Below are 100364 nucleotides of genomic sequence, written 5' to 3'. Positions count from 1 at the left end.
CCACCGCTGCGGTGACACCCCTCTAGGCCCGACCTCCAATACCGTCAAACCCTTTCTTGCATTTTTCCTACACTTTTTCCGAAAATCCCAGAATTCCGCGGGTTTTGGGGTCACGCATACGTCATCTCATGGGGGAACGAATACTGCGCGTCCCGAATCAACCGCTCGGCACTGCCGCGAGCGCTATGGCCAGTCGCTCCGCCCACTCTTGGCAGCCATCCGTCGTCCCGATCAGATCCTGTCGCACCTCGATCTCGGCATAAGGGCGTCGCTCGGCATAGCAGTGCCGCGGCACGGTATAATCGATCGTGTCCATGCTATACGGCTCGTTATCGCCGACGGTGAGGTCCCCTGCCCGCTCGAACGCAACAATCAGCGCCTTGGCAAAGCTCGTATCGCCGCGATCGTGCAGCACGCCGACCTGCCAAGGACGCACGGCCCCCTGCATCGCCGGCGTGAAACTGTGCAGCGACACCAGGATCGTCGCCATGCCCGCGGCATCGCGCCGCGCCAGCTCGGCGGCGATGGCATCCTGATACGGCACCTGGATCGCCGCCACGCGTGCCGCGCGCTGCACCGCCGTCAGCCCCGTATTCCCCGGTACGATCGTCAGGTCGCTCACTTCGGGCATCGCATCGGCGCGCGCCGGATCGCGATTGCAGTCGATCACCAGCCGCGAATAGGTCTGGCGGATGAATACCGCGTCCAGCGTCTCGGCCAGTAATGGCCCCAGCGCGCCGATGCCGATATCCCAGCCGATATGGCGCTCCAGCTCTGCGGCGGGCAAACCCAATGAATCCAGGCACTCAGGCACGAGATTTCCGGCATGATCGCCGATCAGCAGGAACGATGACGCGCCACCGGGGTTGATTATGCGAACCGGCGGTGGATCATAGGCCGAAAGCAACGTCTCGTCCGGGACGCTGTCGCTGCGAGTATCCGATGCCATTTCTCAACCTTTCGCACATTACGCGTTATACCTACCGCCAGCCGGTATCCTTTGGCGAGCATCGCATCATGGTGCGCCCGCGCGAAAGCTACGACCAGCATCTGATCGATGCCGAGCTGCGCATCGATCCCGCGCCCGCCGACATCCGTTGGCTGCAGGACGTGTTCGGCAATTCGGTGGCCATCGCCACGTTCAACAAGCCGGCACGCGAACTGATCATCGATAGCCAGGTCCGCGTCCAGCATACACCGGCGGAGCTGCAGCACGTCGATATCGAGGATTATGCACAACGCTATCCCTTCACCTATTCGAGCGAGGACATGCCCGATCTGCTGCGCTCGATCGAGCGCCAGCATCATGATCCGCGCCGCGAGATCGATCGCTGGGCCGATCGCTTCGTCAACAAGGACGGCCCGACCGACACGCTGAAGATGCTTTCCGACATGACGCGCGCGATCAAACGCGAGTTCACGTATGTCGGACGCCCCGAAAAGGGCACGCAGACACCGATCGAAACGCTCGCACGGCGCAAGGGCACGTGCCGCGATTATGCCATGCTGATGATCGAGGCTGTCCGCGCGCTGGGCTTCGCGGCGCGCTTCGTCTCCGGCTATGTCTATAACCCTACGTCGCGCGAGGCGCATATGGGCGGCGGCAATACGCATGCCTGGGTGCGCGTCTATCTGCCGGGGTCGGGCTGGGTCGAGTTCGATCCGACCAACGGCATCATCGGCAGCCGCGGGCTGATCCGCGTCGCCATCGCGCGCGACATCTATCAGGCGGTGCCGATCTCGGGCACGTGGGGCGGCTTCCCTGGCAGTTTTCTCGACATGACCGTGTCCGTCGACATCACCGTCGATCGCAACGTTTCCGATAAGCCGCGTTCCGCCGACCTCAAGCCAAGGGAAACACTCATATGCTGATCCGCACCGGCTTTGATATCCGTTATGAAACCGAGGTCGCCACGCCGCTGATGGCGATGCTGAGCCTGCATCCGTCGCGCAACGGCGATCTGCGCACGCCGCACCGCATCACCACCATGCCCGACGTGCCGATGCATGATTATGTCGATGCCTTTGGCAATGTCTGCACGCGGCTGACCGTGCCCGAAGGCGGGCTGACGCTCCGCTGCGATTTTATCGTCGATGATCCGTTCCAGAAGGACCCGCATAGCCCCGAGGCGATCCAGCACCGCGTCGAGGATTTACCTGACGAGGTGCTCGTCTATCTGCTCGGCAGCCGGTATTGCGAGACCGACCGGCTATCCGACGTGGCCTGGAGCCTGTTCGGCCATATCCCGCCCGGTTGGGTGCGCGTCCAGGCGATCGTCGGCTTCGTCCACAACCATATCGAATTCGGCTATCACCATGCCCGCCCGACCAAGACCGCCTGGGATGCCTATCAGGAGCAGCAGGGCGTGTGCCGCGATTACGCGCATCTCGCCATCGCCTTGTGCCGCTGCATGAACATCCCGGCGCGCTATTGCACCGGCTATCTTGGCGACATCGATATCCCGCCGATCCCCGGGCCGATGGATTTCTCCGCCTGGTTCGACGTGTATCTGGGCGATCGCTGGCACACGTTTGACGCGCGGCATAACAAAGCGCGCGCCGGACGCCTGCTGATGGCGCGCGGACGCGATGCCACCGATACGGCGCTGACCACCACGTTCGGTCCGGCGCGGCTCGTCGGGTTCCATGTGCACACCGATGCGGTGGAGACGTTCGATTTGGGCACAGCCCCCGTCGCGCGGTCGTGAAGCCCGTGGTAATCCCCGCCCCATGCGTCACCCCGGCAAAAGCTGGGGTCTCACGCGGCTCACGTTCCGCCCCTGCCGCTTGAGATCCCAGCTTCGGCTGGGATGACTCAATAATATAGCGGTCAAACCTCGGGATGGCATCTCGAGCACACGCAGCGCCAGCGCGCTGACCCAGGATAACCGAACATGACCCAGACCCTGCTCGCCCCCTCGCCGCTGCCGTTCGGCGCGCCGCGGTTCGATCGTATCGACACTGCGGACTATCTTCCGGCGATCCGCCAGGGCATCGCCGAGGCCAAGGCCGAGATCGCCGCGATCGTCGCCAATCCCGCCGCCCCCACGTTCGACAATACGATTGTCGCGATGGAGCGCGCCGGCGCGCGTCTGGCGCGTGCCCGCCGCATCTTCTGGACCATTTCCTCGGCACACGCTGATGCGACGATCCACGCCATCGAGCCCGAGATCGGTGCCTTGCTGACCGCGCACGCCACCGCGATCGGGCACGACCCGAAGCTGTTCGCGCGCGTAAATGCGGTGTGGGCGGCACGCGAGAGCGCTGGCCTGGACGAAGCGCAAACGCGCCTGCTCGACGCCAGCTATCGTGGCTTCGTCGATGGCGGCGCCTTGCTGGATGCCCCCAACAAGGCCCGCTTTGCCGCGATCGCCGCCGAGCTGTCGGCGCTCGGCACGCAGTTCGGCCAGAACGTGATGGCCGCCGCCGCCGACTGGGCCATGGTGCTCAACCCCGCCGATCTCGACGGACTGCCGCCAGCGCTGCGCAGTTCGAGCGCGCGTCGCGCGGAAGCGCAGGGCAAATTCGGCAAGCATTTGATCTCGCTCGATCGTGGCGATGCGGAAAATTTCCTGACCTTTTCGACGCGGCGCGATCTGCGCGAGACAGTGTGGCGCGCATTCACCACGCGCTGCGATGGTGGCCCGCATGACAATCGCGGCATCGTTGATCGCATGCTCGCGCTGCGCCACGAGCGCGCGATACTGCTCGGCTATAAGAGCCACGCCGATTATGCATTGGTCGACAGCATGGCCAAGACGCCCGACGCCGCCGAGGCACTGCTGATGCGGGTGTGGACACCGGCGCTGGCGCAGGTCGCCGCGGAACAGGCCGAGCTGCAGGCGGTCGCCGCAGCGGACGGCGAAACGTTCGACATCGCCCCGTGGGACTGGCGCTTTTATGCCGAGCGCGTGCGGCGCGATCGTTATGCGCTCGATGGCGCCGAGGTGAAGCATCATCTGACGCTCGATCGCGTTCGCGCAGCAGCCTTCGATTGTGCCGGGCGACTCTATGGACTGAGCTTCGATCGCCGCCCCGATCTTCCGGGCTGGCATCCGGACGTAGAAACCTGGGCCGTCTCCCGCGACGGTGTGGCGGTCGGGCTGCTCTACACCGATTATCTCGCGCGCACCGAAAAGCGCGGCGGGGCCTGGATGGGCAGCCTGCGCGTGCAGGAAAAGCTCGACATGCCGGTGCTGCCCATTGCCTATCTCGTCGCCAATTTCGCCAAGGCACCCCCCGGGGCCGACACCGCGCTGTCGATCAACGAAGCGCGCACGCTGTTCCACGAATTCGGCCACGCGCTGCACGCCTTGCTGTCGGAGGTCACCTATCCCAGCCAGGCCGGCACCGCCGTGGCGCGCGATTTCGTCGAATTCCCCTCCAAATTCATGGAGCACTGGATCGTCGCACCGCAAACGCTGCGCACGCTCGGGATGCCCGACGCGCTGATCGCTGCGATCGGGCACGCCGAGGAATTTGGCCAGGGGTTCGCCACGATCGAGCTGGTCGCGTCATCGCTGCTTGATCTCGCCGTCCACCGCAGCACGGATCCGACCCCCGATTCCGCCGCCATCGCGCGCGCGGCGCTGGAGCGCATCAGGATGCCGTGCGCCATCGCGCCACGCCACGGGCTGACGCATTTCACGCATATCTTCGATGGCGGTTATGCCGGCGCTTATTACAGCTATCTCTGGTCGGAGGTGCTCGACGCCGACGCCTTCGCCGCGTTCGACGACATTTTCGACGCCCCGTTGGCCGATCGCTTTCGCCGCGAAATCCTCGCCCCCGGCAATACGCGCGATCCGCTCGCCTCCTTCATTGCTTTTCGCGGTCGGGCGCCGGAGGAAGCTTGGCTCTTGAAAGACCGTCGTCTTGCTTGACATGTTTGAACTTTGGGTATGCAATCGTCGCATGGTTAGCCGTTGCGGCCGCGCGCTTGGCGCCGGATCGCCCGGCATCAAGGAGAGTGACGATGGGCTGTATTTCCGCGATCGATCATCCCACCCGCGTCGAGGTGCAGGAGCTGCTCGCGCGCTATTGCCAGTATCTCGATCATGATCGGGGCGAATGCTGGTCGCAATTGTTTACGGCCGACGGTGTGTACCAGGATAGCGACGGGCTGACGCTGCGCGGCCGCGATGAACTGCGTACCTTGCCCAGCATCGTGCGCCGCGATGGTGCCGGGCTGCTGCGTCACATTATGACCTCGATCATCGTGGATCGTTGCGACACGTCGCGCGATCTGGTCATTTCGGCCTATGGCCCCGTGGCCGATCTGCGCGCCTCGGGCGGCTTCTCGACCTTTTTCGATTATGAAATCCGCATCAATCGCACGCCCGGCTGGCACATCGCCAAGATTGTGGCGACGCGCGTCGGCGGGCTTCGCGCGGCGCTGCCGGGCCGCAGCTATGCCAACCTGCCGCTACACAGCTGATCTGACCATGTCTTGCCGAACGTGTCTCGGGAAGGAAGAGGCGCCCTCTTCCCTCACTCTCGCTGCGCGTTTACCAAGCGGCGTTCATGAACACCGTCCTCAACATCACGAAATCCATCCTCGGCCAGCCCTGGCGCTGGCGCGCGCTGGCCACTGACACGCGCGATCCGGGCTTCGCGCCCGACGATCTCGTCACCCAGCTGCTGCTTGCTCGCGGCTGCCCGCGTGAGGAGCTGGAGGCGCACAAGGCGCCGAGCATCCGCGCCTTCATGCCCGATCCTGCGATCTTCCGTGATATGGATCGCGCCGCCGAACGGCTTGCCGATGCGATCGCGGCGCAGCAATCGGTCACCATCTTCGGCGATTACGATGTCGATGGAGCGACCTCCGCCGCCTTGATGATCCTGCTGCTGCGCGATCTCGGATTGGACGCCAAAGCCTATATTCCCGATCGCCTGATGGAGGGCTATGGCCCCTCCGGCACCGCTCTGGTCAAGCTGAAGAACGAGGGCGCAGATCTGATCGTGACGGTCGATTGCGGCGCGCAGGCATTCGAGGCGCTGGAGGCCGCGCGCGATGCCGGGGTCGATGTCATCGTCGTCGATCACCACAAATGCGCGCTCGCGCTCCCCCATGCGCATGCCGTGGTCAATCCCAACCGGCTCGACGAGACGGACGGCGCCGCGCATGGCCATCTCGCGGCGGTCGGCGTCGCCTTCCTGCTCGGCGCCGCGCTCATCCGCGTGCTGCGCGCGCGCGGCGCGTTTCAGGACAGGCCCGAGCCGCGGCTGCTCGATCTGCTCGATATCGTCGCGCTGGGCACCGTGGCCGATGTCGCGCAGCTGCGCGGCCTCAATCGCGCCTTCGTCGCGCAGGGCCTCAAGGTCATGGCGCAGCGCCGCAATATCGGCCTCAACGCGCTGATCTCCGCTTCGCGGTTGACCCGCGCGCCGACCTGCACTGATCTGGGGTTTGCGCTGGGGCCGCGCATCAACGCCGGCGGCCGTGTCGGCAAGTCCGATCTGGGCGTCCGCCTGCTCACCACGCGCGACCCGCAGGAAGCCGCCGACATCGCTGCCGAGCTTGATCGGCTCAACGAAGAGCGCCGCGCGATCGAGGGCATCGTGCAGGAAGCCGCCGAGACGCTCGCGCAGGTGGCCAAGGAACGTGCCGTGCTGGTCGTCGCCGGGCATGGCTGGCATCCGGGCGTGATCGGCATCGTCGCCGGCCGCCTCAAGGAGAAATATGGCCGCCCGGCGATCGTCATCGCCGTTGATGAACACGGCATCGGCAAAGGTTCGGGTCGCTCGATCTCGGGCGTCGATCTCGGCGCCGCCGTGCTCTCGGCCAAGGATAGTGGATTGCTTGTCGCCGGTGGCGGCCACGCCATGGCCGCCGGGCTGACGATCGCCGAGGATCAGCTCGCCGCGTTCGGCGATTTCCTCGAATCGCGGCTGGCCGAGCCCGTGGCGCGCTCGATCGGCGATCGCGCCTTGTTGCTGGATGCGCTGCTCTCCCCCGGCGGCATCACTCCCGCTCTGGTCGAATCGATGGAGCTGGGCGGCCCCTACGGCATGGGCTGGCCGCAGCCCAGAATCGTTACGGGTCCGTTACGGATTATCAAAGCGGACATTGTCGGCAACGGTCACCTTCGTCTCATTGTGTCCGGCGACGACGGCCGCAGCTTCAAGGCCGTGGCTTTCCGGCAGGCGGAAAGCGCGCTCGGCGCCGCCTTGCTCGGCGCGCCACCGCACCGCAAACTATGGCTCGCCGGCCGCGCCAAGATCGACGATTGGGGCGCAAGGCCCGCCGCCGAACTGCATATCGACGATGCCGCATGGGCTGATTGAGCGTTTATCTGACGGAAACCGTGGATAACTTGATTGAGCGGGTTGACCGCGGCGCGTGCTTTGCCTAGTCGGCGCTTCCACCAACCGGCGCTTGCCGGCATGGCCCCTTCGTCTAGCGGTTAGGACGCGGCCCTTTCACGGCTGAAGCACGGGTTCGATTCCCGTAGGGGTCACCAGGCTCGCCTCATACGGCGAACGCGGCGGCAATCATATAATCGCAAAGCCTCGTTAGATCCCTCGCGCACAATCGGGAGATGGCGATCAGCCTTTTGCGACCGGAAAGGGTAATGTTCCGGTGCATCGATCACGACTATGCACGTACTCGGGTCCCTTCCGACTGAGCATGTCGATGTTCGGCGAGGCGCCCTGCAAAGCCTTTAAACGCAGCCCGCAAGCGCTGCATCCTCCCCCGCAAACGCCTGGACAAGGACAGGGACGACATCTCCCGGCATCGCACAATCGGGCAGCAGGATTGACGGCGTTCCCCCCGGGTCGTTGACCCGCAGCAGGAAATACGCCGTACCCGCCAGCCCGAGCATCAACGTAGGCGACATCGCCCCGCTCGAATCGACACCCGCCGGCCAGGATCGCGGCGCTTGCCCGAAGCGGCGGATGCCCGACGCAGCGATCTCTTCCGCTAAGCCGGCGGTGTCGAACAAAGTGCCCCCCTGGAGCAAGGCCTCGGCATTGCCGGCCAGCCCGTGGCACAGCGAATAATTGCCCGAATGGTTGGCGAGGTTCGCGCGCAGGCAATCGGCGGTCGTCGCCAGCGCGACCATTGCCTGCGCGCGCATCGCTTCGCTGCCGGTCAATGCCCATAGCCGTAAGCGTGTGAGCGCGATGCCGGGGGCGCCGTGACACCATGACATACTGCAGCTGCGCCGACCTCCGGCGTCGCGGCTTTCCGGTGAAAGGTCAGGCCAGTTGCGTGCCACCGCATCGAACCAGTGCTGCTCGTATGCAACTGCGCCAGCGGCCGCTTCGGCAAAACGCTTCGCCCCCGTCGCGGCGGCGAGTTCAGCCAATGCCCAGGCGATACCTGCAGCGCCGTGGGACAGCCCGCACAAGCCCACCGGTTCGTCGCGCGCGGGCCAATGCCAGCCCGTTGCCGAAACCTGCGCGGCCCCCACCAGGGCATCTCCCAAGTCCGACGCCCAGCCGATTAGTTGATCGTCCTCGAGCCGCCGTGCAAGTACGAGCGCACCGGCGATCCCCCCCGCCCAGCCCGCCATCAGATCGCTTCCGGAAAAGCCCCCGACGCCCTCCGACGCAAGCTGCCGCGCCAGCACACGCGCCGCATCCAAAGCCGCCGGGCGATCGAGCCACGCCCCGGCCATTGCGGCGGCGACCGCGATCCCGATACGGCCAACGAACAGCGCGCTGCACCGCGCCATTTCCGCCGCCTCTGCCTCAGCGAGCGCGTGGGCGATCGCGCCCGCCGCGGTGCGGGCGATCACACGTTCGCCGGTAACTGCCGAGAGCCGCGCCAGGAACAGTGCGATCCCCGCAGTGCCCGCATACAGGTCGCCGCCGCATGTTTGGTGCACGGTACGCCAGCCTTCGGGCGTCGACGCGATGTCGTCGGTGGTGAAGGTACAGCGCCCGTCCCACCACAAGGCGTCAGCGCACAAGGCATGGCCGATGCGCAGCGCCGCATCGATCGGGTCGGCGTCACGCGGCATCGGCAAAGCGCAGACAGCGCAGGCCAAAGGGATCGCTGTCGCTTGCCGACAAATGCGGTGCATTGCGATCGATACTGTGCTGCGCGAAGCTGTGGAGGATCGCAGCGCCGCGCGCGGCATCGTCGGCAGCGCCGCGGGCGTGCGCCGCGATGAGGCCGTAGGCGACCGCGCGCATCCGATGCCCGCCAAAGCTGTCACGCCCCGCCGGTTCCTCGGCAAAGGCGAGCCCGGGCGCCAGCAGCTCAGTGAAAATCGGCACAGGGGGGCGGAGATGCGGCGCGAGCCGGGGCAGCATCGCGCGGAGCACTCCGTGAACCAGCTGCGCGTGGCGCGCGCCGACATAGAGGACGCACGGGTCACGTCGCGCAAAGCCGCCCGCAGTATCGGCGCATTTGCACGCGAAGGGGATTGCGCGCGCACCGAACTCCTGTGTTATCAGCGCGACCACCGCCGGCGCGGCTGCGGCATCGATGTTGAAATAATAACGTACCGAGCGAAGTCGGTCGAAACCATCCTCCAGATCGCCGCCAAAGGCGTAACAGAATCCAGGCTGGAGCCCGGGCGCCGCATGCCGGAGACGGATCGCGAGCGCCGCCCCGCGCGTGACCCGGGCCGGCGCGGCGTCGGACAGGAACTCGCCGGGATTACAGCGCCGCGTGCGGCCCCATTTTTCCGCGACCACCGCGCCGCTCGCCAGCGTCTCGACCACCGACCAGCCTTCGTCGAGGCGGCTGCGGCCGCGATTGGCCGCCGAAAGGCGTTCGACGAAGGCCGCCCGCGCGCGCTTCCCGACATCGCCACCGCCCCCCGCGCACGCGTGGAAGACGCCGTACAGCCGACGATGGAGCGTGCGCATCAGCGGATCGGGATCGAAGAAGTCGTCATCAGGCGATGGCGGCGGCTGTCGCGCCGCATCGACCAGCGTGCCTTCGAAAGTGAAGCCGGTGGACGAGACGATCCGCACGGCGTCTAGGATCGGCTGCACTATGCCGAACCACGACGGGAGCGCCTCCGCGATCACGGCTCTATCCCCAGAACCTGCGCCGCCGCCTCTGCGGGATCCGCGAGCATGTTGGCGGCGAGTTGCAGCGCCAGCACCATGTGCCCGCTGATCAGCGCCTCGCCGCTGGTCGCCTCGAAAGCGGTCTGGACAATACGCGCCGCGGCATAACCAACCGACCGCGCCAGCAGCGCCGCCGTCGCACGCGGATCGAGATCGATCCGGTTCAAATAGGCGAAAAAGAAGGCGCGGGCTGCCGCCTGCACGCCATCCAGCGAGACCGTGGCGCTCGCGACGAGCGCGCCAACCCCATCCCCCGCTTGTCCCCGCGTCGATCGGACCCAGGCGAGAATGCACGACTGGAAAATGCCGCCGACATCCCAGGCGACGTCGCCACTGCCCGCCATCTCCCAGTCGATCAGCCGCACGGCGTGATCATCGGGGCCTGCCCCACCGGCCCCGATGAGGCAGTTCGCCCATTTCATGTCGCCATGGATTACGCCGTTGACGCGCCAGGCCGATGCCAGCGCGCGCAGCCGGTCAACGAGGTCCGGGTGCCGCTGCACGATCGCCACGACCTGCGCCTGGGCCGCGCTCTGGCTTACGGTGACATATGGATCGAGCAGGTCCGGCCGCAGGATCCACGCGCGGTGGCGCGGGAGCGCGGGAGCGGTGGCATCGGCGGTGCCGAAGCGCAGCACCTTGCCGAATTCGACATGGCACGTTGCGAGCGCACTACCCAGGGCAGCCGCTGCGGACACTGAGATATGCCCGGTGCGGCGTTGGTGTGCGCGCAGCGTTTCGGCTGGCTCAACCAGATCGAGCACCAAGATCTGATGGCTGGCGTCGAAGCTGCGCAGACGCGGGATCACCGCTTCGAGCCGATCGTTACCGGCCGCCATCCGATAGACCTGCGCCTCCGATTCAACCGTCGACCCTCTGTTCCAATGCCCCTCCTCAGGGCGGAACTGTTTGACGAACAACCCCGGCCCGCGCGCGTCGGACACCGCGAAGGCACGGTTGCGCGAGGTCCGCGATCCGACCTGGACGCGCCCCGCGACGATGCGGTCCAGGCCGAACAACTCGGCCTGGACCAGATAAGGCAGAACATTGTGCCGGGTGAGGATCATGCGCGTGCTCGCCTGTCAGCCGCGCAGCCCCGATCCCCGCACCTGTCCGGCTCAGATGACGAGCAGATCAAGCGCATGGCGCGTTTCGGCGGCGGGTTCGTCCTCATCCTCGCGGCAGCACGGGTTTCGTGTCGGCTTGCACGTCTTCGCCTTGGTCCCTTCAGGTTCTTCATGGCAGCACGGGTTGCGCGTTGGCTTGCACGTCTTCTCCTTGGTCGCCTCGGGCGCATCCTCGGCCCCGGTGGCGGTGCCGGCTGCGCCGAAGCCCGCGGCGTCGAACTCGGCGGCGAAGATCGTGCCTTGCAACAGCGCGCCGACCCGATCGATCCGGCGGGCCTCATCACCCGCGAGCATATGTTCGGTTTTCATTTTCCATCTCCTTCTTGGTGGGTCGGATGCATCCTTGCGGGCGGGGGCGCATCCGGGCGTGCGGCATCACATGGCCCGCGCCGCTGGTTCGCCCCAGCGCGTCATGCCGCCAGGCGACGATGACGCGTCGGGACAGACTTCCGACGTCATATTGATCTTGCGCCCGAGCGGGCACCCGCACAGGCCGCAGGTGCCAAGCTCCGGTGCGGTGCCGCCGACACGGTGCGGGCACGCCACGCAGGCCGCCTGCCGTCGCGCGCGGCGGTCCGGATCGACCGTCGCAAATCCCGTCGCCGCCCAGCGCCTAAGCGCGATGGTGGCCTTTAGCGCTAGTGCCGCACCCGACAGCCGGGGCGCGACGCCAGCGCGCGGCGGCGCGGCGACCAGCCGCTGGAGCAGCGCGGGGTGACGCCTGCTGGCCAGCAAATTGTCGGCGTAAGTGGCATCGGCCAGCGCAGCCTTCAGCGTCGCATCTGGCACCGGTCCGTCCAGCCCCAAAATCACGCCCAGATCACGGCGCAACCGGTCCCAGTGCTCGGTATCGCGCGGCCTGCACGCGCCATGATTATCGCGACCAGGCCACTCGTTGATCGTTTCGGCTTCCATCCGCCCGCCTCCTCCTACAAAGCCCCTGCACTGCCGACTAAGCGACCGTGAAAGTCGCGCTCGATCTGGCGGGATCCAGCGTCGATCCCTCCATCGACAGGACGTCGCTGACGCTCAGCGTGTAGGTCCCGGCCGGCGGATCGGGCAGGACGACGTTCAGTATTACCTGCTCGGGGCGATCCAGCCGCGCCCCAGCGACCAGCACCCCGGCGACAGGACGGATCTGGAAATTGACCACATTATTGGTCGAGCCGGGGTAGACCGCCTCGCTGAACGTCGCGACCACGGTGGGCACGCCCTCAAACGCGATGTACTCGGCTGTTTCGAGCGCCAGCGTGCCGATCGATGGCGCACCCGCACAATAGGGTAGCTCCTGCCCGGCGAGGGCTGCGTTAAGCGCATCGAGCCGGCACGCGATCGACGGGTTCATGCACCGGTCGGTGCCCGCCGCGTTCTCGGCGGAGATAAAGCCGAACAGCGTGCCGATCTCCTTCAACGCGGCGAGCCCCGCCTCGCTTGAGCGGCCGTACAGCACATCGATGAAGACATAGCCGATCCCGAAATAATCTGCCTGGCCCGTGCATGCCACGCCCCGCGCGCCGCCCGGGGGGGCGCCGATCAGCCGTCCGACGCCGTGCGCCATGAGGAACGCCAGACCATCGCGGCCGACGCACGTCGCGCGCAGCAGCGCACCCGAGACATAGACCAACTTCATCCCATTTTCGGTATAGGCGAACAGATTGGGGGTCTGGTCCTCCCAGTTCAGCCTGAAATAGATATCGGGGTAGAAGGCCGAGAATACCTTTCGCAGATACTCGAACTCAGCCTTGTTGGTGGCCTGGCCCAGGGGTCGGAAACTACCGTTCTTGCGGATGTCGGTGGCCTGCGCGGGCGTCACGAAGGCCGCGGCCCCCTTCGGCACCGGCGCGTTGGCGACCTCGGCCATCGCGACGAACCCGTCGCGAAAGGCGGTCTGAACGTCGCGTGCAACGCTGGCGAACTGGGTCGTCCCCTCGCCTCCCTGCGTCGCATATTCGACGCTGCCGATCACCGGCAACTCGTCATGCCCGGACGCGAAATAGGCGGCATATTCGTCGCTGGATTGCAGTACGCGCACGGTGTGATCGCCCGCCACGATGCCGTTGACGCTCAGCAGATGCCCGTCGAGCGTGTCGCCACCGGTATCGGCGGCGATATTGTGCAGCCCGATGTCCAGTTTGCCGAGCCACACCGAGTTGATCGTCACCGCTGTGCCGGAATCGTCGACCAGTTGATCCTCGACGGTCAGCCGATCGGCGCGCTTGAGCGTACCGTCGGGCATCAGGAACGGCTGGTCGGTCGTAACCACGATCTCACCGCCATCGCCATACTGCACGACGATTGCAATCTGGTCGGCCGCAGGCGACGTGCCGTCGCTGAACACGACTCGGCGCGGGGTCCATTCAAGCGTCCCGCTGGCGAGCGACCCGGTCAGGATGGTCTCTCCGATCCCGACCTCTTGGATTTCGCGCGTCTGCCCGGGACCGACGGCGAGCCGGGTTCCCCAAGCAAAGCACGAACAGCAGCAAAAGCAGGTGCGATTGCCCCAGTTCTTGTCGCGATCGCGCAGTTCGTCGCACGCCGTGGGTGTGATGTTGCGACGCTCGCCCGTCGCCTTGTTGTAGCATTCGGTGGTGGAGACCGGGAACGAATCCCCCTTCACCTCGCAATTGGGAATCTTGTTGCCTTTCCAGTCGAGGCAGTAGCAGACCCGCTTCATCGAAGACGTGTTCTGATAATTGTTGCAGTGCGTCTGGCTGCACAGCACCTCGTCGGGACCGATCGTCGTCTCACAATTGGTATAGGCCATGATTTCGCCTTTCTGGGTTGTTGCGTGATTAGGATTTGAAGACGGTTGCGCGGTAGTTGAGCACCAGCCCCACATCGAGGAACCGGGCGGGGTCCAGAAAGCCGGCGCTTAGCAACGCGGCGAGCTCGGGGACCTGCTTCATCGCTTCCAGGTCAACCGTGATCGCCCAGCTTCCGGCAAATTGCGCGAGCGGCGCCGCATTCGCGTCATACAGCCCCACCGCGCCCTTGAACGGGACGCTCGCGGCTGCCAGCTTTGCGGGCGCCAGTGTCAGGAAGGTCGAGGCCCCGGGAAGCGGATCGTCTGGATCTACCGTGATCCAGAGATCGACGCTGTCGAGCAGATAGTCGCTCAGATTGGGCACAAGCCGGGTGCGATCGATCTCGACCGTCAGCACTTGCGCGACGGGATCGCCATGATCCTCCATAAATGCCGCCCAGTCCGCTTCGAAGGCGGTCGCCAGGCTCAGGAAGGCAGTGCCGGCGAACACCGGGCCCGCCAACGCCGTTTCAACCTGCTTGCGGAAGATGGGGCCGCCGTCGAGCGCGCTATAGCGCAGCGTCACCGCGACATCCTCGATCGTCGAGAAATCGAAGCGGTTGGTCGCAAGCGGCATCGCCATATCGAAACTACAAACAGCGCCCGTCCCCTCGAACGGATAGAGCCGGTCGTCGATGCCCAGGATCAGTTCCCACAGCCCCGACCCCAGCGACGACGCGGACGCCGCGATCACCTGGTTTGCTTGCCAGTTACTCCGCACTGACAGCGGCTGATCGCCGCCCCCGCCCAGCATATAATCGAGGCCGGCCTTGTCCGCGCGGACCAGAATTTGGTTGCGCGTCTGGAGGATGGTCGCATGGATCTCGAAGCCCGATTCCGCCTCGATCGTCGAGACAAGCGAGAATTCGGCGGTCTTGATCCGCCGGCAATACTGGCCGGGAAAGTCGAAATCGTACAGCGCCTCGCTCAGATCGATCGTGCAGCGCCCCTCGCTGCGCAGCCGCAGCAATTCGGTCGGTGCGATCTGCGCGAGCGAGACTGTCTTGGTAATCTCCAGCCGCCGCGTGTTGGACCGCACATAGGCTTGATCCATCTGATCGAGCGCCATGTTCAGCGTCTCGCCGGAGAGGAGCCCGCTATGGCGCTCGTCCCACGACGCGAAGTTTACGAAGACGTCGTCACTGTTGAGTTCGTACTGATAGGCCGCCTGTGCGGCGAGTGTCGCCTCCAGCGCGGCGCGGTAGGTCTGGTAGAACAGGCTCGACAGCCGCCCCGCCATCCACGCAAACAGCTCGTAATTATCGAATTTGCGCAGTAGGAAATCGCTGTAATCCTGTGCTTGCGCGATCGTGCGCTGATGGATTTCCAGGTCGCGCGTCGCACCCGCAATCTGCGTCTGTGCCGCCAAGATCTGCGCCTCGGTCTGCGCCAGATCGAACACGGACTGGTCGATCTCGCGCTGCCAATCCTGCGCGCGCCGCTGATAGCCCGCGACTGTCAGTGACGTTTGCGCGCCGAATTCGAGCACCTTGGTGGCCGATTCCAGCGCGGCCGCCCATTTGGACGCGCTGTTGCCGAGCTGTATGCCGCCATAGGTCATTGCCGTCGGGGCGCCGACCTGCGGCACAGCATAGGCGATCGCCGCGACCGTCTGCGCGATGCCCGCGCCGATGCTTGTCAGCAACGCAGTGCCCGACAGCGCGATGTTGGCTATCTCGCCCGGCGACATGAACTCGCGGATCAGCCCGGCGTAGAAGTTCTGCCGGCTCTGGATCGCCGCCCTGGACTGCTCCAGCGCAGCGAGCCCGGCGCGCGCCTCGTCCACCTGGAGCGTCTTCATCCGCGTCGTCAGGTTAAGGATCGCCAGCTCCTGCGACGCACGCAGGCGGAACAACGTCTCGTTGTCGCGCTCGGCCAGTGCGTTTGACAGAGCGCTGCCGAGAATCGCCGCGCTCGACACGATGGTGCGCGCCTGCATCATCAGAAAGCTGTAGCGATACGATGGCACCGCGGCCTGCCCCTGCGGGTTCGCGGTTAGCCCGCTTGTCCCGGCGGCAGCGGCACGGACAAGCGCCAGGGCATCGATCGGCGGCGCGAACAACGGCAGATCGAGTGAATTTCCTTCGAGATCCAGGCAGTTGCGCAGCTTGAACAAGCGGTCCGCCAGCCTGTCCCAATAGGCCAGCATCTTCTCGTTCTCGGGTACGCAGAACAACGCCTCGACATCGTTGAACGGCTGCCCGAGCAGTTCGGGCGAGGCCGCCGCCTGGTCGCCCGAAACCACGTTTTCAAGCTCGATCAGGAACGGCGGGATGCCGCCGGGCACGTCGGCATAGCGCGCCGCGATTTGGGCATAGCTTGCCGGCTGTTCGATCTTGCACGGCCCTTCGTCGACCGGGCGGGCACCGAGCAGTTCGTCGGCATAGAGATAAAGCATCGTCGCTGCGGTCAGCGCTTCGCGCGTCTTCTGCGCGTACAGCGCGTCACCCCAGTCGATCAGCACATCGAGATAGCGCATCACCGTCGCTTTCTCGAACGCGCCGATCCGCATCCGCGCGATCGCATAGGGGTCGAACGGATCATTCTCGTAGAGCGCGATCGTCACCGGGTCGGTCAAGGTCTCGACCAGGCCGGCAAGCGTCTGGTTGCGGAACGGCATGAACCGCCAGAAGCGCGAGGTCGGCGCGGCCATCAGCGCGTTTGTGAGAACGTTGCGCACCTCCCGGATCATCTGCTGGCGCGTCAACGGATCGGCAACCGCGGGAAAAAGGAACGACAGGTCCGTCTGCGTACCGAACCCGGCCGCGACCATCCCGTCGGGCAGAATGATCCCCTGCGCGCACAGCGCGGCATAGCCGCTCTCGGCATCGGCCTCGTCGATATCGGCGGTAATAAAGTCGGCCGGGATCAGCGGATCGGGGCGCACGGTCGGGTTGAAGATATATTGCAGCCAGGCGATCGCCGCGTCGTGGCGGCCGCTGCGCATCAGCGTCGCGGCGACCAGCTCTGGGGTGAAATAGAACAGCTCCCAATAATACAGGCCATATGGCCCGTCGAAATCGACCTGTGCGCCATCGAACAGCTTGGGTTCGATCACCTTACGCGTCGGCAAATACGCGGAGAACGGCACCAGCGGGACAACCGGCGCCTGCTGCGACGTGAGCGCCAGCAGCGCTTCAACGCCCCCGGAGGCAAGCGAGGCGTTGAGCCGCGGGACCGCCGCGGTCGTCAGCCGTTCGAAGGCGAAGCGCACGTCCTGGATGGCGCGTTGCCAGGTCGTAGCGAAGAACCGACGCAGGATCGCGCGCGTGCCCGCGATCAGCAAGGCACGCCGGTCGCCGGTATCGGCGTAGAGATAGGACAGATCGGTATCTGGCCCGTAGCTGCGGCTGACGCCCCCAATTGCGCTGACGACCGCATGGACGACAAGCGCGGCGAGCGCAGCATCGGCCGCGGCTTGGCCAATGCCGAGCGGCAGCAACGCGGCGGCCGTGAACACGGTGTTCTCGTCCTCGTGAAAATAAGACAAGGCAGTGATGGTTGGCAGGTTGAGCAGAACCGCGCGCACTTCGGCGGACATGATCATGCGTTCGCGCAGCGGCGCATTGGCGAACAGGAAGCTCAGGTCGGTCGACGGGCCGAAGCCGATCTCAAGTTGTCCGTTTGCATCGACCACGCCGTGGCCGACGAGATCTTCATATGCCTGCATCGACAGGGCAGAATCGATATCGGTCATGATGAAGCTGTCGGCCGATATGATGTGCGCCGACGGCACCTCCTTCACGCGCATATTGGCCGACAGCATCGGCAGTTGCATATCGGTGACCACGACCTTGAAGGCTTCATTGCCAGCATTGATCAAGAACCAATCGGGCTGGTTTTTTGTCACGATCGTCGCCGCATTGCGCCGGCTGATCGACCCCAGCAGCAGCGGGTCTGCCATGAGCCGGAAAAGCACGCGCTGCACCTCGTAGATCAGGCGCGCCTGTTCCTCGGGGGGAGCGCCTCCAAAGAGAAACGAAAGATCGGTTCGCGAACTGAAAGCCGGATCGACTCGGTCGGCCCCGTCGAGCACGCCGTTGCCCCGAAGGTCGATGAGCACCTGGGCGGCGAGCGGCGCGTCGATCGCGGTTAGCAGGAACGAATCGCCCTGTACGGGCAGCCCGCGTGCCTTGAGGTTGAGCAGGATGTTCTGGATTTCGGCGACCAGGATCGCGCGATTGTGGAACTGCTCGCCGCCGAACAGGAAATCCAGATTGGTGTCGGTCGTGAAGATCGGCTCGATTACGCCCAAGTGATCGATGACGCCGTGGCCCAGCAGATCGTCATACACCCCCTGCGAGCGGGCAGCGTCGAGCCCGTCGACGACAAAGGCGTCCGCGGTCGCGCGGATCGCCTGCGTCGCGCTCTGGATCGGCGAGGTCCAGTCGCCATAGTAATTCGATCGCAGCACGTTGAACGTGTCGCCGACGTAAAGTGCGCTGGTCGCGACGTCGATGACCGGCTTGATCGCCGGTGGCACGCCGGGCGAGCGACTTTCGAGCAGCAGACGGAACTCGGAGCCACGCATGAGGAAATCGAGATGCAGATCGCGGTTCAGCACGCGCGCAGATTGCAGCGCAATATCGCCACGCGCCGTGCTGGCGATCGCCTGGTTGATCATGCCCGAGCGTGTGTAGACGTTAAGATCGAAGACGTAGCGCGCAGGATCCTGTGCCCGCATCGCCGGGTCCGGTCGGGGGCCGACTTTCAGCGCCGATGGCGGGTCCTGATCGTTTTCGAGGAACGGGCCGTAGAAGATCACGATCTTCTCGTCGCGCCCGGTGGCCAGCGGCGGCGCCAGCAGCCGCTCTCCCGGAACCGTCAGCGCGCTGCATTTGCGCCAGAACAACGCGTCCATGTCGAACAGGCCGTAACCCGATTCGCTGTTGAACGGCGGCTCGGCAGTAGTGACATAGACCACCTCATTGTCGATCAGCGACTGCGCGGGCGACCAGCCCCCCGTCGAAGTCTGAAACGTGAAGTGGATCGACGCCGTATAGGTCGAGCTGTTCTCGGACATGCTGCCAACCAAGGGATCAGCGCGGATCTTTATCTCGCGGACGACTTTCAGCTCGACCCAGAAGACGAACAGCCGGCCAAAGGCATAAGCGGGGGTGATAAACGGCGCGGGAATCGACGCGTCGATCCTGCGCCACTCCGACCAGACGGCCCCCAACTCCTGCCGCGCGACGTAGAATTCGTACGGCTCGGCCAGCGTGCGCGCGAAGACGAACAACGTCTCGACAGGTGCCCGCTTGCGATCGTCGACAATGCAGCGCAGCGAATCGACGTAGATCAGCGTGGCGAGCGCATCGAGCCGCTCGAAATAAGTGCCATAGGCCTTGGTCACCGTCTCATCGGTCACGTTGGTCTGGAGCAACGACTCCTCGAGCTCCTTGAACACTTCGGTGCGCGAACTGCGCAGCGTCGGCTCCATGTAATTTTCCGGGTACAGGAAGATCCTGCGGTTCGCCTCCCACACTCGGTAATTGTTCATCCACTGCCACTGCGCCTCGGGCACACGGAGCTGGTCGACACCCGGCTCGAGATTCAGGCGGCAGCGCTGCAGATAGAGTTGCACCGCGCCGATCGCCTCGGCGACTCGCGACGTCATCGCGCAGCCGCTCATATCGACGTCGATCAACAGGAAGCCGTAGAGCTGACGGCGATCGACGATCCACGGGTGGACACGACCGAGCTGCCAGACGACGATGGGCTCCAGCGCATCGCGCCGCGCCACGTTCATTTGCGAGACGATGGTCGCGTAGCTCTGGTCCCATGCCGCGCCCAGCTTGCCGGCTATCGTGCCGTGTGTTGCCGCTGCGGTGTCGCGATAGGTCTCCCAGTTGGCGTGGCTCGCGTCCGGACCGTCGGCAGGCAACGTGCGCAGCGCGAGCAGCCGGGCGGCGAAACCGGGGTCGAAGCCGCCCGCCGCGAACAATGCGAAGATCGGCGATAGCCGTGTGATGCCAGCGACGGTATCGATCAACGCAATCGTCGCGCCGATCTGATCCAGTATCGCGAGGATCTGCGCCTCCGGCCAGTACGTTAGCGCCGCGAGGCAGGTAAGCTTAGCCTGCTGCTCCGCGTTGGTCGCTGCCGGCATCCCGAAATAGGCGAGCCAGGCGTCACCTGAATTATCGGACGCGGCGACGAGCGCATTGTACGCCGAGATACACCGCAGATCGTCGAGCGTCGGTCGTGCCAAATTGGCAATTCCGAACACTGCGGGCATCTGTGGGAGCGCGGCCAGCGTTGGCGCGTCGATCTGCAGCGTCGCCGCCGCGACGAGCAACCGCGTATAGCGCGCGAACACGTTCTCGATAGCCTGCCACCCCGGGTCGTCGCCCGTGGGCGCAGGCAGCGGCACCAGCAGCGTCGTCAGCAAAGCCGTCGGCGTACCGATCGCCGTCGCGATATAAAGCGATGCTGCATCGACCATCTCGACGCCCGCGCCCAGCATCGCTGCCAGCTGGTTCGCCAGCATCTCTCCCTGCGCGACGAAAGCTGCATTGACCGCATCAACGACCACGTCGATCTGCCGCGCGCTAAAGCCGAGATCGGTTGCGAGGAACGCCAGGTCGTTGGTGGTGACCTCCGCCAGCACCATCGCAATGTCGTCCTGCCCCGGGCCGAAGACGCGCGCATAGTCGGCACCGAGCGAGCGGACGCGCGCCGGCGCAGTCTGCGCCACCAACACCGCATAGGCCGCGGCGGACTGATCGGGGGTAATTGTGTCAGCGATGAACGATCGCGGCGTAACGTAGCCCGGCCGTGCGAGCAGCCACAGCGCGCGCATCTGCGCATATCGCGAGTCTGGCGCGGTCGGCAGCGGCGGCACCACGTCGGCGAGCACGAAGGAAAGCGTCTCGGACGATAGCCGCGCCGCGCTCATCCACCGCGCCGCGGCCACAAGGCGGCTCAGCTCCAGCGGGAGGATTGGCGCGGTCGGGGACAGGCCGAGCCGCAGCAATAGCGCCTCGTAGCCGGCGACGTCGAGTTGAGTCAGCCGGAGCAGGACGGTGGTGCGGTACAGCAGGGTCAGGTTGCCGACGTCGAGCGGCACAGCTGCCTCGCCGAACAACAGCTGGCCGATCGCGGTTAGCTCCGCGTCTGAAACGCGCAAGCCGGCAACCAGCCGGCTGCGGCCGAACCCCCCGCCCCCATCCCCGGTCGTCACCCCAGTCGCGACGTCCCAAGTGACGACAGCGTCGACGAACAGCGGATTGGCCGGATAGAGCGGGCGGTAAACGCCGCCATCGGCCAGCAGTGAAATGGGGTTCCAGACGCGGTCGAACAGGTCGGCGGGCTGCTCGCCGTCGCCGCGCCCGATGGTCTTCATGTCCGCCCACAAGGCGGTGAGTGTATCCAGCGGCAGCCCGGTCAGCGCCTTGGCCTGCAGCGCATCGGCGATCTCGATCAGCGTGCCCTCACTGATCTGCGTCTCACCCGCGGCGGCGATCAGCCAGTCAAGATCGGCGAAGGACAGACCGGTCCACCGCGCCAATCGGACGAAGCGGCCGATCCGATCGAGGGTCGGCGCGTCGAGCGGCGCAAGCGTCTCTACACCGAGATCGCCAGTGACGAGAGCGACATAGCCGCCAGAACCAAGTGCGCCGTTGATGAACAGGCCGTGCGCCAACCCAGCCGCGATCTCACTATCGTCGAAGTCCTCAAACAGCAGCGTACGCAGCGTGACCGGATCGAAATCGGTGTGGCGCAGGAACATCGGAACCTGCGCCAGCGCCGCCAGACCCGTCCCGCCCGGCAGCCCGTAGAGCGCCTCGAGCGCCGCGGGATCGACCACCGGCGTCGCCACCAACGCGGCCTGCTCGAGAGAAAGCCCCAGCGCCTCGCGCGCCACCGGCCACGCTTGCCACGCGACAACGCACAGTGAGTCTGCCGTCGCCGCCACGGCCCACGCCGCGCCGACCGTGGCGATGCGCGTCTGCACATCGTACGCTGTGATTTGGCGCGCCTGCCCCGTCCCCGGTCCGGCGACGATCCTGAGGACCGCGCCGACCATCGTGGCGTCACCTGGCGGCGCTTCGGCGAGCGTGATCGACGCGGGCGTCGCCGCGCTAACGTGGGTGGTGAATGCGGCGGGCTCGAACGCGGTGTAGACCTGCGGCAGCGACAGTCCTGCAGACGCCAACAACAGTCGCGTTTCCACCAACGGCAGATTCCGCGGCAGATTCAAAGGGTAGTTGGCGGTCGCCAGAAACCGCTCCGGCGCATCGGTGTGCAGCAGCTTCTCGACCCAATCGGCCAGCACGCCGTTGGCGATCACCAGATGCGGCACCAGATCGTTGGTGGCTGCGCAGCTGAGTGCGTCGGTGAACAGCTGCGGTCGCCGTTGTTCGAGCGTCAGGTCCGGCGGGATCGTCGCGCGGTTGGGATCGGTGACGTAGCGCTGGGTCAGCCGCATCAGGTCAACGAAGTAGGCGGCCGGGCCGAAGATTGACTGGCAGTGCGGGCAAGCGCAATAATCCTGGTTGCCGAACAGCGCTTGGTAGCTCGGCAATCCCGAAAAAACCTCGCCGGGCGCCGTGCCGACCGAACTGACTGGGGAGTGGCGTAGCAGCGGCGACTTGGCCAGCACCGCTGCGTTCGCCCATAGATGGATTGCCTGCCCCTTGATGGCGCGGGCGCGGGAATGGATCACCCCGGCAAGACCGGTATCCCCGCCCAGTGCGTCAGCGCTGATTGCGACAAAATGGCCTTCCTCCAGCGCCGCCACCTCCGCCGCCGAACCAAAGCCCAGCTGCCTCAGCGCCCCCAGCACCGCGCCGCTCGGCGCGATCCGCGCCAGCCGCTGGCATTCCATGAGCACGTCACGCAGCGGGTCGCTTGCCTTTAGTGGAGCGTCCGAGTCACCCGGTCCGACATCGGCGAGGAAATCGTGCCGCAGGATGTCGAAGTCAGGCCGATCGCGCGCGAAGGCGGCGAGTTCAGGAACCACAGCTGCCAGTTCATCGACGTCCATGACCCATTTTTTCCAATGTCCAGGTGCGGTCAATGCGGTCTAGGTGGCGGGTCCGCGCGCCGATACGGCATCGCTCGGAAACGGACATATCGGTGCCGGCACGTCCCTGAGCCTATGTCCGGAATGGTTCAAATGGCTCGGGGCTGCAGATCGCGGGCGGACACCGGTCGCCTACGCGCCGGATTCGGCGATGCGCTTGACGCACCCCCGGCAAAGTCCTGATGACAATGCGCCGTTCATCGCCACGCCGATCGGCGCGATCGCGAGTATCTCAGGCGGGGCCCCTGATCGCAACTTCGGCAATGCGCGCTGAGGTCGCGTCGGCAGATCGCTCAGCGCACCAATTGCGGGCTTTGCATACTGCACCACAATAAGCTGCCCAGGCTGGTAAACCCGCCGGCCCCGTTACCGATGCTAGGCGACACTCGCCCAGGCGCTGGCCGCCGCGGCGCGATTATCGCTCGGATAGGGAATTTGCGCGCGGAACGCGTCGTTGAATATGCCATCGACACGGATGCTGAACGACAATTCGCCGCTGGCATCGGCACCGTGGAACTGGTTGACCGTATCAAACCATGCCGCGTGCCCCGCGACGTAATCGCGCGCGCCAGTGGCGGGATCGAGCATGTAGAAGGGCTTGCCGAGATTAGTGCGAAACCAGATGAATTCGTGGCACAGATCGATGCTGTCGTGATCCTTGTGCGCGGGGACGGCGCGACCATCCGGATCGTACATGATCAGCATCCGCCCCGTGGCCGCGAACGGCAGCGTGGCGATAAACGCCATTAGCGGCGCGAATTCCGCTGCCTCGGGGCTCGGTTCCCATATCTCGGTGCGATCGAGATCATAATAATTTTCCGGCTCGCGCGATTGAGCCAGCTCGATCATCCGCGATCCCGGTCGATCGGGCGCATCCTCCTCAAGCAAAAACGGCCCGGTATAGAATGGCCGGTCTGCCGCCAACCGATCCCGCAGACGCTGGGTGATGAACCCGTCCAAAGCACGGAGTCGCGTGACATCGATAAAGGCGTCGACGTCTTTATAACTCGGATATTGCGCGCTGGTCATAATAATAAATATCTTAAATATTGCCGCCCGTACCCAACATCGTTTTCTATTTATTTTGTGCAACCTAAATCGCTTTGGCCGCGTTATTATAATTAGCTTAACCAAGCAGGCGAGTTCTCCCCCTCTGCAGCAAAAGTAGTTCGCTTGCATCTGTGCTGGCGGTAGCGTCTGCTATTATTCTGGAATCTGAATGAAAATCTATGTGAGCGGGCTGTACGCCGGCGGAAATCCGCAGCCGGGGGTCGGCATCGTCCGCTCGCTACGTCAGGGGTACCCCGACGCTACCATCGTTGGCGTCGAATATTCGAACCGCGTCTCGGGCATCCATTTCGATGAACTCGATGAACTGTGGATCCAGCGCCCGTGGGGCGAGCTCGATCTCGACGCCTATGGCGTTCAGGTGCGTGGCGCGCTCGACGCCGGTGGGCTGTGGATTTCGGGCAGCGATCTTGAGGCGATGTGGCTGGCCAGCGTGTTTCCCGATGGTCACCCCAATCTGCTCGCGCCGCCGATGGCGGGGATCAAGCGCATCACCAAGCCGGTGGTGGAAGCGGCCTCCGGGCTACCGATCAATATCCCGACCTATCTGTCGACCGAGCATAGCGACTGGGAACTGCATGCTTTCTGCCGCCTGCATAATTGGCGCGTGTGGCTCAAAGGCCCGTATTACGATGCTTCGCGCACGCCGACCTGGGATAGCTTCACCGCAGTGCGCAACGCGCTGAGCAAGGTCTGGTCGACCGAGAAACTGTTCCTGCAGGCGCATGTCAGCGGTTATGAGGAATCGGTCATGCTTACCGCCTACAAGGGCGAGTTGCTTGGCGCGGTCAGCATGCGCAAGCGCGATGTCACTGCCGAGGGCAAGACCTGGGCCGGTGACGTTTCCGAAGTGCCCCCCGCCTTCCTCGAACCGCTGCGGCAGATGGTGCGCGACACCAACTGGACCGGCGGCGGCGAGCTCGAAATGGTGCGCGATGCCGCCGATACGTTGTGGCTGATCGAAATGAACCCGCGCTTTCCCGCCTGGGTCCACGGCGCGACGATCGCCGGGCACAATCTGCCCGCCTTACTGGTGCAGGCGGCCACCGGCGTCGCCGCGCAGGCGGTGCCGGCGCAGGCCGCCGAGTTCACGCGCATCGTGCTCGAAGTGCCGGTGCGCGCGGATTACCCGCTGCCGCCCCTGCCGGAGCCGTTCGCCGGCGCGGTTGGTCATTCGATGAAGCATCCCTCGGGGCTGACCGCGCTCGCCGCGCGGCTGCACAAAATCGATCCCGACATGCTGGATGTCGCGCTGGCACCGGAAGGCTCCGCGCCCCCCAGCGCGGTCGCGGCATTGCCCGAAACCTTCGTCGCGGACATCGCGGCGCAGGATTTCGATACGATGCAGACGCCGCAATACATTTACATGGAGAGCACGGCGGAAACGCTGTTCAAACAGGCCGCCGATCGCGCGCATCGGCTCAGCACCAACGATGTCGAGGTGATCAGCGGCTATTCGATCAAGACCAATCCGGACAAAAGGCTGATCAAGCTTGCGCTCGATAACGGCTTCTATGCCGAGGCGATCAGCCTGGGCGAAGTGCAATCGGCGCTCGCCGTCGGCTTCCGCGCCGATCAGGTGATCCTCAACGGCCCCGGCAAATGGTGGCCCGAGGGGCTGATGCCGCGCGAGCGCATGCACGCGGTATTCTGCGACAGCATCGCCGATCTCGATCGTGTCGTCGCGGCGGTCGCCGCCGGCGAAATGTCTGCTAAGCATATCGGCATTCGCATCCGCACGCCGAACATCACCTCGCGCTTCGGCATCCCGCTCGACAGCCCGACGACGTTCGGCAAGCTGATCGACGCGGTCAAGCGCCTGCCCACCGGCAGCGCGTTCGGCGTGCATTTCCATATGGCCAGCAGCCATGTCGGCGTCGCGCAATGGTGGCACTTGTTCGAATCCATGCTGCGCTGGTGTCGCTCGATCGAACGGTTGAGCGGACGCACGATCGAGATGCTCGATATGGGCGGGGGCTGGTATCCCGACGATTGGCATGCCGACGAGACATCCAAGATCGCGCAGGCGGCCGAGCTGGTCCGCACCATGTTGCCCGGGGTGCGCCAGATCGCATCGGAGCCCGGCAAGGCGATGGCGCAGCCATCGATGGCGCTCGCGATGCGCATCCTGGAGATTCAGGAGCATGAAGACGACATGATCGAGGCGGTGGTGGATGCCTCGATCGCCGAGATCCCGATGCACTTCTGGCAACCCCACCGCATGGTCCGACAATGCGGCGAGACGGGCGAACTGCAGCCGATCGGCCGAGGCAAAACCTATCTGATGGGGCGATTGTGCATGGAGCACGACATCATCGCTTCCAACGTTCAACTCCCCGAAGGGACCCGCGCCGGCGACCTTCTGATTTTTTGTGATGCCGGCGGTTATGACAGGAGCATGTCCTATGTATTTGGCCGCGGATAACAAGAAAATTGTCGCCTCGAAGACCGAGCGCGCGGCCACCGGATCGTTCATGCTGGCCGGCGGCACGCCCGTGGCCTCGCCCGGCGGCAAATGGGAATTCTTCCCCAACAGCCATATCTCGCATCACGGCACGGCGTGTTGCGACATCGCGCATGAATGGCTGATCGCCTTCGATTACGCGCAGCTGAACGGCGGCGACAAGCTATCCGGCCCGCGCTGGATGCGCGAGCATTCGGCCTGGGGCCCGACGCCGTGGCCAATCCATTGGTGCGAGGCAGTCGATGCCAAGAAGGTCGATTGCGGCGTCCACGCAGCGATTGCGCACGAGGCATTCGTCGCGCGCGGCGTGCCGGCATACCGCGCGCAATTCATTCAACGCTACAGCGCCGATGCGGCGCGATCCTGGCGCGATAGCTGGGGCAAGGAAAGCGTGTCGGATCATTGGATCGACGGCGATGCCATCTATCATGAGGGCAATGCCGTACAGGTCGGCACGAATGAGGTGAAGCTGTGGGACGGATCGGCCGGCTGGTGGATCAACCCGCGCGGCGACGGCGGCTATGGCAGCCTTGCCGCGGCCCGGATCGAGGCTGCAGTGGATGATTTTCCCGATGGCTTGCACTGGGGCGATCGCCGCATCAAGCTCAACCAATGGACCAAGATCTGATCGCTCCCCCGCGGCTCGTTATTCCCGATACGCCGCGGGACGAGGATCGTGCCGCGATCCTGGCCGGCTTGGCCGCGTTCAATCGCGATCATGCCGCGCCCGGATCCACCGGCGCGCTGGCCGTGTTGCTCGCCGATGATGCGGGCCGGACGATCGGCGGATTATGGGGCCGGACGCTGTTCAGCTGGTTGCAGATCGAATTGCTGTTCGTGCCCGAGCAACAACGGGGCCAGGCGGTGGGATCCGCCGTGTTGCGCCGGGCCGAGGCGCTGGCGCTGGCGCGCGGCTGTATAGGCGCATCGCTCGATACCTACAGCTTCCAGGCCCGCGGCTTTTACGAAAAGCTCGGCTATAGCCTTGTCGGCACGATTACCGATTGCCCGCCCGGCGGCGCGCGGCACTTTCTCCACAAGCGCTTCGCACCCGCTTGAGCTAATTGTGCTTCTTGTGCGCCTGCGCCCGACGCAGCCGCCGCCGCACGCGCGCATCGCGCAGCAACGACACTGGCACGGCGGTTGCATCGCGCAGCCCGGCCACACTCGAGATATTGCGGATGCTGCGCAACGTCTCGGCCAGCACCTGCCCCATCATCTCGCGCCGCTCGATCTCGCCGCGCTCCTCCACCAGCGTCAGGCGGTGGATGGCATAGAGCCCAAGCAGGCCGGCAATGAGGAAATAGAAATCCCAGCTTGTGAGCCCGATCGGCAGCGTCGAGACGCCATTGGGGTTGGACCAGCGCACCAGCAGTTCGAGCTTCCGTCGGGCAAAGAAATCGGCCAGCAGCCCGCCCATGATCGGCGCCAGCCCCGCCGCCACCGCGGTGACCGTTGCGCTCGCCGCAACATAGGCGGTGGCGCTGCCGCGCGGCGACAGCTTCAGCGCAATGTTGGTCGAGGTCAGCGTGACCCCCGCCACCGAGGCGCCCATCAGGAGATGAAGCATCACCAGCCACGCCTTCATCATCTCGCGATCGGCGAATTGCGAAGCGCCGATCATGCCGACGATCGCCAGGATATAGACGGGGGCGCACACCGCGAGCACCGATTTGTTGGCGAAGCGATCACTCAGTGCGCCCCAGGACCGCAGGGCAAAGATGTTGGCGATCTGGCTGACCACGCTCAGCACCATCACGAAGCTGATAGGCAGCCCCAATTGGCGCACGATGAACACGGTGAAAAATGGTGTCGCGAGATTGACGGCGAATTGCCAGCTGCCGACGAACACCAGCAGCCGCACGAAATTCAGATCGCGCAGCGGCTGGCGCAGTAACTCGCCCAGCCGCACGCTGCCTATAGGCGGCGGCATCAGCGGCTCGGGCATGCCACTGACGACGCGTGCGCTGATCAACCCGGTAACGCAGCCGGCAGCGAACATCGCCGCGAAAACTGTGTTGCGCGAGGACGAACCCTCCCCGGTAAGATCGAGCGCGAGCGCGGCGACCAGCCCGAGCAGTAAGTTGATTGCAGTCAGCCACACGGTGCGCCTCGCGAAGACCTGCCCCAGCCGATCTTCCGGCGCGAGATCACGCAGCCAAGAATTCCACGCGCAGGTGCCGATCGCACCAAGGCCGCACAGTGTGAATTGTGCGGCCAGGAACACCCACAACGCCGCCGATCCCGTATAATAGGCCGCCACCGCCATCACTGCGAGCATCAGCCGCCCGGCGATGCTGGTGAACACCGCGATGCGCTTGCGCTGGCGCACCCGCTCGACCAGCAGGATGGCCGGCAATTGCAGCAGTTGCGCGAGAAACGGGGCGCTGGCCAGGATGCCCACCATCACGTTCGACGCGCCGAGATGCAGCGCGAAGGCGGTGAGGATCACGCCGGTCGTAAGCGCGGTCGCCCCGCCCGAGAACGCTGCCTCGATCACCAGCAGCCGAAGCCCGCGCTCGCACTCCGCCGCGCTGAGATGTGGTTGGGGGCTGAGCGTATAGATGGACGGCGCCCCCGGCATCCGCCGTCAGCGCGCCATCACGAAAGGGAAGGCGGCACCCGGCACGCTGAGTGGCGTGCCAGGGGGTGACAATGTGCCGTCTTCCCGCAGCGCGAGAATTGTAACCGTCCCGTCCTGCTCGTTGGCCAGCAGCATCTGGCGCTCGCTCTCGAGCAATACGAATGCGCGCGGCGAGGCGCCGCCGCTCGGCACATGTTGGAGCGGCGTGAGAATGCCGGCCTCGTTCCAGCCGAAGACCGCCACGCTATCGTGTCCCCGATTGGTGACATAGGCGCGGTCGCCCGCAGCATTGAGCGACAGATGGCCGCAGATATTGCGCGTCTCATGACTCGCGGGGAGCGTGGAGACCGTCTGCCGCGCGATCAGCCGGCCCTCCGCCACCTGCAGCACGGTCAGCGTGCTGGCGAGTTCGCTGGCGAGCAGCGCGAGCGGGAGCACCGGATGGAAGACGAGGTGCCGTGGCCCGCTGCCCGGTGGTGCGGCGAAAGCGATGCATGGCGCGCCGATCGATCGCGTGGCGGGATCGATCGGATAGGCCAGGATTTGATCCGTGCCGAGATCGACATGAAACAACCAGCGATCATCGGGGCTGAAGCAGACGCAATGCGCGTGTGGCCCCTCCTGCCGCTCGGCAACCGGCCCGCGGCCCGCATTCCGGCGCATCTCAGGCGGATCGACCGGCAGCCCCGTTGTCGCGTCGAGCCTGAACAGCGCGATATCGCCGCTGCCATAATTGGCCACCGCCAGCAGGTCTTCGCGGCGATCCAGCGAGATGTAGCAAGGATCGACGCCGTGCGTTGCCACGCGCGCCAGCCGCTCCAGCCCGCCCGCCCCGTCACGGTAGCAGCCGATAGCCCCTGCCGGCTGCTCATCGACAAAGTAATAAAGCCCGTGCCGCGGCGAATACGTACCGAACGAGGCATTGGGGACGCCCGCATCCGCCGGTCCGACGCTCCAGCCGCCATCGGCAAGGTCGAGGACGCTCAGCCCTGCCCCGCCCGCATTTGCATAAGTTCCGATGCGAAAACGCGATGTCACGAGATCGTGATCGCGACGAACACCGCCCCGGTATGCTCCTTGGCGGCGGCGGTTTCGAACGCGTCGTTGATATGATCAAGATCGAAGCGGTGCGTGATCAATTTACTGGCGTTCAATTTCCCGCTGGCCAGCAGGTCCAACACAGTGCCCTGTTCGGGATAGATATCGTGATAGGCAAAGCTCGCGCTCATGAGGATGCGGATTTCGGACATCTGGATGCGCTGCCATTCGAGCGGGATGGCAATTTCGCCCTTGTCGAACCCGCCGACCACGACCACCGCGCCGCCCCGCCGCACACACCGCGTCGCCAGTGGCAAGGTTTCCGGCATGTGCTCGCCGCCGACGCATTCGAACACCACGTCGGCGCCGCGCCCGCCAGTAAACGCCATCACCCGCGCGACGAGATCGTCGCTGCCATTGTCGACGGTCTCAGCAGCACCAAGCTCGCGCGCCAGATCAAGCGAGCTTTGGACAGGATCGGCGATCAGCACATCGGCCCCGGCCAGCCTGGCAAGCTGCAACTGGCCAAGTCCAATCGGCCCCGCCCCGATCACCACGATCTTCTGGTTGAGCTCGACGCCCGCGTGATGATGCGCGTGGAGGCACACCGAAAAGGTGTCGATCAACGCGGCTTCCTCGAAGCTGACATGATCGGGCAAATGATAGAATTTGGACTCCGGGCCGCAGACGAACTCCCCATAGGCGCGCGAGACATATTTGGTCCGCACGTCATAAAGATGCTCGCAGATATTGTAGCGTTGAATCTTGCAATATTCGCAGACGTCGTCGCCCATCACCGTTTCGATCACGACGCGGTCGCCCGGCTTGAAGCGCGATACGGCCTCCCCCACCTCGACCACTTCGCCGGCCAGTTCATGCCCCACGATATGGCATTCAAGCTCGGGCTCGGCCTTTTGCCAATGCCGCAGATCGGTCCCGCAAATTCCCGCCACGCGCACCCGCGCCAGCACGAAATCCCGCGACGGGATGATCGGACGCTCGACCTCGGTCACCTCGAACCTGCCGCCCGCGGTCTTGAGTGCTGCTTTCATCGGGACATGCCTTGTATCGAGAGGAGTGCTCAGCTGGTCTTCTGGCGCACGGGTTCGATCCTGAGATTGACGATGTCGGCGCGTTCCGATCGCGTGGCGGCAAACAAGATTGCTTCTGCGACCTCATCGGCAAAGAGCATTTCGTGATCGGCGATCGCCTGCGCTTTTTCGTCGTCGCTGCATTGCTGCATCGGCGTCGATACCGAACCCGGCTGGATCACGCTGACCTTGATGTTTTTGTCGGCAACTTCCTTGTGCAGCGTCTCGGCAAAAGCCTGGATGCCCGCCTTGGTCGCGGCATAGACGCTTTCGCCGGGCTTCTTGATATCGACGCTGATCGAACCGACCAGGATCAGATGCCCGCCGCCCTGCGCCGCCATGCGCGGGATGGCGCGGCGCGCGGCGGCGAGCGTGCCGATCAGATTGGTTTCGATCACCTGCCGCCAATCATCCTCGGCCATTTCGTGCAACGGCTCCGCGCCGATCGCGGCGCAGGTCACCAGCAGATCGATTCCGCCGAGCTGCGCATCCACCGCGGCGAACACGCGGTCCATATCGTCCTTGCTCGCGACATCGGCGATCAGCCCGGCGGCGCTGCCGCTTCCGCCCGCCGCATCGGCAAGCGACTCATCGAGGGTCGCCTGGTGACGCCCGAAGGTCAGCACCTGCGCGCCACCCTTGGCGAGCATCGCGACGGTCGCACGCCCGATCCCGGCGGTGCCACCGGTGACGAGGACCCGCTTGCCGGCTAAGGTATCACGTTCGATCATGATTATTCCCAGGTCAGAATGAGGCGGCCACTGGCGGGCACGTGATAATCGAAGCGATCGTCGGACGAGGAATGCGGGCGCAGCGCATCGCCGCCCGCGGTGATCAGCCGCAGCTTGGTCAGCTTGCGGCGCTTCAGCCGCACGATGCTGAGCCCCGCGGTGCAGGTGTCCCCGCCATCCAGCGTCAGCGTCAGCGCGCGATCCCCGGTGCGCTCCATGCTGCGCACGAAATGATCGCAATACAGCTGAAAGGGTGCACCCTCGACCGGATGGAAGGCGCGCGTGGCGAAAATAAAAGCGGCACCGGCACCATACACCTCTTGCCCGACCTGCCCGGCCTGCTGGCCGTCTACGTAAAGATCCTCGAGCGGGAAGCATAGTTTGCGATCGATATGGCCGTTGCTCTCCCGCTGCTCGGGCGACACCGCCTCGGGCGGGAGCGCATCGGGATAGAAAAACCACGCGCGGTGCAGCGCGTATCGGCAATATTCCGAGATCAGCATCCGCGCGGCAGGCTCGAGCGCGGGACCGCTATCGTCGAGATAGCATTGGAACGCGACGAACGAATCGAAACATTCGTAGATCGCCATGTACGGCGCATCCTGCAGGCAGGTGACGCCGAGGAAATTGCTATACTGCGCGGCATGCTCGATCTCGCTCTCCCACATCGCGCAATTGTGGAAGAAGCTAGCGAGATAGACGTAGCTTTGCTCAAGATAGACGCAGCGATTGGTGATGCGCCACAGCCGCATGCATGCAGCGGCGCCCCAGGCAGTGAGATTGGCCTGATAATTGACGTCGAAGCGCAGGCCCATCGCGGCGTCGATCGCGGCGCGCGCCTCGTCCAGATACATCTTGTCGTCGGTCAGTTCGAACGCCTGCAGCATCGACCAGGCATAGATGCCGCCGACATCGGTCTGCCCCCGGTCGTCGGCGCCGGCGACTTCGGTGATGACCGAAAAGTCGGTGATTTTATACTGGACCGGCCACTCATAGTTGAAGTGATGGGCCGCCTTGATGCCAAAGCAGATCGATTTGAGCAGCAGCGCGCGCGCATCCGCGTCGCCATCGAGCGCGAGACGGCCGAGATTGATCATCGGGTGATAGAGATACCAGCTGTCGACCGCATCGGCATCCTTGTCGGCGCCGACATTGGGCAGATAGCGCCGCAATGACTTGAGCTTGGGATCGTAGAATTTCTCCAGCCCGGCCTTGAACGCCGCCTCCAGCGGATGCGGCACGCCCGACCATTTGCCCCAATCATGGATCGTGGCGATGAGCGACATCTGCACCATGATGTCGGGATATTCCGCCGCGGTGTAGGGGTGCACGTACCGATGGCCGTAATGCGCGATCGTAGCCTCGGGCGCTTGATCGAGATCGCGCAAGGTGCGTTCGGCGCGGTCGATCCAGTCGCGATACCCGACATGCGGCAGTTCGAGCATGCGATAGGCGACGCCCAACATCTGCAGGAATTGCCGTGCGGATTCGCGCTCGTGCGGGGGCGCATCGTGGCGGAAAACGAGAATCGCGTCGGACAGCGTCACCATCTCGCCGGCAGGCAGTGGATGATCGGGCGACGTGGCCGGCGGCGGGAGATAGCCTAGCTCGGGCCATTCGCCGCCGACGACGCTTTCGGGCGTGGTCCTGGTGGCGACGAAATAATCGTTCAGCGCGGTCAGGTTCTGCAGGTACAGCACGTTGCCAAAGGCGGGCTGGTCGAGCCGGAAATAGACGAAGGCGGTGTTCAGCCGGCGCTGCGTCGCCTCGATCGTGCCGTGCGCACCGAGCGGATCATCCTGCACGTCGAGCGGATACAGATCGCGCGGCACGAATGGCAGCAGCAGTGGTGCGGCGGGGGTGAGAGTTACCGTGACGCGCAGATGTTCGAGCGTATCATTGCTGGTGCGCAGGATCACCACATGCGCGCCAAGCGCACTCGACAGCGTGACCCGGGCGAGTTCGCCGGGTGCCGCACGTGCCTTCTTCCACGTGAAAGGGCCGGCGAGATAGGCGGCGCGCAATGCCACGCCGCCCTTGCCCGGGCGCCGGACGAACACCCACAGCGAGTCGTCACCGGCGCACAGCTCGACATCGAGCTCGCCCACGACGACGTGGGCCACACGCTGCGTCCGACCCGCCCGCGCCGCCCGCTGGACGCCAAGGAGGTGCGGGCTCAACGCCACATCATCGCGCGCCACTGTCGCCATCAAGACACCCTTATTCTACGCTGTTATCACCACGGTTAACCGCGGACCACGCCGCGGGTTCCGTGGCGGGCTGCGGGCGCGCGTTGCACTGCAGCGCACCCTGCCAGGATCAATAATCCGGGCGGGGGGCGAGTACGGGCTGCTCGGCGCGCGCCTTGCGCACGCTGCCGATCACCGCGAGCGTCGCCGCAAACAGGCCGAACACGACCGCCTTGTTGGCGAGACCGATCTTGTTGTGCTGCCACGCCGATCGCATGCCCATTTCGGCAGGTATATTGGGCACCTTGCCGCGCCCGAAATCCTCGATCACCCCTTCGACGACGTTGATGCGATCCGCGCCCATCAGCATTAGCCAGTGCAGCCAATCGGATTCACTGCGCGCAAAGGCGAAGCGCCGGATCACGCCGCTGACCCCGCTGGGGGGCGCGGAAGTGCCGACCACCGCCGGGCGATGATTATATTCGATCGATTCGAGAATTTCGACATCCGCCTGCTGCCGCGCCGGCCGCTTCCAGGTGTCGCCGCGGGTTTGATCCTCGATGCGCCGCATTGGATACGTCGGATCATTTTCCGGATCGACATCGATTCCCCAGCCGGGGACGGTCGATGGATCCACACGCATGGTGTTCATGGGTTTTCCTTACAGACCATTGGGGAGCAAGACGGGCTTGATGCAGCCATCGAGCTTGTTCCAGAAGATGTGATAGGCATCGGCCACGTCCTCCAGCGGCACACGGTGCGTGATCATTTCGCTCGGCTTCAACACGCCGGTGCGGACATGCTCGATCAGCTTGGGCAGCAGGCGTTTGACCGAGGCCTGATTGGCGCGGATCGTGATGCCCTTGTTGACGACATTGCCCATCGGCACGATGTTTCCGGTCGGGCCGTAGACGCCGACGATCGAGACGATGCCGCCCTTCTTGACCGAATTGATCGCCCAATGCAGCGGAATGGCGTTGCCCGCGACCAGCTTGAGCCGCTTGCCCAGCACCCATTGCGCACCGTTGCCATTGGCATCACCGCCGACCGCATCGATACACACATCGGCGCCCAAACCATCGGTCTGCTTCTTCATGAAGACGGCCATGTCGTCGATCTCACGGAAGTTATACACTTCGGCAGGGCAGAATTTTCGCGCGAATTCGAGGCGGTAGTCGACTTCGTCGAACACGATCACACGGCCCGCGCCGAACAACCAGGCGGCTTTGGCCGCCATCAAGCCAACCGGCCCCGCGCCGAACACCGCAACCGTATCGCCCGGCGTGATGCCGCCCATTTCTGCCGCCTGATACCCCGTCGGCACCACATCGGTGAGCAGCACCGCATCGTCCGGATCCATCCAGTCGGGGATTACCGTTGGCCCGACATCGGCATAGGGCACACGGACATACTGCGCCTGACCACCATCATAGCCGCCCGCCGTGTGCGAATAGCCGAAGATGCCGCCCACCGCGGTCGCCTGCGCGTTGGATTCGTGGCAATTGCCAAACAGCCCCTGCTGGCAGAAATGGCACCGCCCGCAGGCGATGTTGAACGGCACCAGCACATGATCGCCGACCTTCAGGTGTTCGATCGCCGGGCCGACCTGCTCGACGATGCCGCAGAATTCGTGTCCGAAGGTCATGCCCACCCGCGTATCGGGCACCATGCCGTGGTACAGGTGCAAATCCGATCCGCAGATGCAGGAACGCGTCACGCGCACGATTGCATCTTCGGGGTGCAGGATCGTGGGCATCGGCTTTTCGTCGGCGCGGACCCGATAGGGGCCGCGATAGTTCATCGCTAGCATGCAAAATTCCTGAAATGCTCTTCTGGGTAAGCCCTCGCTGTCCTCCGGTGCGGGCAGCGAGAGATCAACGCGCGGATCGGCAATCCGTTACATGCGCGGCATCGAGCCCGTTTTACCGCCTTGTTGCAGCTTCATCGCCATTGACAGATGCTGCTTGACGATCGGCGAGGCGGCGCGCGCCGAGCCGCGCAACGCCGGCGCATCGCCACCCGACGCATAGCGCTGATGAAGATCAAGTGCCGCTTGATGCGCAGGGATTTGCTGGCCGATATACAGCCGATCAAAATCGGCGGTGCTGGCGGTCTGAAGCTCGTTGACTGAGGTCATCGCCTCCGGGTCGAGCATCGGCGCGGCCGGACTGAGGCCAGCGCGCCGCGCCGCTTTCATGGTCGCCGCCGTGGTCTTTTGATGATGCTTTATCAACATCGATGCGAACTTGCGGATGTGCGGATTTTGCGACTTTTGCAGCGCCACCTGACTCGAATTGATCTCGTAAAGATCGCTCATGCCAGCCGCCATCACATACGGGGCGGCAGACGATTTGGCTTCGGCAGGCGGCGGCGGGGGCGGGGTTTGCGCGCTTGCCATGCCTGAACCGATCAGCGCCGCTGCGAACATCATGGATTGTACTGTCATGGTTTCTTCCTCTGGACCGATATCAGGGCGAACCAGCCGACATTACCGATGTTCCGAATTTAATTTCGGTCGCAAACATAGATCAGGGAGAAATATCGACGCGCAGCGGTTCTATTATTGTGCCTGAGCTTCCCAGCGTATCGTAAACTTCATGGGAAGCGCGTTGACGGACCTTTATCCTTCCCCAGTATTCGGTTCCGCGGTGCGCGGGATTGGTTACTTGCGTTTTGTTATCGGAATTTCTGCATGGCATTTCAGACCGTTGCTCGGCTCGCGCCACGATCGTGCGCGCCGTGATCGAACGGCATCTCACCAAGTTGCGTGCCCGCGACTTTGTATCGCCCGATCATGAGAACGCGATCCGGGAGTCGATTCGCGACTATCGTGACATTCCCGCAGATCGCACGGTGATCCGCGCCAATGTCAGACTCGATCACTGCACGCTGCTGGTGGATGGCGTGCTCTGCCGCTACAAGGACGTGAGAAGCGGTGAGCGACAGATAACAGAGCTGCACCTTCCCGGCGATTTCGTCGATCTGCATAGCTTTACGCTCAAGCGGCTCGATCAGCCGGTCATGTCGCTGACCCCGTGCCGCGTCGCTTCCATCCCGCACGATAAATTGCGACTGCTGACGGAACGACATCCGCATCTGGCGCGCCTTTATTGGTTCGCCACCAATCTCGATGCCGCGATCCATCGCGAGTGGGAAGTCTCGCTTGGGCGACGCACAGCGCGGGCTAAGCTCTCGGCGCTGTTTTGCGAACTGCTGATGCGGCTGCAGGTCGTCGGGCTGGCCGATGAATCTGGCTATGATCTGCCGCTCACGCAGGCCGATCTGGGCGATTGTACCGGGCTGACCGCCGTACACGTCAATCGCACGCTCAAGGAATTGCGCGGCGACCAGTTGATCACGTTTCAGAACAACCGCGTGACAATCCACGATCTTGCCGGCTTGCGCCGCGCGGGAGAGTTCGATGCCACCTATCTGTATCTTGAACGGCAGCACTGCTGATCCGCAGCGCATGCGCGCGACTTGCCTATCGCGAGACCAATTGTGGGAAAGCGGGGCGCGCGTGCGCTTTGATGTAATCGGCATAGCGATCGGCGAGTTGATGATGGATGGCCGCGATATGCGGCGCGGCCGCGCGCGCTGCCAAGCCACGCTGGCGCTCTTCGCGACGCGCATAATAAGCGATGTTGTTCTGTTCCGACACGCCTGTCCTCCTGCTTATCCGCGCTACTGTGACGGATTGATCGCCGATCACCGATAACCTGCGTTATCGGCGAGATCACAATGGCTGGCCCGCCTGGCAGCGTTCCAATTCCACCGGATCGTGCGCGCAGGTTACCGTCAGCTCGTCGCGTCGCTCACACGACAATTGCCGAAGGCGATCCTGATTGCGCATCCGGCTATCCGCATCGACCTCCATCAGGCGCTGATAAGCGCGCAATCCGGGCGTGCAGCGGCGCCGCGCGCTGCGCATTTCGCCGCGGTAGAAATAGGCATCGCCGGCGTGCAGCAGCCAGCGCCCGTCATCGCCCCGGATGGCCACCCCGGCATGGCCCCAGGTGTGACCGGGCAGCGGCACGAGCAGGATCTCCGGCGGCAGCCCTTGCAGATCACGCACCGCATCGAAGCCGAACCACGGCTCCCCGCGCGCGCCGTATAGCCGCCAGTCCTGCACGTCGCGCAATTGCGGCTGGCGCCAGCGATTGCGCGCGACGATGCCGGCATGCGGCCCGGTCGCATCATCATATTCGCGCTGCAGAACATGCACGGCCGCGTTGGGAAAATCCTCCAGCCCGCCGGCATGATCGAAATCGAGATGCGTGAGCACGATATGCCGTACTTCTGCGGCGTGGAACCCCAGCGCCTCGATTTGGCGAATGGCGGTTTCCGCTTCGCGCAGCTGGATGTTGAGCATCATCCGCCACGGCAGCGTAATCCGCGGCGCGGGATAACGATGGGGATGCGCAACATCGCGCAGGCCATAGCCTGTATCGACCAGTACCAGCCCGTGCGCGTCGGTCTCGATCAGCAGGCAGTGGCAGACGAGATGGCCAAGCAACCCCGAACTGCGCCCGTCAAACAATGCGCCGCCCACCGGACAATCACTGCCGCAATTCAGATGATGGATGCGCAAAGGCCCTGCTCCCGTGGATGAATACCTGCTTCGCGGGACATCCCCGCTGCTGGCACTACAACGGACGCACGGCCGCGAAGTCGTTGCCGATGCGACACAACCAGGGCTTTTGTTAGTAACCTGGGTTAGTCGACAGGGGCGACGCGGGCTCAGGCCAACGTAAAGTCGCCGGACACCCCCTCGGCCTGCGCGGACGGCGCGATCCACACGCGGAAGCGGCCCGGCTCTACGGTTGGCTTCAGCGCGACCCCGACGAACAGCAAGTCGGAGCGCCGGATGGTGAACGTCACGACGGTACTTTGACCGGGCGTTAGGGCGATTTTGCGAAACGCCTTCAGTTCGCGCACCGGGCGAGTAATGCTGGCGGCGACATCGCGCACATAGAGCTGGACAACCTCTTCCGCCGCGTGCGTGCCGCTATTGGTGACGGTCGCCGACACGGTCAGCGTGCCATCCGCCGCCAGGACGCCGCCGCCGAGATCGAGCGCGGAATAGGTGATCTTGCCGTAGGTCAGGCCATGACCGAAGGGGAACAACGCGTCATTGGGGAATTCCCGATAATGCGCCTTATATTCGGCGAGCGGCCCTGGCCCATTGGGCCGGCCGGTATTCTTATGCCCATAATGATACGGCTGCTGCCCGGTGGCGTGCGGGAAACTGACCGGTAGCCGTGCGGACGGCGCCACGACGCCGAACAGGACATCGGCAATCGCGCGACCTGCCTCGGAGCCGAGGAACCAGGTGACCAGGATCGCCGGTGCACCCAGCACCGCCCCGGACAGCGCCAAGCCCCGTCCCGTGCTCAACAATACCACCACCGGTTTGCCCGTTGCCACCACCGCGGCGACCAGCGCCTGCTGCGCCGCGGGAATGACGATATCGCTGCGGCTCTGCGCTTCGCCCGACATACGCTGGCTTTCGCCGATCGCCAGCACGACGATATCGGCCGCGCGCGCCGCCGCCACAGCGGCGTCGATTCCGCCGGGCAAGGGCGCGTCGATGCCCGCCCCCTCCACCACGGTAACGAGGGCGGCGTCCTTCACCGCCTCGCGCACGCCAGAGAGCAGATCGACCGCTTCGGCATCCGTGCCATAGACGTTCCACGGGCCGATCAGATCGTGCTGCCCCTGCGCAAACGGCCCGATCAGCGCGATGCGCTGCCCCGCGCGCGGCAGCGGCAGCAGATCACCATCATTCTTGAGCATCACGATCGACTTGGTGGCGGCTTCGCGCGCCAGCGCGAGCGTGGTTTTGGTGCGGACCTGGGTCTTTTCGCGCCGCGCATCGATGCGCCGGAACGGATCATCGAACAGGCCAAGCGCGACCTTGAGCGCGAGCACGCGGCGCACCGCCTGATCGAGCCGCGCCATCGGCACCTCGCCCGCCGCCACCAGATCGGGCAGGTGCTTGATATAGAAGCCCGATTGCATGCTCATATCGACGCCGGCGAGGAAGGCGAGCCGGGTCGCCTCGCGCGCGTCGGCGGCGAAGCCGTGCGCGATCAGCTCCTCGTCGCCGGTATAATCGGACACCACCAGCCCGCCGAACTGCCATTCATCGTGCAGCACTTCGCGCAGCAGCCACGGATTGGCGGTGGCGGGAACGCCGGCAATCTCGTTGAACGAGGCCATCACGGTGGGCACGCCGGCGGCCAGTGCCGCCTGAAACGGCGGGAAATAGATCTCGCGCAGCGTGCGTTCGGAAATGTCCACGGTATTGTAATCGAGCCCGCCCTCGCCCGCGCCATAAGCGGCGAAATGCTTGGCGCAGGCGGCCACGGCATCGCGCGCCGCCAGGCCGCGCGTGCCCTGGAAACCCTGCACCCGTGCGGTGGCCATCAGCCGGCTGAGCAGCACATCCTCCCCCGCGCCCTCGACGCCGCGGCCCCAGCGCTGATCGCGCGCAATGTCGACCATCGGCGCAAACGTCCAGTCGATCCCCGAGGCCGCCGCCTCGGCGCCCGCGGCACGCGCGGTGCGCCGGGCGAGATCAGGATCGAAGCTGCCCGCCTCGGCAAGCGGCACGGGGAAGACGGTGCGGAAGCCGTGGATGATGTCCGCAGCGAACAGCAACGGGATGTTGCGCGGCGCCTCGGTCATGGCAACGGTCTGCATGCGCTTGGCCATGGCCACGCCATTGCCGTTGAACACGCCGGTCAGCCGACCGCGCCGCACCTCGTCCAACTGGCCGTCGAAATTGGCCGCGGCCCCCGCCGGGTTGAGCGCGGTCGCCGCGCCGCCTGCCCAGGCGGCGGCCATCAGGGTGAGCTGCCCGGCCTTTTCCGCCGGGGTCAGCTGCGCGAGCAGTGCCTCCACGTTGCGGGGCAGCGGCGCCGGTGCGATCTGCGCCAGCAACGCGCGTGCCGGCGAGGCCGCCCAGGCCACCGCCGCGCCAGCGCCAAGCAGCATGGCACGTCTTGATACGTGTCGCTGATCGTCACCCAAAGTGCTCATCTAACGGTCCTAATATCTATCAATAATCCATTTGAATGGCGTTGTAGGTTCCGGTAACGGTTCGTATCAAGCGAAATGACCCGGCAGCCAACCGGGCGGCGCGATCGCAACGACATAGGGACGAGGAGGATGCCGCACGCCACGGTTCAACACGCCGTCCGCGACGCCGCAGTGTCGGCGGCACGCCCGCTGAAGCAATCCGACGGGGTTTGTTCGGCACTCGGCCCGACCCGATCCGCGCGCTTCCTACGCCACACCGGCCATCATCCAAGCCTCAACAAGGGGCAGACCACAGGGGACTACCAATGACCAGGACCATGAAGCTCGCGCTCGCGAGCGCGACGATGCTCGCCAGCGGCGCCATCGCCATCGCGCCGGCTGCTGCGCAGACCACTACCGCATCCGCGCGCGGCCAGGTGCGCGATGCCAGCGGCGCGGGCATCGGCGGTGCCGTTGTCACCGCCGTGAATGCCGGGACCAACCAGACGGTGCGCGCGCAAGCGGACGCGGCGGGCAACTTCACGCTTAATGGCCTGCGCCCGGCACAATATACGGTGACGGCCACTGCGGCCGACGGCCGCACGGTCAGCCAGAAAGTGGCCATATCGATCGGCCAGGCCTTGACCTTGAACCTCGTGCTCGGCGCGACCGATACCGCGGCGGCGGCCGGCGATGCGGCGGCGGAGCCAGATGCCGGGGGGGGCGACGACATCGTCGTCACCGCCAACCGGCTGATCGAAACGCGCACCAGCGAAATCGCCACCAACGTGTCGCAGCAGCAATTGCGCACGCTGCCGCAGACCGATCGCAACTTCCTGAGCTTCGCCGCGCTGGCACCGGGCGTGCGTTACAATGATAGCGAAACTGACAAGGGCATCCAGTCGGGCGGCTCGACCGCCAGCCAGGTCAACGTCTTCATCGATGGCGTCAGCCTGAAGAACAAGCTGCGCGAGGGCGGCATCGCCGGGCAGCAGAACAGCCGTGGCAATCCGTTCGGCCAGCTCGCCGTCCAGGAATTCCGCGTGCTGACGCAGAACTACAAGGCGGAATATGAGCAGGCGGGCTCGGCGATCATCACCGCGGTGACCAAAACGGGCACCAACGAATTCCACGGCGAGGTGTTCGGCCAATATACCGATCGCAGCCTGACCGAACGCAGCTTCCTCGACAAGCGCAACAACCGCGCGAAGCCGGCATTCGAGCGCAAGCAATATGGCATCGCGCTGGGCGGGCCGATCATCAAGGACAAATTGTTCTTCTTCGCCACCTATGAAGGCAATGATCAGGATCGTGCATTCATCGTCGATTCGAGTGGCTCGGCCACCAATGTCGCAGCCTTCGAGGCCGCTTCAGGGCGTCGGCTGAGCGAATTCGAAGGAAATTTCGTCAGCCCATTCCGCGGCGATTTCTACTTCGGCAAACTGACCTTCACGCCTGACGAGCGGCAGACCTTCGATCTGTCGTACAGCCGCCGCGAAGAGACGGACGTTCAGGGATTCGGCGGCAACACGTCGTACGAGTTCGCAGAGAACAAGGTCAACGTCGTGGATACCTATCTCGCCAAATGGACGTATCGTGGAGATAATTTCATCAACGAGGTGAATATCAATTACCTCAATTACCTATTTAACCCGACGTCGCTCAATCCCAACAGCCCGAGCTTCAATTACGATACGGTCATTCTGATCGGCGGTCGTGATTCAACGCGCAAGGAACTGCAGCAGAGCTACACATTACGCGACGATTTCACCTATACCGGGCTTGAGCGACACGCGATCAAGTTTGGTGGGCGCGTCGAAATCACCGATATCGAATTCTCCAACCTGTCGTTTATCCAGCCGGGCTACACATTCCGCATCGACACGGTGGAAAACCCCAACACCAATCTCGGTAACGACACCGATTTCAGCTTTCCCGCCGAAGCACGGCTGGGCCTGGGCAACGGCACGGTGCGTGGATCGAACACGCAGCTGGGCTTCTACATCCAGGACGATTGGGATGTGACCGACAAGCTACAGCTCAATCTCGGGCTGCGCTGGGATTACGAGACCAACGGCAACAATAACGAGTTCAGGACCGACGCCAACGCCGCAGCGGCGCTGCGCGCGCTGCCGCGCACGGCCTATTTCGATCCCGAGGATTACATCAGCACAGGCAAGAACCGCAAACCCTTCGCCGGAGCGTTCGCGCCGCGCGTCGGCTTCTCGTTCGACGTCAATGACGACGAGCAGACCGTGATCTTCGGCGGGTTCGGGCGCTATTACGATCGCAACAATTTCAACAATACGATCGACGAGCAATCGCGCACGATCAACCCGATCGGCGTGTTTCGTTTTTCGCGCGATGGGCAGCCGCGCAACGGTCTGGCCACCACGATGTGGGATCCGCGCTATCTGACTCGGGACGGGTTGCTCGCGCTGCGCGCTACCTCGACCAGCGGCCAGCCGGAATTGTTCGCGGTGAAGAACGATACCAAGCCGCCGGTGAACGATCAGGTCAGCCTGGGCGTGCGCCAGCAGCTTGGCCCGGTGCAGCTGTCGGTCACCGGTTCGTATCAGCGCGGGCGCAACGGCTATACCAACCTGTTCGCCACGCGGCGCAATGGCGGCCAGGGGCCATGCTGCGACACCGCGCCGCTCACGCCCTTCGGCTACGCCAACGCGCTCATCGGGTTCGACGGGCTCGATACGCGGTACAAGGCGTTGTTCGTTACGGCCGACAAGCCCTACAACAAGAGCAGCGGCTGGGGCGTCAACGTCGCCTATACGCTGTCCAAGGGCGAGCAGAATGGCGGCGATCTGTTCAGCCTCGATGCGCCGACGCCGGATCAATATGGCTGGCGCCCGCGCAATGGCGATGAACGGCATCGCCTGGTGCTGTCAGGCATCGTTGATCTGCCGCTTGGCTTCCAGTTCTCGACGCTGAGCACGCTCGGCAGCGGGCAGGCGTTCCGCGTCACCGATGGCACTACCGGCGCGACCTCGGGGCAGAACACCTTCGGCGCATCCTATCCGGAAAAGAACTGCATCGGGGGCGTCTTCGCATTCTGCGAGGTCAACCTCACTCTCAAAAACACGGTGCGCATTCTGGGCGGCGAGGCCGAAGTGGCCGTCGACCTGCTCAACGCGTTCAACAACAAGAACTTCTCCGGGTTCGATGACTTCTTCAACAACCAGATCAATCCGGCCACGGGGCAGATCGTGGATCCGCTCGACCGCGCGGATATCGGTCGCGATCTGTTGACGCTGCCGCGGCGCGTCCAGTTCCGCATCGGTTATCGCTTCTAATCCTTCCTCCCCCCCGGAGCGGCGGCGTGCCGCCGCTCCGGCATTGTTGCATGAGCTTATGTTGATCGATCGACGTCAATTCCTCGGCACCGCGACGCTCGCGGCCGCCGGCATCGCCGCCCCCGCCTCCGCCGTGCCCAAAGCCGCCCGCCGCACCGCCGCCGAGCGCTTGATCGATGATGTGCAGCAGCGCAGCTTTCGGTTCTTCTGGGAAACGACCGATCCCATCACTGGCCTGGTGCCGGATCGCTGGCCAACGCCGTCCTTCGCCTCGATCGCGGCAGTGGGCTTCGCGCTGACCAGCTATCCGATCGGGGTGGCGCATGGCTGGATCACTCGCGCCGCGGCGCGCGCCCGCACGCTGGCGACATTGCGCTTCTTCGCCGCGGCACCGCAGGGCGCGGCAGCCAGCGGCACGAGCGGGCACAAGGGCTTCTTCTACCATTTCCTCGATCCGCGTACGGGCACGCGCTTCGGACGGACGGAGCTGTCGACCGTCGACACCGCCTTGCTGATGGCGGGCATATTGTTCGCGCAGAGCTGGTATGACCGCGATGATCCGGAGGAGCGCGAGATCCGCGGCCTGGCCGAGCAACTATATCGCGCGGTCGATTGGCGCTGGGCGGTGCGCAACGCGCCGTTGCTGTCGATGGGCTGGCACCCGGAGAGCGGCTTCATCAGCTCCGACTGGGATATCTATAACGAGGGCATGCTGCTCTATATCCTGGGGCTAGGCTCGCCCACGCATGCGCTGTCCGATGGCACCTGGGAGGCGTGGTCGGCACGGTTCGAACCGAGCTGGGAAGCGCAAGGCGCGCGCTCCTATCTGCGTTTCCCGCCGTTGTTCGGGCATCAATACAGCCAGATGTGGATCGATTTCCGTGGCATCCGCGATTCCTATATCGCCGCCAAGGGCATCGACTATTTCGAGAATAGCCGCCGCGCGACCTATGCACAGCAGGCCTATGCCATCGCCAACAAGGGCGGTTGGAAAGGCTATGCCGCGGATTGCTGGGGGCTGACCGCATGCGACGGTCCGGGCGATTTCGCCATGGCGGTCGGCGGCCGCACGCGGCAATTCTACTCCTATTCGGCGCGCGGGCCCGGTGACCGCGACGATGGCACGATCGCGCCGACCGCCGCCTTGGGCTCGATCGCCTTTGCGCCCGAAATCGTCGTGCCGACGGCCGCGGCGATGCATCGCCGTTATGGACGCGGCATATACGGCCAATACGGCTTTCTGGATTCGTTCAACCCGACGCTGACCGATCCCGCCGCGCCGCTGCGCCATGGCAAGATCGTGCCCGGGATCGGCTGGGTCGCCGGCGATTATCTTGGCATCGATCAGGGGCCGATCGTCGGCGGGATCGAGAATCATCGTACCGGGCTGATCTGGCGGACGATGCGCGGCAACGCGCATCTGCGTCGCGGGCTGCAGCGCGCAGGCTTTAGCGGCGGCTGGCTGGCGTGATGCTGGCGCTCGCCCTGGCGCTGGCCGCGCAGTGGGCCGGATCGGCCTCGGACGGGGTGACGGCGCAGGTCGTCGTGCGGGATGACAGCATCCGGCTCGGTTATGATTTCGCCGCGGTGTCGGGCTATGCCGTCGCGCGGCGGACACTTGCGCGTGATTGGCCGGCGAACTTCGTGCTGCGCTTGCAGGTGCGGGGCAGCGGCGGCGTCAACGATCTGCAGATCAAGTTCAGCGATGCGACAGGCAAGAATGTGTGGTGGGCGCAACGGCGCAACTTCCGCCCCTCGGCCGAATGGCAGACGATCGAGATCCGTCCGCGTGATATCAGCTTCGCCTGGGGGCCGACGACCGACAAGACGCTGCGCCGGACGGCAACGATGGAGATCGTGCTGGTACGCGGGCGCGATGGCGGCGCCGGCCAGATCGAATTTGCCGAGCCGGTATTTACCGCCCTGCCCCCGCCCATGCCGCTGCCGGCGCCGCGCGCCAGCGACGGTCGGGCGCTGGAGGCGCGCCGCACGCTCACCCGCCCGCTGACGATCGACTTCGGCGGCGCGCGCGATCTTGGCGGGCTGATGCTGCGCTGGGGGCAACGCTTTGCTTCGCGCTACACGATCGACGCCTCGGATGATGGCCGGCGCTGGCGCACGCTGCGCACCGTAGCCGCGGGCGACGGCGGGACGGATCCGATCGCGCTGCCCGATCTGGCCACGCGCTATGTGCGCCTGACCGCAGCCGGACGACCGGAGCTTGGCGGGATCGAACTGATGCCGAGCGCCTGGGGCGCCACGCCCAATGCGATGATCACCGCGCTTGCCAAGGCCGCACCGCGCGGCAGCTATCCGCGCGGGTTCAGCGAGCAATCCTATTGGACCTTGGTGGCCAGCGACGGGGGCGCTGCCTCCGGGTTGATCGGGGAGGATGGCGCAATCGAGGTGGCCAAGGGCGGTTTTTCGATCGAGCCGTTTGTCAGCGTCGATGGCAGCAGCTTTTCCTGGGCCGACGTCACACCGACGCAATCATTACGCGATGGGTATCTGCCGATGCCGGGTGTCGAATGGCGCGGCGACGGCTGGACCTTGCGCACCACGCTTGCCGCTGGCCCGGCCTCGCCCCGGCTGCTGGCGCGGTGGCGGCTGACCAATACCAGCGCCCGGCCCCGCATGGTGCGGCTCGCGCTCGGCGTGCGGCCGTTTCAGGTCAATCCCGTGGCGCAATTTCTCAGCCAGCAAGGCGGCGTCAGCCCGATTTCACGCATCGCTTGGGATGACACACGCCTGGCGGTAACCACGCCGCCCGAGATTGCCGGCGATCCCGCCATCACGCGGGCGCTGTTTCCTGTCATCACGCCCATGCATGTCGCCGCCCGACCGTTCGACCAGGGCGCGCTCGTTCCCGCCAGCAGCGGCGCCCGTTCGGTCGACGATCCTACGCTGCTCGCCTCCGCCACGCTCGATTGGAGCGCAAGGCTGGCGCCCGGCGAGACGCTCGACGTGCCGATGGTGATCGGAGGTACCGCGCCGCTGGCGCGCGCCGCGTTCGACGCTGCGGAGCAGCAAGCGGCGGCCTATTGGCGGCGCACGCTGGGCACCGTGACGATCACCGCGCCCCCGCCCAAACAAGCGGTGGCCGACACGCTCAAGACTGCGCTGGCGCATATCCTGATGAGCCGCGACGGGCCGGCGCTGAAACCTGGCACACGATCTTATGATCGAAGTTGGATCCGCGACGGCGCGATGATGGGCGATACGTTGCTCAGGCTGGGGCAGCCAGCGCCAGTGCGCGCCTTTGCCGATTGGTATGGCACCAAGCTGTTCGCCAACGGCAAGGTGCCGTGCTGCGTCGACGCCCGCGGGCCCGATCCGGTGCCGGAAAATGACAGCCAGGGCGAGTATATCCATCTCGTCACGCAGCTGTACCGCTTCACGGGCGACCGCGCCGCGCTGGCGCGCGACTGGCCCAGGCTCGATGCCGCACGTCGTTATATGGAAGCGCAGCGCCAATCCGAGCGCAGCGCCGCCAATCTGACGCCCGAACGGCGCCACCTTTACGGGCTGCTACCCGCATCGATCAGCCACGAAGCCTATTCCGCCGAGGCGCAATACAGCCTGTGGGACGATTTCTGGGGCCTGACCGGCTATAAAGACGCGGTCTTTGCCGCGGGCGTGCTGAGCCGCCCCGAACGCGCCCAAATCACCGGCCAACGCGACCAGTTTGCCGCCAATATCCATGCCGCGATCATGGCCTCGACCAAGCGCTTCGGGATCGATTTCATCCCCGGCGCGGCCAGCCTGGGCGATTTCGACGCCACCTCGACAACGATAGCACTGGACCCGGCGGGCGAAGGCGCAAGGCTCGACCGGACATTGCTGAGCAATACATTCGCCAAGCAATATGCGCGCGTGATGGCGCGCGCCGCGCCGGGCGCGACATGGCCCGATTATACGCCATACGAACTGCGCAACGTCTCCGCGCTGGTCCGGCTGGGCCAGCGCGACCGCGCCAATGATCTGCTCACCGCCTATATGGCCGATCGGCGCCCGACGGCATGGAATGGCTGGGCCGAAGTGATCGGTCGCGATCCGCGCGAGATTCGCTTCATCGGCGATATGCCGCACGCCTGGGTCGCCTCCGACTTCATTCGCGCCGCGCTCGATCTGTTCGCCTATGTCCGCGGTGACGATGCGGCGATCGTGCTCGGCGGCGGGCTCGACGCGGGCTGGCTGGCGGGGAGTGGCGCGGCGATCCGCGGGCTGCGCACGCCCTACGGCACGATCGATCTTGCCGCGCGGAACGACGCCGGCACGTTGCGCGTCGATCTGACCGGCAGCGCCCGGCCACCCGGGGGCTTTCTCATTGCCTGGCCGTTCGCCGGCGCGCCCGGCACCGCCACGATCGACGGCACGCGCCAGCGCGTCACGGGGCGCCAACTACAGGTACCGGTCGGCGCGCGCCGCATCGTCTGGCAGCCGGCGCGGTAAGGCGGCGGGGAACGACGCGCACCCCTTCCCCCCGCCCCACCCCCTTGCTAAGGCACCCCGACTCTAGCCATTTCGCCCCGGCCAGACGCGCGCCATGCGGCCCCCCGCTTCCCCGCCGCGCCTCCGTCCCGGGCACCATCAGGGAAGGACCCTCAGCCCATGACCGCCATCGGCCAGGATACACTCGGCACCCGCGCCACGCTCGACGTGAACGGCAAGCAATACGATTATTACTCCCTGGCCGCCGCGGCGGAAAAGTTCGGCGATATCAGCCGCCTGCCTTTCTCGATGAAGGTGCTGCTGGAGAATCTGCTGCGTTTCGAGGACGGCAAGACCGTTACCACTGAGGACGTGCAGGCGATCGTCGACTGGCAGCAGGAGCAGCGCTCAAACCGCGAAATCCAGTATCGCCCCGCGCGCGTGCTGATGCAGGATTTCACCGGCGTGCCCTGCGTGGTCGATCTCGCGGCGATGCGCGATGCGATCACCAAATTGGGCGGCGATGCGGCCAAGATCAACCCGCTCGTCCCCGTCCATCTGGTCATCGATCACTCGGTGATGGTCGATGAATTCGGCACCCCCAAGGCGTTCGAGGATAACGTCGATCTCGAATATGAGCGCAATTTCGAGCGCTACGAGTTCCTCAAATGGGGCAGCAAGGCGCTGGACAATTTCCAGGTCGTGCCGCCGGGCACCGGCATCTGCCATCAGGTCAATCTGGAATATATCGGCCAGGGCATCTGGTCGGCCGAAAGCAGCGGCGACAATGCCGATGGCCGCATGGTCGCCTATCCCGACACGCTGGTCGGCACCGATAGCCACACGACGATGGTCAACGGCATGGGCGTGCTCGGCTGGGGCGTCGGCGGGATCGAGGCCGAGGCCGCGATGCTCGGCCAGCCCGTGTCGATGCTGATCCCCGAAGTGGTCGGCTTCAAGCTCACCGGCCAGATGGCCGAGGGCATCACCGCCACCGATCTGGTGCTTACCGTCACGCAGATGCTGCGCGCCAAGGGCGTGGTCGGCCGCTTCGTCGAATTCTACGGCCCCGGCCTCGACACGATGACGCTCGCCGATCGCGCGACCATTGCCAACATGGCGCCGGAATATGGCGCAACCTGCGGCTTCTTCCCGATCGACGCCAAGACGATCGAGTATCTGCGCCTCACCGCGCGTTCGGAAGAAACCGTCGCTTTGGTCGAGGCATATTGCAAGGCGCAGGGCCTGTGGCACGACGAGAACAGCGTCGATCCGGTGTTCACCGACACGCTCGAGCTCGACATGGGCACCGTCGTCCCGTCGCTCGCCGGCCCCAAGCGCCCGCAGGACAAGGTCGCGCTGTCGAAGGTCGACGAAGTGTTCAACGGCGATCTGTTCAAACTGTATAACAAGGATCGCCCGACGCGCGTCGCAGTCGAAGGCCGCGAGCATGATCTGGGCGACGGCGACGTCGTGATCGCTGCGATCACCAGCTGCACCAACACGTCGAACCCGTCGGTGCTGGTCGCCGCTGGCCTGGTCGCGCGGAAAGCCAATGCGCTCGGCCTGAAGAGCAAGCCGTGGGTCAAGACCTCGCTGGCGCCGGGTTCGCAGGTCGTTACCGATTACCTCGACAAGGCCGGGCTCACCACCGATCTCAACGCGATGGGCTTCAACCTGGTCGGCTATGGCTGCACCACCTGCATCGGCAACTCGGGGCCGCTCGCCACCGAGCTTTCCGCGGCCATCAACGAGAATGATCTGGTCGCCGCCTCGGTCTTGTCGGGCAACCGTAACTTCGAGGGCCGCGTCTCGCCCGACGTGCGCGCCAACTTCCTCGCCTCGCCGCCGCTCGTCGTTGCCTATGCGATCAAGGGCAGCGTCACGACCGACATGGTCGAGACCCCGCTTGGACAGGGCTCGGATGGGCAGGACGTGTATCTGCGCGACATCTGGCCGTCGAACGCCGAAATCGCCTCGGTGATGACCGCCAACATCGACGACAGCATGTTCCGTAACCGCTACGGCAACGTCTACGCGGGCGACAGCAAATGGCAGGCGATCCAGGTCGAAGGCTCGGACACCTATACGTGGCGCGCGGGCAGCACCTATGTCGCCAACCCACCATACTTCGACGGCATGACGATGACGCCTGCCCCGGTGCAGGACATTATCGACGCGCGGCCGCTGGCGATCCTCGGCGATTCGATCACCACCGATCACATCAGCCCAGCCGGCAGCATCAAGGCCGATTCGCCGGCGGGCAAGTTCCTGCAGGAGCATCAGGTTAGCCGCGCCGACTTCAACAGCTATGGCGCGCGCCGCGGCAACCATGACGTGATGATGCGCGGCACCTTCGCCAATATCCGCATCAAGAACGAGATGGTCCCCGGCGTCGAAGGCGGCATGTCGTCGTACAAGGGCGAGACGATGGCGATCTATGATGCCGCGATGCGCTTCAAGGCCGATGGCACACCGCTCGTCGTCATCGCGGGCAAGGAATATGGCACCGGATCGAGCCGTGACTGGGCGGCCAAGGGCACCAACCTGCTCGGCGTCCGCGCGGTCATCACCGAAAGCTTCGAGCGTATCCACCGCTCGAACCTGGTCGGCATGGGCGTGTTGCCACTGCAGTTCGCCGATGGCATCACGCGCCAGACGCTGGGGCTGGACGGGTCGGAAAGCTTCACCATCACCGGTGTCGCCGAGATCCGCCCGCGCCAGGACGTGACCGTCACGATGACCCGCGCCGATGGCTCGACCGAAACGTTTGAAACGCGGTGCCGCATCGATACCGTCAACGAGCTGGAATATTTCCTCAACGGCGGCATCCTGCACTACGTGCTGCGCAAGCTCGCCGCCTGACTAAACGGGGCCGCGCGCGACGCGGCCCCGTTACCTGCAGAGGAGACATGCCTCGCTCCTGCTGTTCAACAAGCCGTATGGCGTGCTTTGCCAGTTCACCGATCGCGGCACGGCCGGATCGCAGCGCCCAACCTTGTCCGCATTTATCGACGTGCCCGGCGTCTACCCGGCGGGCCGGCTCGATCTCGATAGCGAGGGGCTGCTGCTGCTGACCGATGACGGCCGGCTGCAGGCGCGCATCGCCGATCCCAAATATAAATTGCCCAAGACGTATCTCGTGCAGGTCGAGGGCGATGTGCCGGATGTTGCGCTGGACCAGCTGTGCAAGGGTGTGCTGCTCAAGGATGGCATGACGCGACCCGCCGAGGTCGAGCGCATCGCTGCCCCCGATCTGTGGCCCCGCTATCCGCCAGTGCGTTTTCGCAAGAACGTACCCGATGGCTGGATCAAGCTCACGCTCCGCGAAGGCCGCAACCGCCAAGTCCGCCGCATGACGGCCGCCGTCGGCCATCCCACGCTGCGACTGGTGCGCTGGGGCATCGGCGAATGGTCACTGGACGATCTCGCCCCCGGCGCGTGGCGCGAAGGGCAGGCATGACCAAACGCAGGCAACGCTCCCGCGGCGCGACCGAGTATTGATTTGGATCAATATTTGTCTACCGCCTGGGTATATCGTGGATCATTGTCGGTAAACGAACCCAGGCGCCGGCGGCTGAGAGACGATGATTGTCCTCGCCTGCTTAAGATTGGTCCTCAATGAACGATGCATCACTCCAAGGCGGGCTGCTTGCCGCCGTGCCGACATTGCTCGAACCCGACGCGTACGGCCAAGCGGCATTGTTGCTGGCCGAAAGCATTCTGCATGCCTTGGTGGAGATCAAGACGCTGACGCCTGACGAGGCGCTCTCTGTGATCGACACCGCCTGTGACGTTAAGATCGAACTAGCAGCCGACTCGGGAGAGTCGTCGCGCCGCATGAGGGAGTCGCTGGGCCTGCTGCAGGCGATTGCCGCCACCTTTAGCCACGATGTGGATGGTGGCCAGCCGCGGGTCTAAACGTGAGCCGATACCACCCAGATTCCACCTCGCCGGTGGTGTCGTGAAACTGCGGCACTGATGCTGCCCCGCGAAACAACACCACATGCCTAGCCCTACGCGTAGCAAATATTCTGATTGTGGATTGGCTGGGGCGGCAGGGTTCCCAGCCAAATAACCAGTCAGCTAAGTGATTGAAATCACTGGCGTGCAGGAAATGCCCTGCGCGACTGTTGCTACAATGCGTTGGCACACTCGGCAACGCTTAAATCGTGACTGATTGAAGCCCGGTTTGCAGCGCCGTAGGTTTGCTATTGGCGCTATGTCAAAGCGTTCGGCGGCAGAGAGGGCGCGAAATGCGTGATCATGCCGCCAGCGGGATCTCAGTCACCTCAAACTGCCCGGCGACGCAGACACCGCGTGCAACGAGCTTGCGCACCTGAGCCTCGGCACGAGCGATGCCAGCCTCGACATCGTCTGGCTTGCGTTCGACGTGAATGATCTCGCCAGGGGCAAGGCGGAAGTGCCCCCGAACGTTTGCTTGAGGCAGCAGAACCGCGCGCGAGCCGAATTTGCTGAGATACAAGCGGCAGCTGGGTTGACCAAAGCATAAGCCGTTGCGCACCATAACGATGAAGATGCTGGACAGGCAAAACCCGTCCGCCGTGTCGGCAAATTGCAAGTGAACGAGATCAGCGTCCGCCTCGCGTGCAACCTGCGCAATCTGAAGCCGTCCGGCGATGTCGAGCTGGTCGCCTGCGGTGATTGCGGTGCCCGGCTTAAGGAGGCGGCTGCCGAGCAACATGCTGGTCACGGCTGCGGTATGCTTGCGAACGATGGTGATCTGGTCGGTGGTTAGGGTCACGGTCTTCTTCTCCATTTCATCCCCGCATCGGGGACCACCTTTCCACCCAAACTTTATTGGCCACGGCCACCTCCACTTCCTCTCGGCTTCATCCTCCGGCTCTCCCGTCGAGATTCAGCGCGGCGCCAAGACACGCGACATCCAGGCAGCTCCCTGATCGAGACCTTCGCGATATTCATGCAGGCCGGCCCACGGCGCTGCAGCGGAACGCATGGTGGCATCATGCAGCTCGAAACATTCGTGGCGCACCGCAACATGGTAAGGATCCGGCACCAGCCAAAGTGGCCGGCGCGAGCGATGCCAGAGCGTCATGGGCATATACCACTGGTTCTCGGTGAGCTTCCACTGCCCCAGCGCCAGTTCGATCTTGTCGGGGTGACCATTGACCGCCCGGATGATGAGCGCGTCGCTGCGCGCTTGTCGCATGGCACGATCGGCGACAGCCATCGCCCGCGGCAGCGCCGATGACGTCGGGATCAGCAATAACTGGGCCCGATCGACATAAAGGTAGTTTGCGACAGGCAGGTCGAGCACTGGACCGACGCGGCCGATCGACCAGCGTGCCTGACCAGCAATAGCAAGGGTAGCGGTCAGGGCGCGGATCTCCGCCGCCCGCCGCACGTCAGGGTTATAATTCATTTCAATATCCTAGAAAAAGAGCATGGCTGACCGCGTGTCGCGAGCCAAATTGAGGTGCCGGCTAAGTGTCGTTCACCCCGTCCAGCTTGCCTCGAACTCGCGGAATGCCGCCACGATTACGTCACGCCCCTTATCGCCGCAGAGTATCGGCACGTATTCCTTCAACCCCAAGCTGCCGACGACACGGCCGATCAGCAGGTGAACATGCGGCAAATTGCTGCTCGCCGCGCGATGGGGCGCGTGCTGAACCATCAGGACGCCGACGCCGTAAGCGCGCACCAGCGCCGACATCGCAAAGGCGCGGACAAGCTCATATTGCTGATGCAACCGTGCTGTCGGGAAGGTGATGGTCACGTAGGTCAGGATCACCGGCTTGCCAGGGGGCTGTTCCTGATCATGTGTTTCCATCAGCGCCTGGGGTGAAAGCAGGCGATCATCTGAATCGCCCGGCAGCAGAACCTCGCAACGAGTAGCGGTCATGGCCCAGGGGTCGCCGCCTTTATCAGGCACCGGCTGGACCTTTGCCTTGGCAAAGGCTGCCGCAGTGTTCCCCCACCCCCTGAAGGTCGGTCGTAATACCCCGTAGAGAATTCGGGTGCCCTCCCGATCGGGCGAGTCGCCGACCAAGACGAGCCAGGAGTGGGGGTTACGCGCGTCGGGTTCGCGGTCGGCGTTGATGATGACGCCCTGCGGGCTAACAATCTTCTTCGCCATCACCGCGCCTCCGTCATCGGCAGGAGGCTCGCGACATCTGCCGCGGCACGCAGAATGCCGGCGGAACGCTCGGCCAGTGTGTTATACGGCGGCAGCAGTTCCAGGCTGAAGCCATCCGATGTCAGCGAGATGGCCGGGCAAAATCCTTCTGGAACAAACCACGTGTCGCCTGTGCGCCCAGTCCACAATTCGAGGTCGTGCATCGCCCACGGCTCACACGGCAACAGACCTAGCGTGAGGTCGATGGAAAGGCGGATGAAGTCGCGATCTTGTCCGGTGATACGCACCAGCGCGACATCGTAGCGCAGGTCTTGCGCAAAGGCATTGATGACGTCCCGCAATTTCGGTGCCGGGGCGGCGGTGACGCAAATTACGGCGCCGCGATCCTCCACGAGGATGGCAGCGTCCGGGAATTCGTTTCCCCGGACATAAGCATAGCGCCCCTTGGCAGACAACGCGTGTAACATGTAGCCCAGTGAGACGCCGGCAACGTCGGTGGATCGGGTATAGTTGGTAATCATTCAGGTCAGGCCTTGTGCTTCGTTGTCGCGGACCTTGTGGTCCGGACAAGCCCTTCCGAATTTCATTCCTCCTTCCGGGCTCAAAAGCCCCATTTCACTGCATCAACTTTGTCAGCAGCCGTCTAGGCGGCTCCGTTCCACCTCTCCCGGAGCTTGTGCACAGTCGTGCAGTTGCTATATCTGCTCAATGGCCCGCCCTAACTCCACTGATCCAGATGGTACACGTAAGCGCGTGCTGAAGGCCGTGCGCGATATCGCGACACGCGATGGCATGGGCCACCTGTCCGCGCGGCATGTCGCGGAGGAGGCTGACGTTGGTGCATCGACGGTGTCTGCGAAGTTTAGCGGAATGTTCAAACTACGCGCGAAATTGATCGAGGCAGCGTTCGGGCCCCTAATCCATGCTTTCGAACTGGCCGACAATAACGCTGGGCTATCGGCGTTCGAGATCGCGACGGCGCCCTTGCGCGCTGAAGCGTCCCTCCCGGTGCTGGTGACACAAGTTGCAGCCTATATAGGCCTGCGTGATGGCGAACAGCGAGCTTTCGCGCTATTGCTCGATCGGTCTTGGCGAATTGCACGTGATCACATTGCCTCCTTCGAGATCCCAAATAGCCAGTTGCGCCACTTCGACGATGCGGGCGCCGTCGCAGATCGCATCATGTCGTGGTATTTCGCTGCCGCGCTCCAGCTCGCGCGTAATCCCAATGTTACGCCTGACCAACTGCAAAAGATCGTCCGCGGCCCCTGAAGTCTGCCACCGTGTCAGCGGCCGCGCTTCGGTGGTAGCGGTGAGAGATCTGGCTCCGGCGCGAAAGGGCGCTTGCTTTCGACAATGGGTCTCTGCCCCACTTCGGCTGCTTGCTCAAACAATCTTCCCCGCCTCGCGTTACCGCGCTCTTTTACCGCCTCCTTGCCGACCGACGAATTTGCCGCCGGCCTGATGGGATCGCTTTGAGACGCCGGCTCGGCGGGATCCGGCGTGAACACACTGTCGGGCTTGTGAACAACCGTGCGCAAGCTGGCCCCGGCGTTGCGAAGGTCTCCAGATTTAAGCGGCCCCCGCACGGGCAGCACAATAGGGCTGTTGGGCGGCGGTGGAGCGATCCGGCCGGCGGAATGCTCATCCGCCGACATGCGCAAGTCGGTTTTGTGCCGTGCAATGAAGTCGGCATCGGTGAACACATGGCTGAGACCATTAGCCTGCCCGATTGCGTAGATGCGGTCACGCGCCACGGCGTCGCCCCGAACCGCTATCTTGCCATCGAACTTCAATATTGCGACCCGCAAGGCAGCAAGCACCACTTCATCATCGCTCAACACGACATCGATGCGATCGCCACGGTCGATGAAAGCCGTCGGCTCCTCCGGCCCACGCGCATAGCGGGTGCCATTTGAACAGGGGTAACCGATAAAGCCATCGACCTCGGCCGGTAAAACCACGCCATCACGCTTCGCGCCCGCGAGCGCTGCCAGCTCTGCTGCGTTCTTCCGGTCGCGCCACCTTTTGGCGAACTCCCCTTCTCGCTTCCAGTAATACCAACTTTCCAAGTCGGGTGGCGGCCGCTTTAAGGGCTCAGGCGTCGCCTCGGCCCGCAAAAGTGCAGCAGCGCGCGCTGTACCCATATGCGTTGTCGGCCCCGCCGCCTCGGCGGCGCGGAGCCCGGCCGCCTTCCGCTTGCCTTCCTGAAACGTTTTCCATTGTTCGCACTGAATACGATATTCGTCCGCGCGAAATGCCCCTTTCAGCCGGTCGTCATCTACCGGCCGTGCCGCGACAATAAGGGTGGGGTCGCGTGGTTCGAACGTCTGCTTGAAGCGCTTTTCCAGCCGCATACGCGTAATGCTCCGGGCAACGCTCGACGCTTTTACGCGCTGCTCTCTCACGCTGATCGTTACGCCGTTCGTTCCGGTCAGGTCATAGGTCATCCCTGCCGCTGCCAGCGAGGCATGGAGTTCAGCCCATGACCTTGCAGCTGTAATCAGAGGCAGGGCTTCGTCTTGCGCGATCCGCTGCCCAGAACTGTAGCCAGTGCGATTTTCGGCAGCCGCCGCTGCCGCGCGGATCGGCTCCCGGCCTTCTTCGATGCGAGCCTTCGCGCTGGCGGTTAAAATAGCTCGGTTGCCTGAGGCTTCATAGCGGGCATCGGCCTCCGCCTGCCATCCAAAGCGATCGACGATCAGCGCAACCGCCTGATGGGCTGCTTCGAGCGTAAAGCCGTCGTTGATTTCGATCATTCGCTCCGCCAGCGGATCGTATCGGTTCAGGGCAACATGGACATGCCGATTGTGCGTGTCGCCGTGGCAGGCGTAGATGCAGGGCTGGTCGGCTACCCCGAGGTGCTCAACGAACATGGCGACCGTCTGATCGACCTGCTCGGCAGTTGGCAATTCACCCTCGCGCCAGCTCAACAACCAATGATCGACAGGATTGGGGCTGCGATTAGCGAGCTGTGCGATTGCGATCATTTCGGCCCGCTGCTCTGCAATCGTTTCGCTGACGAAACCACGGCCACCGATATGGAACAGTCGTTCGCCAGATGTATCGCCGAGTTTTTGTCCCAGCATGTAATCGACCATATAGGTCTTCTCGGCGCTCTGTTTCTCGGGCAGACGAAGGTAATCGATCAAACGACGAGCGTGCTCAGCGCGCTCAATTGTGGCGTCGCCACCGGCGGGGCGCGCCGGAATTTTCTTAATGATCATGCCGCGAGTTCGTCGCTATCGGCTTGGCGTTCGACGCCAGCCTTTCTCATCGATAGTCGTGCGATCGCCGCCCGCACATCCGCTAGCGTAGCTGCAATCTCAGCGGATTCTGTAGCGGGGTGAGCGGTAAGTAGTTGCAAGCGACGCCCGACGACATGGAGCGCGCCGATCAAGCTCAGCCGATCGATCTTGGGGATATTGCCGTCGAAAAGGCGCGCGCGAACGTATTCCGAAATGTTCCTGCCGCCGGCCTCTAACTCAAGCCGCCCCCATTGTTCGTCGTTTAACCGAACGACTATTTTCTTGCCTGCGTCATCCCTGGCTGTGCGCTTCCCACGCGGTTGTCGCTTTGGTCTGTCGTTCCGCTCGTCAGACATTTCCCGCTCCCTGCGACAAGCCCCCGGCGCGGAGCAGGTCTGCGATAGCAGCTTGTGGTGTCATACACCACCCATCCTGCTACACTTCTACTCCTGCTGAGCTTTTACTCAGGACTAACAATGTTATTTTTCTTCGCCGAACTGCAGCACCTCCGTCATCAGCGGTTCGGATCAAGGCGCGGTCAGTTGGCGGCGCGGCGCAACGCTATATCGAAAACCAGTTGCGATTAGTCCGGCGGGCGACGTGCTCGCGTGCGATATCGAACGCATCGAGTTGTGCTTTGCGGAGAGGAGAGCGACGGCGGTCCGCCTCGGCGCCAATTTGCTGGAGAGAGTCAACGAGGGCTTCCAGAGCGGAGTGCCGCTCCCCCGCTGACCCGTCCCGGCATCGCGCAAGGCACTTAGCAACCAGTGCGGGAACGTGCTTGCGGATAAAAACAGCCCATTCGACGGTCTCGACTTCGAGCGCGTATTCGCCGGCAGTTTCTAGGAACGCACGACAGCTCCTGCGTGCAATCGCGACCTCGCTCTCTAACCAGTGCGCCTCCCGAGCGGCCGTCGCCCAAGCGGCTTCCAACTGCTGGTCTGACTTTGCTAATTCAGCCTGATAACTAGGCCGCGATAGCCACCCGCGGCTTTTCGGTGCGGTCGGCTCGGCAGCATGCAGGGCGGCCCCCTCAACTGAAACAGTAACAATCCTTTCCCGTGATATCAGGTTAGCAGCGCCAGCCCCATCGCGAGATCTTTGCACCAGCAACATTGGGAACAGCAACAGCCCCCCCGCAACTCCTGCTACCTTGGCCAGGTCATCATCTACGTAACCACAGATGTAATAGAGGATTGCTCCCCCGATCAGGGCGCCGAAGGCCGCCGTGAAGAACCGCTCAATAGCACGCTTCAAGGCTTGCCACGCTCGACTGGCTAAGCGATTTTGCCGGACAGATCGCATAAAAGTAACGGTCAAAGCAAGGATAGCGAGCCCGGAAAAGCCAATTAAAAGCAAACGCGTCAAGTTCACCCCTCACTATCAGCATTCAAGAACATCAGCGGTTCCGTCGTTTCGTGCCGCGCGGCCTCAAGCCATTTGCGCCCGGATATGCCAGCCTTCTCTAAACGACGCAGAGTGAACGGCGTTGAGCTAGCAGCCGCCTCTCGGTCGCGATATGAGGCAGCGACGGCACTTGCATCGACTTGGAGTTGTTCAGCCCTTGATGCGTACCGCGCGTCTCCAGGCAAAATACCTTCGGCACGCAGACGCTCCGCCAAGATGTCTGCGGCGCCGATTGGTTCGAGGACCTCTCGAAACTCCCGAGCAAAGCTTTCGCTTGCCTGAAGTGAAGCTTCGTTATCCCCCGCTGCCAAGCGGCTCGATACCCGGGCGGCGCCGGCCATAGCGAAAGCTTCGACGAAGGGTTCAACAGTCGCAATCTCATCTGTTTCCGCCACGATCCGCCGCACGCGTCGCGAAAAACGATTTTGCAGACCGTGCAATTCCTGCGCCGCCGACCGCCATTGCCGCTCAGGTGTTGATAAACTCCACGCCTCGTCCATCTGCTCGCACGCGGTGCGCAACCGGTCGAAATCTTCCTGAACAGGCTCCCGCCGGAGATCGTCGATGCTTTTGGCCATTTGCTCGAGGCGGGTATCAAGGGCCTTCACTTGATCGCTCACGCGGCCGATCTTCTGCGAAAGAATTGCAAATCCTGCTACGGACACTCCTATTCCAATGCCGCTTACGACCAGCGATGCCATCTGGAGTGATTGTAAGGTCCCTAAGGCAGCCTTGATCTGCTCACCCTGTCGGATCGCGACCGCCTGCATCCCAAGCCCCGCCGACTTGGTCAGGGCTGCCAAGACCATGCCCGGAGGACCAGAGGCAAGGCTAGCGATAGTGCCAGATTGCGATAACACCCCTTTGAAGAGCTCTGACGTAACTTGCTGCACGGCCGCTGTTTCGTTGAGATGTGCGATGATGCCGGGCTTTCCCCTGCGGAAGAGCAAGGTCCCGACCCGATATACTGTCCCGGCCGCGAACTCCTTTTTCCATTCGTCGGGAACCCCCATTTGAATTGCGTCAGTGAGCATTATCAATCCCCTCCAGCGCTGCTACAGCAGCGGCGCGAATAACGGCCTGTAACTGCGCCACAACCGAGACATCCGCTTGTTCCCGTCCGGTTTCAAACACGGCGGTGTTCATGTGCTGGCGTATACGTGTCCGGAGCCGCTCAGTATGATTTTCCCTAATGCGGCTTGTTTGCAGCACCCCGGTGGCAATCCCCACCCCGGCGATGGCGATACCAGAAAGCAATATCGGCGCACTGATCGCGCTCGTGGCGATCAGCCCGAAAGCCACCGACCCCGAGATGACTGCCGCGCTCGGTAAAGCGGCCGCAAGCCCAATACCGCCTAAGATGGGCGCTAGGCCGATGACCATGTCGAGGCGACCAGCCAGCGGATCGGCATCTGCTGGCACGCCAACCAAGATCGCCTTTAAAGCCAGCTGGTGCTCCACGATGCGATAAAGTTCATCTTGCGCTTGAATGATCACGCGCTGCGCAGCCGGATTGACGGCTTCCGCGATGATAGGATCGATCTCACGCGTCACATACGCGTCCGCCTCGGTCAGCACGCTTCGCCAAGTGATGGCACTCAGTTTTTCTTCAACTATTGGCCACGCATCTTGGCAGGCTCGATTAATCGCAACCACAGTGGCGATCAGATGGCGATCCCGCCATTCAAGCACGTTGCGACGTCCCTCTATCGCAGCGGCCGCAAAATTCATGTTCATTAACGGCTCATTTTTCATCAGCCCGTCTTCGGGCGACGGTTTGACTATGTCCAGTTAGGAAATTTGCCCACGACCAATCCTGTCGCATTAGCTTGGATCGGATTCACTCAAGTGAATGCCGTCAGCAGTTGACAAGGGCTGGCGGTGTCCTCTCCTAAGGGCGGCAAGTCGGCCGGTCGATCCAGGAACCAGCCGAAACTATGGTAGTGTCTCAGTTTGAAATTAATGCCTGACGCACGATGGCGTCGAACATGTCGCGAGCGAGACGCTTTTGGCTGCGCCAGATGATGTATTGCATCCCCGCCTCGACCAGCATCGCGTCTACTTCCGCCTCGGTGAGCGGCCGGTTCAGAGCACATCTCTGCATGCGCTTGAACGCGGCGCGGGGTCATGCCCCCGCTTCCTATACGGCCCACGCTTAGCAGGAGCGGGCGCGTCCGCGTCAATGCGCGCCAGCGCCAAGCAAGATTCCCCAGCGTGTTCCAGTTATTTCGTTACCGTGTTGATCGATACATCGGCAACGCGGCTGATCGAACGCATGGACAAACCTTCGCAGATCATCGCAAGGATTTGTGCGCGTTTGGCGAGATGGAGCTTGCCCATATGCATTTGATATGAACTTTCATGCTTAACTCAAGCGTCGTTTTCGGGATCGAGCATATCCCACTGATGGCCGATTGGTGTAGCCTCGGGGAACGCCTTATAGAAGTTGCGCTTGAACTGGTCCTTTCCATTCGAGACGCTTCCGATGCCAATGACTTGCCAAAGATGCTGGCGCAGAGCTGGAAGCCCAATTTGTTCCGTGAGGAACTGAATGAACTTATATCTTCTGCCGCCGTTTGTATAGACGACCGGATTTTTCCTATCTAATTCCTCCAAAAGGGCTCCTTTGCTATGAGCTAGCGGAGCGTAAATATACTTTCTGGTAAACTTGCCAAAGAACCTTGGTGTTCTAGTCGTATCGGGGCTTATTTGTCTCAAGCCGTATATCTTGTAGATCATATCCAGATATTTGCGAGGGAACTCCTGCTCCCATTCCCTACACTCATCGAGAATAAATTTCTCAAAGAGCGCTTGATATTCGCCTTTGCGATGATCTGGAACGTAATTTACCGCTGCATCAACGAGCGCAGTAATGCCGAGTTTTGCAGCAGCGCGCATGATGACTTCTGCGCGAACATAGAGAAAGTGCTGAGCGCCGTGTAACTTGTTGGCCTGTTGGGCTGCTACGATGGCTTTACAGCAATCGATCAAAGTGGCCGCTTCGTACCCGTCAGCAGTGCTCCCCGTCTCGCTTTTCGAATCGGGGTCTAATATCTTAAAATATATAGGATTTTCGATCTGTTGCCACGTGTCGGCCGGCATTTCGGATCGGACCCCTGGGCGGCTCATGGAGCGCAGGAAGGCATTGCCGCCAGCGCTCTTCAAGCCAAGGATGTCGGCCATTCCCTTTTTCGATATGACCCTACGCCCATCCTTAAGGCGATAGGCGTCCACCGTGATCTCCCCGACCGTAAGTGGTCCTCGGTGGCTAGCGGCGGGCAGGACGCTGGGGTCTCTTATTTTGTCCCAACGTGCTTTCGCCGCTTTAACGGCAATCTCTCGGCGCTGCTCGGTATTGAGCGATTTTGCGCGGGCTTCCCCACCTTGCGACTGAACTGAACGCGCCACGACTCACCTCCATGCTTGCTACACAGAGCGTATAAAGATGCTTGCAGAATCCTGCAAGCACCGTGGTTCTAAACCTCGCTGCTATGCTTGCTCGTCCAGCGCTTGGCTGCAGGCGCCTTCGCTATCTCCAACCGACGCTCCTGCGTCATGTTCGCCGCGCGCTTCTGCCCGCCCTCAGGCGCCGGGGAAGGGAGTTGAGGTCGGTTGGGCGTCGCTCGGCCTTGCTGAGCGTTGCCGGTCCCCGATCCTGCCTCCGCCGCAGCACTCCGAGCCAGCCAAAACCCGGGCACCAGTTCGGCATATCGATTCCTCTGCTTGGTCGTTGCGCCAAGTGTCAGGAGCATAAGGGAAAACGGCGTGTGCTGGCCTTTTCCCCGTGAATCAAGAAATCGTACACGTCCCTGCAGTAGGTAAAACTCCGCGTCGGTGCTCAAAACGTCGTGGAACCAGGCTGAGTCGGTGCGAACCGGGATGAGGCACACGACAGTCTCGACCTTGCCTGCGCGCCATTGATCGTGAGCACGGCGCAGCCATTTGAGCAGCTCGGAATAGGGCGGATTAACGAACGCAACGCGGCCCGACCAATCGTCCGCAAGTCCGTCACCGCCCTCATTCAGAAAAATTCGCCGATGCGCAACAACCGGGCTCAGGAGATGGGCACAGGGGTCGAGGTCGATCTCGCCGAAGGCCGCGTAAACACTCGCCATGAAGTCGGTCGGGGTGAAGCGGCTATCCCGATCAGCCTTGTCGCCTTGCCCCCAATACGATCGCTCGGGCGCGCGGCGGCGAGCGCGTGGCGCAAGCACCGCCAACAAGCGCAGCAGGCTGGCGACGGAACCCCCGCCCCGCTCAAGACTGGCGATGGTCGTCCGCGAAAGGCCCGTCTCCATCGCTACTGCCTCCAGCGTCATTGACCGTGCGCGGCGCCGACTGCGTAACTGCTCGGGCAATGTTTTGCCGGGTCCCAAGCCGGTGAGATTAAAGTCGAGTGCCGTCATCACCGCGATCAGAGTCGACACCGACCCGATGCTACTCTCCAACCTCTTGACGGTTTGCGCCTCCACCCCGATCCGGCGCGCCAAGGTGATCTGCGACCAGCCGGCCGACCGTCGGGCTTTGCGTAATTCATCGATCAATATCTGATCCTGCTTGGGTTCACATTCTGATCAGATATCTGAAGATCATTGGATTGGCCAATAGCGACCTTTCGTCAGGATGCAGCTCGGTTCCTCGCGCGGCGAGGTAACCGCACATTCCACTCGCGTTGGGCCTACGCAGGACCTGGTCGTCAGTGGGCAGGATCTAGCTGGAATCATGCATGCTCTGCGTTGGAAAAGTCTGCCGCAGCCTGCCCGTTACGCCCAAGCGCTGCCGGTAGAAGCCAATGCGGCGGCGGAAGTCGTCAAACGGTTTTGAACCAGTAACGCGCGCCCCTGTCAAAACCCGTAGCGCGTGCGGTGCCACGCGAGACGCAGGCGGTGACCATCGGTAAAGGCAACCGTCGGCACCGTTCCGATCGCTAGCGCTGCCCGCGACACGGCGTCGAGGCGGGCCGTAACCAATGCGCGACCTTCGTCAGTAAAGCTCACCAGCCCAGCGTCGAACGCTGCATCCCACAGCGACGAAAGCAGCAAGCCATTATGCACGTCGAGCCGCTCGGCATCGCTACCGCATTCCGCCCAAGGGATGATATGGGAGCCGCGCAGCAGCGCCGGGTCAGTGATCCCGGTAAGCGGGCAGCCGGCCGGCCAGTATCGCATCAGCGCGGCGCGGAAGATGTCCTGGCCGACGCGCTGGCGCGTGATCCGTGCGATCTCAGTGTTGCCTAGCTGAGCAACCTCCTCCTCGAACCGGGCGAGCGGCAGCGACGGAAGGCTGACGGCGAGTTGATAGGCACGATGCAGCGCGGCGCGCATCTCACCCTGCGTGGCGAAGGCAAACGCAGCGTGGCAATTGCCCGGTGCCGGCTCAGCACGCGGAGCAGCGAGCTCAGCTGCCACGCCGCCATGCTCTACGGCGAGGAACCACGCGCCACCGCCGTCCGCCACCGCCAGCGCAACCTCTCCGGGCACGCCTTCCTGCGAAGCGAAGAACAGCCAGCCGTCGGATTCGCCGCGCGCCCCCCGATAGCCATGATTTGATGCTGCCTCGACCAGCTCGGAATGCAGCGCGAATGGGATCATGCGCAGGCGAGCGCTTGTACTCAAAGCCATAGCGGCCGCGCCTGCCAATCAGTCGGGAAACCCATCGCGGCTCGCTCGTCAGGCAACCTGGTGCCAAGCGCCGCTACAAGATCATCTCGCCAAGGCGATGATGGGGCAATCTGGCGAACAAGATAGATGAGCAGCACAAGGGAATTGTAGAGCGTCCCCGCGGCATGGCCAACTCGCGCGGTGTCGAGTGACGCGCCAAGGTCGCGCGGCCGGTGCGGCAATCGAGGCGGGCTTCGAAATCCGCGGTTCCACAACCGGCCATGGTGTGCGCAGATGTTGCGGACATCGACCAGGTGCTTAACGATCGATACGAACAATTCTTCGCGCAATCCTAACGGTGCTGCGATGGCCGTCCGCAAGTCGGGAGCCGCGACCAGCGAATACCAGCGTGAAAGCCGGCCGAAACTCATCATCTCTGCGACCATCCAGACCGCGGGCAATGCAGGTGCGTCGTATTGATCGCGGTAGCGGCGGATATACGTCTCCGCCGATCGGCCGGTGTCGGTGGCGACCTTGCCGAGCAAACCATGGAAGGTGCCCCGATCGCTGTAAAGCGCGGCGTCAAGATATCCGTGTGGACCACCCCGATGCGCAAGTGCGTAGGCCCAGCTGCCGCGGAGCGCGACCTCGACATGCTCAACCGCCCGTCCGACCACCGCGCGCAGTTCGCGGTCGAATTCATAAAGGGAGCAAGCACGATCGAAATCGGTGCCCGCACGAAAACGCGTCACGTCGGCGACGCTGCGATCCTTCCAAATATGCCAATAGCCGCTCAGGCGGTAGTAGCTGACGTGAGTGAGCCAATGCGTGGCGCGCGCATCGTCCGCGACGGTCATACCGCTCGCCCGGAGGTGACTGATCTGCTCGGGGATAGTGAGCGAGGGTTTGGCGAAGGATCGCGTCATCGCGCCGTTGATAGGAAACGGAAACAAAAAGGCCCGCCAAGTGTGCGTGCCCCGAGGGGCAGAGGCCTGGCGAGCGCGATTGAGCGTGAGATAGTGGAAAATTTCCTACAAATCAATAACGGTGATCGCCGATCCAGCTCGGTGGCTTGAGCGCGCGCGTATGCTGCGGCCGGTTGTGTCGCAACGGCCGCCTTGCGCTCTGCTTCGACGCGCGAAAACCAGCCGGAATGAGGCGTCGCCAAATGCGCTTCGCGGCAGATGCGCTCCGCGGCGGCACGCATTACGCGAAGGTCGATCTGCCGCTGTTGATTCCCAAGCATCCGCGCCTGCTCACCCAAGTTTACCAGCGAAACCGGGCAGCCGGTGCCGGTAATGATCGCAGCCATCTCGCCGACGGTGCCGGCGATCCACTCGGCTTCAATCTCGCGCGCCACGGAAGGCAGGGCGCGGCGGTCGGTCCAATCGCCCACATGACTCGGGCCAAGATGACCACAATAGAGATGCGCCAGTTCGTGCGCGAGGGTAATGAAGCGTTCTGCCGGCCGGTGCCGGATGTTGAGCCGGATGCGCCAGCCATAGCCCTCCGCGCCGGTGAGGCCGCGCACGAACGCACTGAGCGGGTGCGCGATCTGCACTAGCGCCTGTGCGTCCCCGCCCGTTGCGTCGTCGAGGATCGTAGTCAGGACCTCAATGCGGTCGCGCCGATCGCGTATCGAAATTGCCGTGATCAGCTGATCGAGCAGTCGGTCGTCGAAATTGCCGAGCGCCGCGAAAGTATCACGCCGCGGGTCGCGCGGGGTTGCGCCCTCGGCACGCGCCCGATCTAGCCAACGATCGTGGAATGATGCGGCCCCGCGCCTTACCATGAATCGGCCAAGCCCAGCGTAACGCCCTCCAGTTCCGTCGGAAGCGCGACGTCATGGCAGGCCAGACCGAGAAATGTCGCAGCGCGGGTGGCACCAACGTATACATACCGGTCAAACAGGCCCGGCGTGCCATCGCGAAGGCCATCGATATCCATCAGGAAGACCGCTTCGAACTCGAGGCCTTTGATGTGTTCGACCTCAAAGATCCGAATATCGCCCGCCTGACCCTTCACCATGCCCCGAGGACAAGCCACCGCGCGGATGTTGGTGTCTGCGATCTCTTCGCTGAGCGCTTCGGCCAGCGGCTCCAGGCTGGCTAGGGTAGGCATCAGCACCGCAATCGTCGGCATCGCGCCTTCGGTGAGGCGGATGATGTCGCGGATGCGGGCCGACAACCACTTCGCCTGAGCATCGAGGGAGTCCAGCGATGCACCAAAGACGGGTTTCCAGCCGATATTGACGAGGTCGTCAGGGGCCCGATCACTAACCTCATATCCCTGGTGAAGCGCCAGCTTCCGCGCGAAATCCGCCAGTTCCCGGCTTTGCCGATAGGAAACGTCGATCCGCTCGATTTGCAAGGAAGGGCAGGCCCACAGAAGATCCTGATCGGATCGGCTGCCTGTGGTGGTCAGGCGCTGGTTATAGTCGCCGGATAGAAAAAACGAACCCGTGCTCGGATGCGCGAGGCTGCGCATGCAGGCGAGTTGCACGGGCGAAAAGTCCGTCGCTTCGTCTACCAGCACCTGATGCCGTCGCAACCGGGCAATGTCGTCCAGGATCGCGGGCCGGCGCTCCGCGAGGCGCTGTGTCAACAAGCGGTCGCTTGCCATCGCGGCGGAGGATCGGAGCATCGTGAGGATGATGACATCGACCTCGGCCGGGTGAACGTCGGACGATTTGGCACGGGCCGCGCCATACCACTGGCCTTCCTCGCGCATCGCGCGGCGGAACCGCCGGTAGCGTAAGGAGATGCGACGCAGATAGTCCACAGGCGCTCGCACCAGTCGCGCCGCGGCACGCTGAACCAGCAATTGGCGACCGACGCCCCGCAAATCGGGCAGTTCCAGTCCACGCTCGCCTAACCAGCCCAGCAGTCGACCCGAGCGGCTGGTCGGCGCGACCGATCGACCGCTCGCTTGCGCCACGGCGCGGTTGCGCATTGCTTTCACGAAGATGTCTTCGGCGAGCTTGGAGCCCCGCATGGTCGGTGCCTGCTCTTCGTCAAGATCGTCGTCCTCGTCGTCAATGTCGTCGGGCTCATCGCTGTCGAGCGTCTCGGTAAAGCGCACGAGCGCGTTGAGGAATTCCGGTTGCCGGCGCGCATAGCCACGCAGCGGTTCTTGCAGCGCGCCACGGATCTGATTGCGCTGGGCTCCTGCGACCGCCTGCAGCCGCGCGTGCAGGCCGGCAAGCTCGCCGAGAAGCTGAAGCGGGCGGTCGCCGCTGCGTGCGATGGCGGCAGTGATCTGCTGGCCGAGGGCTGCCGCGCCCGCATCGTCCGCTTCGACAAGGCGTGTCGCTTCCGCCGCGAGCTGTTCGACGAAATCCGCCTTCTGGAATGCGTCGAACGCTTCATACCAGGAAGTCTGGTCGAGCAGCGTCTCCGGCAGCAGCAGCGCATCGTCGCGCTTCAGCACCAGCCCGCCACCACGTCCTGTGCTCAGGATGCGCAGGGCACCCTTCCCGATCTCGCGGCGGTGATCGTCCCAGGTGCGCAGGCGCGCGTCGTGCACCGGCACGCCTTCCTTCCCGAACGCTTCCTTGACGTAAAGCCGCAGCAGCTCGGTCGGCGTGAACATCAGCCAGCTGTCGGCGTGCGCGAGGCCGGCATCGTCGGGATCCTCGACCCGCTCGCGTTCCTCCTCTTCGAGATACGCGAAGTCGACCTTCTGGCGCAGTCGGCGCACCAGCGTGGTCGTCTTGCCCGTTCCCGGCGGGCCGAGCACCGCGATCTGGCTGTCGATCGGCAAGCGGAAGATGCGGTCCTGGAATTCGTCGAGGATCGGGGCGACGCGTAGCTCCATCGCGGTCAGCGCGTCGCGCCGCAGCCCTTCACTGATATTACCGTCGTCGGCCGACGCGCCGTCATTGTGCCAGGCCTCAAGCTCGTCGATCTCGGCATCGCTATAGCCATCCTCGCGAAGTAAATCGCGCAGCGAGCGGATCGTGAGCGGGGCTTGCTTGTCGCGAAACTTGACCGCGGGCTGCGCATCCCATTCGCCACGTTCGTCGGACGGCTTGAAGGTGATCTTGTCGATCACCTCGAACGCCTGCGCGCCCCCCGGCAAGGCAATCTTGCGATAGTCGCCGATGGCGAGCGGCGCGAGCCGGCCTTTCGGGCTCATATAGCTGCACAGCCGCACCTTGCCCTGCGTCACTGTGCCGCTGTTGCTGATGTAGATCGTTTCGCGCTGGTCGTCCTCGTCGGCGATCACCAGCCGTGCGATAGCGGGTTCGCGACGCAAGCGCTGGCTGTCGTCGATCCGCTGGCCGGTCATCTCGCGCATCTGCTTGGCGGTAGCCTCGGCGGTCGCCTGGTTGACGACGGCGAGGTCGGCCAGCGTCATGCCGCGACGGCGCAGATCGGCGTGCGCCGCATCGGCGATGGTGGCGAAGGCGTCGAGCGCTTCGGCGGCGACGGCGCGCAGTTCCAAGTCTTGGTTCGTGCCGGAATCGATCGTGTCGGTCATGGAATTCGCGTCCTCCCGTATTATCGTTTTTTAGCAGTCCCGCCCCTTAGCGATACCCCTCGGTGCGCGCGCGCATGCCGCCCGCGACGAGCGCGTCATAGGCGGCGAGGACGAGGCGGCGGGTGCGGTATTCGCCGTATTTGGCGGTCTCGTTCTTCTGCAGGACGCGGAAGGTTTCGCTCGGATAATCGGCGCCCATCACGTCCTTGGGGTCGAGCACGTAGCGCAGCTCGTCGCGGGTGAGGCCGTAGGCGGGCGCGTACCAGCCATCGAGCTCGGCGCGGAGCTGTGCGCGGCGGTCCTCATCCCAGCCGAACGGCGCGCCGTGATAACCGAGATTGTCCGCGAAGCGCGCAACGGCACACGAGGTATAGCCGCGGCCCATTCCTAGGGCATCACGACCAGAGTATCTGCTCCGACCGAAGTGATGTACTCGACGTCAATAGGATCACGATGGTGTCGACCCAAGTTTACGAACCCAGAAGGATCGACAATGACGTATCCCTGCGACGCAAAGCCGCCGGACTGGCGGACGTTGCCGGTGTAAGTCAAAACAAAGGTCCTTGCAGGGAATACTATCGGGGCCGAGTATCCAGTAGCATTGAGCCAAACGACGTTTACCAGTCTTGAGTATGGTGGGGGCGGCGTGGTAGCTAACGCTGCATGATTTAGGTAGGCCGCCAGGTCAGCGTATGCACCTGCAAGGTCCATTCCGGTGACTTTGCTTTTGAGCCTATTTAGCTCCTGCGTATCTCGAACGCGGATCCCCATCGTGTTGCCATCGTTTCCCTGATCCCAAACTTTAAATCTATTCGACATTTTTAACCTCCTTCATTATTCCCGATGGGACATCGAGATTGATTAAGAACCCCTTCTTCATCGTAACGGCACCTCCACCTAGAGCATTCCCTCCTAATTGATCTCTCAATTGCATGAACACCTCGTTACTAAGAAGGTAATTGAGTAATTTCTCAAGATTCTGCATATTATCTAACTTGTCAAAGATGGAAAATGTAGCCACGGCACCGATGTCTCTACCATTATCGTCGAGATACGCCTCTAGTATAGAAGAGAGACCCGCGACAATGATCTTAGGCCTACGCGATGATATAATCCTTTTGTTTAGACTATCGGAGAACTCCAAGCTTGGTGATAGTCTAGGATGATAATAGTTATTTTTCAGATACCTACATTCCTTTATGCCCCAGTGGCATTCCCGCGGATCGATGAGCCCAGTAGTTATTAGTCTTTGACCATCTCCATGCTCGTCATCAGAAATAGCCCCATTAATCTCGTAAGCGTCGGCGGTTGTCATACTTCCCGAAACGTCGAAAACTATTCCTAGTTTTATTCCGATCTTTGCTGATATCTTTCGGTCAGCCCATACGGATGAAACGATTGTCCACCAGTTATCATGCCATTCGGAAGTGGCTTTCCAGGATATCTCTCCTATGCCGCTTCTACTAATTTTAACATTTGATTGGTTAGATAAACATATAAGAGCAATGTCTATAATTGCTCCGTGGAATAGGTTTCTCTCGGGAGGGCAGTATATCATGGATGGCCGTAAAGAGGTATTAAGTCTAGTTCTCAACTCATCGGTTGTTGTGCTGTTTAAAATCATCCTGGGAAGAACCAAACCAACAGCACCATTCCGGTGGGGTAGCTCTGACGATAAACTTAGGAACCTTGCAGAATAATCAGCAGCCCCTTTGACCCCGAAACTTCGGAACTTAATCGCCTCGAAGTCTCTAGAATGCGAGAGCTCATTCTCAATGGCGTTTGCGAAGGGCGGGTTGCCCAACACCACGTCGAACCCACCCCGCCCGACCATCACGTCGGGAAATTCGATCGGCCAGTGGAACGCGCGCGCACCCCAGGCTGCGCCGTCGATCGCGGCGGCGAGCTGACCCTGCACCGCGCCCGTGCCCAGCATCGTGCTGCCCGACAGGATATCGCGGATATGCCGCGTGGTCGGCACCAGCGGCCTCGCCTGCGGGCTCGGCAATGCGGGCTTGGGCAGGATGAAGGCGGCGACATAGGCGTCGCACGCCTGGCGAAGCGCCACCCAATCGGGCGAGTGGCGAATACGCTCATATTCGCTCGCACGCGCCGCGACCTCGCGCGGCGTGTTCTCGGGCATGGCGTGGAAGCGTTGAAACGCGCTCGCCAGTTTGTCGGGCTGCGCCGCGAGGCGCAGCAGCCCAGCGTCGCGCTCGGCCTTGTTGAGCTTCTTCAGCCCGTTCGCGGCCCCCCTGTCGTCGCCAGTCAGCGGCTTGTAGGCATCGTCGGGAATCCCATCGGCCAGCGCATCGAGCGAGAAGATGCCGAGCAGCGCATCGCCGCAGCGGATATTGGCATCGAGAAAGCCGAGCGGTTGCCCCGGGGAAACGCTCTCGATCCACAAGGCGACCTTGGCGAGCTCGACCGCCATCGGGTTACGATCGACGCCGTGGATGCAGCGGCTGACGACATCGCGCAAAGCCGCCTGTTCGTCGTCGCGCCCGGCATCCGGGTTGCGCAGCCGCGCCAACCGCCCCGCCATGCGCCGCGCGGCGCCCAGCAGGAAATGCCCCGATCCGCACGCCGGATCGATTACCTTGAGGTTAAGGATCGCGGCCTCGCCCTCGGCTTCCGCGCGCTCCAGCACGGGGTCGAGCGCACTGTCGAGCAGCGTCTCGACCAGACTGTCAGGCGTATAATAGCTGCCGCTGGTCTTGCGGGCATTGCCCTTGGCCCCGCCCTCGAGCACGAAATCGCCATTGGGCATCAGCACCGGGCGGATCTCGAGCAGGCTTTCATAGACGCTGCCCAGCTCCTCGGTCTTCATGTCGCGCCAGTTGATCCGCGTCTGGCGGCTTTCGACGGTGATGAAGCCGAGGCTGTAAATTGCCGAAAGGAAGCGTTTGTTCGGGATGCGCGCTGCGTTCAGGATCGGCGTGCCGCCCTTGGCGAACAGGCCGCCGAGCGGGGGAAGGCCAAGCAACGCCTCGCCCTGTTCGAGCGCGCCGAGCGTGACGAGCATCCCCGACCACGCGTCGTGATGCCCGTCATAGGCGGCGCGGCGCGCGGATCGATCGCGCCAGAAGCCGAACGAATATCCGTCGCGATAGAGGGCGCGCGGCCCTTGCGGCACGGCGCGGCCGTGGAGCAGATCGCGGTCCTCGGCGACGGCGAGGAAGATCAGCCGGTAGACAGTGCGCAGCAGTTCCTCGAACAACGCGGGAAGCGCAATGCGCCCCGTGGCGACGCCATCGCGCAGTTCGGCATTCGCCTCGATCAGCCCCTGTCCAAGCTCGGCGATCGCGGTCTCGACGCCCTCGCGCAACCGTTCGCGCGCGGCAGTGCCCTGGCTTAAGCCCGCCTCGCGCCATTGCTCCAGCGGTGACGAGGACGGCGGGGTGCCCGCTGCACCGAACCGGCTGGCATGCGTCAGCAGCCACCAGGCGGTGAAGTCGGCGAACATCTCGTCACGGAACATCGCCGCGAGATCTGCCTCGATCCAGGCCGGCCGGGTGAGGCTGGCGTTGTCGCGCATCAACCGCACGCGGTCACCTGCGAAGACGAGACCCCACAAGGCAGCGTCGCTACCGTTGAGCCAGTCCTGCAACAGCACGACCGGACTGCGTTTCGCCCGCCCCTCGCTGCCGTCGCCGAACTCGGGCATCGCCTTGGCAAAGCCGTCGCCCGGGGTCGAGACCGGTGCCGCGACGACGATCGGCACGCGCCCGTCCTTCGCCTCCCACGCCAGGCGATAGCGCCGCGTGCCCTGATGGCGATCGGTCGGGCCGATCAGATCGGTAAAGCCAAACGCTTCGCTCAGCAGATCGTGCGCGAACTTCGCCGTCTGCGTCGTGGTCGGCTGCTCGATGCGGCTATACGCTTGCCAGTGCGCCTGGCCGATACGGAAATAGCGCGAGATTTCGTCGCCGAGATTGGTGCCCTTGGGACAATCATAGTCGGTCGCGGTGCGGGGATTGCGGTCGGTCGCGGCGATTTTGGCGACCTGCTCGGGCGCGATCAGCCCGCCTTCGATCTGGATCGCGTCGAGCCCGAGGGACGCGGCGCGGGTCGGATGTCGGGCCATCAGCGTGCCTCCGGAATGAGGACGTAGAGGCCGATGATATCGGCGGGCAGCACGGGTTGAACGTCGGTGGTCGCGCCCCCGCCTGCCGCCTTGGTCACGCGCTGGTGATCGCTACGCAGCACACCCGCGCGCTCCTGGGCATAGGCCCGGATCGCAACGTCGTAACCGGGCACACGCTCGATCGCGGCGGCGACGCGGCGCGCGATCACGGTGCGCTCAATATTGCCGCTCGCCTCCGCCTCGAGAAGCGCGAGCGCCTTGGGGCCGCTGGCGACGTCGCCATCTTCGGTAAAGGCGAGCGCTGTGGCTTCCTCGGCGAGCAGCGTATTGTTGGCGCGTCCGCTCGTTACCATCGTGAAGCGCAACCGCATCAGCAACAGCGTCGTTGCCTTTTCGACACCATGTGTCAGCCACGCGCCGGCGCGGCCGAGCGGCGCATCGCCATCACGCCCGCCCGGATCGAGCGCGCCCTCGGCCATGTTCTCCGCCAGCATCGCGACGAGCGGGTGGACCCGCCCGACATGCGCGACGTTCGCGCGGGGTTTGTCGGCAAAGTCGATCGCGCGCGCGCCGGTCAGGCCGCGTGCTTTCAAGCGCTCGCCGAGCTGCTCGGGCAGACGGTCATAATGGACCCGCCAATATCGCCCTTCCTGCCCCAGCGGCGCGCCGACACGGTCGAGCGCACGCTTGGTAAAGCGCTCCACTTCCTCCGGCCCGCCGGTCAGTGCCCGCATTCCCTGCCACTCAGGCAACACTTCTTCGGGCTTGAGGGCACCCTGTGCGAAGATCGCGCGGCTTTTCTTGGCGTTGGCCTCGGCATCGCGCCATTCGGTCTCGAGCTGCGCCTCGGCCTGGCCGAAATCGAATGTTCCCTGAGCGCGTGGTCGGTTCGATCGCAGCAGCATCGCCTGCATCAATGCGCTCGTCACGCTAGCGGAATCTTCCGGAATCGGCACCGTCACGCCGGTCTCCTTGGCGATACGCCGCGCCTTCTCGGTAATGACCTGGATGACCGCGCCGTCGATCATCGAATTTGCGCCGAACATCATCACCGACCAGACATGTTCGGATGGCTGGCCAAAGCGATCGACGCGGCCCTCCCGCTGCTGATGCCGAGTCGGGTTCCAGTTGAGATCGAAGTGCAGGACTGCGTCGAACAATTCCTGCAAATTAATGCCTTCCGATAGGCAATCGGTAGCGACCAAAATGCGTTGCGGGTGATCGTGCATCGCCGCGACCCGCGCGCGCCGCTCCTCGGGCGTTAGGCGGCCGGTGACGGTCTCGACCCTGTGTTTCCTGAAGGCGGCTGCGAGCGCTACACCGACCGCTTCGGCGGTGGTGATGAAACGGCAAAACACCACCGGCCGAGCGCCCTTGTCGATCAGGCCCTTCAATTGCCGGATCAGTTCGCGGAATTTGGGATCCTCGCCGGTCCTCGCGGCGAGCGCGTCGGCACGAGCAATCAGGTCCTGCAGCGCTTGGGTCTCCTCATCTTCGGCTGCGGTTGCCGGTTCGACATCGGTGTCGCTCAGCGTGCCTTCGTCCTCGTCGAACAGGATCGGCTCCAACGCCGACTCCTCTGCCATTCCGCCAAGCCGATTGCGCAGTGCGGCGGCCGCGGCGGCGGGCGACGAGCCGACGCAACGCATCAGCGCGAGCGTGCCCCAGAACGCCAGCCGTCGCGCCCGCTCGCCATCAGCGCGAGTAGCGATGCCGACGCAATAATCGAGCACGTCCTCCTGAAACGCCAGGAAATCGCCGGTCAACGTATAGGGAGCATCGGCGGCGAGTGCCTTGGCAAACGCGCTAGCGTCGCCCCATTGCGCCTCGATATCGGGGCGCCGACGCTGCACGAAGTGCCCCGCAAGCCGGCGACGATACCGCGCGACCGCGTTGGGATCAGGCGAATCCGGGCCGCCTGCCAGATCGGTGTGGAGCAAGCGCAGCAGTCGCGCGTAGGCGTCCTGATTGCCGCTATGCGGCGTCGCGGTGAGCAGCAGCAAGTGGCGCTCCGCGTCCTCGGCCAGCCGTTCGAGCAAAGCGTAGCGTTGCTGGTTGCCGCGATCACCGCCACCGACACAGCTATGTGCTTCATCGACGATGACGAATTTCGGGCAAGCGCGCGCAAATTCGTCGCGTCGCCCTTCGGCCTTGATATAATCGAGGCTGACGACGGTATAGGGATATGCCGTGAAGATGCTGTCGGAGAGTGCAAGCCCGCGCTCGAGCGAGCGTGCCCGCGCCGAGGTGACGGCTTCCGCGTCGATGTCGAACTTCTCGGCAAGTTCGCCCACCCACTGCTCGACAAGGTGCGGCGGACACAGCACGGTGAACCGATCGATTTCGCCGCGATCGATCATCTCGCGCAGGATCATCCCTGCCTCGATTGTCTTGCCGATCCCGACATCGTCCGCGATCAGCAGTCGCTTGATGTCCAGCCGGAGCGCCATGAGTAGCGGCACGAGTTGATACGCACGCGGCTCGACGCCGAGATGCGCGGCACTGCGGAAAGGCCCCGCTCCGCGCCGCAGCGACAGGCGCAGCGCGTCGGCTAGCAAACGCGCTGCGTCCTGCGAGTCGAGCTGTTCGGCCGAGGGTAGGCCGAACGATGCGCTTTCGACGGGCTCCCGCTCTAGCGCGGGGGCCAGCGTCACAGCATCTTCCTCGGAGCCGGACAACGGACGCACGCGCAGCAACCCTTCGTCGGGTCGCGCCAGCACGATCCATTCGCGGCCCCGCGCCCGCACGAGGTCACCTGTCTGCAATTGCGCCAAAGTCATGCGGTCACTCCAAGCGCGCGTGCAAGTTCGGTCGGCATCGTCGCGCCCGGCACCAATGGTAATTCGATTAAATCACGATCTTTTTCCCGGCACCATGCCACGATTTCCGGCGCAGGCGGACCAGCCACCGCCATGACCAGCAAGTCAGGCCAGTAGAGGGGATAACGAACATCCGCCACGACCGTGGCTTGCGGGGCCGGGGCGCCCCACGTTCCTAGCGCAATCGACCAGGGACAATGCGCATCATCGGCAAATTGATCGGCGCGATCACACCGGGATAGCTGATCGAGCGCTGCCCGAACACGCTCGTCGCGGCGGTCGATGAGGTCGTGATCGGGCTGATTGTAGTAAGAGAGCAGACAGCGATAGCACCCAGCTACGCAGGGTGCCTCTGCATCGATCAAACTGCCGTCATTACGCTTAAGGTGCATTAGGTCGATCGCCACCTCCGCCAGCCTGCGCCATCGGTCGGGTCCGTCCATCAACCGTTTCAAAACGCCAGCGCCGCCTTCGCTCGCCTCGTAGAGAAGGATGGCGTTGCGGCTGTCGCGGGTCGGCAGCGGTTCGCCGAGCAATTCGCCGGTTTCCAGCACATGCTCCGCTTCAATGGCGCGAACCAGCGCGTGCTGAAGCGTTGCCATCTGGGCTGCGTCGAGGGCGAGCGATGCGTGGAATTGCACCAGCATGGCGTTCTTGCTGTCCTGGACGAGCGGCACAACCGACTGGCTGCGGGCACCGCGAGGATCCTCGCCCTCCTCCTCGCCCTTCGCCTCGTTCTTGAGCCACCGCCCCGTCACGGTATCAATGTCGAACCCATGTACTTCGGGATTCTTGCGTCGGCGCAAGCCCAGATTGACGCGGGAAAGCGAGGTGCGCGGTCCATAGCGAACCGTCACAAGAGGCTCGCCATCCGCAATAAGCGTCAGCGCCTGTTGCCCCGAGCCCTGCCACTGAAAGATCGTGCGGATCTCAAACCCGCGCCGCTGACGATCCTCATCGTTCGCCGTGATGCGCGCGCCTGGCACGGCATCGACATTGTCGATCCGGAACAGCTTCTCCAGCGGGGTGACCCCCGCAAGCGACGTGGTGCAGACGACACACCGCTCCTGGGTTTTCTCTTCATGCGCCGCACCGCACGACGGGCAGCAGACAAGTGACGTCGTTGCGAGCAGGCCCTGTTCGCCCCGCGATCCGGCCGGAATTTTGGCGCGGTGGCAGCGATAGGCCTTGCCCTCATGATAGACGAGACTGTTAGGTCCGAATTCTGCGATCGCCAGAAAGCGTGGACGCTGCAACACGGTCGACGACTTCTCGGCATCGATAAACGCATACAGCGGCAGGCGTGGGAAATTGTAGCCTGGCAGGAATCCCTCGGTCGCGAGATACCGATAGGCATAAAAATCCGAACCCGAAGAAGACGTGCCGGTTTCAAGCAATTGCACCTGCCGATCGGCGGCATCGTAGCGTTGGCGCGCATCCTTCCGATCGGCTGCCGAAAGACCGGTCCTGCGCCCGATCGCGGCGGCGGCTTCGCGTTCTTCGTGGGCCGAGCGGTATAGCGTCCGCCAGCGTTCAAACGCCGTGTCGAATGCCGCAGCCGATGCAGGCCAGCGATTTGCTATGAATTCAGCAGGATCGCCGATCTCCTCGGCACCCTCGGGCGGCAACGCGGACCGGATCACGCGTATCGCCCGGTCTCGCGCCGCCGCATCCGCGCTTGCGTGCGCGAACGCCCCGACCAAGTGTTCGGCGACGGGCAATCCGGCAACGTCCATCGCCAGATTTTCCGGGATCGATTTGCCAAGCGGCTCTTTGCAGGCCGCCAGCCATTCGGCTCGCACGTGAGCGGCAAGCAGATCGGGATTAACGAGATCGATCGCCGGCGGCCGGACAATGCCGGCGACGAGCTCGGTGCGGCGTTTGAAATAATACTGATCGTGCGGGCTCTGCGCCGCGCAATAAGTCACGATGAGCGCTGCCTGCCCGCTGCGCCCCGCGCGCCCTGCACGTTGTGCATAGTTCGCCGGAGTTGGTGGCGCATTACGGAGAAAGACCAGATTGAGCTGCGAGATATCGACCCCAAGCTCCATAGTTGGCGAACAGAACAGCAGTGGCAGGAAATCGGTCCGTTCCCGTCCCTGCATCGCCGCTTGCGCCGCAATGAGCCGAGCCTTGTCGTTCGTTCCATAGCGGAACCTGTCCTCGCGCCATTGACGAACGACACTGTCGACCTGTGCTGTATGTTCGCGCGCTTCGAACGCGAATGGGAGCTGACCAGCGTCGCCCAACCGCTCGGCAATGTCGGCGTAGAGACCGGAGAAGAACGCATTATCCTGCCCTGGCTTCGGCTCTTCCGTGCCCGCGTACAGTCGAAGCGCGTTGGGTGCCAAACGCCAGCCGGTCAGCGCCCCCGAGGTCGTTCGGCGAACGATCTGATGCCGCTCGGCGGCGTTTAGCATCGCCTCGATCAACGGCTGACGATCCGTCATCGCGACATCCGCGCCGAGTGCCTTGCGTAGCGCTTTGGCCAGCCCGCTGCGCGCCGTCGCCTTGATCGTTGCGGCATCATCGGCAGCCCGCGCCTCGCGCCGCAACGGAGCTTCGACAATCAGGATGCCTTGCCGGGCAAGGTCGCGCTCCTGCTCCTCGCGCCCGATCGACCACGGCGCCTTGGTCGCAGCACGGGAGCGCTCGGCGATCTGCTCCAAGCCGACACGATCCAGCGCATCGACTTCGATCGCGAGGCCTTGCCGCATTGTATCGAACAAACATTCGAACATGCGGGCCCGCGTCTCGATGGGCGTGCCTGCCAGGATTGGGTTCTTTGCGACAACCTCGTCGTCGGCGGCCAGCATCGCCACTCCTGGGTAGCGCACCGCGATCAGCGCGAGCTGGTCGAGGTTGGGGTTGGTGTAGCGCCAGCCACGCCGGAGATCGTTCCAAAGCCGATGGGCAAGGACTTGATTGATCGCGCGCTTGGCGTCGTCGATCGCTGCGAAGCCGCGCGGTTCTGGATCCAGCATCCATTCCTGCCGCCGCGCTCGATTATCAGGGTCGAAACCGAGCGCGCGTCGCAGCGCGTCGCCGAACTGCTCATGGCTGAGACCGTCCGGACCTGCACGACGAACCGCGCGCAGCATTGCCGCGCGGAGCAACGTAACAAAGATGAAGTCGTTAAAGTGGCCGGATTGCAGAGCCGCATCCTGGCGGTTGTCCGAAAAACCGAGGAGCTTTCGGCGTTCTGTCTCAACCGGGTTGTTGCCCCGGTCCATCCAATCCAACGCCGCGGCGGTGATCAGCGTGGTCGCAGAACTTCGCCCTTCTGCCGACAAACTCGCCAGCTTGTTGATATCGCGCGCGCCCGGTGCCGGTTCATAGCGGCAATTGGGGCAAAAGCGGAACTTGCCCGGGAAAAACCAGGTCACAACGCCATCACATGCCGCGTTGCCGTCTGGGGCCAGCCGCATATGGCGCGCCTCATGCTTGCCGCGATGGCTCGCCTTGAGACGCAGACCGCCCCGCGGCGCCTCCTCGAGCCAGTCATCAGGATAATCATCGACGTCGCCCGAGAACGCGAGATCGCCGGCAGCGTCCGGCACTAGAAAACCGTGCTGTATCCCATTGTCATCCGCTTCATCGCGTGGTGTCATGTCGATGGAGCGTGCCACCACGGTTCCCCCCCGTTCGATCGACACGCTGTGCACTTCCTGTCCGCATTCGCGGCAGAAGAAGAGCGGGTAGAGCCGCGCGTCTGGTTTTTCCCGATCGAACTTTTCCGCATCGAGTTGCACGCTGCGCTCGGCAACGGATTCGAGCGTGGCGTGTGCATGCCCGGCACCGGAAAGAAAACGGTGCAGCTTGAACGCCATGAAGGCCTGCCCTTGGTCGTCCATGCACCCGCTCATCGCCACGAGCCGACACTCCAGGGCCAGTCGGCACAGCGCCTCGGGCAATCTGCTCTGCTCGTGCAGCATGGCCGTGGCTTCGGTCATTGTCATCGGCGTTCGGCGACGCAGCACCTCGCCCGCCTGAAGTCCGACATTGAGTTCGATCCAGACCGCGAGCGCGTCTCCTGCATAGGCTTCGGCAGTATCGGCAACGGACGTCGGGTGTTCAATCGCCGCCTTGAGCGCGGCGTCAAATGCGGCTGTACCGCCCCCGAAGTTCGTTCGCCGCGTCAGCGTCTCGGTAATTACGTCGTCTGCATCGACGGCACTGCCGAATAGTGCTGTGCCGACTTTGGCCACTTCGCGTCGGCCAGCGTCTTCGTCACCCGACGCCATCGTCGCCGAAGTACCGATGCAAAGCATTGCCGGCGAGCCCACCCGCTCCCGAACGCGACGCACCAGCATCGCGACGTCAGCGCCCTGCCGACCGCGATACGTGTGTAACTCGTCGAGGACGAGAAATTCGAGGCCGGCCATATTGCCAATCACCGCCTGATCAGTTTCATCCTGCCGCGTCATCAGCAGTTCGAGCATCATGAAATTGGTGAGGATGATGTCGGGCGCCTCTGCCGCAATCGCCTTGCGCTCGCTCTCGTTTTCCTGCCCGGTATAGCGGCGGAAGGTCGGCTTGAGCCGCGACGACAGGCCGCTCCCGCCAATATAGCGCTCCAGCTCTTCGCGCTGCGAATTGGCCAGCGCGTTCATCGGATAGATGATGACAGCCCGAGTCCGCTGCGGCTCCCCCGCATCTTTCGCTTTCAAGATACGATCGACAATCGGAACAAAGAAGCACAGCGACTTGCCCGATCCGGTGCCGGTCGTCACGATGTAGTTCTTAGCCAGCTTTGCTTTGGCCAGAGCTCGGTGCTGGTGATCGTGAAGCGTGATCGGGGCGCGCGGCTCCCCCGCCGCGAAGATCTGCGTCATCGCAGCGTCGATGTGGCCACGCGATGCCAGCGCCTCGATCGAGTCCCCCGCCTTATAGTGCGGGTTAAGCCCGATCAGCGGCTCGGGCCAGAAATGGCCGCGATCATAGATTGCGTCGATCTGTCGCCTGAGGTCCGGCGACCGAATATCCGTGAAGGAGCGCGCGAAGGATTCGTATCGACCGATCAGATCGGCATCGAGATCAAAGACATTCATGCGATCTTAACCTCAGCAAGACCACGCTTAAACGAAGAGGTCGTCATTCGAGATGATCGCAGTCTATTCATAGATGTGGTGCGGCTAAGCTGCAAAACGAGGCTGGTCAGTTGGCCCTTGACGTCCCGGTTGCAATGCCGCTCTTGCTCGGCAGCGCGCGGACTGAGGATCGGGGAGTTCAGGAGGACGTCGCTCAAGCCACTCCTCCCCGCACCCGACCCGCAATACCGTGCATCTGATCGACCAACGCCGCGAATCTCTCCAGCGCTGGCCCCGGTATACGCCCCGCGAAGGCTTGGGCGAGCGCGTCGTAATACCATAATGTGCCGTCCCGCCCGCCCGTAAAACGCGACCACAAGACGTCGCCGTGCACTGCCAGATCGGCAACGATCGCACCTGCATTGTGAGTCTTGTCGGCCAGGCTGACCTGGAGCGAAGCGATCGGCTTATTCGCGAGGCTGGCAATATAGGCCGCCTTGCGCGGGTGCCATGCCGGTTTGGGATCTACGTCCGCATCAGTGCAATGATCGACGATTTCCGCCACGCGGTCTCCAAAGCGATTGCGAATTTCGAGCAGCCGAGGCGCGCCGCCCTGATCTTCGACCGCATCATGCAGCAGGGCGGCAATTGCCTGGTCCTCGTCCCCGCCATTCTCCAACGCGATTGAGGCAACGCCAAGGAGATGCGCGACATAAGGAATCGCTGTGCTTTTGCGCCGCTGCTCGCGGTGCAGGCGGCTGGCGTAGGACAACGCTTCATCGAAACGATCAGTCAGCATATTGTTTTTTCCGTGCGTCGATCGTTTGGAACAGCGAGAGCTTTACTGACCAACATGGACGTTCATGTCGCCATACCCCGAAGCCACCAAAATGCGCCGAATGTTCAGTTCCTGCGCATCCGCCGCCGCTTTTTGCGCCGCCAATACCAGGAACGGCATTTTTGCTCGTAAATAAAGCTGCTTGAGCGCCATGCTACTGTTAGCGACGCGCAATCGCTCACTAACACTGGTCAGGCTGGACCATATACCGCCATTAAAGATTTGCACCTGACTAGTATCGATATTAGGCCGCTCGATCATCAGCTTTGGACTCGCGACGTAGACGTCTTTACCTTCAATCCTAATCGAATCTTTATTCAAACTATCTAGTTCTATGTAATAATTAACATAAGCTGGTGTTAGCATCGTCTGATTTGTTTGGGTTAAAGGTCCAGTTTCGCGCGTTTTCGTGGTCGCTGTCACATAAGCTTGGAAAACAACGAGTCTATTTAGGCGACGAATGCTGTTAAGCAATTCACCGACCGCAACCGTCTCACTTTTGCGGAATATGCCGCCGTCTATTTTTGATGGCGGTTCGTCCTTCGCGACGGTCGGGTCTGGTTGGCGCTGCTGCAAGAGATAGCCACCGCCTGCCATCACGACGAGCCCGGCTAGAAAGGCCAATATTAATTTTTTCATGCCATTCGCTCCCAAATGCAAATCGCTTCGTGCCGTATCGTCGCAAGAAGTCCGATCACCCCAGCGCCCGCTGCCCTGCAGCCAGTCGCTCGTGCATCACTGCGCGCAGAGCCTCCGGTCCCTCGATCACCACTTCGCCGCCCCAACTGAATACATGCTCGGCAATTTCCCGCAGCCCCCCGGCGCGGAAACGAATGACGAGGCTACCGTTTTCTTCATCTATGCTTTGCGCTGGGTGAAAGCGCCATGTGCGGGCTCGCTCGACGCCTTGCGGCAGCACGCGCAACGCGACGTCGTGATCATCCTCACGCCAGATGCCGAAGCTTTGAGCCATCCAGCCGTCTAGATCCCAATCATCGGGCGCACAGCCGGACATATCGCTGAAGTGCACCTCGCTCATTCGGTCGAGTCGGTAATAGACCGGCGGCGCGTCGTGGCCGGGCATCTTTCCAACGAGATAGGTGACCGCGCCGTGGACGAGGCCATAAGGCACGACGCGACGCCATTTCGGTTCGGCGCTCTCTTCGGCGCGGTAGTGGAACTCCAGACAGCAACCGGCAAGAATCGCGCCCTGCGCGACGGCCAGCACCCCCGGCGCGGGGGTTGTGGCGGGGCCAGCTGGAACCATTGTGCGCTGGAGCCGTGCCAACGCCTCCAGATCGGGGTCGAGCCGGCGCTTCTCGCGGTCGTCGAGCGCCGCCTTCACCTTGGCGAGCAGGCTCGCCAGAGGCTGCGCGCGGGCCTCCTGTCCGGCGACCACCCGGCCATCGACCTCGGCCTGCAAAGCGGCAATCTCGGCGGCGGTCGGGCGGGTATAAACGCGGCGCAGAGCATCGCGGATGCGGAAACGCTTGTGACGATCGTCCTGCAGTTCCTCGAGGTCGAAATGCAGCGCGATCACATCGCGCAAGCGCTCGGCCGTGCGGCGGTTGACGTCGAGGTCAGCCGCCATCTGGTCGAGCGTTAACCCCTCTCCACTATCTGCAAGAATATGCACCAGCCGCAAGATGCGGTCGAGCTTGGCCATCCGCTCGGTCATTGTGGCTGCCCCCCGCTGCCAATCTCTCCAGTCGCCCCCCTGCCCGATCGCGGGGGTTCGGGAAAGCGCCATGATTCAATTCGATACGGATCAACCATGGGCGCGCTCAATACTTCGGTCGCAGTAAGCACGGTGGTGCCGATGACCAATTGCCGATTGGCGTAGTCCAACGTCACCCTCCGGTCCGAGAAGTGCCGGCGCCAGCGCATGTCGCATCGCGCCCGCTAATCGGATCGGCGACGGCCAGTCACTTCGCGCGGCGACGTCGAACGTAGCGTCGCCCGACCGAACAATAGGTCCGGCGGCCCCGCCACGACGATCAGCGGCAACGCTTTGCGGTCGGCCCGCCGCTCGCGCCACGTTGTTACCGCCCGAGCGCCGTCGCACGCTGCGACGAGATCGGCCTCGGTCAGCGTCATCTGCCAGACGCGCATCGCTCACTGCTCGCGCGCGACGCGGAAGCGGAAGGGATAGGTCTCGCCCTGCCAGGCGACCGTCACCGTAACATCGCGCGGCCAGTTCTTGCCTGGGAGCTTTGCCGCGACGACCTTGCCGCCCCAGGCGGTGCTCGAATCGATCGTCGTGGTCTGCAACATCTCCTCGTTGAGACCCGCCAGCGTGGCGTTGAGCGTATTGCGAATACCGATCATGCCGGCGGTCGTTCCCGCCGTCGCCGCGGCCGTGCCGAGCGCGGCCGCCGTCGGATCATAGGTCTGCGCGGTGTAGCGATAGACCCGGCCGCCCGGCGTCGTCATCGAGCCGTTGGCGGTGCGGTAGGCGTTCTGGTTGGCCGCGACTGCCGCCGACGCCCCCACCATCGCCACCGCGATCGCCGCCCAGGTGGCACGGTTCTTCGCTTGCCGCACCAACGCATCATGAGTGAAGACGCGGACTGGCGTGCCGGCGCCGTCCATGACGGTGATGTTTTCGGTCCCGAACGTCACAGCCTGCCCGCTGGTGTTGAGCGCGGCGACCGCGAAGACCAGCCGGCCGTCGCCGGCGACACTGACGGGGGTTACTTTGACCGAACCGAGCCGCTTGATCTGGTCGGTGGTCGCGCGACCCTGGTCGTAGCGCACGGTCTGTCCGGCCTCGGCCAGCGGCGTCATTGAATATGTCGTGGCGCACCCCGGAAGGGTGGTGGTGGCGAGTAGCACCGCGCTCGTGATCTTAATGTTCATGGCCCTGTTCCCCTTTGCCCCAGCCGAGTCGCGGGGTGACGGGTCAGGGGTGGGCGGCAGATGCGACAGATTCGGGCGCGGCTGCGGGATCGCAGCCGGCCGCACACAAACGTGCGAGGCGGGCCTCGATCTCGCTGCGCTGGGAAACGTCGATCGTCGCGGTGATCAGCTCGTCGGCACAGCCCGTCACGCGGTATCGGCCGGTTTCCCCGGCCGCGCGCAAGCCGCCATGATGCGGATAGAGCAGCATCAGCTGCGCGCAGCCGTAAAGCCGACCATAGGCCATCATCTGATAGACATCGGCCTGCGACACGCCTTGCTTCGGATCGTCGATCCGCGCCGCAATGCGCTTCCACTTGGTGTCGATCACCATGACCGTTTCATCGCCGCGCCGCACGAGGATATCCGGCCGCACTTGGAACCGGCGTGCCCCCTCAGGTTCAGTCAGGCAATATAGCCGCCGATCCTGCGCCACGACATGCAGCTCGCTGCCCTTCAATGCCCGCGCGAGCATCCGCGCGACATAGGCCTCGAACAAATCGTTCATTGCGAACAACAGCGAAAAACCGGGCGCGCGGCCGTGCGAGGTCGTCTGATAGTCCCCGCGCAAAAGCAGCCGCGCCAGATCGCGCAACCCGCGCCAGCGCGCATTGGTGCGATCGAGCACGATGTCGTCCCAGCGCAGCGCGCTGACCGGTACCGCGGTGACATAGGCATAGATGTGCGCGAGCTCGCGCAAGCGCCGCTGGTTAGCGACCGATCCTGCGACCTGCGCGAGCCTGGTCACGGCTACCTTCATCACTCGGTTGAGCGCGATATCGCTCGACAGCGCGTCGAAGCGGCAAGCAAGCCGCTGCGGACTGGCGGCGAGCGTGGTAAACTGGCGCTGCACGTCGAGCCGCCCGCGCAGCGTAGGCAAATCCTCCTCATGTCCGACATAGCGTCGCGGCATACCGTGGCGCAGCGCTTCGGTGAGCTTGGTGCAGAACAAGCCGATCAGCACTTCAAGCAAGTGGCTGTTCTGCACGCCGAGCGCCGTCATCTGCCCGCTCGAGACGTCGAGGTCGTGCGCGACCGCCAGCATGTGGATCAGCCGTTCGCGGACTTGGGTACGGCTGACTTCATCCTCGCCGGACCCTAATCCCTCGATCTTGGGCAGGATCTCGCACGTCACACCAGCGGCGGCGATGACGCCGACGACCTGCTGCGCGCGCAGCTTGCTGTGGTGATCGGTCAGGATCCCCGTCCCGTCCTCACCGCCCAGTGTCGCGGCGCGCGCTACCGCGATCAAGCGGTCGGCATGGGCACGCGTGAACGCGCCCTCCCCCACCGGCTCGATCGGCAGATACTTCCATTCGCTGACGGTGCGGTGAATCATGCTAGGCCGGCATAGGCATCGATGCCAAAGGAGTCGGTGTCGCGTTCCGGCTTGCGCACGCTCCAGCGATAGCGCTCGCCGCCATATTCGGTTTCCAGCCCGTCGGGGGCGGCCAGCAGCGTGCGCTTTAAGAAACGTTCGCCTTTCGCATCGCCCAGCACCGCGGCGATCTTGCCCCAATCCTCGTGGAAATATTCGGCGAGCAGCGGCAGCACCTTGCGCCGCATCACACCATCGACATCGGCGCGGGTTTTGCAGCCCATGAAGAAGGCGTGCCCGACCTGGTGCTCGCGATCGAAGAGATATTCGATCCGCTCGTTGAGGCGGGTGAGCAGCGCGGAGAGGTTTATCCCTGTGACGGCGGGCAAGATCGATGCGTCCGGCATCATTTCTCGAAAATCGAACCGCCGTCGCAGTGCCGTATCGAGCAACGCGATCGATCGGTCCGCGGTGTTCATTGTGCCAATGATGTGGAGGTTGGCGGGAACGCCGAATAGATCGCGCGAGTAGGGCAACCTCACTCGCAGCGCGTTCTCCGCGCCGAGGCGCTTATCGGGTTCCAGCAAGGTGATGAGTTCGCCAAACACCTTGGAAATGTTGGCACGGTTGATCTCATCGATAATGAGAACGTGCGGTGCGCCGACTCCACTCGACACGCCATCGCTGGGATAAACGATATCGTCGAGGGCATCCCAGTCGATTGCCTTCGCCGATAATTGGTAGGTCGAGTGGCGCCGGAACTGACGCGGATAGAAGCGTTCGCGCGGCACGCCAGAAGGTTTCTGCCACAGCCATTTTACGGTCCTGCGGTGTGGATGAAAGTCGGCAGCCGGGTCGTAGAAATATTCACCCGTAATCTCTGCAACCGCCCGAACGATGTCGCGTCCGTCGGAGAGAATGACATAGTCTCCAGGTCGCATCGCCGCACGGAAAGTGTACATCATTTCGATATTTGGATCTTTGCCCGTGGCTGCCGGATCAACCTTATCCAGCCACTCGCGCCTGATCGGTTCGAAGGTGTCGAATTGCTCGCCCGACCAGTCCATCGTTCCGCCCCAGCCGAGATGGATAAGCCCCTGCTGCAGCCCCTCGTCGATGCGGTTCTCCTCTTCGCCCCGGCGTCCAAGCGCAATTTTGAAGACCGAACGCCTGCGATCGAGATGCCGAGGAGCGTCGGACACCTCGGACAGCCGCGCCCGCTCACTGATCTGCTTGAAAATTCCATCCTGCGGCTCAAGACGAAAGCCGCCGGAAGAAACCTCTCCGATATCCGCCCCAGTCTCCGAATTGCCAGACGTGGTCGGTCGTAACCCTTCGACAAATTCCTCGTATGCCATCGATTGATGGAACGTAACGAACTCGATCCGCCCGGCATCGAGCAGACGTCGGTATGCGAGCATCAACTCATCGCGGTCATCGGGCGGGATTTCCCCACACAACAGGACCGCTTCGCGCGCCGTCGCGTGTGTTTTGCCCGTTCCGGGCGGGCCGTAGAGGATAAGGTTGGTCGGCGAAGGCATAGCGGGTTCCCTGATTGGCATTGGGGCTGCTTCGGCAAAAGCAGGATCGACATTACGGTCGGCGCAGGTGGCGAGGATGAACCCGTGCACATCCCACAAATCACGCGGTTTCCAGCCCCAACCGACAAGCGCCATGCGGATTTGATCGGCAAGCGCCAACACTGCTCGATATTCGTCCGCTGTCATTGGCTTGTTCGCAAACAGGCTGCGGTCGTTCAGAAGGCGCTCGGCATTGCTGTAGAGCTGATAGCGCACACTGATTGCCCGATCGGGTGCCAACGCAGCCAGGACCGTGGAGGGGATGACCCGGGTATCGCGGAACGTATTTGGCTCGCCGATGGCGCTCAGTGCAGGCCAAAAAACCTCATTGAACGCGCTGATTGCTATGGGAGGATCTCCCGCACCCTGCGTGAGTGCGTCAAGCGCACGATCGAACGCAACCGGATTGGCGTCACGCGCTCGCGGTGTTCGCCAATTCACGTCACCGTCGAAAAATGGCGGCAAAGCCCCACGTCCTGTTTGCGACGCTCTCAGGATATCCTGCAAAACGGCCCAACCGTCGGCGGCGTGCGTCGCAGCTACCGATAACAGCGCATCGACGCGCGAACGGTACGCGGCGTAATAAGCACCGGAGGTGGCGGCGAAACCTCCAATATCTTCAAAGTCCGCATAGGCGGAAAGGAAACGCGTGCGAAGCCCCTCAAGCTGAGGCGTGCCAGCCGCTGGAGCCGGGGCTCCCGAGCGCGCCGGTATTCCCAACTGCTCCGCGATCGCGGGGCTAAGTTCGTAGCTTGCGAGCGTGTCAGCGCCAAACCGCAGCACACTGACCGGACCGCCGCTGAACGCTTTTACGCGCGCCGCCAGTCCGTCCACGAGCATCGCCCTGGCGATTTCCTCGATGGTATCGACTTCCAGAAAGTCCTCGGTTCGGTTCGACGCGCCGCGTGGTTTCACCCGATAGGCTGATCGGCCCGTCGCTCGATTGAAGTGTTTGACCGGCTGGAACCGAGCGCCCTTTTCGTCATAGAAGATCAGATCGCGGTCACTCATATTCCATCCCCCGTCACGGCGCTCAGCCACGCCAACGTATTCACCAACCGCAGATGCTCGACCGATTTCGCGTCGAGTTCCAGCAACTTCGGGTTCGCCAGCACGATCGCGAGCGTGCGCGCCCGGCTTATCGCGACGTTGAGGCGGTTCTTCGAATAGAAGAAATCGACATGCCGCGGCAGATCGTCGGGCGTCGAGGTCGCGAGGCTCACGATCACGACCTCGGCCTCCTGCCCTTGGAACTTATCGACCGTGCCAACGCGGGCACCGTCGGGCAAGCGCAGCTTCAGCGCGTTGACCTGAAGATTGTACGGCGCGACCACGAGGATGTTGCCGAGGCCGATTATCCCCTCCCGCCCCCGTCGGTCGATGAAGCGTTGGCCGATCAAACTGGTGACCAGCTCAGCGGTGAGCAACACCTCCTCCTGGCTCGATTGCGCGCAACCGGTGTGGTGCATCGCCACCATGCGGATGCCGCTCGGCTGCAACAGCCGATGCGCGGTATCATCGAGCAGCAAGGTCTGCCGCGCGCAATCGGGGTGCGCATTGAGGCGGCCATCATACACTGCTTCCGAAATGAAACCTTGGATCGACGGATGCATCCGCCAGCTGGTGTCGAGCAGAATGCCCCGATCGGGCGCGATCGTCGCAGCACCTTCCAGCAGATAGTCGAGTACCGAGAAACCGCTGTCGCCGGGGTGCGCGCCCTGGATCGGCTGGCTTAGCTGCATCTGGTCCCCGACCAGGATGATGTTCTTCGCTGCTGCGCCCATTGCCAGCAAATGCCCGAGCGACACCTGTCCAGCCTCGTCGATGAAGAGATAATCGAACGCCGCATCCATAGCTTCGCGCGCAAACAGCCAAGCGGTGCCACCGACGAGCTGATGGAGATGCAATTCGATGACCGCGTTGTCGGCAATGTCCTCGATCAGCGTGCCGTTGAGATACGTTTCGGGGTCGCTGGCCGTCACCTTCTTGGCGCCATCGAACCGGAAGCCCTGTTCTGCTGCGACCTGCTCGACTTTGGCGAGCAGGTTGTTGACCGCCTTGTGGCTGTTCGAGGATACGCCGACGCGTTTACCCGCGCGCAGCAAGGCGCAGATGACGTGCGCGCTGGTGTGGGTCTTGCCGGTACCGGGCGGCCCCTGGATGAACAGCGTTGAATGGTCGAGCGCCATCGCGCGCGCGGTCGCCGCTTCGATCAGCGTCTCGCCCGGCTGGACCAGATCGCCGCCTCCCCAGCCCTTGAGGCGCGGCGGAGCGCGTTCGATCAGATCGACCAGTGCTTGATAGGCAGCGCCGGGCCCTTGCGACAGCGTTGATGCGACACGCCCGACGGCCCCGGCCAAAACGCTGGTATCGATCGGCCAGCTCGGCATTATTGACCCGCCCTCGGGATACTCATCACCCGCCTTTAGCTGCCGCTGCACTTCAACCCAGCCGGCGACGCGATCGATCGCGTGGATGGTGCCGAGCGACATGCGGGTTGGCGCGTGGAGCACTGCCGCACCTTCGCGCAGCTTGGTTTCCTGGTCCGGAAAGCCGTAGCGCGCAACGGTCGAGCGCTTTTCGGTACGCAGCCATTGCACGCCGAACGGCTGGATCACGCCGATGCATTCGCCATCATCGATCAGCTCGTCGGGGTCGCGTTCGCTGCGATCATAGATCGCCCAAAACGCCGGCTTGTCGGCGCGCGCGTGGAAGTCGATGAGATGCGCGACCAGCTCGCGGCCCTCCGCCGATAACCTTGTCGCGCCGGCGCGAACGGCGGCGCGCAAAGCGGCCTTGGCAGCCTCGCGCGCGATCGCGTCGGCAGTCTTGGCCGGATCGGGCCCCGGGCCGGGCTTGGTCCACCACGGCATCGCCGGCCGCAAGGTTAGCAACCAGTCGCGGAGGCCCTCGGTATTCTCGCAATCCACGCGGTTATAGGCGAGCAGCGCATCGAGGATCGCCGCATCGCCAGTGTCACGCCAGCGGTGATATTCGACGATCGACTGATCGGCTTTCTTCACATCCTCGAGCCGCTTTTCGGCAAAGAAGATTTCGAGCGTCTTGAGGCTGAGATTGGGTTCGGATGTGCGGATGGCGGCGCGCGCGACGGCGTAAAGATCGACCAGCTTCTCGGCACGCAGCAGCGCATCGACAGCATCCTCGCGGCTGGCAAAGGCTGTCGAGAGACGCCGCAGCACGGTCACTTCATAGGCGGCGTAGTGATAAATGTGCGCGCCGGGATGGGCGGTAAGATGTGCCGTCATCCAGTCGACCATGCTCTCGAACGCGGCGCGTTCGGCCGCGCGATCGTGGCCCCAGGCAAAATGGAACACCGGCACCGCGCGAGCGTCGCGATAATGCACGCCCCACAGATACTCGAGACCATCGGGGTGGAGCGGGTCGCCCTCGAGGTCGAAGAACAGATCGGCCGGATGCGGCTCGGGCAGACGCGCGAACCCCCTGCACGGCTCCAGCGGGAGCGGCTTGGCGACCGGAGCGCCCGTAATCCGCGCGACCTGCATCGCAGCCTGATCGCGCAATCGCTCGAATGTTATCGGCGCGAGCTTCGCCACCCTCGTGCCGGGTGAAAGCGCGGCAAGCGCGGCCATCGTATCGATGCCATGCGCGCGCAGCTTGGCGATCTGGCCCGCCTGGATGCCGGCGACACGGTGGAGATGGTCGGCCGCTTCCCATTCGGCCGCGCAATGCTCGCGCCAGCCACACAGCGTGCAGGTCGCGCATGGCTCACCGACTGAGCCATTGGCGCCAGTGGCGATGAAATCGAGATAGCGCGCCTTGGCGGCATCGAGCGTGTGGCGGAACTCGACCGGACGGAATGCGGCTTCCTTGCCGTCACCCAGCACGACGTGCATCGCATGCGGCCGGACACCCTGAACCGCGGCGATTAGGTCCGAATACAGCCCGAGCTGGAGCACATGGCCCGGCTTGGCGGTGCGCGCAAGCTTGGTGTCGACCGCCTCATAGCTCCACGCCCCGAGCGCCGAGGGGGTCTCCACGCGCCGCAGGAAATCGGCGAAACCGTGCCACGGCGCGCCGAGGAAGGCCGCCTGATAGATGACGCTTGCGCCGGCGCGCATCGCCGCCTCGGTTGCCGCGGCCCGGCGCTCGAGCGAACCGAAGGTCGCGACTTCGGCCACATCGCCCTCATCTTTCAACTGCGCGAGATAGACCGCTTCATGGGCATGGCCGGCATCCTGGATCAACGCGGCACCCTCATCATCAACCGCCCTGTCGGGCAGACTGGCGGGGTCGCGCAGCTTGCGCAGATTCAGCGCGGCCGCATGGGCACAGCCGAGGAAGGCGTTGAGGTCCGACGCAGAGTGTAGGAGCGAATTGTGATGGGTGCGCATAGGAACCTGCTTGAGCATGCGAACGACAATTTCGGACGCATTATGGGTTGGGAGTGATTGGTTTCGATTGGCGCTCACGCGATAGTCTAACTTCGCCAAGGGCCACTACGAAACCTTCGCACGGCTGCGGCCAGTCGGGGGTTTAGCGAACTGGACGAGAGCGATGGCTGGCGAGGGAGTCTTTCGTCACCCGCACATTCCGCTCAAGAAGGAGTCGCCACGAACCGGCCAGCGTTGGTGTAACGCTTCCGCGCAAATCAAATGGTATCAACGTATTGCTAAGTGACACCGCGTCCGCCGCGACCTTGCCCACGACTATAGCGCGACCTTTGGGCCTTGCTCTCGTTGTGGCCTTGCCCGACGCATTGCGTCTGGAAGCAATCGAATTTGACATTGATCGGGCAGATGACCTGTCACTACCGGTATCTTTTGGACCACTTCTTTGAGCCGCAATAGGGAAGCTGCCGACGGATAGCGATTTTCTCCTTCCCCCTTTCCCTTATGGCCAAGGAAATCATTGCGAAACTCAATGAAGACGCTCTGGTCCTTCAGCTCGTCGGCAACCATGTGCCGTGCCGAGTGCATCGCTTGTCCCCGTTTCAGGTCCGGAACCATCGGCTTGATGTATATCCACCAAAGTTTGTAGAAAACATCGCCAAGCTTTCGCTTCGTGGCGTTGCCGGGCATCAATTCGGGAAATAGCAATGTCTCGCCAGCGGCTCGCATGGCTTCGACGTATCGCATAAATCCTAAGCGCAGGAGCTCATTGCTCAACACGACGACCCGTTTTGCAGAGTTATTTTTCACCCGCCCCGTTTGGGTCGCGCGGATGAGTAAATACGGGGTCTCGCTGCGTTCTTCGATATCATTCAGCATTAACTTACATAGCTCTTCTCGACGAGCGCCAGTATACCAGACAAGTAGCAATACAAAAAACAAGCCGTCGTGAATGACTGTGTTGCCGCTCGTGAGGCGATCGCTCTCGCCAATACACCCGGTCCAAGGCGGCAAGGAAAATATCGCCACACCCTGTTCTACAGTGTATCGCTGCCGCGCCTCGCGCTCGTCTTTATCGATAGGCACAGTAAAGGCGTTGAAATCGAGCGCATTGCCATCCTTTACTGATTTACGCATAAACGCGTAAATCTGGTCGAGCTTGTTGAAGTGCTTGTTCGTTGTCCCGCTCGACAAGCCTATGTTCTCTGGCGGAAGTGTTCCCTCGCCTACCTCGTTGGTTGCTTTCGCAACAGCATCGGCCAGCGTCGTGCTCGGTTCCCGGTCCGCTGGGGATTTGCCGAATGAGATCGGCAACTGATCAAAATACGAATCGAGCTGCTTGATGTCACCCTCCGTTACCTTCCACATTGGTGTCGCTGGCGGCAGCGATTTCTCCAATAGCGTGGCAGCCCAGCGAATTTGCCGCAGAGTTTGCTCTCCGACTTGCTCACGCGCACGCTTACCTCCTTGCCTGTGCAGAAAGAGCTTGGGTGTCTCAGCAATCATTCGCTCGGCGGCCTGCAGTGGCGTGCAATGTAACCATTCAACAGGAATTGCAGGATCAGTGGCTGCCGGCGCCGTCGACGCTTGAGGATGCACAACCTCGTTGGCGGTCTGCTGCGCTTGGCGAATTGCGACTGGCGGCGCGAAAACACGACCAGCTTGCAGCTGTATTTCAGCCTGAAGACACGCGTCGCGATAAGCAGGATAAAGCGTGCGCTCCACCATTCGACGGAGACCGTCGTGCGGCTCGTAACCCAGATCCCGAAGGTGGTGGTCAACGAAACGCCTGCTGATCGGCGGATTCCCCGCCATCACGTGTGCGATCGCTTCGCGCAGACCTTCGATCCGTTGCCTGTCCCAGCCCATGATCGCCCAAGCACGGTCCTCATGCGCTACCATCGGGATTTGGCCGCCGTTGCGCACGAGACGATCGTAATAGTCTGCCCAGGTCCGGTTGCCGATACTGTGCGAGACAGCGAGGTGTGGGGTGTGACGCTGGTCGTCACAGAATTGCCCGAGCCGCTCGCCATAGGCGGTGCGGGCGATAGCCTGAAGCTCGTCCTCGGTTGGCCGCGCATCGGCCGCTTTCATGCGCTCGTTCAACATGTCCACCACGTGCCGGGTCGATGCCGTGAGAGCCGCAGCCCTATTGCGCGCCTCCAGACGATCGACTGTCCTTAAGGATACACGCACATCAAGGCACAAACCATCGAACAATCGGTGAACGCGGCGCCACCAAAATATGTGCCCGCGCCGGTAGGCGTGCTGAAGCGAGGCCAAGGCCGATCCCTTTCCGGCCAGCCCATTGGCACACTCTGATGCACAATGATTCTGGCCAATCAGTGGTTGGCCAGCAACTTCAACAACTTAGCAGAGAATTGGCTGGGGCGGCAGGGTTCGAACCTGCGAATGGCGGCATCAAAAGCCGCTGCCTTACCACTTGGCGACGCCCCAACGAAGGCGGCCTTATAACGACGCGCCCCTTATAGAAAAGCCCTGAAAGTCAGGTTTAATCGAGACGATGCAACCAGCCGTTGGTATCCGGCGCCGTGCCGCGCTGGATCGCGACAAGCGCGTCCCGCATCCGTAGCGTCAATTGCCCGGGTCCGCCGCCGCCGATCTCGAACCGCCCCTGCGGCTCCGCCACGCTGCCGATCGGCGTAACCACCGCCGCGGTGCCGCAAGCGAACGCCTCGACCAGCCGGCCGCTTGCTGCATCCGCGCGCCACTGATCGATCGCATAAGGCTCCTCGCGCACGGTGATGCCTTGCGCGCGCGCGATCGTCAGGATCGAATCGCGCGTGATGCCGGGCAGAATCGTGCCGCGGAGCGGCGGCGTGGCCATGCTGCCGTCATCGAACACGAAAAACACGTTCATGCCACCCAGTTCCTCCACATAGCGGCGCTCGACCGCATCGAGGAACACGACCTGATCGCAACCGTTGCGGATCGCTTCGGCCTGCGCGACCAGGCTGGTGGCGTAATTGCCGCCGCATTTGGCTTCGCCCGTTCCGCCCGGCGCGGCGCGCGTATAATCTTGGCTCACCCAAATCGACACGGTGGGGGCGCCGCCCTTGAAATAAGCGCCCACTGAGGAAGCCAGCACCATATAAAGGTATTCCGCGCTGGGCTTGACGCCCAGGAACACCTCGCTGGCGATCATGAATGGGCGCAGATACAACGCGCCCTCGTCGCTGGTCGGGATCCAGTCGCGATCAATCTCGACCAGTCGCTCGATCGATTCGAGGAACAGATGCTCGGGCAATTCCGCCATCGCCATCCGGCGGGCAGAGGCCTGAAAGCGCCGCGCATTGGCTTCGGGGCGGAACAAGGCGGTGCCCCCATCTGCCAGCCGATACGCCTTCATGCCCTCGAAAATTTCCTGCGCGTAATGCAGCACGGAAGAGGCTGGATCCATCGACAGCGGCGCGCGCGCGGTAATCCTGGCGTCGTGCCAGCCCTTGTCATCGCTATAGCGGATCATCGCCATGTGATCGGTGAACACGCGGCCGAATTGCGGCGCGACCAGCCGCGCGGCGCGTTCGTTGGCCGCAACGGGCGTGGCATTAGGCTCATACGCGAAAGTCAGGCTGGGCTCGGCAGTCATCGCGTCCTCTGGGCTAGATGGCCAAAGCACGATTTGCGCGGCCAAGGCGGTTGCGGACGCGTAAGGCCGATGGCAAACGCGGTCAACATGGCCTCCCCCACTCCCTCCGCCTCGCCGCTGTTCCTGCGTGAAACCGAAATCCGCCGCGGCGTCGAGCTGCTCTATTTCGGCAACAGCCACCTCACTCGGGCGATCGACCAGGGACTGGCCGCGAAGGGCCTGGGCCGCGCGCATCACCGCGCGCTGTATTTCATCGCGCGCCAGCCCAATCTGACGGTCAGCCAGTTGCTCGGGCTGCTGGCCATCACCAAACAGTCGTTGGGCCGCGTGATCAACGAGCTGACCGAACGCGACCTGATCGAGATGCGCCCGGGCGACAAGGATCGGCGCCAGCGGCTGTTGCGGCTGACGCCCGAGGGCAAGGCGTTCGAAAGCGAATTGTTCGAAGCGCTACGAGAACGCTTGTCGGCGGCCTATGCCAGCGCCGGCCAGGGCGCGGTCGGCGGCTTCTGGGCGGTGCTCGAGGGACTGATCCCGGCGGAAGAGCGGCCGCGCGTGGAGAGCCTGCGGGAGTAGTCGCTTTCGCTTTCGTCCATCTCAGCGCGCCGCGGCCGCCATCTCGGCATTGCGCCGCTCCGCCGCGGCCAGTGTGTCGCGCAGCAACCCCGCCAGCGCGTCTTCTTGATCGAGCACGTTGAGACCCGCCCGCGTCGAGCCGCCCGGGCTGGCCACCCGCTCCGCCAGCTCTGCCACATCATGATCGGACGCCGCCGCCATCAGCCCCGCGCCCTCGACCGTCGCCAGCGCCAGGCGCTGCGCCTGCTCCGCCCCGAGCCCGAGCGACACGCCCGCCGCCCCCAGCGCATCGATAAAGCGATAGAGAAAAGCAGGGCCACTGCCGGCCAGGGCGGTAATTGCATCGAACTGCTTGGCCTCGACCCACTCGACCAACCCGAGCGGCGCCATCAGCGCAGCCACCGCGGCGCGCGCGTCCGGACCAGCGCTGTCAGACTGCAACGCGACCACTCCTTTGCCGATGGCGACAGGCAGATTGGGCATCGCCCGCACCACCGCACCGGCGCTGAACCGTGCGGCAAGGGTCATCTCCTCCACGCCGGCCAGGATCGAAACCAGTATCGGGACGCCAGCGATCCGCCCGGCAAAACGCTGCACGATCTCGTCGATCTGTTGGGGCTTCATCCCGAGCATGACGAGATCGGGCAGCGGGCCCTCGGGCAGATCGCGCGCCTGGCGCACGCCATCGGGCAAGGCGCGATCGGCACGGTTGACGACATCGACGTCAACCGCCGCCACCACGCCGCTGTCGATCCAACGGCGCAGCATCGCGCCGGCCATGTTACCGCAGCCGATCAGCCACAGCCGCATCAGGCTTCGCCCTGCGTCTCAGTCATCGCGGCGGCCAGCGCTTCCTTGGGGCTTTTGCCGCCCCACATGACGAACTGGAACACGGGATAGAAACGCTCGCATTCGTCGATCGCGGATTCGACCAGCAATTCCGCGGCGCCAAGCGACAGGGTGCCGCCGTCGCCCTCGCCCTCGATCATCGCGGCGTGCCGGTAGAGCAGGATGCCGCTCGACGACCACAGTTCGAAATGCCCGACCCACAATTGCTCGTTGATCAGCCCGATCGCTTCGTAGATCGCCGATCGCCGTTCCTCCGACACGCGAATGTCCGGAAAGGCGAGGAATTGCAGCACGCTATCCTCGTCGCGCCACAAGGCGCGCAGCTCATAGGTCGTCCAGCTGCCTTTGACCTTGGCAATGACTTCATCATCGAGGCGCTCATGTTCCCAGCCATGCGCCGAGAAATAGCTTTCGAGCATGTCGATCGGCGCCGCATCATCCCGGTCGTCTTCTGCATCGAGCATCATGCGCGCCCCTCCGCTATCCATACCAGGCCAAAGGGAGTGCCCGGAGTGGCGGATATCCGCAACAGGGGGGTGGACAAGACTGTTAATAAAGCTGTGGAAAAGATGCTCAGGCCCCCGTCGTCGTCGCCTGCGCCGCTTTGGCTTCGAGCATGTCGATGCGCGCGCGCAGCACGTCCGCTTCGTCGCGCGCAGCCGCAGCCATGGCCTTGACCGCGTCGAATTCCTCCCGGCTGACAAAATCGAGCCCGCCGATCCATTCCTTGGCGCGGCTGCGCGCACCCGCTTCCGCTTCGCGACCAACGCCGGCCAGCGTCCCGGCGGCACCGTTCACGAACTTCACGAAATCGTCGAAAATCTTGTTGTCGGCCTGCATGTCGTCTCTTCCCGTCGATCAATATCAGAGTGGTATTTGGGTGGTACGCGAAGATGGCACAAGGGTTGCCGCCTCCGGGTTCATCCGGTGGATCTCGAAATTGAGCATGCCGGCATATACCAGCCAGACGAGATACGGCACCAACAGCCATGCCGCTGCCGCGCGAATGCGCCCGAACAGCAAGGTGGTGGCCAACGCCGCGGCGAACATCAACACGATAACGATCAATGCGGCGAAGACCTGATGCGCGCCAAAGAATAACGGGCTCCAGATCAGGTTGATTACCAATTGCACCACGAACAAGCCGATCGCTGCTCCGCGCAAGGCAGATCCGCGCGCGTTGATCACCATCGCCAACGCCAAGCCGAGCAAGATATAGATTGCGGTCCACGCGACGGGAAACAGCCAATCGGGCGGCGTGGCCGCCGGCTTGGCCAAGGCGGCATACCAGAGATTGTTCGCGCCCATCGGCGCCAGCCGTGCGGAGGCGAAGCCCAGCAACAAGATCAACGGCACAGTGATGATCGCCCAGCGCCAATAGGCCAAGCGCAACTGATGCTTCGATACAATATCCTGCAATGTACATCCTTCCAAACGCCGCGCGATCTGGTCGACGATCAAGCCACCATGATTGGTACGCAATACACTGCCCGAATGGGACACAAATATTACTTGACCACCGCGATGGGTGATCAGTCAGGCGGTTGCTTGATTGCGGCGATCAAGAACTCGATATTGCCCTCTGGCCCCGTGATCGGGCTTTCCACCACGCCCTGAACCGCCCATCCGACCGCTGCCAGCCACGCGGCAGCTTCCGCACAAACGCGCGCGTGAATCAGTGGATCGCGCACTACCCCGCCCTTGCCCACTTCCTCACGCCCAGCTTCGAACTGCGGCTTGATCAGCGCCAACAGCCGCGCGCCCGGCCCGGCGAAGTCGAGTGGCACGGCCAGCACCTTGGCCAGCCCGATGAAGCTCGCATCGCACACCACCAGATCAATGCGCTCTGGGATGTGCGCCGCGGTCAGGATCCGCGCGCTGGTCTGTTCGTGCACCACCACGCGCGCGTCCTGGCGGAGCTTCCAGGCCAGCTGGTTGGTGCCGCTATCAACCGCATAGACTCGCGCCGCGCCGCGCGAGAGCAGCACGTCGGTAAATCCGCCGGTGGAGGATCCGACATCAATCGCTACCGCGCCCCCGACGGTCCAGGCAAAATGGTCGAGCCCGTGCGCCAACTTGATCCCGCCGCGCGACACCCAGGGGTGATCGCGCCCGCGCACGTCGAGCACGATGTCGTCGGCAATGGTTTGCCCCGGCTTGTCGATCTTGCGCGTGTCGGCAAACACCAGCCCGGCCATGATCAGGGCCTGTGCGCGCGTCCGGCTTTCCGCCAGGCCACGCTCCACCAGCAATTGATCAACCCGCATCTTCGCCATGTAATCCTCGATTCGCGGCGCAGTATACGCCTGACCCAGATCGCATCATCGCCGCAGAGGCTTCATTACGACGTCGGCGCAGGCGCACTAGCTGGGGAGAAAGGGCTGATAGCCTCGACTTTGCTGCTTTGGCAGCAGTTGCGGCTTCACGTGCAAGCCCGTGAAACTTTCCTTCAGGCCCGTGCGCCTTCCGCCACGCCGGCGTCGTTGTGGCGCAGCGCCTTCAGCACCGTCTCGACGATGCCATCGGCGTCCAGCCCGGCGGCGGCATATTGCAGGTCCGGCTTGTCCTGGTCCTGGAACGTGTCGGGCAACCGCATGGTGCGGATCTTGAGCCCACC

General features: G+C 63.6%; 72 protein-coding genes, 2 tRNA genes and 1 pseudogene (1 of these 75 cut by a window edge). 18 read left to right on the top strand and 57 right to left on the bottom strand.

Features of this window, described 5'->3' with window-relative positions; all coding sequences use genetic code 11:
* Positions 1 to 157: 157 nt before the first annotated feature.
* Positions 158 to 949, bottom strand: a complete 792-nt coding sequence (locus ABC969_RS10215; protein ID WP_345864616.1) for an N-formylglutamate amidohydrolase — start codon at positions 947 to 949, stop codon at positions 158 to 160.
* Here ABC969_RS10215 and ABC969_RS10210 point away from each other — a divergent pair.
* The 6 genes from ABC969_RS10210 to ABC969_RS10185 all read left to right on the top strand — a co-directional run bounded on the left by ABC969_RS10210 (position 943) and on the right by ABC969_RS10185 (position 7463).
* Complete coding sequence (locus ABC969_RS10210; protein WP_345864614.1) at positions 943 to 1872, top strand: transglutaminase family protein; 930 nt, start codon at positions 943 to 945, stop codon at positions 1870 to 1872. The genes ABC969_RS10215 and ABC969_RS10210 overlap by 7 nt on opposite strands.
* The gene (locus tag ABC969_RS10205) at positions 1866 to 2708 is read left to right on the top strand and encodes a transglutaminase-like domain-containing protein (RefSeq protein ID WP_345864612.1); all 843 of its coding nucleotides are present in this window, start codon (positions 1866 to 1868) and stop codon (positions 2706 to 2708) included. Before ABC969_RS10210 ends, ABC969_RS10205 begins: the two co-directional genes overlap by 7 nt.
* Positions 2709 to 2894: 186 nt before the next feature.
* The gene (locus tag ABC969_RS10200) at positions 2895 to 4883 is read left to right on the top strand and encodes a M3 family metallopeptidase (RefSeq protein WP_345864610.1); all 1989 of its coding nucleotides are present in this window, start codon (positions 2895 to 2897) and stop codon (positions 4881 to 4883) included.
* 92 nt (positions 4884 to 4975) lie between these two features.
* Entirely contained in the window at positions 4976 to 5437 is a 462-nt protein-coding gene (locus ABC969_RS10195) for a nuclear transport factor 2 family protein (RefSeq protein ID WP_345864609.1), read from the top strand.
* Positions 5438 to 5523: 86 nt separating this feature from the next.
* Positions 5524 to 7287, top strand: a complete 1764-nt coding sequence (gene recJ, locus ABC969_RS10190; RefSeq protein ID WP_345864607.1) for a single-stranded-DNA-specific exonuclease RecJ — start codon at positions 5524 to 5526, stop codon at positions 7285 to 7287.
* A gap of 101 nt (positions 7288 to 7388) precedes the next feature.
* Positions 7389 to 7463 (top strand) — tRNA-Glu (locus ABC969_RS10185).
* Positions 7464 to 7664: 201 nt separating this feature from the next.
* Here the strand turns inward: ABC969_RS10185 and ABC969_RS10180 are convergent.
* From ABC969_RS10180 to ABC969_RS10145, 8 genes are all read right to left on the bottom strand, one after another.
* Positions 7665 to 8969, bottom strand: a complete 1305-nt coding sequence (locus ABC969_RS10180; protein WP_345864605.1) for a lanthionine synthetase LanC family protein — start codon at positions 8967 to 8969, stop codon at positions 7665 to 7667.
* Entirely contained in the window at positions 8959 to 9990 is a 1032-nt protein-coding gene (locus tag ABC969_RS10175; RefSeq protein WP_345864603.1) for a T3SS effector HopA1 family protein, read from the bottom strand. Before ABC969_RS10175 ends, ABC969_RS10180 begins: the two co-directional genes overlap by 11 nt.
* Positions 9987 to 11099, bottom strand: a complete 1113-nt coding sequence (locus tag ABC969_RS10170) for a phosphotransferase (protein WP_345864601.1) — start codon at positions 11097 to 11099, stop codon at positions 9987 to 9989. The genes ABC969_RS10175 and ABC969_RS10170 overlap by 4 nt, the downstream gene beginning before the upstream one ends.
* 51 nt (positions 11100 to 11150) lie before the next feature.
* Complete coding sequence (locus tag ABC969_RS10165) at positions 11151 to 11468, bottom strand: hypothetical protein (protein WP_345864599.1); 318 nt, start codon at positions 11466 to 11468, stop codon at positions 11151 to 11153.
* 66 nt (positions 11469 to 11534) lie between these two features.
* Positions 11535 to 12074, bottom strand: coding sequence for a hypothetical protein (locus ABC969_RS10160; protein ID WP_345864597.1), 540 nt, complete (start codon positions 12072 to 12074; stop codon positions 11535 to 11537).
* Positions 12075 to 12111: 37 nt separating this feature from the next.
* Positions 12112 to 13923 (bottom strand): Ig-like domain-containing protein, encoded by a 1812-nt coding sequence (locus ABC969_RS10155; RefSeq protein WP_345864595.1) that lies wholly within the window; start codon positions 13921 to 13923, stop codon positions 12112 to 12114.
* A 28-nt stretch (positions 13924 to 13951) separates the two neighbouring features.
* Positions 13952 to 22951 (bottom strand): Tc toxin subunit A-related protein, encoded by a 9000-nt coding sequence (locus ABC969_RS10150; RefSeq protein WP_345864593.1) that lies wholly within the window; start codon positions 22949 to 22951, stop codon positions 13952 to 13954.
* 414 nt (positions 22952 to 23365) lie between these two features.
* On the bottom strand, positions 23366 to 24019 hold the full coding sequence (locus ABC969_RS10145) for a hypothetical protein (RefSeq protein ID WP_345864591.1): 654 nt from the start codon (positions 24017 to 24019) through the stop codon (positions 23366 to 23368).
* Between the two features lie 190 nt (positions 24020 to 24209).
* Between ABC969_RS10145 and ABC969_RS10140 the strand changes: the two genes are divergently transcribed.
* From ABC969_RS10140 to ABC969_RS10130, 3 genes are read left to right on the top strand one after another with little or no spacing between them, the layout of a single operon-like run.
* On the top strand, positions 24210 to 26483 hold the full coding sequence (locus tag ABC969_RS10140) for an ATP-grasp domain-containing protein (protein WP_345864589.1): 2274 nt from the start codon (positions 24210 to 24212) through the stop codon (positions 26481 to 26483).
* Positions 26464 to 27150, top strand: a complete 687-nt coding sequence (locus tag ABC969_RS10135) for a hypothetical protein (protein ID WP_345864587.1) — start codon at positions 26464 to 26466, stop codon at positions 27148 to 27150. Before ABC969_RS10140 ends, ABC969_RS10135 begins: the two co-directional genes overlap by 20 nt.
* Positions 27135 to 27581 (top strand): GNAT family N-acetyltransferase, encoded by a 447-nt coding sequence (locus ABC969_RS10130; RefSeq protein ID WP_345864585.1) that lies wholly within the window; start codon positions 27135 to 27137, stop codon positions 27579 to 27581. The genes ABC969_RS10135 and ABC969_RS10130 overlap by 16 nt, the downstream gene beginning before the upstream one ends.
* 1 nt (position 27582) lies before the next feature.
* Here the strand turns inward: ABC969_RS10130 and ABC969_RS10125 are convergent, their stop codons facing one another.
* The 8 genes from ABC969_RS10125 to ABC969_RS10090 form a co-directional block, all read right to left on the bottom strand.
* Positions 27583 to 29106: an MFS transporter gene (locus ABC969_RS10125; RefSeq protein ID WP_345864583.1), complete on the bottom strand. Its 1524-nt coding sequence runs from the start codon at positions 29104 to 29106 to the stop codon at positions 27583 to 27585.
* Between the two features lie 6 nt (positions 29107 to 29112).
* Complete coding sequence (locus ABC969_RS10120; RefSeq protein WP_345864581.1) at positions 29113 to 30144, bottom strand: lactonase family protein; 1032 nt, start codon at positions 30142 to 30144, stop codon at positions 29113 to 29115.
* Entirely contained in the window at positions 30141 to 31196 is a 1056-nt protein-coding gene (locus tag ABC969_RS10115; protein ID WP_345864580.1) for a zinc-dependent alcohol dehydrogenase, read from the bottom strand. The genes ABC969_RS10120 and ABC969_RS10115 overlap by 4 nt, the downstream gene beginning before the upstream one ends.
* A 29-nt stretch (positions 31197 to 31225) precedes the next feature.
* Complete coding sequence (locus ABC969_RS10110) at positions 31226 to 31966, bottom strand: SDR family oxidoreductase (RefSeq protein ID WP_345864578.1); 741 nt, start codon at positions 31964 to 31966, stop codon at positions 31226 to 31228.
* Positions 31967 to 31968: 2 nt separating this feature from the next.
* On the bottom strand, positions 31969 to 34089 hold the full coding sequence (locus ABC969_RS10105) for a hypothetical protein (protein WP_345864577.1): 2121 nt from the start codon (positions 34087 to 34089) through the stop codon (positions 31969 to 31971).
* A gap of 196 nt (positions 34090 to 34285) precedes the next feature.
* On the bottom strand, positions 34286 to 34807 hold the full coding sequence (locus ABC969_RS10100; RefSeq protein ID WP_345864575.1) for a hypothetical protein: 522 nt from the start codon (positions 34805 to 34807) through the stop codon (positions 34286 to 34288).
* 9 nt (positions 34808 to 34816) lie between these two features.
* Positions 34817 to 35965, bottom strand: a complete 1149-nt coding sequence (locus tag ABC969_RS10095) for a zinc-dependent alcohol dehydrogenase (RefSeq protein WP_345864574.1) — start codon at positions 35963 to 35965, stop codon at positions 34817 to 34819.
* A gap of 87 nt (positions 35966 to 36052) precedes the next feature.
* Entirely contained in the window at positions 36053 to 36601 is a 549-nt protein-coding gene (locus ABC969_RS10090) for a DUF4142 domain-containing protein (protein ID WP_345864572.1), read from the bottom strand.
* 284 nt (positions 36602 to 36885) lie between these two features.
* On the opposite strand from ABC969_RS10090, the gene ABC969_RS10085 reads away from it, so the two are divergent.
* Entirely contained in the window at positions 36886 to 37614 is a 729-nt protein-coding gene (locus ABC969_RS10085) for a Crp/Fnr family transcriptional regulator (RefSeq protein WP_345864570.1), read from the top strand.
* Positions 37615 to 37639: 25 nt separating this feature from the next.
* Here ABC969_RS10085 and ABC969_RS10080 read toward each other — a convergent pair whose 3' ends face one another.
* From ABC969_RS10080 to ABC969_RS10070, 3 genes are all read right to left on the bottom strand, one after another.
* Positions 37640 to 37816, bottom strand: a complete 177-nt coding sequence (locus tag ABC969_RS10080) for a hypothetical protein (protein WP_345864569.1) — start codon at positions 37814 to 37816, stop codon at positions 37640 to 37642.
* 75 nt (positions 37817 to 37891) lie between these two features.
* On the bottom strand, positions 37892 to 38746 hold the full coding sequence (locus tag ABC969_RS10075) for an MBL fold metallo-hydrolase (RefSeq protein ID WP_345864567.1): 855 nt from the start codon (positions 38744 to 38746) through the stop codon (positions 37892 to 37894).
* A 149-nt stretch (positions 38747 to 38895) separates the two neighbouring features.
* Positions 38896 to 41154 carry a glycoside hydrolase family 3 N-terminal domain-containing protein gene (locus tag ABC969_RS10070; protein ID WP_345864565.1) on the bottom strand — a complete coding sequence of 753 codons (2259 nt, stop codon included), beginning with the start codon at positions 41152 to 41154 and terminating at the stop codon, positions 38896 to 38898.
* Between the two features lie 350 nt (positions 41155 to 41504).
* On the opposite strand from ABC969_RS10070, the gene ABC969_RS10065 reads away from it, so the two are divergent.
* The 6 genes from ABC969_RS10065 (at position 41505) to ABC969_RS10040 (ending at position 52838) form a co-directional block, all read left to right on the top strand.
* A complete protein-coding gene (locus tag ABC969_RS10065; protein ID WP_345864563.1) occupies positions 41505 to 44486 on the top strand; it encodes a TonB-dependent receptor in 2982 nt (993 codons plus the stop codon).
* 61 nt (positions 44487 to 44547) lie between these two features.
* Positions 44548 to 45957, top strand: coding sequence for a glucoamylase family protein (locus ABC969_RS10060; RefSeq protein ID WP_345864561.1), 1410 nt, complete (start codon positions 44548 to 44550; stop codon positions 45955 to 45957).
* The gene (locus ABC969_RS10055) at positions 45957 to 48938 is read left to right on the top strand and encodes a discoidin domain-containing protein (protein ID WP_345864559.1); all 2982 of its coding nucleotides are present in this window, start codon (positions 45957 to 45959) and stop codon (positions 48936 to 48938) included. Before ABC969_RS10060 ends, ABC969_RS10055 begins: the two co-directional genes overlap by 1 nt.
* 159 nt (positions 48939 to 49097) lie before the next feature.
* Positions 49098 to 51782 carry an aconitate hydratase AcnA gene (acnA, locus tag ABC969_RS10050; RefSeq protein ID WP_345864557.1) on the top strand — a complete coding sequence of 895 codons (2685 nt, stop codon included), beginning with the start codon at positions 49098 to 49100 and terminating at the stop codon, positions 51780 to 51782.
* Between the two features lie 34 nt (positions 51783 to 51816).
* Complete coding sequence (locus ABC969_RS10045; RefSeq protein WP_345864641.1) at positions 51817 to 52380, top strand: pseudouridine synthase; 564 nt, start codon at positions 51817 to 51819, stop codon at positions 52378 to 52380.
* Between the two features lie 158 nt (positions 52381 to 52538).
* Positions 52539 to 52838 (top strand): hypothetical protein, encoded by a 300-nt coding sequence (locus ABC969_RS10040; RefSeq protein ID WP_345864556.1) that lies wholly within the window; start codon positions 52539 to 52541, stop codon positions 52836 to 52838.
* A 343-nt stretch (positions 52839 to 53181) separates the two neighbouring features.
* Here the strand turns inward: ABC969_RS10040 and ABC969_RS10035 are convergent, their stop codons facing one another.
* The 4 genes from ABC969_RS10035 to ABC969_RS10020 all read right to left on the bottom strand — a co-directional run bounded on the left by ABC969_RS10035 (position 53182) and on the right by ABC969_RS10020 (position 55556).
* Positions 53182 to 53697, bottom strand: coding sequence for a hypothetical protein (locus ABC969_RS10035; RefSeq protein WP_345864555.1), 516 nt, complete (start codon positions 53695 to 53697; stop codon positions 53182 to 53184).
* A 99-nt stretch (positions 53698 to 53796) separates the two neighbouring features.
* Positions 53797 to 54321, bottom strand: a complete 525-nt coding sequence (locus ABC969_RS10030) for a hypothetical protein (RefSeq protein WP_345864554.1) — start codon at positions 54319 to 54321, stop codon at positions 53797 to 53799.
* 72 nt (positions 54322 to 54393) lie between these two features.
* Complete coding sequence (locus tag ABC969_RS10025) at positions 54394 to 55035, bottom strand: hypothetical protein (protein WP_345864553.1); 642 nt, start codon at positions 55033 to 55035, stop codon at positions 54394 to 54396.
* Positions 55035 to 55556 carry a hypothetical protein gene (locus tag ABC969_RS10020; RefSeq protein ID WP_345864551.1) on the bottom strand — a complete coding sequence of 174 codons (522 nt, stop codon included), beginning with the start codon at positions 55554 to 55556 and terminating at the stop codon, positions 55035 to 55037. The genes ABC969_RS10025 and ABC969_RS10020 overlap by 1 nt, the downstream gene beginning before the upstream one ends.
* A gap of 232 nt (positions 55557 to 55788) precedes the next feature.
* On the opposite strand from ABC969_RS10020, the gene ABC969_RS10015 reads away from it, so the two are divergent.
* Positions 55789 to 56307 carry a hypothetical protein gene (locus tag ABC969_RS10015; protein WP_345864549.1) on the top strand — a complete coding sequence of 173 codons (519 nt, stop codon included), beginning with the start codon at positions 55789 to 55791 and terminating at the stop codon, positions 56305 to 56307.
* A gap of 14 nt (positions 56308 to 56321) precedes the next feature.
* Here ABC969_RS10015 and ABC969_RS10010 read toward each other — a convergent pair whose 3' ends face one another.
* From ABC969_RS10010 to ABC969_RS09885, 27 genes and pseudogenes are all read right to left on the bottom strand, one after another.
* Positions 56322 to 58262: a relaxase/mobilization nuclease domain-containing protein gene (locus tag ABC969_RS10010; protein WP_345864548.1), complete on the bottom strand. Its 1941-nt coding sequence runs from the start codon at positions 58260 to 58262 to the stop codon at positions 56322 to 56324.
* Entirely contained in the window at positions 58259 to 58639 is a 381-nt protein-coding gene (locus tag ABC969_RS10005) for a hypothetical protein (RefSeq protein ID WP_345864546.1), read from the bottom strand. The genes ABC969_RS10010 and ABC969_RS10005 overlap by 4 nt, the downstream gene beginning before the upstream one ends.
* 205 nt (positions 58640 to 58844) lie before the next feature.
* Positions 58845 to 59651: a hypothetical protein gene (locus ABC969_RS10000; RefSeq protein ID WP_345864544.1), complete on the bottom strand. Its 807-nt coding sequence runs from the start codon at positions 59649 to 59651 to the stop codon at positions 58845 to 58847.
* A 2-nt stretch (positions 59652 to 59653) separates the two neighbouring features.
* The gene (locus ABC969_RS09995) at positions 59654 to 60724 is read right to left on the bottom strand and encodes a hypothetical protein (RefSeq protein WP_345864543.1); all 1071 of its coding nucleotides are present in this window, start codon (positions 60722 to 60724) and stop codon (positions 59654 to 59656) included.
* A complete protein-coding gene (locus ABC969_RS09990) occupies positions 60714 to 61445 on the bottom strand; it encodes a hypothetical protein (protein WP_345864542.1) in 732 nt (243 codons plus the stop codon). Before ABC969_RS09990 ends, ABC969_RS09995 begins: the two co-directional genes overlap by 11 nt.
* 471 nt (positions 61446 to 61916) lie before the next feature.
* A pseudogene (locus tag ABC969_RS16490) lies at positions 61917 to 62030 on the bottom strand (IS1 family transposase); the annotation flags it as partial.
* Between the two features lie 30 nt (positions 62031 to 62060).
* Positions 62061 to 63098: a P63C domain-containing protein gene (locus ABC969_RS09985; protein WP_345864540.1), complete on the bottom strand. Its 1038-nt coding sequence runs from the start codon at positions 63096 to 63098 to the stop codon at positions 62061 to 62063.
* A 68-nt stretch (positions 63099 to 63166) separates the two neighbouring features.
* Positions 63167 to 64234: a DNA N-6-adenine-methyltransferase gene (locus ABC969_RS09980; RefSeq protein ID WP_345864539.1), complete on the bottom strand. Its 1068-nt coding sequence runs from the start codon at positions 64232 to 64234 to the stop codon at positions 63167 to 63169.
* Between the two features lie 300 nt (positions 64235 to 64534).
* A complete protein-coding gene (locus tag ABC969_RS09975) occupies positions 64535 to 65281 on the bottom strand; it encodes an HNH endonuclease (protein WP_345864538.1) in 747 nt (248 codons plus the stop codon).
* A 20-nt stretch (positions 65282 to 65301) separates the two neighbouring features.
* A complete protein-coding gene (locus tag ABC969_RS09970) occupies positions 65302 to 66147 on the bottom strand; it encodes an Abi family protein (RefSeq protein WP_345864537.1) in 846 nt (281 codons plus the stop codon).
* Between the two features lie 65 nt (positions 66148 to 66212).
* Positions 66213 to 67082 (bottom strand): ImmA/IrrE family metallo-endopeptidase, encoded by an 870-nt coding sequence (locus ABC969_RS09965; RefSeq protein WP_345864536.1) that lies wholly within the window; start codon positions 67080 to 67082, stop codon positions 66213 to 66215.
* Positions 67076 to 69772: an ATP-binding domain-containing protein gene (locus ABC969_RS09960; protein WP_345864535.1), complete on the bottom strand. Its 2697-nt coding sequence runs from the start codon at positions 69770 to 69772 to the stop codon at positions 67076 to 67078. Before ABC969_RS09960 ends, ABC969_RS09965 begins: the two co-directional genes overlap by 7 nt.
* Positions 69773 to 69818: 46 nt before the next feature.
* Positions 69819 to 70157 carry a hypothetical protein gene (locus ABC969_RS09955; RefSeq protein ID WP_345864534.1) on the bottom strand — a complete coding sequence of 113 codons (339 nt, stop codon included), beginning with the start codon at positions 70155 to 70157 and terminating at the stop codon, positions 69819 to 69821.
* Positions 70158 to 70580: 423 nt separating this feature from the next.
* Positions 70581 to 73859: an Eco57I restriction-modification methylase domain-containing protein gene (locus tag ABC969_RS09950; protein ID WP_345864533.1), complete on the bottom strand. Its 3279-nt coding sequence runs from the start codon at positions 73857 to 73859 to the stop codon at positions 70581 to 70583.
* On the bottom strand, positions 73859 to 76639 hold the full coding sequence (locus ABC969_RS09945) for a DEAD/DEAH box helicase (protein WP_345864532.1): 2781 nt from the start codon (positions 76637 to 76639) through the stop codon (positions 73859 to 73861). Before ABC969_RS09945 ends, ABC969_RS09950 begins: the two co-directional genes overlap by 1 nt.
* The gene (locus ABC969_RS09940; protein ID WP_345864531.1) at positions 76636 to 81729 is read right to left on the bottom strand and encodes a DEAD/DEAH box helicase; all 5094 of its coding nucleotides are present in this window, start codon (positions 81727 to 81729) and stop codon (positions 76636 to 76638) included. Before ABC969_RS09940 ends, ABC969_RS09945 begins: the two co-directional genes overlap by 4 nt.
* A gap of 193 nt (positions 81730 to 81922) precedes the next feature.
* On the bottom strand, positions 81923 to 82507 hold the full coding sequence (locus ABC969_RS09935) for an HD domain-containing protein (RefSeq protein ID WP_345864530.1): 585 nt from the start codon (positions 82505 to 82507) through the stop codon (positions 81923 to 81925).
* 42 nt (positions 82508 to 82549) lie between these two features.
* Positions 82550 to 83185: a DUF4230 domain-containing protein gene (locus ABC969_RS09930; RefSeq protein ID WP_345864529.1), complete on the bottom strand. Its 636-nt coding sequence runs from the start codon at positions 83183 to 83185 to the stop codon at positions 82550 to 82552.
* A 55-nt stretch (positions 83186 to 83240) separates the two neighbouring features.
* A complete protein-coding gene (locus ABC969_RS09925) occupies positions 83241 to 84224 on the bottom strand; it encodes a helix-turn-helix transcriptional regulator (protein WP_345864528.1) in 984 nt (327 codons plus the stop codon).
* A 224-nt stretch (positions 84225 to 84448) separates the two neighbouring features.
* Positions 84449 to 84658 carry a hypothetical protein gene (locus ABC969_RS09920; RefSeq protein ID WP_345864527.1) on the bottom strand — a complete coding sequence of 70 codons (210 nt, stop codon included), beginning with the start codon at positions 84656 to 84658 and terminating at the stop codon, positions 84449 to 84451.
* 3 nt (positions 84659 to 84661) lie between these two features.
* Positions 84662 to 85405 carry a hypothetical protein gene (locus ABC969_RS09915; RefSeq protein WP_345864526.1) on the bottom strand — a complete coding sequence of 248 codons (744 nt, stop codon included), beginning with the start codon at positions 85403 to 85405 and terminating at the stop codon, positions 84662 to 84664.
* Positions 85406 to 85448: 43 nt separating this feature from the next.
* Positions 85449 to 86783: an McrC family protein gene (locus ABC969_RS09910; RefSeq protein WP_345864525.1), complete on the bottom strand. Its 1335-nt coding sequence runs from the start codon at positions 86781 to 86783 to the stop codon at positions 85449 to 85451.
* Positions 86780 to 89353 carry an AAA family ATPase gene (locus ABC969_RS09905; RefSeq protein WP_345864524.1) on the bottom strand — a complete coding sequence of 858 codons (2574 nt, stop codon included), beginning with the start codon at positions 89351 to 89353 and terminating at the stop codon, positions 86780 to 86782. The genes ABC969_RS09910 and ABC969_RS09905 overlap by 4 nt, the downstream gene beginning before the upstream one ends.
* Positions 89350 to 92715, bottom strand: a complete 3366-nt coding sequence (locus tag ABC969_RS09900; RefSeq protein ID WP_345864523.1) for a TM0106 family RecB-like putative nuclease — start codon at positions 92713 to 92715, stop codon at positions 89350 to 89352. The genes ABC969_RS09905 and ABC969_RS09900 overlap by 4 nt, the downstream gene beginning before the upstream one ends.
* Before the next feature lie 315 nt (positions 92716 to 93030).
* Positions 93031 to 94806, bottom strand: coding sequence for a site-specific integrase (locus tag ABC969_RS09895; protein ID WP_345864522.1), 1776 nt, complete (start codon positions 94804 to 94806; stop codon positions 93031 to 93033).
* Between the two features lie 288 nt (positions 94807 to 95094).
* Positions 95095 to 95169: transfer RNA gene (locus ABC969_RS09890), tRNA-Gln, on the bottom strand.
* A 55-nt stretch (positions 95170 to 95224) separates the two neighbouring features.
* A complete protein-coding gene (locus ABC969_RS09885; protein ID WP_345864521.1) occupies positions 95225 to 96322 on the bottom strand; it encodes a branched-chain amino acid aminotransferase in 1098 nt (365 codons plus the stop codon).
* Between the two features lie 87 nt (positions 96323 to 96409).
* Here ABC969_RS09885 and ABC969_RS09880 point away from each other — a divergent pair, with 87 nt between their 5' ends.
* On the top strand, positions 96410 to 96898 hold the full coding sequence (locus ABC969_RS09880; RefSeq protein ID WP_345864520.1) for a MarR family winged helix-turn-helix transcriptional regulator: 489 nt from the start codon (positions 96410 to 96412) through the stop codon (positions 96896 to 96898).
* 21 nt (positions 96899 to 96919) lie between these two features.
* Here ABC969_RS09880 and proC read toward each other — a convergent pair whose 3' ends face one another.
* The 6 genes from proC to dxs form a co-directional block, all read right to left on the bottom strand.
* A complete protein-coding gene (gene proC / locus ABC969_RS09875; protein WP_345864519.1) occupies positions 96920 to 97708 on the bottom strand; it encodes a pyrroline-5-carboxylate reductase in 789 nt (262 codons plus the stop codon).
* Entirely contained in the window at positions 97708 to 98211 is a 504-nt protein-coding gene (locus ABC969_RS09870; RefSeq protein WP_345864640.1) for a type III secretion system chaperone family protein, read from the bottom strand. Before ABC969_RS09870 ends, proC begins: the two co-directional genes overlap by 1 nt.
* A gap of 109 nt (positions 98212 to 98320) precedes the next feature.
* Positions 98321 to 98587 carry an accessory factor UbiK family protein gene (locus tag ABC969_RS09865; protein ID WP_345864518.1) on the bottom strand — a complete coding sequence of 89 codons (267 nt, stop codon included), beginning with the start codon at positions 98585 to 98587 and terminating at the stop codon, positions 98321 to 98323.
* Positions 98588 to 98611: 24 nt separating this feature from the next.
* Positions 98612 to 99229: a TspO/MBR family protein gene (locus tag ABC969_RS09860; protein WP_417766393.1), complete on the bottom strand. Its 618-nt coding sequence runs from the start codon at positions 99227 to 99229 to the stop codon at positions 98612 to 98614.
* A gap of 50 nt (positions 99230 to 99279) precedes the next feature.
* On the bottom strand, positions 99280 to 100023 hold the full coding sequence (locus ABC969_RS09855) for a TlyA family RNA methyltransferase (protein WP_345864517.1): 744 nt from the start codon (positions 100021 to 100023) through the stop codon (positions 99280 to 99282).
* Positions 100024 to 100196: 173 nt separating this feature from the next.
* Positions 100197 to 100364, bottom strand: partial view of a 1-deoxy-D-xylulose-5-phosphate synthase gene (gene dxs, locus ABC969_RS09850; RefSeq protein WP_345864516.1) — the end only. Its footprint extends 1758 nt past the window's final position; only the last 168 of its 1926 coding nucleotides appear in the window; its start codon lies beyond the right edge, outside the window — the gene reads right to left on this strand; it ends in the stop codon at positions 100197 to 100199.

It is taken from the genome of Sphingomonas qilianensis (assembly GCF_039614825.1).
GTDB lineage: Bacteria > Pseudomonadota > Alphaproteobacteria > Sphingomonadales > Sphingomonadaceae > Sphingomonas > Sphingomonas qilianensis.
This window is presented reverse-complemented; position numbering and strand designations above follow the sequence as displayed.

What these genes read in the sequence shown, in the direction of transcription:
- ABC969_RS10210 (WP_345864614.1), top strand. Translation starts at nt 943, where the DNA reads ATGCCATTTCTCAACCTTTCGCACATTACGCGTTATACCTACCGCCAG.
- ABC969_RS10215 (WP_345864616.1), bottom strand. Translation starts at nt 949, where the DNA reads ATGGCATCGGATACTCGCAGCGACAGCGTCCCGGACGAGACGTTGCTT.
- ABC969_RS10205 (WP_345864612.1), top strand. Translation starts at nt 1,866, where the DNA reads ATGCTGATCCGCACCGGCTTTGATATCCGTTATGAAACCGAGGTCGCC.
- ABC969_RS10200 (WP_345864610.1), top strand. Translation starts at nt 2,895, where the DNA reads ATGACCCAGACCCTGCTCGCCCCCTCGCCGCTGCCGTTCGGCGCGCCG.
- ABC969_RS10195 (WP_345864609.1), top strand. Translation starts at nt 4,976, where the DNA reads ATGGGCTGTATTTCCGCGATCGATCATCCCACCCGCGTCGAGGTGCAG.
- recJ (WP_345864607.1), top strand. Translation starts at nt 5,524, where the DNA reads ATGAACACCGTCCTCAACATCACGAAATCCATCCTCGGCCAGCCCTGG.
- ABC969_RS10180 (WP_345864605.1), bottom strand. Translation starts at nt 8,969, where the DNA reads ATGCCGCGTGACGCCGACCCGATCGATGCGGCGCTGCGCATCGGCCAT.
- ABC969_RS10170 (WP_345864601.1), bottom strand. Translation starts at nt 11,099, where the DNA reads ATGATCCTCACCCGGCACAATGTTCTGCCTTATCTGGTCCAGGCCGAG.
- ABC969_RS10165 (WP_345864599.1), bottom strand. Translation starts at nt 11,468, where the DNA reads ATGAAAACCGAACATATGCTCGCGGGTGATGAGGCCCGCCGGATCGAT.
- ABC969_RS10160 (WP_345864597.1), bottom strand. Translation starts at nt 12,074, where the DNA reads ATGGAAGCCGAAACGATCAACGAGTGGCCTGGTCGCGATAATCATGGC.
- ABC969_RS10155 (WP_345864595.1), bottom strand. Translation starts at nt 13,923, where the DNA reads ATGGCCTATACCAATTGTGAGACGACGATCGGTCCCGACGAGGTGCTG.
- ABC969_RS10150 (WP_345864593.1), bottom strand. Translation starts at nt 22,951, where the DNA reads ATGGACGTCGATGAACTGGCAGCTGTGGTTCCTGAACTCGCCGCCTTC.
- ABC969_RS10145 (WP_345864591.1), bottom strand. Translation starts at nt 24,019, where the DNA reads ATGACCAGCGCGCAATATCCGAGTTATAAAGACGTCGACGCCTTTATC.
- ABC969_RS10140 (WP_345864589.1), top strand. Translation starts at nt 24,210, where the DNA reads ATGAAAATCTATGTGAGCGGGCTGTACGCCGGCGGAAATCCGCAGCCG.
- ABC969_RS10135 (WP_345864587.1), top strand. Translation starts at nt 26,464, where the DNA reads ATGTATTTGGCCGCGGATAACAAGAAAATTGTCGCCTCGAAGACCGAG.
- ABC969_RS10130 (WP_345864585.1), top strand. Translation starts at nt 27,135, where the DNA reads ATGGACCAAGATCTGATCGCTCCCCCGCGGCTCGTTATTCCCGATACG.
- ABC969_RS10125 (WP_345864583.1), bottom strand. Translation starts at nt 29,106, where the DNA reads ATGCCGGGGGCGCCGTCCATCTATACGCTCAGCCCCCAACCACATCTC.
- ABC969_RS10115 (WP_345864580.1), bottom strand. Translation starts at nt 31,196, where the DNA reads ATGAAAGCAGCACTCAAGACCGCGGGCGGCAGGTTCGAGGTGACCGAG.
- ABC969_RS10110 (WP_345864578.1), bottom strand. Translation starts at nt 31,966, where the DNA reads ATGATCGAACGTGATACCTTAGCCGGCAAGCGGGTCCTCGTCACCGGT.
- ABC969_RS10100 (WP_345864575.1), bottom strand. Translation starts at nt 34,807, where the DNA reads ATGAACACCATGCGTGTGGATCCATCGACCGTCCCCGGCTGGGGAATC.
- ABC969_RS10095 (WP_345864574.1), bottom strand. Translation starts at nt 35,965, where the DNA reads ATGCTAGCGATGAACTATCGCGGCCCCTATCGGGTCCGCGCCGACGAA.
- ABC969_RS10090 (WP_345864572.1), bottom strand. Translation starts at nt 36,601, where the DNA reads ATGACAGTACAATCCATGATGTTCGCAGCGGCGCTGATCGGTTCAGGC.
- ABC969_RS10070 (WP_345864565.1), bottom strand. Translation starts at nt 41,154, where the DNA reads ATGCTGCTTGGCGCTGGCGCGGCGGTGGCCTGGGCGGCCTCGCCGGCA.
- ABC969_RS10065 (WP_345864563.1), top strand. Translation starts at nt 41,505, where the DNA reads ATGACCAGGACCATGAAGCTCGCGCTCGCGAGCGCGACGATGCTCGCC.
- ABC969_RS10055 (WP_345864559.1), top strand. Translation starts at nt 45,957, where the DNA reads ATGCTGGCGCTCGCCCTGGCGCTGGCCGCGCAGTGGGCCGGATCGGCC.
- acnA (WP_345864557.1), top strand. Translation starts at nt 49,098, where the DNA reads ATGACCGCCATCGGCCAGGATACACTCGGCACCCGCGCCACGCTCGAC.
- ABC969_RS10040 (WP_345864556.1), top strand. Translation starts at nt 52,539, where the DNA reads ATGAACGATGCATCACTCCAAGGCGGGCTGCTTGCCGCCGTGCCGACA.
- ABC969_RS10035 (WP_345864555.1), bottom strand. Translation starts at nt 53,697, where the DNA reads ATGGAGAAGAAGACCGTGACCCTAACCACCGACCAGATCACCATCGTT.
- ABC969_RS10030 (WP_345864554.1), bottom strand. Translation starts at nt 54,321, where the DNA reads ATGAATTATAACCCTGACGTGCGGCGGGCGGCGGAGATCCGCGCCCTG.
- ABC969_RS10025 (WP_345864553.1), bottom strand. Translation starts at nt 55,035, where the DNA reads ATGGCGAAGAAGATTGTTAGCCCGCAGGGCGTCATCATCAACGCCGAC.
- ABC969_RS10020 (WP_345864551.1), bottom strand. Translation starts at nt 55,556, where the DNA reads ATGATTACCAACTATACCCGATCCACCGACGTTGCCGGCGTCTCACTG.
- ABC969_RS10010 (WP_345864548.1), bottom strand. Translation starts at nt 58,262, where the DNA reads ATGATCATTAAGAAAATTCCGGCGCGCCCCGCCGGTGGCGACGCCACA.
- ABC969_RS10005 (WP_345864546.1), bottom strand. Translation starts at nt 58,639, where the DNA reads ATGTCTGACGAGCGGAACGACAGACCAAAGCGACAACCGCGTGGGAAG.
- ABC969_RS09995 (WP_345864543.1), bottom strand. Translation starts at nt 60,724, where the DNA reads ATGCTCACTGACGCAATTCAAATGGGGGTTCCCGACGAATGGAAAAAG.
- ABC969_RS09990 (WP_345864542.1), bottom strand. Translation starts at nt 61,445, where the DNA reads ATGAAAAATGAGCCGTTAATGAACATGAATTTTGCGGCCGCTGCGATA.
- ABC969_RS09975 (WP_345864538.1), bottom strand. Translation starts at nt 65,281, where the DNA reads ATGATCCCATTCGCGCTGCATTCCGAGCTGGTCGAGGCAGCATCAAAT.
- ABC969_RS09970 (WP_345864537.1), bottom strand. Translation starts at nt 66,147, where the DNA reads ATGACCGTCGCGGACGATGCGCGCGCCACGCATTGGCTCACTCACGTC.
- ABC969_RS09965 (WP_345864536.1), bottom strand. Translation starts at nt 67,082, where the DNA reads ATGGTAAGGCGCGGGGCCGCATCATTCCACGATCGTTGGCTAGATCGG.
- ABC969_RS09960 (WP_345864535.1), bottom strand. Translation starts at nt 69,772, where the DNA reads ATGACCGACACGATCGATTCCGGCACGAACCAAGACTTGGAACTGCGC.
- ABC969_RS09955 (WP_345864534.1), bottom strand. Translation starts at nt 70,157, where the DNA reads ATGGGCCGCGGCTATACCTCGTGTGCCGTTGCGCGCTTCGCGGACAAT.
- ABC969_RS09950 (WP_345864533.1), bottom strand. Translation starts at nt 73,859, where the DNA reads ATGGCCCGACATCCGACCCGCGCCGCGTCCCTCGGGCTCGACGCGATC.
- ABC969_RS09945 (WP_345864532.1), bottom strand. Translation starts at nt 76,639, where the DNA reads ATGACTTTGGCGCAATTGCAGACAGGTGACCTCGTGCGGGCGCGGGGC.
- ABC969_RS09940 (WP_345864531.1), bottom strand. Translation starts at nt 81,729, where the DNA reads ATGAATGTCTTTGATCTCGATGCCGATCTGATCGGTCGATACGAATCC.
- ABC969_RS09935 (WP_345864530.1), bottom strand. Translation starts at nt 82,507, where the DNA reads ATGCTGACTGATCGTTTCGATGAAGCGTTGTCCTACGCCAGCCGCCTG.
- ABC969_RS09930 (WP_345864529.1), bottom strand. Translation starts at nt 83,185, where the DNA reads ATGAAAAAATTAATATTGGCCTTTCTAGCCGGGCTCGTCGTGATGGCA.
- ABC969_RS09925 (WP_345864528.1), bottom strand. Translation starts at nt 84,224, where the DNA reads ATGACCGAGCGGATGGCCAAGCTCGACCGCATCTTGCGGCTGGTGCAT.
- ABC969_RS09920 (WP_345864527.1), bottom strand. Translation starts at nt 84,658, where the DNA reads ATGCGCGTCTGGCAGATGACGCTGACCGAGGCCGATCTCGTCGCAGCG.
- ABC969_RS09915 (WP_345864526.1), bottom strand. Translation starts at nt 85,405, where the DNA reads ATGAACATTAAGATCACGAGCGCGGTGCTACTCGCCACCACCACCCTT.
- ABC969_RS09910 (WP_345864525.1), bottom strand. Translation starts at nt 86,783, where the DNA reads ATGATTCACCGCACCGTCAGCGAATGGAAGTATCTGCCGATCGAGCCG.
- ABC969_RS09905 (WP_345864524.1), bottom strand. Translation starts at nt 89,353, where the DNA reads ATGAGTGACCGCGATCTGATCTTCTATGACGAAAAGGGCGCTCGGTTC.
- ABC969_RS09900 (WP_345864523.1), bottom strand. Translation starts at nt 92,715, where the DNA reads ATGCGCACCCATCACAATTCGCTCCTACACTCTGCGTCGGACCTCAAC.
- ABC969_RS09895 (WP_345864522.1), bottom strand. Translation starts at nt 94,806, where the DNA reads ATGAAAGCGGCCGATGCGCGGCCAACCGAGGACGAGCTTCAGGCTATC.
- ABC969_RS09885 (WP_345864521.1), bottom strand. Translation starts at nt 96,322, where the DNA reads ATGACTGCCGAGCCCAGCCTGACTTTCGCGTATGAGCCTAATGCCACG.
- ABC969_RS09880 (WP_345864520.1), top strand. Translation starts at nt 96,410, where the DNA reads ATGGCCTCCCCCACTCCCTCCGCCTCGCCGCTGTTCCTGCGTGAAACC.
- proC (WP_345864519.1), bottom strand. Translation starts at nt 97,708, where the DNA reads ATGCGGCTGTGGCTGATCGGCTGCGGTAACATGGCCGGCGCGATGCTG.
- ABC969_RS09870 (WP_345864640.1), bottom strand. Translation starts at nt 98,211, where the DNA reads ATGCTCGATGCAGAAGACGACCGGGATGATGCGGCGCCGATCGACATG.
- ABC969_RS09865 (WP_345864518.1), bottom strand. Translation starts at nt 98,587, where the DNA reads ATGCAGGCCGACAACAAGATTTTCGACGATTTCGTGAAGTTCGTGAAC.
- ABC969_RS09855 (WP_345864517.1), bottom strand. Translation starts at nt 100,023, where the DNA reads ATGGCGAAGATGCGGGTTGATCAATTGCTGGTGGAGCGTGGCCTGGCG.